Annotated in this window: 105 protein-coding genes (1 of these 105 running past the window's edge); 59 read left to right on the forward strand and 46 right to left on the reverse strand. The window is 72.0% G+C overall.

Going from position 1 to position 110325, the window contains the following annotated elements:
• Nucleotides 1-281, forward strand: the 3' portion of a protein-coding gene (locus AB0B29_RS31680; RefSeq protein ID WP_362245140.1) for an NCS1 family nucleobase:cation symporter-1. 1240 nt of this gene lie to the left of the window's left edge; the window shows 281 of its 1521 coding nt (coding positions 1241-1521); its start codon lies off the left edge, out of view; its stop codon occupies nt 279-281.
• 25 nt (nt 282-306) lie between these two features.
• Here the strand turns inward: AB0B29_RS31680 and AB0B29_RS31685 are convergent, their stop codons facing one another.
• The 5 genes from AB0B29_RS31685 to AB0B29_RS31705 all read right to left on the reverse strand — a co-directional run bounded on the left by AB0B29_RS31685 (nt 307) and on the right by AB0B29_RS31705 (nt 6916).
• Complete coding sequence (locus AB0B29_RS31685) at nt 307-975, reverse strand: hypothetical protein (protein ID WP_362245143.1); 669 nt, start codon at nt 973-975, stop codon at nt 307-309.
• A gap of 220 nt (nt 976-1195) precedes the next feature.
• The gene (locus AB0B29_RS31690; RefSeq protein WP_362245145.1) at nt 1196-2086 is read right to left on the reverse strand and encodes a LysR family transcriptional regulator; all 891 of its coding nucleotides are present in this window, start codon (nt 2084-2086) and stop codon (nt 1196-1198) included.
• 109 nt (nt 2087-2195) lie between these two features.
• Nucleotides 2196-3935: an FUSC family protein gene (locus AB0B29_RS31695; protein WP_362245147.1), complete on the reverse strand. Its 1740-nt coding sequence runs from the start codon at nt 3933-3935 to the stop codon at nt 2196-2198.
• 87 nt (nt 3936-4022) lie between these two features.
• Entirely contained in the window at nt 4023-5084 is a 1062-nt protein-coding gene (locus AB0B29_RS31700) for an AEC family transporter (protein ID WP_362245149.1), read from the reverse strand.
• A 128-nt stretch (nt 5085-5212) separates the two neighbouring features.
• Nucleotides 5213-6916 carry an NAD-dependent malic enzyme gene (locus tag AB0B29_RS31705; RefSeq protein ID WP_362245151.1) on the reverse strand — a complete coding sequence of 568 codons (1704 nt, stop codon included), beginning with the start codon at nt 6914-6916 and terminating at the stop codon, nt 5213-5215.
• Nucleotides 6917-7176: 260 nt separating this feature from the next.
• Here AB0B29_RS31705 and AB0B29_RS31710 point away from each other — a divergent pair, with 260 nt between their 5' ends.
• From AB0B29_RS31710 to AB0B29_RS31730, 5 genes are all read left to right on the forward strand, one after another.
• Nucleotides 7177-7665 (forward strand): GNAT family N-acetyltransferase, encoded by a 489-nt coding sequence (locus tag AB0B29_RS31710; protein ID WP_362245153.1) that lies wholly within the window; start codon nt 7177-7179, stop codon nt 7663-7665.
• A 68-nt stretch (nt 7666-7733) separates the two neighbouring features.
• Entirely contained in the window at nt 7734-9563 is a 1830-nt protein-coding gene (locus AB0B29_RS31715; RefSeq protein ID WP_362245155.1) for a gamma-glutamyltransferase family protein, read from the forward strand.
• Between the two features lie 241 nt (nt 9564-9804).
• Nucleotides 9805-10650 (forward strand): inositol monophosphatase family protein, encoded by an 846-nt coding sequence (locus AB0B29_RS31720; protein WP_362245157.1) that lies wholly within the window; start codon nt 9805-9807, stop codon nt 10648-10650.
• A gap of 181 nt (nt 10651-10831) precedes the next feature.
• On the forward strand, nt 10832-12241 hold the full coding sequence (locus AB0B29_RS31725; protein ID WP_362245159.1) for a phytoene desaturase family protein: 1410 nt from the start codon (nt 10832-10834) through the stop codon (nt 12239-12241).
• Nucleotides 12238-12747 (forward strand): O-acetyl-ADP-ribose deacetylase, encoded by a 510-nt coding sequence (locus AB0B29_RS31730; protein ID WP_362245161.1) that lies wholly within the window; start codon nt 12238-12240, stop codon nt 12745-12747. Before AB0B29_RS31725 ends, AB0B29_RS31730 begins: the two co-directional genes overlap by 4 nt.
• An 18-nt stretch (nt 12748-12765) precedes the next feature.
• Here the strand turns inward: AB0B29_RS31730 and AB0B29_RS31735 are convergent, their stop codons facing one another.
• The 3 genes from AB0B29_RS31735 to AB0B29_RS31745 all read right to left on the reverse strand — a co-directional run bounded on the left by AB0B29_RS31735 (nt 12766) and on the right by AB0B29_RS31745 (nt 15806).
• On the reverse strand, nt 12766-13599 hold the full coding sequence (locus AB0B29_RS31735) for a class II glutamine amidotransferase (RefSeq protein ID WP_362245163.1): 834 nt from the start codon (nt 13597-13599) through the stop codon (nt 12766-12768).
• A gap of 218 nt (nt 13600-13817) precedes the next feature.
• Nucleotides 13818-15224, reverse strand: a complete 1407-nt coding sequence (locus tag AB0B29_RS31740; RefSeq protein WP_362245165.1) for a DUF2252 domain-containing protein — start codon at nt 15222-15224, stop codon at nt 13818-13820.
• Between the two features lie 3 nt (nt 15225-15227).
• Nucleotides 15228-15806: a potassium channel family protein gene (locus tag AB0B29_RS31745; RefSeq protein ID WP_362245167.1), complete on the reverse strand. Its 579-nt coding sequence runs from the start codon at nt 15804-15806 to the stop codon at nt 15228-15230.
• A gap of 362 nt (nt 15807-16168) precedes the next feature.
• Here AB0B29_RS31745 and AB0B29_RS31750 point away from each other — a divergent pair, with 362 nt between their 5' ends.
• Nucleotides 16169-16585: a DUF7144 family membrane protein gene (locus AB0B29_RS31750; protein ID WP_362245169.1), complete on the forward strand. Its 417-nt coding sequence runs from the start codon at nt 16169-16171 to the stop codon at nt 16583-16585.
• Nucleotides 16586-16597: 12 nt separating this feature from the next.
• Here the strand turns inward: AB0B29_RS31750 and AB0B29_RS31755 are convergent, their stop codons facing one another.
• Nucleotides 16598-18643, reverse strand: a complete 2046-nt coding sequence (locus tag AB0B29_RS31755) for a SpoIIE family protein phosphatase (protein ID WP_362245171.1) — start codon at nt 18641-18643, stop codon at nt 16598-16600.
• Nucleotides 18644-19325: 682 nt separating this feature from the next.
• Between AB0B29_RS31755 and AB0B29_RS31760 the strand changes: the two genes are divergently transcribed.
• Nucleotides 19326-23219, forward strand: coding sequence for a glycoside hydrolase family 2 TIM barrel-domain containing protein (locus AB0B29_RS31760; protein WP_362245173.1), 3894 nt, complete (start codon nt 19326-19328; stop codon nt 23217-23219).
• A gap of 84 nt (nt 23220-23303) precedes the next feature.
• Here AB0B29_RS31760 and AB0B29_RS31765 read toward each other — a convergent pair whose 3' ends face one another.
• Nucleotides 23304-23666, reverse strand: a complete 363-nt coding sequence (locus AB0B29_RS31765; protein WP_053671172.1) for an ArsR/SmtB family transcription factor — start codon at nt 23664-23666, stop codon at nt 23304-23306.
• 142 nt (nt 23667-23808) lie between these two features.
• On the opposite strand from AB0B29_RS31765, the gene AB0B29_RS31770 reads away from it, so the two are divergent.
• Both AB0B29_RS31770 and AB0B29_RS31775 read left to right on the forward strand, forming a co-directional pair.
• On the forward strand, nt 23809-25278 hold the full coding sequence (locus AB0B29_RS31770) for an AlkA N-terminal domain-containing protein (RefSeq protein ID WP_362245331.1): 1470 nt from the start codon (nt 23809-23811) through the stop codon (nt 25276-25278).
• Nucleotides 25279-25287: 9 nt separating this feature from the next.
• On the forward strand, nt 25288-25770 hold the full coding sequence (locus AB0B29_RS31775; protein WP_362245175.1) for a methylated-DNA--[protein]-cysteine S-methyltransferase: 483 nt from the start codon (nt 25288-25290) through the stop codon (nt 25768-25770).
• 13 nt (nt 25771-25783) lie between these two features.
• Here the strand turns inward: AB0B29_RS31775 and AB0B29_RS31780 are convergent, their stop codons facing one another.
• The 4 genes from AB0B29_RS31780 to AB0B29_RS31795 form a co-directional block, all read right to left on the reverse strand.
• Nucleotides 25784-26515, reverse strand: a complete 732-nt coding sequence (locus AB0B29_RS31780) for an SIR2 family NAD-dependent protein deacylase (RefSeq protein WP_362245177.1) — start codon at nt 26513-26515, stop codon at nt 25784-25786.
• Between the two features lie 81 nt (nt 26516-26596).
• Nucleotides 26597-27091 carry an NUDIX hydrolase gene (locus tag AB0B29_RS31785; protein WP_362245179.1) on the reverse strand — a complete coding sequence of 165 codons (495 nt, stop codon included), beginning with the start codon at nt 27089-27091 and terminating at the stop codon, nt 26597-26599.
• Nucleotides 27092-27119: 28 nt separating this feature from the next.
• Entirely contained in the window at nt 27120-27575 is a 456-nt protein-coding gene (locus AB0B29_RS31790; protein ID WP_362245181.1) for a hypothetical protein, read from the reverse strand.
• Between the two features lie 292 nt (nt 27576-27867).
• On the reverse strand, nt 27868-28941 hold the full coding sequence (locus tag AB0B29_RS31795; RefSeq protein WP_362245183.1) for an ADP-ribosylglycohydrolase family protein: 1074 nt from the start codon (nt 28939-28941) through the stop codon (nt 27868-27870).
• A gap of 284 nt (nt 28942-29225) precedes the next feature.
• On the opposite strand from AB0B29_RS31795, the gene AB0B29_RS31800 reads away from it, so the two are divergent.
• A complete protein-coding gene (locus tag AB0B29_RS31800) occupies nt 29226-30344 on the forward strand; it encodes a glycerate kinase (protein ID WP_362245333.1) in 1119 nt (372 codons plus the stop codon).
• A 159-nt stretch (nt 30345-30503) separates the two neighbouring features.
• Here AB0B29_RS31800 and pssA read toward each other — a convergent pair whose 3' ends face one another.
• The 9 genes from pssA to AB0B29_RS31845 form a co-directional block, all read right to left on the reverse strand.
• Nucleotides 30504-31286 (reverse strand): CDP-diacylglycerol--serine O-phosphatidyltransferase, encoded by a 783-nt coding sequence (pssA, locus tag AB0B29_RS31805; protein ID WP_362245335.1) that lies wholly within the window; start codon nt 31284-31286, stop codon nt 30504-30506.
• 58 nt (nt 31287-31344) lie between these two features.
• Nucleotides 31345-32001, reverse strand: a complete 657-nt coding sequence (locus tag AB0B29_RS31810; protein WP_053671161.1) for a phosphatidylserine decarboxylase — start codon at nt 31999-32001, stop codon at nt 31345-31347.
• 170 nt (nt 32002-32171) lie between these two features.
• Nucleotides 32172-33377: an acyl-CoA dehydrogenase family protein gene (locus tag AB0B29_RS31815; RefSeq protein WP_362245185.1), complete on the reverse strand. Its 1206-nt coding sequence runs from the start codon at nt 33375-33377 to the stop codon at nt 32172-32174.
• A 2-nt stretch (nt 33378-33379) separates the two neighbouring features.
• On the reverse strand, nt 33380-33892 hold the full coding sequence (locus AB0B29_RS31820; RefSeq protein ID WP_031107606.1) for a MaoC family dehydratase: 513 nt from the start codon (nt 33890-33892) through the stop codon (nt 33380-33382).
• A gap of 4 nt (nt 33893-33896) precedes the next feature.
• Entirely contained in the window at nt 33897-34871 is a 975-nt protein-coding gene (locus AB0B29_RS31825) for an HpcH/HpaI aldolase/citrate lyase family protein (protein WP_344465932.1), read from the reverse strand.
• Entirely contained in the window at nt 34868-36916 is a 2049-nt protein-coding gene (locus AB0B29_RS31830; protein WP_362245187.1) for a protein meaA, read from the reverse strand. The genes AB0B29_RS31825 and AB0B29_RS31830 overlap by 4 nt, the downstream gene beginning before the upstream one ends.
• A gap of 17 nt (nt 36917-36933) precedes the next feature.
• Entirely contained in the window at nt 36934-38277 is a 1344-nt protein-coding gene (gene ccrA / locus AB0B29_RS31835; RefSeq protein ID WP_362245189.1) for a crotonyl-CoA carboxylase/reductase, read from the reverse strand.
• A 383-nt stretch (nt 38278-38660) separates the two neighbouring features.
• Nucleotides 38661-39470, reverse strand: coding sequence for a TetR family transcriptional regulator (locus AB0B29_RS31840; RefSeq protein ID WP_344465926.1), 810 nt, complete (start codon nt 39468-39470; stop codon nt 38661-38663).
• A 160-nt stretch (nt 39471-39630) separates the two neighbouring features.
• A complete protein-coding gene (locus AB0B29_RS31845) occupies nt 39631-41436 on the reverse strand; it encodes a 3-hydroxyacyl-CoA dehydrogenase family protein (RefSeq protein ID WP_362245191.1) in 1806 nt (601 codons plus the stop codon).
• A gap of 393 nt (nt 41437-41829) precedes the next feature.
• Between AB0B29_RS31845 and AB0B29_RS31850 the strand changes: the two genes are divergently transcribed.
• Complete coding sequence (locus tag AB0B29_RS31850) at nt 41830-42405, forward strand: adenylosuccinate lyase (RefSeq protein WP_362245193.1); 576 nt, start codon at nt 41830-41832, stop codon at nt 42403-42405.
• 2 nt (nt 42406-42407) lie between these two features.
• On the opposite strand, the gene AB0B29_RS31855 is transcribed toward AB0B29_RS31850, so the two are convergent.
• From AB0B29_RS31855 to AB0B29_RS31865, 3 genes are all read right to left on the reverse strand, one after another.
• Nucleotides 42408-42932: a GNAT family N-acetyltransferase gene (locus AB0B29_RS31855; RefSeq protein ID WP_362245195.1), complete on the reverse strand. Its 525-nt coding sequence runs from the start codon at nt 42930-42932 to the stop codon at nt 42408-42410.
• 207 nt (nt 42933-43139) lie between these two features.
• On the reverse strand, nt 43140-44729 hold the full coding sequence (locus AB0B29_RS31860) for an alpha/beta hydrolase (RefSeq protein ID WP_362245197.1): 1590 nt from the start codon (nt 44727-44729) through the stop codon (nt 43140-43142).
• A gap of 150 nt (nt 44730-44879) precedes the next feature.
• Nucleotides 44880-45917, reverse strand: coding sequence for an Rv2578c family radical SAM protein (locus AB0B29_RS31865; RefSeq protein WP_362245199.1), 1038 nt, complete (start codon nt 45915-45917; stop codon nt 44880-44882).
• Nucleotides 45918-46088: 171 nt separating this feature from the next.
• On the opposite strand from AB0B29_RS31865, the gene AB0B29_RS31870 reads away from it, so the two are divergent.
• From AB0B29_RS31870 to AB0B29_RS31915, 10 genes are all read left to right on the forward strand, one after another.
• Complete coding sequence (locus tag AB0B29_RS31870) at nt 46089-46532, forward strand: SRPBCC family protein (protein WP_030843880.1); 444 nt, start codon at nt 46089-46091, stop codon at nt 46530-46532.
• 191 nt (nt 46533-46723) lie between these two features.
• On the forward strand, nt 46724-49114 hold the full coding sequence (locus AB0B29_RS31875; protein ID WP_362245201.1) for an MFS transporter: 2391 nt from the start codon (nt 46724-46726) through the stop codon (nt 49112-49114).
• A gap of 165 nt (nt 49115-49279) precedes the next feature.
• Nucleotides 49280-51703, forward strand: a complete 2424-nt coding sequence (locus AB0B29_RS31880) for an ATP-binding SpoIIE family protein phosphatase (RefSeq protein ID WP_362245203.1) — start codon at nt 49280-49282, stop codon at nt 51701-51703.
• Nucleotides 51704-51826: 123 nt separating this feature from the next.
• Nucleotides 51827-52552, forward strand: a complete 726-nt coding sequence (locus tag AB0B29_RS31885) for a class I SAM-dependent methyltransferase (protein WP_362245205.1) — start codon at nt 51827-51829, stop codon at nt 52550-52552.
• A 205-nt stretch (nt 52553-52757) separates the two neighbouring features.
• A complete protein-coding gene (locus AB0B29_RS31890) occupies nt 52758-53849 on the forward strand; it encodes an SGNH/GDSL hydrolase family protein (RefSeq protein WP_362245207.1) in 1092 nt (363 codons plus the stop codon).
• A gap of 74 nt (nt 53850-53923) precedes the next feature.
• Entirely contained in the window at nt 53924-54757 is an 834-nt protein-coding gene (locus AB0B29_RS31895) for a M55 family metallopeptidase (protein ID WP_362245209.1), read from the forward strand.
• A complete protein-coding gene (locus AB0B29_RS31900) occupies nt 54750-56063 on the forward strand; it encodes a M20/M25/M40 family metallo-hydrolase (RefSeq protein WP_362245211.1) in 1314 nt (437 codons plus the stop codon). Before AB0B29_RS31895 ends, AB0B29_RS31900 begins: the two co-directional genes overlap by 8 nt.
• Before the next feature lie 4 nt (nt 56064-56067).
• Nucleotides 56068-58032, forward strand: coding sequence for a S9 family peptidase (locus tag AB0B29_RS31905; RefSeq protein WP_362245213.1), 1965 nt, complete (start codon nt 56068-56070; stop codon nt 58030-58032).
• Complete coding sequence (locus AB0B29_RS31910; RefSeq protein WP_362245215.1) at nt 58029-58961, forward strand: S66 peptidase family protein; 933 nt, start codon at nt 58029-58031, stop codon at nt 58959-58961. Before AB0B29_RS31905 ends, AB0B29_RS31910 begins: the two co-directional genes overlap by 4 nt.
• Nucleotides 58962-59091: 130 nt before the next feature.
• Entirely contained in the window at nt 59092-60870 is a 1779-nt protein-coding gene (locus AB0B29_RS31915; protein WP_362245217.1) for a CocE/NonD family hydrolase, read from the forward strand.
• A gap of 32 nt (nt 60871-60902) precedes the next feature.
• Here the strand turns inward: AB0B29_RS31915 and AB0B29_RS31920 are convergent, their stop codons facing one another.
• Genes AB0B29_RS31920 through AB0B29_RS31930 form a run of 3 tightly spaced genes read right to left on the reverse strand, consistent with a single transcriptional unit; the run spans nt 60903 to nt 62952 of the window.
• The gene (locus AB0B29_RS31920) at nt 60903-61808 is read right to left on the reverse strand and encodes an NmrA family NAD(P)-binding protein (protein ID WP_362245219.1); all 906 of its coding nucleotides are present in this window, start codon (nt 61806-61808) and stop codon (nt 60903-60905) included.
• Complete coding sequence (locus AB0B29_RS31925; protein WP_362245221.1) at nt 61801-62118, reverse strand: hypothetical protein; 318 nt, start codon at nt 62116-62118, stop codon at nt 61801-61803. The genes AB0B29_RS31920 and AB0B29_RS31925 overlap by 8 nt, the downstream gene beginning before the upstream one ends.
• 36 nt (nt 62119-62154) lie before the next feature.
• The gene (locus AB0B29_RS31930; RefSeq protein ID WP_362245223.1) at nt 62155-62952 is read right to left on the reverse strand and encodes an SDR family NAD(P)-dependent oxidoreductase; all 798 of its coding nucleotides are present in this window, start codon (nt 62950-62952) and stop codon (nt 62155-62157) included.
• A 73-nt stretch (nt 62953-63025) separates the two neighbouring features.
• Between AB0B29_RS31930 and AB0B29_RS31935 the strand changes: the two genes are divergently transcribed.
• Complete coding sequence (locus tag AB0B29_RS31935; RefSeq protein ID WP_362245224.1) at nt 63026-63616, forward strand: TetR/AcrR family transcriptional regulator; 591 nt, start codon at nt 63026-63028, stop codon at nt 63614-63616.
• A gap of 178 nt (nt 63617-63794) precedes the next feature.
• Entirely contained in the window at nt 63795-64355 is a 561-nt protein-coding gene (locus AB0B29_RS31940) for a GNAT family N-acetyltransferase (protein WP_362245226.1), read from the forward strand.
• A gap of 37 nt (nt 64356-64392) precedes the next feature.
• On the opposite strand, the gene AB0B29_RS31945 is transcribed toward AB0B29_RS31940, so the two are convergent.
• On the reverse strand, nt 64393-64743 hold the full coding sequence (locus AB0B29_RS31945; RefSeq protein ID WP_362245228.1) for a VOC family protein: 351 nt from the start codon (nt 64741-64743) through the stop codon (nt 64393-64395).
• A 48-nt stretch (nt 64744-64791) separates the two neighbouring features.
• Between AB0B29_RS31945 and AB0B29_RS31950 the strand changes: the two genes are divergently transcribed.
• The 4 genes from AB0B29_RS31950 to yddG all read left to right on the forward strand — a co-directional run bounded on the left by AB0B29_RS31950 (nt 64792) and on the right by yddG (nt 68178).
• Nucleotides 64792-65265: a phage holin family protein gene (locus AB0B29_RS31950; RefSeq protein WP_362245230.1), complete on the forward strand. Its 474-nt coding sequence runs from the start codon at nt 64792-64794 to the stop codon at nt 65263-65265.
• A gap of 6 nt (nt 65266-65271) precedes the next feature.
• A complete protein-coding gene (locus tag AB0B29_RS31955; protein WP_362245232.1) occupies nt 65272-66303 on the forward strand; it encodes an SDR family oxidoreductase in 1032 nt (343 codons plus the stop codon).
• A 194-nt stretch (nt 66304-66497) separates the two neighbouring features.
• Nucleotides 66498-66821, forward strand: coding sequence for a WhiB family transcriptional regulator (locus AB0B29_RS31960; protein ID WP_362245234.1), 324 nt, complete (start codon nt 66498-66500; stop codon nt 66819-66821).
• A 412-nt stretch (nt 66822-67233) separates the two neighbouring features.
• Entirely contained in the window at nt 67234-68178 is a 945-nt protein-coding gene (gene yddG, locus AB0B29_RS31965) for an aromatic amino acid exporter YddG (RefSeq protein ID WP_362245236.1), read from the forward strand.
• 28 nt (nt 68179-68206) lie between these two features.
• Here yddG and AB0B29_RS31970 read toward each other — a convergent pair whose 3' ends face one another.
• Entirely contained in the window at nt 68207-70012 is a 1806-nt protein-coding gene (locus tag AB0B29_RS31970; protein ID WP_362245238.1) for a B12-binding domain-containing radical SAM protein, read from the reverse strand.
• 623 nt (nt 70013-70635) lie between these two features.
• Between AB0B29_RS31970 and AB0B29_RS31975 the strand changes: the two genes are divergently transcribed.
• The gene (locus AB0B29_RS31975) at nt 70636-70971 is read left to right on the forward strand and encodes a hypothetical protein (protein WP_362245240.1); all 336 of its coding nucleotides are present in this window, start codon (nt 70636-70638) and stop codon (nt 70969-70971) included.
• A gap of 52 nt (nt 70972-71023) precedes the next feature.
• Here AB0B29_RS31975 and AB0B29_RS31980 read toward each other — a convergent pair whose 3' ends face one another.
• Nucleotides 71024-71986, reverse strand: coding sequence for a TIGR03557 family F420-dependent LLM class oxidoreductase (locus AB0B29_RS31980; protein ID WP_362245242.1), 963 nt, complete (start codon nt 71984-71986; stop codon nt 71024-71026).
• A 172-nt stretch (nt 71987-72158) separates the two neighbouring features.
• Here AB0B29_RS31980 and AB0B29_RS31985 point away from each other — a divergent pair, with 172 nt between their 5' ends.
• From AB0B29_RS31985 to AB0B29_RS32045, 13 genes are all read left to right on the forward strand, one after another.
• The gene (locus AB0B29_RS31985) at nt 72159-74000 is read left to right on the forward strand and encodes an FAD-dependent oxidoreductase (protein ID WP_362245243.1); all 1842 of its coding nucleotides are present in this window, start codon (nt 72159-72161) and stop codon (nt 73998-74000) included.
• Nucleotides 73997-75844 carry a transketolase gene (locus AB0B29_RS31990; RefSeq protein ID WP_362245245.1) on the forward strand — a complete coding sequence of 616 codons (1848 nt, stop codon included), beginning with the start codon at nt 73997-73999 and terminating at the stop codon, nt 75842-75844. Before AB0B29_RS31985 ends, AB0B29_RS31990 begins: the two co-directional genes overlap by 4 nt.
• Complete coding sequence (gene ligD / locus AB0B29_RS31995) at nt 75841-76770, forward strand: non-homologous end-joining DNA ligase (protein WP_362245247.1); 930 nt, start codon at nt 75841-75843, stop codon at nt 76768-76770. Before AB0B29_RS31990 ends, ligD begins: the two co-directional genes overlap by 4 nt.
• Before the next feature lie 92 nt (nt 76771-76862).
• A complete protein-coding gene (locus AB0B29_RS32000; protein WP_362245337.1) occupies nt 76863-77234 on the forward strand; it encodes a gas vesicle protein in 372 nt (123 codons plus the stop codon).
• A 46-nt stretch (nt 77235-77280) separates the two neighbouring features.
• Nucleotides 77281-77715, forward strand: a complete 435-nt coding sequence (locus AB0B29_RS32005; protein WP_362245249.1) for a gas vesicle structural protein GvpA — start codon at nt 77281-77283, stop codon at nt 77713-77715.
• Nucleotides 77712-78485: a GvpL/GvpF family gas vesicle protein gene (locus AB0B29_RS32010; protein WP_362245251.1), complete on the forward strand. Its 774-nt coding sequence runs from the start codon at nt 77712-77714 to the stop codon at nt 78483-78485. Before AB0B29_RS32005 ends, AB0B29_RS32010 begins: the two co-directional genes overlap by 4 nt.
• A 4-nt stretch (nt 78486-78489) precedes the next feature.
• Nucleotides 78490-78753: a gas vesicle protein GvpG gene (locus AB0B29_RS32015; protein ID WP_362245253.1), complete on the forward strand. Its 264-nt coding sequence runs from the start codon at nt 78490-78492 to the stop codon at nt 78751-78753.
• Nucleotides 78750-79493 (forward strand): DNA primase, encoded by a 744-nt coding sequence (locus AB0B29_RS32020; RefSeq protein WP_362245255.1) that lies wholly within the window; start codon nt 78750-78752, stop codon nt 79491-79493. Before AB0B29_RS32015 ends, AB0B29_RS32020 begins: the two co-directional genes overlap by 4 nt.
• Nucleotides 79490-80614 (forward strand): SRPBCC family protein, encoded by a 1125-nt coding sequence (locus AB0B29_RS32025; protein WP_362245257.1) that lies wholly within the window; start codon nt 79490-79492, stop codon nt 80612-80614. The genes AB0B29_RS32020 and AB0B29_RS32025 overlap by 4 nt, the downstream gene beginning before the upstream one ends.
• Nucleotides 80611-80949 (forward strand): gas vesicle protein, encoded by a 339-nt coding sequence (locus AB0B29_RS32030; RefSeq protein ID WP_104780937.1) that lies wholly within the window; start codon nt 80611-80613, stop codon nt 80947-80949. Before AB0B29_RS32025 ends, AB0B29_RS32030 begins: the two co-directional genes overlap by 4 nt.
• A complete protein-coding gene (locus AB0B29_RS32035; RefSeq protein ID WP_362245259.1) occupies nt 80946-81701 on the forward strand; it encodes a GvpL/GvpF family gas vesicle protein in 756 nt (251 codons plus the stop codon). Before AB0B29_RS32030 ends, AB0B29_RS32035 begins: the two co-directional genes overlap by 4 nt.
• Before the next feature lie 16 nt (nt 81702-81717).
• A complete protein-coding gene (locus AB0B29_RS32040; protein ID WP_003994122.1) occupies nt 81718-81906 on the forward strand; it encodes a gas vesicle protein in 189 nt (62 codons plus the stop codon).
• A gap of 35 nt (nt 81907-81941) precedes the next feature.
• The gene (locus AB0B29_RS32045) at nt 81942-82205 is read left to right on the forward strand and encodes a gas vesicle protein K (RefSeq protein ID WP_362245339.1); all 264 of its coding nucleotides are present in this window, start codon (nt 81942-81944) and stop codon (nt 82203-82205) included.
• Nucleotides 82206-82262: 57 nt separating this feature from the next.
• On the opposite strand, the gene AB0B29_RS32050 is transcribed toward AB0B29_RS32045, so the two are convergent.
• Together AB0B29_RS32050 and AB0B29_RS32055 are read right to left on the reverse strand one after the other, a co-directional pair.
• On the reverse strand, nt 82263-82433 hold the full coding sequence (locus tag AB0B29_RS32050; RefSeq protein ID WP_062930120.1) for a hypothetical protein: 171 nt from the start codon (nt 82431-82433) through the stop codon (nt 82263-82265).
• Between the two features lie 42 nt (nt 82434-82475).
• A complete protein-coding gene (locus AB0B29_RS32055) occupies nt 82476-83297 on the reverse strand; it encodes a class I SAM-dependent methyltransferase (RefSeq protein WP_362245261.1) in 822 nt (273 codons plus the stop codon).
• A 182-nt stretch (nt 83298-83479) separates the two neighbouring features.
• On the opposite strand from AB0B29_RS32055, the gene AB0B29_RS32060 reads away from it, so the two are divergent.
• Together AB0B29_RS32060 and AB0B29_RS32065 are read left to right on the forward strand one after the other, a co-directional pair.
• Nucleotides 83480-84022, forward strand: a complete 543-nt coding sequence (locus AB0B29_RS32060) for an MOSC domain-containing protein (protein WP_362245263.1) — start codon at nt 83480-83482, stop codon at nt 84020-84022.
• Between the two features lie 131 nt (nt 84023-84153).
• The gene (locus tag AB0B29_RS32065; RefSeq protein ID WP_362245265.1) at nt 84154-85773 is read left to right on the forward strand and encodes an ATP-binding cassette domain-containing protein; all 1620 of its coding nucleotides are present in this window, start codon (nt 84154-84156) and stop codon (nt 85771-85773) included.
• A gap of 143 nt (nt 85774-85916) precedes the next feature.
• Here the strand turns inward: AB0B29_RS32065 and AB0B29_RS32070 are convergent, their stop codons facing one another.
• The gene (locus AB0B29_RS32070; RefSeq protein ID WP_362245267.1) at nt 85917-87017 is read right to left on the reverse strand and encodes a baeRF2 domain-containing protein; all 1101 of its coding nucleotides are present in this window, start codon (nt 87015-87017) and stop codon (nt 85917-85919) included.
• A gap of 94 nt (nt 87018-87111) precedes the next feature.
• Between AB0B29_RS32070 and AB0B29_RS32075 the strand changes: the two genes are divergently transcribed.
• Nucleotides 87112-87369 carry a DUF6158 family protein gene (locus tag AB0B29_RS32075; protein ID WP_362245269.1) on the forward strand — a complete coding sequence of 86 codons (258 nt, stop codon included), beginning with the start codon at nt 87112-87114 and terminating at the stop codon, nt 87367-87369.
• Between the two features lie 116 nt (nt 87370-87485).
• On the opposite strand, the gene AB0B29_RS32080 is transcribed toward AB0B29_RS32075, so the two are convergent.
• From AB0B29_RS32080 to AB0B29_RS32090, 3 genes are all read right to left on the reverse strand, one after another.
• A complete protein-coding gene (locus AB0B29_RS32080; RefSeq protein ID WP_362245271.1) occupies nt 87486-88028 on the reverse strand; it encodes a type 1 glutamine amidotransferase domain-containing protein in 543 nt (180 codons plus the stop codon).
• 165 nt (nt 88029-88193) lie between these two features.
• Nucleotides 88194-88625: a CBS domain-containing protein gene (locus AB0B29_RS32085; protein ID WP_362245273.1), complete on the reverse strand. Its 432-nt coding sequence runs from the start codon at nt 88623-88625 to the stop codon at nt 88194-88196.
• A gap of 72 nt (nt 88626-88697) precedes the next feature.
• Nucleotides 88698-89099 carry a DUF2795 domain-containing protein gene (locus tag AB0B29_RS32090; protein WP_362245275.1) on the reverse strand — a complete coding sequence of 134 codons (402 nt, stop codon included), beginning with the start codon at nt 89097-89099 and terminating at the stop codon, nt 88698-88700.
• A 158-nt stretch (nt 89100-89257) separates the two neighbouring features.
• Here AB0B29_RS32090 and AB0B29_RS32095 point away from each other — a divergent pair, with 158 nt between their 5' ends.
• From AB0B29_RS32095 to AB0B29_RS32115, 5 genes are all read left to right on the forward strand, one after another.
• Entirely contained in the window at nt 89258-89443 is a 186-nt protein-coding gene (locus AB0B29_RS32095) for a hypothetical protein (protein WP_362245277.1), read from the forward strand.
• A 343-nt stretch (nt 89444-89786) separates the two neighbouring features.
• Complete coding sequence (locus AB0B29_RS32100; protein WP_362245279.1) at nt 89787-90596, forward strand: RNA polymerase sigma factor SigF; 810 nt, start codon at nt 89787-89789, stop codon at nt 90594-90596.
• Nucleotides 90597-90792: 196 nt separating this feature from the next.
• Nucleotides 90793-91680 carry a hypothetical protein gene (locus AB0B29_RS32105; RefSeq protein ID WP_362245281.1) on the forward strand — a complete coding sequence of 296 codons (888 nt, stop codon included), beginning with the start codon at nt 90793-90795 and terminating at the stop codon, nt 91678-91680.
• Nucleotides 91681-91912: 232 nt separating this feature from the next.
• Nucleotides 91913-93160, forward strand: coding sequence for an aminotransferase class I/II-fold pyridoxal phosphate-dependent enzyme (locus AB0B29_RS32110; protein WP_362245283.1), 1248 nt, complete (start codon nt 91913-91915; stop codon nt 93158-93160).
• Nucleotides 93157-94209: an MBL fold metallo-hydrolase gene (locus AB0B29_RS32115; protein ID WP_362245285.1), complete on the forward strand. Its 1053-nt coding sequence runs from the start codon at nt 93157-93159 to the stop codon at nt 94207-94209. The genes AB0B29_RS32110 and AB0B29_RS32115 overlap by 4 nt, the downstream gene beginning before the upstream one ends.
• A gap of 78 nt (nt 94210-94287) precedes the next feature.
• Here the strand turns inward: AB0B29_RS32115 and AB0B29_RS32120 are convergent, their stop codons facing one another.
• Both AB0B29_RS32120 and AB0B29_RS32125 read right to left on the reverse strand, forming a co-directional pair.
• Entirely contained in the window at nt 94288-94902 is a 615-nt protein-coding gene (locus AB0B29_RS32120; RefSeq protein WP_362245341.1) for a DedA family protein, read from the reverse strand.
• Between the two features lie 29 nt (nt 94903-94931).
• Nucleotides 94932-95705 (reverse strand): MBL fold metallo-hydrolase, encoded by a 774-nt coding sequence (locus AB0B29_RS32125; RefSeq protein ID WP_362245287.1) that lies wholly within the window; start codon nt 95703-95705, stop codon nt 94932-94934.
• An 83-nt stretch (nt 95706-95788) separates the two neighbouring features.
• Between AB0B29_RS32125 and AB0B29_RS32130 the strand changes: the two genes are divergently transcribed.
• The 5 genes from AB0B29_RS32130 (at nt 95789) to dnaK (ending at nt 101758) form a co-directional block, all read left to right on the forward strand.
• Entirely contained in the window at nt 95789-96190 is a 402-nt protein-coding gene (locus AB0B29_RS32130) for a hypothetical protein (RefSeq protein WP_362245289.1), read from the forward strand.
• Between the two features lie 113 nt (nt 96191-96303).
• A complete protein-coding gene (locus tag AB0B29_RS32135; protein WP_362245291.1) occupies nt 96304-98379 on the forward strand; it encodes a phage holin family protein in 2076 nt (691 codons plus the stop codon).
• 138 nt (nt 98380-98517) lie between these two features.
• Nucleotides 98518-98946, forward strand: a complete 429-nt coding sequence (locus tag AB0B29_RS32140) for an OsmC family peroxiredoxin (protein ID WP_053673829.1) — start codon at nt 98518-98520, stop codon at nt 98944-98946.
• Nucleotides 98947-99069: 123 nt separating this feature from the next.
• Nucleotides 99070-99810, forward strand: coding sequence for a glycerophosphodiester phosphodiesterase family protein (locus tag AB0B29_RS32145; RefSeq protein WP_362245293.1), 741 nt, complete (start codon nt 99070-99072; stop codon nt 99808-99810).
• A gap of 67 nt (nt 99811-99877) precedes the next feature.
• Nucleotides 99878-101758: a molecular chaperone DnaK gene (dnaK, locus tag AB0B29_RS32150; RefSeq protein ID WP_362245295.1), complete on the forward strand. Its 1881-nt coding sequence runs from the start codon at nt 99878-99880 to the stop codon at nt 101756-101758.
• Between the two features lie 102 nt (nt 101759-101860).
• Here the strand turns inward: dnaK and AB0B29_RS32155 are convergent, their stop codons facing one another.
• Entirely contained in the window at nt 101861-102706 is an 846-nt protein-coding gene (locus AB0B29_RS32155) for an NAD(P)H-binding protein (protein WP_362245297.1), read from the reverse strand.
• A gap of 103 nt (nt 102707-102809) precedes the next feature.
• Here AB0B29_RS32155 and AB0B29_RS32160 point away from each other — a divergent pair, with 103 nt between their 5' ends.
• Nucleotides 102810-103196: a winged helix-turn-helix transcriptional regulator gene (locus AB0B29_RS32160; protein WP_362245299.1), complete on the forward strand. Its 387-nt coding sequence runs from the start codon at nt 102810-102812 to the stop codon at nt 103194-103196.
• Here the strand turns inward: AB0B29_RS32160 and AB0B29_RS32165 are convergent.
• Both AB0B29_RS32165 and AB0B29_RS32170 read right to left on the reverse strand, forming a co-directional pair.
• On the reverse strand, nt 103193-103660 hold the full coding sequence (locus AB0B29_RS32165; RefSeq protein WP_362245301.1) for a nitrate reductase molybdenum cofactor assembly chaperone: 468 nt from the start codon (nt 103658-103660) through the stop codon (nt 103193-103195). The two genes, AB0B29_RS32160 and AB0B29_RS32165, sit on opposite strands and share 4 nt — an antisense overlap.
• Before the next feature lie 131 nt (nt 103661-103791).
• The gene (locus AB0B29_RS32170; protein ID WP_362245303.1) at nt 103792-104655 is read right to left on the reverse strand and encodes a helix-turn-helix domain-containing protein; all 864 of its coding nucleotides are present in this window, start codon (nt 104653-104655) and stop codon (nt 103792-103794) included.
• Nucleotides 104656-104897: 242 nt separating this feature from the next.
• Here AB0B29_RS32170 and AB0B29_RS32175 point away from each other — a divergent pair, with 242 nt between their 5' ends.
• Nucleotides 104898-105323 (forward strand): hypothetical protein, encoded by a 426-nt coding sequence (locus tag AB0B29_RS32175; protein ID WP_362245305.1) that lies wholly within the window; start codon nt 104898-104900, stop codon nt 105321-105323.
• Here the strand turns inward: AB0B29_RS32175 and AB0B29_RS32180 are convergent.
• A complete protein-coding gene (locus tag AB0B29_RS32180; protein ID WP_362245307.1) occupies nt 105305-106111 on the reverse strand; it encodes a helix-turn-helix domain-containing protein in 807 nt (268 codons plus the stop codon). The genes AB0B29_RS32175 and AB0B29_RS32180 overlap by 19 nt on opposite strands.
• A 127-nt stretch (nt 106112-106238) precedes the next feature.
• Here AB0B29_RS32180 and AB0B29_RS32185 point away from each other — a divergent pair, with 127 nt between their 5' ends.
• The gene (locus AB0B29_RS32185; RefSeq protein ID WP_362245309.1) at nt 106239-106544 is read left to right on the forward strand and encodes a 4a-hydroxytetrahydrobiopterin dehydratase; all 306 of its coding nucleotides are present in this window, start codon (nt 106239-106241) and stop codon (nt 106542-106544) included.
• A gap of 4 nt (nt 106545-106548) precedes the next feature.
• The gene (locus AB0B29_RS32190; RefSeq protein ID WP_362245311.1) at nt 106549-107292 is read left to right on the forward strand and encodes a class I SAM-dependent methyltransferase; all 744 of its coding nucleotides are present in this window, start codon (nt 106549-106551) and stop codon (nt 107290-107292) included.
• Between the two features lie 112 nt (nt 107293-107404).
• On the opposite strand, the gene AB0B29_RS32195 is transcribed toward AB0B29_RS32190, so the two are convergent.
• Both AB0B29_RS32195 and AB0B29_RS32200 read right to left on the reverse strand, forming a co-directional pair.
• Entirely contained in the window at nt 107405-109885 is a 2481-nt protein-coding gene (locus tag AB0B29_RS32195) for a cellulose binding domain-containing protein (protein ID WP_362245313.1), read from the reverse strand.
• A gap of 240 nt (nt 109886-110125) precedes the next feature.
• Nucleotides 110126-110325 (reverse strand): glycoside hydrolase family 48 protein (locus AB0B29_RS32200; protein ID WP_362245315.1); only part of this gene is annotated, 200 nt, incomplete at its 5' end.

Below are 110325 nucleotides of genomic sequence, written 5' to 3' on the forward strand. Positions count from 1 at the left end.
CCGACTACTGGATCCTGCGCCGCTCCCGGCTCGACCTCGCCGACCTGTACCGGCCCGGCGGCCGCTACTGGTACGAGGGCGGCTGGAACTGGCGGGCCGTCGTCGCCTTCGTGGCCGGCGGTGTCCTCGCCGTGGGCGGCGCGAGCTTCAAGCCGCTGATCGACGGCCGTCCCGTCCCGGCGCTGGCCGGTCTGGCCGACTACGGCTGGGCCGTGGGGCTGGGCACCTCGATGATTCTGTACCTGGCGCTGATGGCCACCCGGGGACGCCGCACCGACTGAGGAAGACCGGCGCGCTGGAGAGTGCTCAGTCCTTGTCGCTCTCCAGCGCGGCCACCGCTTCCTTCGCGGCCTTGATGGCGCCCTTGTTGATGGTGTCCGTGCTGGGCGCCTTCTTCGACTCGAAGTCACTGCCGTTGTAGGTGATCGTCACCAGCGCGTTGGAGGCGCGGGCGAACACCACGCCCTCGCGGGTCTCCTGCTTGTCCTCGGTGGTGAGGTTCACGACGGAGTACGCGCTGTCGCCCAGACCGGGCACCGCCCCGCCGCCGCTCTGCTTCCCGGTGTGCGCCTCGTACGACTTCTGCGCGGCCTCGTCCGACTCCATGACCTCGTAGGACACGTCGAGCCAGCGGTAGTCGTAGCCCTTGAGCGCGTTCCAGGAGCAGGTGCGGCGCAGCTTCGAGTCCGTGGACGGAATCTCCTTGCCGGCCGTCTTGGCGCCCGGTACCAGCGCCTCGAGGGTCTTCTTGGCGACGCTCTCGCACGGGGCGGGCGAGGCCGAGTACGTCTTCGGCACCGTCGACGTCGACGGGGCGGACTCCGAGCGGGTCTCGGTCTTCTCTTCGGCCGGCTTGTGCTCGGCGGCCTGCGGCGCGGCGAGCGGACCGGACGACAGCGCCCAGCCCACCGCGGCGAGCACCACCACCGGGGACAGGCGGGCGGTCAGGGCCAGGGGCAGAGGTAGGGAACGCACGGCGCCCTTCAGGTGGGGACGGACGGTGCGGAACGGGTCCGCACGGCGGACGGGACGACAGTGTCACATGCGTCCCTGTGCTGCGGAAGTGCCGCCTCCCCGACATGGTCCCCGGAACACCGTGCGTGTCGGCGCCGTCGCGCTGCGCCCGGCCCGACCTGCCCGCGTCGCCCGGGACAAGGCCGGACATGCCCCAACTTCCCGCGACAGGAAGGGACATTCACTCCTCGGTCGACGCCTGCAGCGCGTGGTCGAGGAAGCGCCGGGTGATCGGCGGCACGGCGCGCGAGCTCAGCCAGGCGATGCCGATGTCCCGGGCACCCCGTACGTCGGTGATCTCCAGGTAGCGGATCGGGGACTCGGGGGCCGCCGTGACGTCCGGCGACGACGGGATCAGGGACACCCCGAGACCGGCGGCGACCAGACCGCGCAGGGTCTCCACCTCCTCTCCCTCGAAGGCGATGAGCGGTGTGAAGCCGGCCTCGCGGCACAGCCCCGCGGTGATGTCACGCAGCCCGTATCCCTGCTTGAGCAGGATGAACCGCTCCTCGGCCACCTCGGCCAGGCGGATCCGGCGGCGCTTGGCCAGCCGGTGCCGGGACGGGACGGCCAGCCGCAGCGGCTCCACCAGCAGGCGCCGCCACGTGATGAGGGGGTGGCCGGGGTCGCTGCTGGTGATGACCAGATCCGCGGTCGTGTCCAGGAGGTGCCGGGTCAGGCCCATCTCGCCGTCCTGGTGCAGTTCGAACTGCGCCTGCGGGAAGGTCCGCCGGAAGTCGGTGACGAGCCGGGGGACCAGCCAGGTGCCCAGGGTGTGCAGGAAGGCGAGCGACACCACGCCCGAGTCGGGGTGGACCATCTCGGCCACGGCTCGCCGGCCCCGGTCGTAGTTGTCGAGCACCCCGTCGACGTACTCCTTGAACACCCGGCCCGCCGGGGTGAGGCGCAGCACGCGCCCGACGCGCTGGAGGAGCTCCGCGCCGACCTCGTCCTCCAGCCGGGCCAGGGCCCGGGACAGGGCGGGCTGGGTGATGCCGGCGTCCGTCGCGGCATCGGTCACCGTCGTCCCCTCCGCGACGGACTGGAACGAACGCAGCACCTGGAGATCCATGGTGCCATTCTTCCCCGTCATGGGTCGCGGATGACCCAGGCGACGACAGCATGGACAGCCCCGGAGCGGGCGAGAGGGGACGGCGACCACGAGCCGATGCCCGAGTTCGTTACCGGACCGGCCTCGCCGTACCCGCGACCACGCCTGCCGTCACCTCGTCACAGAGCTGTTCGGCCGCTGTGATCGCGCTCTCCCAGTCGGGCAGCGGCCGCCCGCGGCGGGCTGGTTCGCGCCGGGCGTGGGCGACCGTGCGGCGCGCCTCGGCCAGTTGGTGGTACGCGGTACGGCGCAGCGACTGCCGCTGGACCGGGCCCGCTTCCGCCGCGGCGTCGCGGTAGCGCCGTGCGGCGGCGACGGCGGCCTCGGTCTGTGCCTCGGCGCGGTGGGCGGCGGAGTCCGGCCACACCGCGAAGTGCGCGACGAGTACCAGCGCGGACGCCAGCGCCGTGTCCACCACCCGCGTGCCGTACAAAGGACGGTGGTCGCCCAACAGGTCGAGCAGCACGAACACGACGGCGGTCAGACCCAGTGTGGCGAGCGCGTAGTGGTGCCGCACGCCGATGGCCATGAGCGCGCCGAACACCGCCACGACGCCCACCACGGCGTAGGTGCCGGTGGCCGCCGCGGACACCGCCCCGATGGCGGCCACCCCGACGATCGTGCCGACGCACCGGTGCACTGCCCGTGGGAACAGCGGCCCGAAGTCGGGCTTGTAGACGAAGGCGACCGTCATGGGCAGCCAGTAACCGCGAGGGCGGTGCAGCACCTCCGCCAGCACATGGGCGGCGAGCACGCACCCGGCCAGCAGCAGGGCGTACCGCACGCGCGCCGCCCGTCCGGGTCCGTCGTGCGCCGGCAGACGCAACTCCAGGTCCGCCCCGTCCGGTTCACCGTCCACGGCGGTGACCAGGTCGGCCAGGGCGCGGCTGCCCGGCGAGCCGGTCACCGGTGCGGGCGTCGCCGCACGCTCCTCCGGGGCCGAGAGGCGGCCCGGCAGCAGACGTCCGGCCAGGTGCCGCGGTACACCGGTCAGGGCGGGCGGCAGCGCACGGCCCTCCCACACCACCGCCGTCACGGCCTCGCCCAGCCGCACGGCGTAGTGGAACGCCCGGACCAGGTCACCGGCTTCGTCCCGCCGGCGCGGCCCACGCGGGGAGAGGTGGGGGGCCATCACCTGGTGGGCGTGGTTCAGGGCCAGCGTCATCCGCAGGCGTGCCTCCTCGGCGGCGTCGGTGCCCGCCGCGGCCAGGGCCTCGCCCGCGCTCCGGTACACGGCCAGCACGGCGGCCCGTTCGACGTGGTGCCGGCGCCACAGCCACGGCGCCGCGGACAGCACCAGGACGAGGGCGACACCGGCGAGCAGCGCCAGCGGCGGCTGCCACCACGGTCCCGGCACCGGGATGCCACTGCCGATCGTGACGCCGAGCAGCAGGTGCATGCCCGACACGGACGCGATCCGTCCGTGCAGCCCGACACCGCCCGCCACGAGCGCGGCCACCACCAGACACACCGCCACCGCAGCAGGCTCCCCGCTGCGCAGTGCGACCTCACCGGCGAGCAGGCCGAGCGCACTGGACACCCCCGTCCAGCCCAGCCGCCGTACCCGGACCCGGTACGGGTCGGAACCGTCCTGGCTCACCCCCCACAGGGCGCCGATGGCGGCGATCGCCGAGAGCACGACCCACCCGGTGGCGAGCCCGACGAGCAGGGGCAGCGCGAGCGCGACGGCCCCTCGCGCCGCCGCGGCGAACGGCAGGGATCCGGGCAGGCGGCCGAGAACGGAGCGCGGTCCCCACGGCCGCGACGGGCGGCGCGGGTGGCCCGGTCGCGTGTCTGCGGCTGATGTCATGAGGCCGTGTCCTTTCGGGTGGTCGGGCGGAAGACGGGTGCGGAGCGCGCGAGGCGTGGCCCCGGCAGCGCGGCGTCCCGGCCGAGGTCAGCCGACCAGCTCGATGAGCAGGGGCAGGGTGACGAAGGAGAGGAGCAGGCTCAGTACGACGGCGGAGCCGATGGTCCGCACGTCCTCGGCCGAGCCGTGCCGGGCGGCGAACATCAGGGGGACGGGCGAGACGGGGAACGCCAGGATCAGCGCGGCCTGGGCGGCGACCGCCTCGGAGGTCAGGAGCAGCCCCGTCCCGTACACGAGCAGGGGCAGGACGACCACGCTGGTGAGCGAGACCGCCCACACGGCGGGGGACAGCGCGGGCCGGCCGATCCGGGCGACGGAGACGCCGACGTACAGCAGGGCCGTCGCCGAGGCGGCGCCCGCGAGCAGGCTCAGCGCGGAATCGGCGATCTCCGGCACACCGACCCCGGCGACCGACAGCACCAGGCCCAGAAGGGGCCCCCAGCAGAACGGTTCGCGCAGCGCGTGCCCGACGGTGTGCAGCACGGAGGGGCGAGGGCCGGCCGATCCGGCCTCGGCGGGGGCCGGCCCGGCGGCCGCCTCGGGCGCACCCCCGCCGACGGTGGCCAGGACGTGCCGCCGCCGTGCGGGGGCCACCGCCCCGGCGGTGACCGTCCGGCGCTCCGGATGTTCCGGCATGCCGAGGAGGATCAGGACGACCGGGTCGAGAACGACGTTGACGATGATGCCCGCGACGGCGATCGGCACGGCGGCCTCCGCGGTCCCGAACAGGCCCCCCAGGATGGACGTGCCCATGAAGGCGTACTGCGGCTGGACACACGCCAGCGCGAACAGGGCCGCCCGCCGCAGCGGCCGGCGCGCCGCGAGGCGCAGCACGCCCAGCAGGACGGCGTACACGGCGAGAAAGCCGAAGGCCAGCAGGCCCACCAGGGGCAGTTGCTCCACCAGCACGTGCCGTGGCGTCTGCCAGATGCTCAGCAACAGGGCGGCCGGGAGCGCGAGTTGCATGGTCAGCTCGCGCAGTGCCTGGGCGCCGCCCGCGTCGAAGAGGGCCCGGCGGCCGGTGCCGTAACCGACCAGGATGAGGAGGAAGACCGGCACCACGACGGTGAAGATCTCGGCGAAAGACATGACTGCGTCAATCCTTTGAAGCAAGGCGGGGGCGCGACCGTACGGGCCGGTGACGGTATGTCAGAGAGCCGGGAGGAGCCGGTCGGTGCCCCCTTGGGGGTGGGGAGCGATACCCGGGCCAGGGCCCGTCAGACGGCCTCGATCGGCGGGTACACCGGGTGCCACATGGCCGCGCGGACACGCTTCTCGATCGTGTCGTCGGCGCTCTCCCGGGCCACGCCGTCGGCGACGGCCGCGCGTGCCACGGCCACGGCCACCGCCACGGAGGTGTCGCGCAGCCGGTCGATCGGGGGGAGGATCGGCGCGCCCGGTGCCCCGGGGTCGGTCTGGTCCGCGATGGCGCGGGCCGCGGCCACCAGCATGCCGTCGGTGATCCGCTCGGCCCGGGCGACGGCCGTGCCGAGCCCCAGCCCGGGGAAGACCAGCGCGTTGTTGGCCTGCCCGATGTGGTGGGTGACGCCGTCCGTCTCCACCGGTTCGAAGGGACTGCCGGTGGCGATCAGGGCCCGGCCGTCGGTCCAGGCGAGCAGGTCGGCGGGGACGGCCTCGGCCAGCCGGGTGGGGTTGGACAGGGGCAGGATGACAGGACGGTCGGTGTGCGCGGCCATGGCGCGGACGATGTCCTCGGTGAAGGCGCCGCCCTGGCCCGAGGCACCGATCAGGACGCTCGGGCGCACCCGGTCGACGACCTCGGCCAGCGGCACGCCACCGAGGTTCTCGTCGTGCCGCCAGCCGTCGACCTCGGCGCGGCCGCGGGCGAAGGGCATCTGGAAGTCCCGCAGCCCGTGCTGGCCCTCGGTCAGCAGGCCGTGACGGTCCACGGCCCAGATGCGCTCCGCGGCCTCCCGCGGCGTCAGCCCGTCGGCGATCATCGCGTCGCGGAGCTGCTCGGCGATCCCGATGCCGGCGGTTCCGGCACCGAAGAGCACCACCCGGTGGTCGCGCAGGGCGGCACCGCCGGCGCGCACGCCGGAGAGCACGGCGGCCAGATTGACGGCGCCGGTGCCCTGGATGTCGTCGTTGAACGTGAGCGTCTTCTCGCGGTAACGGTCCAGGATCCGGCGGGCGTTGGACGATCCGAAGTCCTCCCAGTGCAGCAGGGCGTCGGGGAACAGCTTCGTGGCCGCGGCGACGTAGGCGTCGATGAACGCGTCGTAGCGGTCCCGGTCCACGCGCGGGTGCCGGTTGCCCAGGTACAGCGGGTCCTCCAGCAGCTCCTGCCGGTCGGTGCCGACGTCCAGCATCACCGCCAGGGTGCGGGCCGGGTCCACGCCGGCGGCGGCCGTGTAGACGGCGAGCTTGCCGACGGCGATGTCGATGCCGCCCACACCCCAGTCACCGATGCCGAGGATCGCCTCGCCGTCCGTCGCCACGATCAGGTCGACGTCGTCGGCGCGCAGTCCGGAGGCGCGCAGGGAGCTCTCGATGGACTCGGGGTCGTCGACCGACAGGTACACACCGCGCGGGCGGCGGTACTCGTAGCTGTAACGCTCGATCGCCGTACCCACGGTCGGGGTGTAGACGATCGGCAGCATCTCGGCGAGATGGTCACCGAGGAGCCGGTGGAAGAGCACCTCGTTGCGGTCGCGCAGCGCCGTCAGATAGACGTTCTTGGCGAGGTCGTCGGGCTGGGACCGGAACTGTGTGTAGGCGCGGGCGGCCTGCTGGTCCTGCGTCAGGACCTGCGGCGGCACCAGACCGGTCAGGCCGAGCTCCTGCCGCTCCTGCCGGGTGAAGGCCGTACCCCGGTTCAGACGCGGGTTGTTCAGGACGGCGTGTCCGCGCGCGCTCGTCCGGATGACACCGTCGACGGTGCTCCTCTCTGTGCCCATGATGACTCCTCAGAATGTCGGTACCGGGGCTCGTTCCCAGACTGTGACCCTGTGTGGCATGCGTCCAATGCCTGGCATGACGGAGATCCATAACCTCACGACATTCGAGCTTTGACCTGCGGTTTCTCGCGGACGAGGGGATCGGCTGGGTCGCCGACTGTGATCCACATCGCCCACGGACGTCCTGACCTCCCACCACGGGATGCGTGAGCAGCCGACCCGTCGCGCGAAGGCGGTCCCGGGTGCGAAATACTCTTGCGATGAGTTCACGCACCTCTCCGGTCAGCCCGCCGATCACGATACGGAGGGCTGTCGCGCGGGATGCCAGACGGCTCACACGGCTGGTGCGTGGCTCAGGCGCATACGAGGGTCGGTACGCAGCCGCAGTCGCGGGCTACCGGGTCGGCCCTGATTACATCGAGGCCCACCGCGTCTTCGCGGCGGTCGGCGCCGACGAGCAGGGAGGCCGGGTCCTCGGGTTCTACTCGCTCGTCCTCGCTCCACCCGAGCTCGACCTGCTGTTCGTCGCCGACGAAGCGCAAGGACGGGGTATCGGGCGGCTGCTCGTCGCGCACATGCAGTCCGAGGCCCGTGCCGCCGGGCTCGACCGTGTCAAGGTCGTGTCGCATCTTCCCGCCGAGGGCTTCTACCACCGCGCAGGTGCAGCGCGGGTAGGGACCGTGCTCGCGAACCCGCCCGCCGTGCCGTGGGACCGCCCCGAATTCGAGTTTCGCGTGTCCTGCGCATGACGCCTCGCGCTCATTCTCCCCGTGGCCCGTTCCGAACCGACCGATACACGTAAGCCTCGAGGTCAGATATGCATGTCACGACCCGCCCCACCCTCCAGGGCACCTTCGGCATGGTGTCCTCCACCCACTGGCTCGCCTCGCAGTCGGCCATGGCCGTCCTGGAGAGCGGCGGCAACGCCTACGACGCGGCCGTGGCGGGCGCGTTCGTGCTGCACGTCGTCGAGCCGCACCTCAACGGCCCGGCCGGCGAGGCGCCGATCCTGCTCGCCCCGGCCGGTGGCGAGGTGCGGGTGCTGTGCGGGCAGGGCGTCGCACCGGCGGGCGCGACCGTCGCGCACTACCAGGGCCTCGGACTGGACCTCGTGCCCGGCACCGGGCCGCTCGCCGCCGCCGTACCGGGCGCGTTCGACGCCTGGATGCTCCTGTTGCGCGACCACGGCACCAAGTCCCTCGAGGACGTCCTGGCGTACGCCATCGGCTACGCCGAGCACGGGCACCCGCCCGTGGAACGGGTCGGCGAGACCGTCGAGACCGTGCGCGAGCAGTTCGAGACGGAGTGGACCTCCTCGGCGGACGTCTACCTCCCCGGCGGCAAAGCGCCGCGCCCCGGTGAGCTCTTCGCCAACCCCACGCTCGCCGCCACCTGGAAGCGCCTGCTCGCCGAGACCGCCGGCGCGGGCGACCGGGAGGCGCGGATCGACGCCGCGCGGCAGGTGTGGCGCACCGGCTTCATCGCCGACGCCCTCGTCCGCCAGGCCGGACGCCCCACGAGGGACACCAGCGGCGAACTCCACACCGGCACTCTCACGGCCACCGACCTCGCCGCCTGGTCCGCGACCTACGAGACACCGGCGACGTACGACTGGAACGGCTGGACCGTGTGCAAGCCGGGCCCCTGGAGCCAGGGCCCGGTCCTCCTCCAGCAACTCGCCCTGCTCCCGCCCGAACTGCCCCCGTACGGTTCGGCCGACTACGTCCATCTCCTCGTGGAGAACTGCAAGCTCGCCATGGCCGACCGCGAGGCCTGGTACGGGGACGCCGCCGACGTACCCCTCGACGACCTGCTGTCCGACGCGTACAACACGCCCCGCCGGGCCCTCGTCGGCGAGCGGGCCGAGAACGACCTGCGGCCCGGCAGCCCCGGCGGACGCACCCCGCGGCTGTGCGCGCACGCACGCGTGGCGGCCGCCGCACAGGAAGGCTTCGACGCCCTGGGCGTCGGCGAACCGACCGTGGCCAAGAGCCCGGCGTCCCCCGTGCCGGGCGAGCCGAAGATCCTCTCCGACGGGACCACCCGCGGCGACACCTGCCATCTCGACGTCGTCGACCGCTGGGGCAACATGGTCTCGGCCACCCCGAGCGGCGGCTGGCTCCAGTCCAACCCCGTCGTACCCGAACTCGGCTTCCCGCTCGGCACCCGGCTCCAGATGACCTGGCTGGAGGAGGGCCTGCCGAACTCCCTCACCCCCGGCCGCCGCCCCCGTACCACCCTGACGCCCTCGATCGCGCTGCGCGACGGCGTGCCCGTGATGGCGTTCGGCACGCCCGGCGGGGACCAGCAGGACCAGTGGCAGCTGCACTTCTTCCTGGCGGTGGCCCTGCGCGGCCCCGTGCGCGGCGGCCCCGACCTCCAGGGCGCGATCGACGCCCCGAACTGGCACAACGACAGCTTCCCCGGCTCCTTCTACCCGCGCGGCATGCGCCCGGGCAGCGTGACCGTGGAGTCCCGCACCGACCCCGCCGTCGTCGAGGAACTGCGCCGCCGCGGCCACGACGTGACCGTGGGCGGCCCCTGGTCGGAAGGCCGGCTGTGCGTGGTCGCGCGGGACCCGGAGACGGGCGTGCTGTCGGCGGCGGCGAACCCGCGCGGGATGCAGGGGTACGCGGTGGGCCGGTGATCCGGCGGAGCCGCGCCCGCAGGTGAGCAGGAACCCGCGGTGGCCGGGGGCGGCGCGGATCCGTCGGCGCCGGACTGCGGCACGCCTCGGCGGCTGCTCGACGTCGTCGGCGGGCCCGGACGCCGTCCGCCGCCGTGCCGCGCTCACCGCCGCGCCCGTGCGACCCCGCTGTTCATCGCGATGCCACCCGGAGTGCACCCGGCGGGCAGGGCCTGTCAGTGGCCCGTGTTGTCATGGAGGGGTGATCGACAGCAACGAAACCATCGAAGAGTTTCTCGCAGAGCACGGCTCCGACGTCGAAGAGGCGATCCGCAAGGCCGCCGCCGCCGAGATCCTGCCGCGCTGGCGCCGGCTCGCCGCGCACGAGGTCGACCAGAAGAGCGGCCCGCACGACCTGGTGACCGACGCCGACCGCAAGGCCGAGCTGTACCTGACCGACGCCCTGGCCCCCCTGCTGCCCGGCTCGGTCGTGGTCGGCGAGGAGGCGGTGCACGCCAACCCCGCGACATACGAGGCGATACGCGACGACGCCCCGGTCTGGATCGTCGACCCGGTCGACGGGACACGCCAGTTCGTGCGCGGCGAGGCCGGGTTCTGCACCCTTGTCGCGCTCGCCCACCGCGGCACCCTGCTCGCGTCCTGGACGTACGCGCCCGCCACGGACCGGCTCGCCTTCGCCCAGCGGGGCAAGGGCGCCCGCCTCGACGGGGAGCCGCTGTCCGCCGGGGTGCCGGAGCCCGGCCGGGACCTGCGCGTGGCCACCTCCCACCCCGACTACACCACGGACGAGCAGAAGGACGCCCTGCTCGGCCTGCGTGCCGACGGAGTGGCGCCGCGCCCCTGCGGCTCCGCCGGACTGGAGTACCTCGCCATCGCCCGCGGCGAGTTGGACGCGGTGGCGTTCTCCTGGGAAGCGGCCTGGGACCACGCGGCCGGTCTGCTCCTGGTCGAGGAGGCGGGTGGCGCTCACCTCACCCTCACGGGCGACCCGTTCCGCATCCAGGGCGGCAACGCCCTGCCCTTCACCGCCGCCCGCGACGCGGCCACGGCCCGCAGGGTGGTGGACCTGCTGTCAGGAGGGGCCTGAGCACGGAGAATCGTTGCGTGTCGCACACAGGTGATTACGCACGGTGCGCGCGCGAGGGTTCGAGTCGCCGTGAAGTGCCCTTCCGCAGCGGAAATCCCCTGCGGCCGGTGACTGTCAGTCTCCGGGCATATCCTGATGCCCAGTGGCCGTCGGCTGACGAAGGGGTCCGAAGGTGCCGTCGATGCTCGATGCCGTCGTAGTGGGTGCGGGGCCGAACGGACTGACCGCGGCCGTGGAGCTGGCCCGCCGCGGTTTCTCCGTCGCCGTCTTCGAGGCCCGGAGCAGCGTGGGCGGCGGGGCCCGCACCGAGGAGCTCACCCTCCCCGGGTTCCGGCACGACCCGTGCTCGGCGGCCCACCCGCTCGCCGTCAACTCCCCGGCGTTCCGCGCCCTGCCGCTCGAGCGGTACGGCCTGGAGTGGCTGCACGCCGAGCTGCCCATGGCGCATCCCTTCCCGGACGGCTCGGCGGCCGTCCTGGCCCGGACCGTCGGCGAGACGGCCGCCTCCTTCGGCCCGCGCGACGCCGGCGCGTACCGCAGGCTCGTCGAGCCCTTCCTGCCCAAGTGGGACACCCTCGCCCGGGACTTCATGTCCCTGCCGCTGACCGCCCTGCCCCGCGACCCGGTGACCCTCGCCCGTTTCGGCCTGGCCGGGCTGCCCCCCTCGACGCTGCTGATGCGCCGCTTCCGCGACGAGCCGGCCAAGGCCCTGTTCTCCGGGCTCGTCGCCCACGTCATGGCACCCCTCGGCGGCTTCGCCACCGGTGCCGTCGGTCTGGTCTTCGCCCTCGCGGCGCACGCCCGCGGCTGGCCCCTCGCCCGTGGGGGCTCCCAGTCCCTCTCCGACGCCCTCGCCGCCTACCTGAAGGACCTCGGCGGCAGCGTCCACACCGACTACGAGGTCAAGCGCCTCGACGACCTGCCGCCGGCCCGGGCGTACGTCTTCGACACCTCACCCACCGCCCTGGCCCGCATCGCGGGGTTCGGCAACCACTACGGCGGATACCGCTACGGACCGGGCGTCTTCAAGATCGACTACGCCCTGGACGGCCCCGTGCCCTGGACCGCGAAGGAGGCCCGCGCCGCCGGCACGGTGCAGGTCGGCGCGAGCAGCGCGGAGATCGGGTCGGCCCTGCGCGCGGCCTCCCGGGAGGGCCGGGCCCCCGACCGGCCGTTCCTGATCACGGTCCAGCCGAGCGTCGTCGACCCCACCCGGGCCCCGGCGGGCAAGCACGTCTTCTGGGCCTACGGTCATGTCCCGCACGGCTGGACCGGCGACCTCACCGACGCCATCGAGCGCCAACTGGAGCGCTTCGCCCCGGGGTTCCGCGACCGCGTCCTGGCCCGTGCCACGGCGGGCCCGCCCGAACTCGCCGCCCGCAACGCCAACTACGTCGGCGGGGACATCGCCTCCGGCGCGGTCTCCGGCCTCCAGCTCCTGCTGCGCCCGAGGCCCACGCTGTTCCCGTACCGCACGCCGCACCCGGCCGTCTTCATCTGCTCGTCGGCGACCCCGCCCGGCCCCGGCGTGCACGGGATGTCGGGGCACAACGCGGCGAAGGCCGTCTGGAAGCGACTGAGGCAGATATGACAGCCATCCGACTGGTCCGGGGCGACATCACCCGTGAGAGCGTCGACGCGATCGTCAACGCGGCCAACTCCTCCCTGCTGGGCGGGGGAGGGGTCGACGGGGCGATCCACCGCCGTGGCGGCCCCGCGATCCTCGAGGACTGCCGCAGGCTCCGCGCCGCGCACCTGGGCAAGGGCCTGCCCACCGGCCAGGCGGTCGCCACCACCGCGGGCGACCTGGACGCCCGCTGGGTCGTCCACACCGTCGGCCCGGTGTTCAGCACGACCGAGGACCGCTCCGGCCTGCTCGCCTCCTGCTACCGCGAGTCGCTCCGCGTCGCCGGTGAACTGGGCGCCCGTACCGTGGCGTTCCCCGCGATCTCCACCGGTGTCTACGGCTGGCCGATGGACGACGGGGCCCGCATCGCCGTCGAGACGGTCCGGGCAGCGGACACCACCGTCGAGGAGGTCAGGTTCGTCCTCTTCGACGAGCGGGCGTACGAGGCGTTCGCCACGCGGCTGCGCTGAGCCGGGCGTCGGCAGGGCTCAGACGGGCTCCGGCTCGAAGTGCTGCAGCAGGTCCCGCCCGGGTTGCACGACACCGTAGGTGCTCTCCGGTACGGCGTTCCACACTCCGGGGAGATCGCCCAGCGGCTCCGACACGACCAGCCGGGTCTCGTCGGAGACATGGTTCAGGAAGCCGAGGTCGGGATGGAGGGCACGCACGTCCTCCACCCGGCTGCTGTAGTACAGCGACCGTGACTTTCCCGCGCTGGAGTAGCGGAAGAACCACACCCGCTCGCCGTCGGTCACCGCGACCGTCATCTGCAGCGGCTGCGGCACCCCGTGCTCGCGGCCCAGCCGCTCGATCAGTCCCGTCATCCGGGCCACCGCGCCCGGCGGGTCGCCGTCCAGCCCCAGGGTGAGCGCCACGTGGAACATCACCTCGGAGTCCGTCGTGCCCTCCATCGAGGCGAACAGCCCCGGGTCCACCGCCATCGTGAGGTCCCGGCGCATCTCGCGGAACCCGTCGATGGCCCCGTTGTGCATCCACATCCACCGCCCGTGGCGGAACGGATGGCAGTTCGTCTGCTGCACGGCCGATCCGGTGGAGGCGCGCACGTGCGCGAAGAACAGCGGCGAGCGGACGTGGTCGGCGATCTCCCGCAGGTTGCGGTTGCTCCAGGCCGGGCCGGTGTCGCGGATGACGGCGGGGGTGCGCAGGTGCCACGCGTACCAACCGACGCCGAAGCCGTCGCCGTTGGTGGTCTCGACCCCCATCCGTGCGTGCAGGCTCTGGTCGATCAGCGAGTGCTGCGGACGGTAGAGGACGTCGTCGAGCAGCACGGGGGTGCCCGAGTAGGCGAGCCAGCGGCACATGGCCGTACCCCTGTTCCGAGCGCCCGGGCCGGACCCGGACGGCTCCGTAGGTGGTGTCCGTGGACCTCAGGGAACCGCGGGTGGCGCCGGGGCGCATCGCCCGCGGCGGGTGAGAGCGCGACGCCCCACCGGGGTCGGGAGCAGGACGCGCCCCGGTCCGCTCGGGACCTGGCGGCAGCCGGTCGTCGCTCGGCTCGGGACCTGGCGGCAGCCGCTCGTCACTCGGCCGCCGCGTGCACACGTCCCGAGCGGACCGCCGCGCGCAGCGCCGCGAAGTCCCGCTCGTTCTGGTCGGCGTACGCCTGGGCGAACACCGTGAGGGCGCGGTCGAAGCGGTCGCCGCCGCCCAGGTAGGCCGCGATGGCGACGGGGTCGCCGGAGCGGGCGTGGGCCCGTGCGAGGCTCGCTCCGCACAGCCGCCCGAACAGCCGCAGCAGGTCGGGGTCCATGGTCTCCGGCTGGGCGATGCCCTTCCAGTCCCGCAGTTGCCGCACGTAGAAGTCCCGCTCCTGCCCGTCGAGGCCCACCGCGTGCGTCCAGCCCAGCAGGATGTCGCTGGTCGTCTGGATCAGCCGCTGTCCCGCCACCACACGGCGGCCCTGGTTGTCGTAGCGGTCGCCGCCGCTGTGCGCCGCGAGCACCGACTCCTGCGCCTCCTTGGCCTGGAGCAGCAGGGGATCGTCGTCGTCGCGGCCGAGCAGCAGCACGATCCAGCAGCGGGTGCCGACACTGCCGACCCCGACGACCTTGCGGGCGATGTCCACCAGGCGGTACCTGCGCAGCAGATGCCGGCGCTCGGACGACAGGCTGCGGGCGTACCCCTCCAGGACGGCGCGCAGATCCGCTTCCCGTCCGTGCTCCGAGTCACTCACCAGATCCCGCAGCGGGGTGATCAGCGGCGGGTCAGGAGTGATCCGCCGCCCCTCGGCCGTGTCCCGGGTGAGCTTGGCGTAGGCCTGCATATGGGTGCGGGTCCGGGCACTCGCCGTGGCCTTCGCGGTGCGGCGCCGTGCCTCCTTGGACATCGACGCGGCCATCAGCTCCCGCATGTGGTCGGCGTCGTCCTGGGCGTACCAGATGTCCAGGTTCCGCATCCCGGCGAAGTCCCGCATCCGCCGCCGGTAGGCCCGGACACAGGTCTCGATCGCACTGTTCTGCTCAGCGGTCCTGAAGCCGTTGGCGCGGCCCGCGATGGCGAAGCTCGCCGCGAGCCGTTTGACGTCCCATTCGAACGGCCCGCCCAGCGTCTCGTCGAAGTCGTTGATGTCGAAGACCAGGTGGCGCTCCGGTGAGGCCAGCAGCCGGAAGTTCAGCAGGTGGGCGTCCCCGCACAGCTGCACCCGCAACCCGGTGTCCGTGGTGGCACCCAGGTCCGCCGCCATGACGGCCGCCGCGCCGCGGTAGAAGCGGAACGGGGACTCCAGCATGCGGGCGTAGCGCAGCGGCACCAACTCCGTCACCCGGGTGGCCGACTGGCGCTCCAGAACGTCGACCGGGTCGAACCGGTCCGGCCCCGCCTCGAACGCGGCGTGTGCCGAGCGCGGCACCCGCCGCCGCGCCTCCCGGCCGGCGGCCGCCCGCTCGGCCGGTGACATGAAGGCTGTGAAGGGGCTGGGTACGGCCATGGTTCAGTCCTTCCGCCGCGCGGGGAAGTCGTCCGAGGGCTCCCGGCCCTGCCGGCGCAGTCCCGCCTCGACGGCGCCGGCGAGGATCCGTGCCGCCACGCCCACCAGCATCAGGCCACCCGCCATCTGAATCATCGTCAGCACCCGCCCGGTCTGCGAGCGGGCCGTGATGTCGCCGTATCCGACGGTGGTGAACGTCGTGAGCGTGAAGTACAGGGAGTCGGTCTTGGTCAGCGGCTCGCTGAACGAGCCGGGGGTGGTGTGCTCCAGCAGGAAGTAGGCGCCCGCGAAGAGCAGCAGGAAGAGCGCCAGCGTGGTGGCCAGGGTTTCGACGGCCTTGAGCCGGGGGTGGGGCGAGGTCACGATGGCCCGCACCTGCCACCAGAACACCACGACCACCAGCAGCAGACCGCACGCCAGCATCACCGAATCGCCGGTCGTGCCGCGTCCGTCCAGGGGCAGCACGTAGTAGACGGTGACGAGCCCGGCCGCGACGAGGGCGGCCCGTACGAGGGCCGAGACCGCGGCACGCCGTCGCTGTCCCGGGCGTCGCCGGTGCGGCTGCTGCGCTGGATCGTCCATCGCGCGTCTCTCGGTCGCGGTCCTGCCTCCGGCACCGGGGCGCCCCAGAAGGCCTGTCCCACCACCTCAGCGCCCCGCCGCCGCACACGGATCACCCGTCACGGGTGAGGCAGCCCGGCTCGCGCCCCGGGCAGGCTGAGGTCGACGGGGGCCACTGCCGGGCGGGCGACCGGGACGGAGGACGCAAGGAGCGTTTCTCGGGGCGGCGAGGACCGGCTCAGCCGGGGCCCACGAGCCACCCGGGTCGACCGAGAACCGCGGAACCGGTGCGTGGCGGCCTCGCCCACACGGGCGCCCCGGACCCCGGCCCCTCCCACCTCCGGGCGCTGACCGCGCCGGACCCAGCAGAATCGAGGAGCAGGATGACCGCCACACACCCTACGCACGGGCGCTCGACGGCGAAGCGCGGCTGGGCCACCGGCATGACCGCCTTCGCGGCGATCATGCTCATGCTCGCCGGGATCCTGGCCGTCATGCGCGGCATCTCGGCCATCGCCGAAGACGAGGTCTTCGTCTCGACCCGCAACTACATCTTCCAGTTCGATCTCACCGGCTGGGGCTGGACCCACCTCGCCCTGGGTGTGGTCGCCGTGCTGGTCAGCATGGGGCTGTTCCAGGGGGCGGGGTGGGCGCGCGTCGTCGGCGTTGGCATCGCGAGCCTCGTCATCATCGCCAACTTCCTCTCCCTGCCGGCCTACCCGGTCTGGTCCGTGATCATGATCGCGATGTCGGGGTTCGTCATCTGGGCCCTGTGCACGCCACGCAGGGGTGACGCCTGAGCCCGGCAAGGCTCAGGCCCTGACGCGGACCAGCAGCAGGGCCACGTCGTCGTCCGGCTCCGGACTCAGCGCGCTGAGCAGACTGTCGCTCGCGCGCTGAAGGCTGGGCCCCGCGTGCTGGAGCAGCCGGGTCAGGGTGCCGAGGCCGGTGTCGATGGGCTCCCCGCGGTTCTCGACCAGGCCGTCCGTGTACAGGGCGAGCAGGGAGCCCGGGGCGAGCTCCACCTCCACGGTGCCGAACGCCACGCCGCCGACCCCGAGCGGGACACCGCCCGGCACGTCGACGAGCCGCGCATCGCCGTCCGCCCCGGCGAGCACCGGCGGCAGATGCCCGGCGCTGGACAGCTCGCAGGTGCCGCGCCGCAGGTCGCACACCGCGTACACGCACGTCGCGATCGCGTCGCCGAGCGAGCCCGCGATGTCGTCGAGGTGCCGCAGCAGCTCGGCGGGCGGCAGGTCCAGCCGGGCCAGCGCCCGCGTCGCCGTGCTCAGCTGCCCCATGATCGCCGCGGCCTGGACGCCCTTGCCCATGACGTCCCCGACGACCAGCCCGGTGCGTCCGGGACCCAGCGGGAGCACGTCGTACCAGTCGCCGCCGACCTCGCTGAGGGCCGGGCGGTAGCGGGCGGCGATGTCCAGCCCTTCCCGCTCCGCGGGCGTGCTCGGGAGCAGACTGCGCTGCAGGGTCAGGGCGGTGCCGCGCTCGCGGCCGTAGAGGCGGGCGTTGTCGATGCAGATCGCTGCGCGCGCGGCGAGTTCCGAGGCGAGCACCCGGTCCTGGTCGTCGAAGGGGCGCTCGTTGACCGTGCGGTACAGCGAGAGCGTCCCGAGCACCTTGCCCCGCGCCACCAGCGGCAGCGCCAGGTAGGAGTGGGCACCGGCCTCGTGCAGGGCCTGCGCGGCGCGTGCGTCCCGGGCGAGACGCCGCAGCATCTTGCCGTCCACGTGCTCGACCAGGACCGGGCGGGCGCTGCGGACGCACTGCGTGATGACCCGCGACGAGCCGTACGTGGCGAGCTCGCCCACCGGGTCGGCGGCGTGGATGGCGTCGGTGGGGTAACCGGCCGCGACGGCCAGCGCGCGGAACTCGGCCGGGGAGCCGCCCGACACGGGCGCGATGGTGCCCCTGGAGACGACCGACTCCAGGACGTCCACGGCGGCCAGGTCCGCCAGATGCGGCACGACCACGTCGGCCAGTTCCCGGGCGGTCTGCCGGAGGTCCAGGGTGGTGCCGATCTTCATCCCCGCGTCGGCGATCACCGACAGGTGCTGGCGCGCCTGTGCGACCTCGGCCGCGGCCTGCTGGCGCTCGGTGACGTCCAGCACCGCCATCGCGAGCCCGAGGACCCGGCCGTCGGTGTCCTCGATGCGGTGGTACGACTCCGAATACGCGCGCTCCTGCGCGGACGCCGCCGTACGCCCGACGGTCTGCTGGTCCAACAGCGGTCTGCCGGTTTCCAGGACGTGCCGCATCCGGGCCTCGATGGTCGCCACGTCGAGGTCCGGCAGCACGTCCCCGACCCGGCGCCCCAGCACGGCCTCCTCCGGGACGCCGTTGATCCGCTCCAGCGCGGGGTTGACGCCGACCCAGCGCAGGTCGTTGTCGAAGACGGCGATGCCGAGCGGGGTCTGGTTGACGAGGCTGTGGGACAGGGCGAGGTCGCGCTCCACCTTGCGCACGGTCGTCGCATCGGTGGCGAGCCCGAGCAGGTGGGGCTGCCCCTCGGGGTCGAGGAGGCGCATCGTACGGAACTCCACGGCCCGTTCCGTGCCGTCGCGGTGCCGCAGCGGGAACACCCCGGCCCACCGCGCCCCCGTGCTGACCTGCGCGAACAGTTCCCTGCCCCGGGGGCGGTTCTCGGGGGAGACCAGAAGGGTGTCGGCCCGCTGCCGCAGGGCCTCCTCCGCGGTCCAGCCGAGCAGCTGCTCGATCTCGGGGCTCCACAGCGCGATGTGCCCGCCCGCGTCGAGAACCACGGCCGCGACCTTGAGCAGATCCAGCAGCCCGCCTGGCGCGGCCGTGACCGCGTCGCGGTCCGAGGTCGCGTAGCCGTTCATGCGGGCCGCTCCCTCCGGCGCGGCAAAGGTACCGCCATGATCTGTTGTGCGGGCTGTCCGATGAGGTCACATTACGGTCGCAGGAGCGGCACTGTCGCGCCGAAAGGCAAAAAAGCGCGGGTCGGCGCCCGCGGTGGAGGGAGCGGCATCGTGGAGGACGGGCCGCTGCGGGAGAGCCTGCTCACGGGGTCGGGACGGTGCGCTGGGACCGGCGGGGCGACCCCGGCTCAGAGCCGGTCGTGCCGCTGCACGGTGCTGCACCGACGCGATCCAGCCGCTCTGCCCCTCGATCGACCTGCCCGTCACGGTGTGCTGGGGCACCGAGGACACCTGGATCCCCTTCACCAAGGGCCCGGGCTCGCGGCCCTCGTCCCGGGTGCGCGGCTGGTACCCCTCCCCGACGCCGGACATCGCGTCCCGCTGGACACGCCCGCGCGGCTGACGAGCGACCTCATCGCCTTCCCCACGGCCTGAACCATCAGGACCGCACAAAGTCCGACGCGGTCATTGCTTCGAATGTGTGCGAGTCCTAGGGTGTGCCTGCTCAGCAGTTGCTCCGTCACCGTCAGTTGACCGTCGAATCAACAGAAACACCCACCACGGGTGCGCAGTTGAGGATCGCATCTGACGTGCCCTCAGTCCGTGCAGCACCGCACCTGTCGAACCGAGGAAGGCCACGTTCATGCCGCACCCCCCGCATCCGTCCCCCGCCGACCGGCCCGTCGTCAGCCGCCGTCGTCTGCTGGAGGGAGGAGCCGCCGTGCTCGGCGCGCTCGCCCTCTCGGCGTCGCCCACCCTCTCGCACGCGGCCGGCCGGCGCCCGTCGGCGGACGGCGCTCCGGAGTGGAACGACGGCCTGAGCGTGTACCGGTTGGGCACCGAGCCACCGCACACCACCCTCATGCCCTACGCGGACCTCGGACAGGCCCTGAAGGGCGACCGCGAGCGCTCGCCGTACCGGCTGAGCCTCGACGGCACCTGGAAGTTCGCCTACGCGGACCGTCCCGACGACCGTGACCCGGACTTCTACGGCACCGACGTCGACGACTCCGGCTGGGACACCATCCCCGTGCCCTCGGCCTGGCAGCTGCACGGCTACGACTTCCCGATCTACGTCAACATCACCTACCCCTGGTGGGGCCCCAACGGCCGCGGCGAGAACGCCCAGCCGCCCGCCGCACCGACCCGCTACAACCCCGTCGGCCAGTACCGCCGCACGTTCACCGTGCCCCGCAACTGGTCGGGCCGGCGCACCTTCCTGCACTTCGAGGGCGTCAAGTCCGCCCACTACGTGTGGATCAACGGCAAGCTGGCGGGCTACCACGAGGACTCCTACACCTCCGCCGAGTACGACATCACCCCCCACCTCAAGCCGGGCACCAACCAGATCGCCGTCGAGGTGTACCGCTACTCCGACGCGGAGTGGCTGGAGGACCAGGACATGATCCGGCTGAGCGGCATCTTCCGCTCGGTCCACCTGTTCTCCACGCCCGCCGTGCACGTGCGCGACTTCCGCCTGGACACCCCGCTGGGCGACGACTACACCTCCGCCGAGCTCAAGGTCACCGCACAGGTCCGCGACTACGGCGGCGGGGGCGCGGGCCGCTACACCGTCGAGACCCAGCTCTACGACGCGCGCGGCCACGCCGTGTGGTCCCGTCCCCTGAACCGGGCCGTCGACGTCCCCGACGGCGAGGAGGCCACCGCCGAGGCGTCCAGGGCCGTCCCCTCACCCAAGCTGTGGTCGGCCGAGCACCCGAACCTCTACACCGCCGTGCTCCGCCTGCGCGACCCCGCCGGCAAGGTGGTCGAGACCCTCTCGCACCGGGTCGGCTTCCGCGAGTTCGCGCTGAAGGACGGCCTGATGCGCATCAACGGCAAGCCGGTCTCCCTCCGCGGTACCAACCGGCACGAGATGCACCCCGTCACCGGCTCGGCGCTCACCCGGGCGCAGATGGTCGAGGACATCGGGATCATCAAGCGCCTCAACATCAACAGCGTCCGCACCTCGCACTACCCCAACAACCCCCTGTGGCTGGAACTCGCCGACGAGTACGGGCTCTACCTCGTCGACGAGACCAACCTGGAGACCCACGGCATCCGTGACAAGTTCCCCGGCAGCGGACACCCGGAGTGGACCGAGGCGTGTGTGGTCCGCGCCCAGAACATGGTCCACCGCGACAAGAACCACGCCTCGGTGGTCATCTGGTCCCTCGGCAACGAGGCCGGCGGCGGCACGACCTTCAACGCCATGCACGACTGGATCCGCTCCTACGACTCCACCCGCGTCATCCAGTACGAGGGCGACGACCGTCCGGGCATCAGCGACATCCGCTCCGAGATGTACGACAGTCCGCAGCGGGTCGAGCAGCGCGCCAAGGACACGAGCGACACCCGGCCCTACGTGATGATCGAGTACTCCCACGCGATGGGGAACTCCAGCGGCAACTTCAAGAAGTACTGGGACATCGTCCGCCGCTACGACGTCCTCCAGGGCGGCTGGATCTGGGACTTCGTCGACCAGGCCCTGCGCTGGCCCACCCCGACGCGCAAGCTGCTGACCGAGTCCGGCCCGGGCGCGCTGCGCGGCGAGGTCATGGCACCCGCGGGTACCTTCGACCGCGCCAAGGGCGTTTCGGGCGGCACCGTCTTCCCCCGCGACTCCCGCCTCGACCTCACCGGCTCCCTGACCCTGGAGGCCTGGGTCACCCCGGACGTCACCGGCGGCCACCAGCCCATCGTCGCCAAGGGCGACACCCAGTACGCCCTCAAGCAGACCGACAAGAACCTGGAGTTCTTCATCCACGGCGGCGGCCAGTGGGTCACCGCGAGCTGGGCGCTGCCCGAGGGCTGGACCGGCGAGGAGCACCACATCGCCGGCGTCTTCGACGCGGACTCGGGCACGCTCACCCTGTACGTAGACGGGCAGGTGCGCGGCACCAGGACCACCACCCGCCGCCCCGCCGACAACACCGCCCCTCTCTCGCTCGCCACCGACGTCGACAACCCGACCCGGGAGTTCAGCGGCACCGTCCGCCGGGCCCGTGTGTACGGCCGCGCCCTGAGCGCCGCGGAGCTGGCCTCGGACACGCGGGGGCCCGACGACGAGGGCGTGCGCTTCTGGTTCGACGCCGCCACCGCCGGGTTCACCGAGAAGCGCCCGCGCGACAGGACGTTCTACGCCTACGGCGGCGACTGGGGCGACAACCCCAACGACGGTGCCTTCGCCGGCGACGGCATCGTCCTGCCCGACCGCACCCTCACCGGCAAGTCCGCAGAGGTCAAGCAGATCTACCAGGCCGTCAACGCCACGCCGTCCCCGGGCGGTCCCGGTGCCGTCACGCTCACCAACGAGTACCTGTTCACCAACCTCCGCGAGTTCGACGGACGTTGGTCCCTGGTCGCCGACGGCGAGGTCGTCCAGCGTGGCCGGCTGACCCGCGACCAGCTCGACGTGGCGCCGCTGAGCACCAAGGACATCAAGGTCCCGGTGCGGATCCCGGCCAGGCCCGAGCCCGGCACCGAGTACTTCCTCCAGCTCTCCTTCACCACGAGGGAGGCCACCCCGTGGGCGAAGGCCGGCTTCGAGGTGGCCAAGCAGCAGCTCGCCCTCGACACGGACAGCCCGGCGGTGAAGCCCGCCCCGCTGCGGAGCGTGCCCGCCCTGAGCCACACCGACGGGGACAAGACCGTCACCGTCAAGGGCAAGGGCTTCGCCGTCACCCTCGACAAGACCACCGGCACCATCACCTCCTACGAGGCCGGCGGCACCCGGCTCCTCACCTCCGGACCCGTCCCGAACTTCTGGCGGGCCCCCACCGACAACGACCGCGGCAACGGCCAGCACACCCGCAACCAGACCTGGCGCGACCCCGGAGCGAAGCGGAAGGTGTCCGACGTACGCGTCCGGCCCCTGGCCGACCGGGCCGTCGAGGTCACCGTCACCGGCACGCTGCCCACCAGCACGGAGTCCACGTACAGCACGACCTACACGGTCTTCGGCAACGGCGAGATCAAGGTCGACAACACCCTGCACCCGGGCGCGGCCGGCCTGCCGTACATCCCGGAGGTCGGCACCCTGCTGTTCCTGCCGCGGAGCCTGGACCGGCTGCACTACTACGGCCGGGGCCCCGAGGAGAACATGTGGGACCGCCACGACGCCACCGACGTGGGCCTGTACTCCTCCACCGTCTCCGGGCAGTGGACCCCCTACCTGCGCCCCCAGGAGAACGGCAACAAGACCGACGTCCGCTGGGCCGCGCTGACCGACGGCCGGGGACGCGGGCTGCTCGTGAGCGGTGAGCCGCTGGTGGAGGTCAACGCCTCCCACTTCACCCCCGAGGACCTGTCGGTCGGGGCCCGCCACGACTACCAGCTCACGCCCCGGGACGCGGTGGTCCTGCGGGTCAACCACCGCCAGATGGGCGTGGGCGGCGACGACAGCTGGGGCGCGCACACGCACGCCGAGTTCAAGCTGTTCGCCGACCGCGACTACGCGTACACCTACCGGCTGCGTCCGCTGACGCGGGTGAGCGAGGCGATGGAGGCCTCGCGACGGCCGACCGCCACCGACTGATGCCCCCCGGCAGGCGACGTCCGCCCTACGGGGCGACGTCGCCTGCCGCGGTAACGGAACCGACGGTGGAACAGTGGCGCATGCTCAGTCGGCGGCGTCGCTGATGCCGAGCCGCAGATGCTCCACGTGGTACACGGCCTGGTCGAGCAGCTCGGCGACATGGTGGTCGTGCAGCGCGTAGACCACCGAACGGCCCTGCCGCTCGCCCACGACCAGGCCCAGGTTGCGCAGCAGCCGCAGCTGGTGGGAGCAGGCCGACTGCTCCATGCCCACCTCGGCGGCCAACTCCGTGGCCGGCAACGGCCCTTCGCGCAGCCGCGCGAGGATGAGCAGCCGGGAGGGCGTGGACAGGGCCTGGAGCGTGGTGGCGACCTTCGCGACGTTGTCCGCGTCCAGGCGTACCCGCTCGGCGGCGTCCTGCGCGGGAGTGACGGCTCCATGACCCATGCCGTCATCGTACCGGCCCCGCACGAACACATGAATGAATCTTCATCTGACGCCGTCCGGAGGGCGGCCCCCGCACCTCGATGTCGGATTCTCGCCAGCCCAGCGCCGCCCGGTGCCGGATGCTGGAGGCATGCAGATGGGGATGCACACCGACACCGAGCGCTGCGTGCGCGCCGTCCGGTCCAAGGACGCGCGGTTCGACGGCTGGTTCTTCACGGCCGTCCTGACCACCGGCATCTACTGCCGTCCGAGCTGCCCAGTGGTGCCGCCCAAGCCGGAGAACATGGTCTTCCACCCCAGTGCGGCGGCCTGTCAGCAGGCCGGGTTCCGGGCCTGCAAGCGCTGCCGGCCCGACACCAGCCCCGGCTCCCCGGAGTGGAACCAGCGCGCCGACCTCGTCGCTCGCGCCATGCGGCTGATCGCCGACGGGGTCGTGGACCGCGAGGGCGTGCCGGGCCTCGCCGGCCGCCTCGGCTACAGCACACGGCAGGTCGAACGCCAGCTCCTCGCCGAGCTGGGCGCGGGCCCCCTCGCGCTCGCCCGCGCCCAGCGCGCCCAGACGGCCCGGCTGCTCATCGAGACGACGGCACTGCCCATGGCGCAGATCGCCTTCGCCGCCGGCTTCGCCTCGATCCGCACCTTCAACGACACCGTCCGCGAGGTCTTCGCCCTGCCCCCGAGCGAGCTGCGCGCCCGCGCTCCCAGACGGCAGGGCGCGAGCACCCCCGGCGCCCTGTCCCTGCGGCTGCCGTTCCGCGCCCCGCTCAACCCCGACAACCTCTTCGGCCACCTCGCCGCGACGGCCGTACCCGGCGTGGAGGAGTGGCGCGACGGCTCCTACCGCCGCACCCTCCGCCTCCCGTACGGCCACGGCATCGTGGCCCTCACCTCCAACCCGGACCACATCGCCTGCCGCCTCACCCTCAGCGACCTGCGCGATCTGACCGTCGCCATCAGCCGCTGCCGCCGCCTGCTCGACCTGGACGCCGACCCCGTCGCGATCGACGACCAGCTCCGCACCGACCCCGACCTCGCGCCCCTGGTCGACAAGGCGCCCGGGCGGCGGGTGCCGCGCACGGTCGACGAGGCCGAGTTCGCCGTACGGGCCGTGCTCGGCCAGCAGGTGTCCACCGCCGCCGCCCGCACCCACGCGGCCCGCCTGGTCACCGCGCACGGCGAACCGGTCGAGGACCCCGAGGGCGGACTCACCCACCTCTTCCCGGCCCCAGAGGCCCTCGCGGCGCTCGACCCCGAGACGCTGGCGATGCCGCGCACCCGCCGCACGACCTTCACCACTTTGGTCGGCCGGCTCGCCGACGGCGACGTCCACCTGGGCGTCGAGAGCGACTGGCCGCGCACCCGTGCCGAGCTCCTCGCCCTGCCCGGCTTCGGCCCCTGGACGGTGGACGTCATCGCCATGCGCGCCCTCGGCGACCCCGACGCCTTCCTCCCCACCGACCTCGGCATCCGGCGCGCGGCCCGGGAACTCGGCCTGCCCTCCACCCCGGCCGCCCTCACCGCCCGCTCGGCGGCCTGGCGCCCCTGGCGGGCCTACGCGGTCCAGTACCTCTGGGCGACCGACAGCCACCCGATCAACTTCCTTCCGGTATAGGGACGTTCGATGAAGCAGCACACCGTGACCGACAGCCCGTACGGCCCCCTCACCCTCGTCGCCGACGACGGTGTCCTGTGCGGCCTGTACATGACCGACCAGCGCCACCGCCCGGCGGAGGACACCTTCGGCACCCGCGACGACACCCTCTTCGCGGAGGTGGAGGAGCAACTGAAGGCCTACTTCGCGGGCGACCTCGCGGAGTTCACCGTCCCCCTGCGCCTGAACGGCACCCCGTTCCAGCGCGCCGTCTGGGAGGAACTGCGCCGCATCCCCTACGGCGAGACCCGCACCTACGGCCGGCTCGCCGACACCCTCGGCACCCCCGCGGCCTCCCGCGCGGTCGGCCTCGCCAACGGCCGCAACCCCATCGGCATCATCGTCCCCTGCCACCGCGTCATCGGCGCGAACGGCGGCCTGACGGGGTACGGCGGCGGCCTGGAGCGCAAGCAACGCCTGCTGGACTTCGAACGCGGGGCGGCGCTGTTCTAGCGGGGTCCCGAAGCTAGGAGGTGTCCCCGAGGCGACGCAGCAGCTCCGGCAGTGCCGTGCCGATGGGATCGCGGATGATCTCGTCGGCGCGGTCGTCGTACGGGGTCGGTTCGGCGTTGACGACGATCAGGCGGGCGCCGTGGTCGGCGGCGACACCGGCGAGACCGGCCGCGGGCTGCACCTGAAGGCTCGAACCGACGGCGATGAACACCTGACAGGCCTTGCTGACGGCGGCCGCCTCGCCGAGGACGACGGGGTCGAGCCGCTCACCGAACATCACCGTCGCCGGCTTCAGGATCCCACCGCACTCCCGGCAGGGCGGATCGTCCTCACCGGCGTCCACCCGGGCGAGCGCGTCCGTCATCGGGCCGCGCGCGTGGCAGCCGGTGCAGACGACACTGCGGGCCGACCCGTGCAGTTCCAGGACCTTGCGGTCGGGCATCCCGGCGAGCTGGTGCAGCCCGTCCACGTTCTGCGTGATCACCCGCACCGGCACCCCGGACCGCTCCAGCTCCGCCACCGCCCGGTGCGCGGCGTTGGGCTCGGCCCGCAGCGCCCCGGTCTCGCGCCGCATGAGCCAGGACCGGCGGCGGATCTCGGCGTCACCCATGTAGTACGCGTACGTGACGAGCTTCTCGGCCTCGGGGTCCCGCCGCCACAGCCCGTTCGGCCCGCGGTAGTCCGGGATGCCCGAATCGGTGCTGATGCCGGCACCGGTGAGCAGGGCGACAAGGGGCTTGGCCATGTCGCCGAGGGTAGGCCGGTGCGCCTGGCGGCGGCGAACGGATTTCGGACGGGACGGCCGAGGGGCGAACGGCCGGCTACGTCAGGACACCCGCCTGCCGTTCTCGAGCTCCGCCGTCCCCGAGCCCTCCGCGAGGACGTCGAGGGCGGCCAGGACGCGGCCGCTGTGGGCGCCTGACAGGTACTCGGTCAGCTCCTCGCGCGCCACCAGCCGCCAGGACAGCAGCTCCTCCTCCTGGAGGCGGATCGCCTTGAACTCGTCCGCCCCCAGCACCCCACCGTCGTACAGGTAGGCCACCACCGGCGGACGGCCCGTGCCCTGCACCCAGTCCACCGTCAGCAGCCGGCCGGGCTCACGGTCGAGGCCGATCTCCTCGGCCGTCTCGCGCCGGGCGCCCTGCCGCGGGGTCTCGCCGTCGTCGGACTCGACGGTGCCGCCGGGCAGCGCCCAGCCCTCCCGGTAGTTGGGCTCGACGAGCAGCACCCGGCCCTGGTCGTCCCGGAACAGCACGGCGGCGCCGGCCAGGACGCGGGGCAGGGACGCGATGTAGGCGGCGTAGTCAGGAGAGGTGGTCATCGGTGCAGGGTAACCACCGGGCGCCGGCTCAGCCGCAGGGGAAGACGTAGTCGGACTTGTAGTTGACGGAGAGGCTGCTGGAGGAAGTGCCCATCTTGGCGGTCACCGGGGCGCAGGCGAAGCTGGAGACGTACACCGGGCCGGCGTACTCGCTGAAGTTGCCCGAGTCCTTGTCGCAGGAGGTGCCGCCGACCTTGCAGACCTGCACGAGCATGTACCGGGACTGGCCGACGTTGTTGTCGAGGATGACGCAGCCCTTGCCGCCGTTCTCGTAGGCGAAGAGGGTGGCCAGACGGGCGCTGGGGTCGGTGCCGAGGGGCAGCGGGATCGCCTTGCGCAGGGTGTAACCGGTGCCGCACACGTTGGCAGCCGCGGCGGCGGGCGCGGGCTGCTCGGCGGCGACGGCCGGCGGGGCGGTGAGGACGGCGGCGGTCAGAACGGACACGGAGGCGGCGGCGCGGACAGCGGTTCTGAAACGAGACATGACAATCAGATGCTTTCTGTCAGGCGCGAGGGCGCGAGGGCGCGAGCACGCGGGCCGAGTGACTGGAAACGATCGGGAGATCCGATGGCTAGATCACTTTACGATCGGGTTTGATCGATATTGGCGGCTCTCGGTCGAGTGGCCGGAATCAGCGGATGGAAGCGATGCCAAACGGAGGTCCCGCTTGAGCTCCGCGGCAGTGGCCGATACTGAGCGGTCACCGGGCGCGGGCCTCCAAGCGGAACACCGGGCCGACCGTCGCACGCGCCCGGGATTGGCCGGTTCGATACGGTCAGGCCTCCCGTTCCGCCAGCCGCAGCGTCCGCTCGGCCAGCTCGCTGATCCGTACCCCGTCGAAGCCGAACACCGCGCTGCGGACCGTGTCCTCCAAAGGCGCCTTCCACTGGTCCGGGATGGCCGCGACCCCGCCGAACACACCGGCCACCGAACCGGCGGTCGCGCCGTTGGAGTCGGTGTCCAGTCCGCCGCGGACCGTGAGCGTGATGGTCCGGGTGAAGTCACCGTCGCCGTAGAGCAGACCGGCGGTGAGGACGGCCGCGTTCGGCACGGAGTGGATCCAGCCCATCCCGGCGGTCTCCTCGGCCAGCGTGGTGAGCGTGTCCTCCCAGGACATCCGGGTGTCGTGCAGAGCGACCACCCGGCGTACCGCGCGGGCGAGCCGGCTGCTCGCCGGGATCACGGCCAGGGCCTCGTCGACGGCGTGCCGCACGGTGGGTGCCGTGAACGCCGCCGCGATCAGTGCCGCCGCCCACATCGCACCGTAGACCCCGTTGCCGGTGTGCGACAGCACCGCGTCCCGCCGGGCGAGCAGAGCGGCGCGGCGCGGGACGCCTGGGCAGGTCCAGCCGAAGACGTCGGCCCGGATGAGAGCGCCGATCCACTCCTGGTACGGGTTGTCGTACGTCGCCGTCAGCGGCGGCTTCAGCCCGCCGGCGAGATTGCGGTACGCGGCCCGCTCGGCGGTGAACGTCTGCAGGTACGGCAGCCGCAGCAGCCACAGGTCGCCGACCTGCTCGGTGGTGAAGCCGAAGCCGTGGGTCTCCAGCAGGTCGAGGCCGAGGATCGCGTAGTCGACGTCGTCGTCACGGCAGCTGCCGTGGATACGGCCGCGGACGCAGCTGCGCCACTCGGGGCGCAGCGCGAAGCCGTCGTGCTCGCTGATCGGCTCGGGCAGGTAGTCGGTGAGCGGCAGGGCCGAGGCCTGTCTGAGGTAGCGATCGATGCGGTCGCGGGTCCACACCTCGCCCTGTTCGACCGGCTTGCCGAGCATGTTTCCCGCGATGCGGCCGGTCCAGCCGCCGAGGATGCGGTTGCCGAGGTCTGTGTCGGAGCGTGCGGGGGTCATGGTGGAGGTCTACCCGTTTCGGGAGTGGGGGCTGCGGTGCGTTCGGGGCCGCGGCTTCGCCGTGGCCGGCCGCGCCCGCGCGGCGGCAGCCGCCTGTCGGATGCAGTCCCGCGCCCCTGGGGTGAGGGCCCCCTGGTCCATGGGATGGGCACGGGCTGACGGCGGACCGCTCCTCCGGTTAAGGTCACAGCGGCGCGACTGGCCCTGACGTGCGTGAGGGCCCGGAAGCAAGGGGAGTGCAAGTGGCGGACGCTGCAGTGAGCGGCACCCGGAAGGCCCAGCGGGTGCTCGTCGCCGCGGACAAGTTCAAGGGGTCGCTGACGGCCGTGCAGGTCGCCGAGCGGGTGACGGCCGGGTTGCGGCACGTCCTGCCGGACCTCGAGGTCGAGGCGCTGCCCGTGGCGGACGGCGGCGACGGGACCGTGGCCGCGGCCGTCGCGGCCGGGTTCGAACGCCGGGAGGTACGGGTCGCCGGCCCCCTCGGCGACGAGGTGACCGCGGCGTTCGCGCTGCGTGAGGGCACCGCGGTCGTGGAGATGGCCGAGGCGAGCGGGCTGCAGCGGCTGCCCGCCGGGGTCTTCGCCCCGCTCACGGCGTCCACGTACGGCTCCGGCGAGCTGCTGCGGGCCGCGCTGGACGCGGGTGCCCGCACGATCGTCTTCGGGGTCGGCGGCAGCGCCACCACCGACGGCGGCGCCGGGATGCTGTCGGCGCTGGGCGCCCGGTTCCTGGACGCCGACGGGGAGCCGGTGCCCCCGGGCGGCGGCGGACTCGCCCGGCTGGCCACCGCCGACCTGTCCGGGCTCGACCCGCGCCTCGCCGGGATCGAGCTGGTCCTCGCGAGCGACGTCGACAACCCGCTGACCGGCCCGAAGGGAGCCCCCGCGGTCTACGGCCCGCAGAAGGGCGCCTCGCCCGACGACGTGGAGGCGCTGGACCAAGCCCTCGCGCACTTCGCCGAGGTGCTCCAGGGCCCGGCCGGTGCGAAGGCCGCCCAGTGCGCGGCATCGCCGGGTGCGGGCGCGGCGGGCGGCATCGGCTACGGCGCCCTGCTGCTGGGCGCCCGGTTCCGGCCCGGCATCGAGGTCATGCTCGACGTCCTGGGCTTCGCCCCCGCTCTGGAGCGCGCCGACCTGGTCATCACCGGTGAGGGCTCCCTCGACGAGCAGACCCTGCACGGCAAGGCCCCGGCGGGCGTGGCCGCCGCGGCCCGGGCCGCGGACAAGGACGTCGTGGCGGTGTGCGGCCGCCTGGCCCTGCCGCCCCAGACCCTGGGCCGCGCAGGTTTCCGCCGGGCCTACCCCCTGACGGACGCGGAACCGGACGTCGCGAAATGCATCGCCGAGGCGGGCCCGATCCTGGAGCGGGTCGCGGAGCGGATCGCGCGGGACTTCCTGACCTGAACCGTCAGGGCAGGGGCTCAGCACACCGTTCGACGTCCCGGAAGTGGCTGCCGGAGCTCTGCCCCTCCGCCTTGCCTCCTTGGACCACTGCAACGAGAAACGGGTGTGGCCCGGGCCGTGAAGGCCCGGGCCACACCCGTCAGTGGTGCGGGGACGAGATCAGGGCAGCTGTGCCGCCCGCGCCTCGCGGCGGTTGTCCCGGAAGTTGTTCACCCGCCGAGCCGTCGCGAACAGCGGGATCACCGCCCCCATGACCAGCTGGAGCGCGCAGCCCGTCTGGAGCAGCAGCTGACCGCCAGGTGCGTCGAAGGCCCAGGCGGCCATCATGCCCATGCCCAGCACGATCCACGACAGCATCGCCACGGCGAGCCGGCCCCGCGGCTTCGGGTACTCCACGCGGCTCACCATCAGCCACGCCGTCCCCAGGATCGCCAGCAGGGTCGCCACGAAGGGCAGCTCCAGCAACACGATCGACACCACGGTCAGCGCGCCGAACGGTGACGGCATGCCCTGGAAGGTGCCGTCCTTGACCGTGACGCACGAGAACCGGGCGAGCCGTAGCACCACCGCCAGCAGCACCACGATCGCCCCGACCGCCGCGACCCGCTGGTACGCGCCCTCCGCCACCATGCCGTAGACGAGGACGAAGTACGCCGGCGCCAGGCCGAAGCTGATCAGGTCGGACAGGTTGTCCAGCTCGGCGCCCATGGGGGAGGAGCGCAGCTTGCGCGCCACCAGGCCGTCGAACAGGTCGAAGACCGCCGCGCACAGCATCAGGATGACCGCCGTGGCCGCGCTGTTGCGCGCCATGCCGGACTCCTGGCTGCCCATGAGGTCCGGGATCAGGATGCCGGTGGTGGTGAAGTACACCGCCATGAAGCCGCACGTGGCGTTGCCGAGCGTCAGGGTGTCCGCTATCGACAGGCGAAGAGAGAGGGGCATCTCCTCTTCCTCGTCGACCCCGTCGGACTCCGGGACCCAGCCGGCCTTGGTGTCAGGATCAATCACGGTCAATGCGAGTCACCCCCGCCACCGTCTTCTGGCCGACCTCGACCGCGACCTCCACACCCTCGGGCAGGTAGAGGTCGACCCGCGAGCCGAAGCGGATCAGGCCGATCCGCTCGCCCTGCTCGACCTTCGTGCCCTCGGGCAGGTACGGGACGATGCGACGGGCGACCGCGCCGGCGATCTGGATCATCTCGATGTCGCCGAGCTCGGTGTCGAAGTGCCAGACGACACGCTCGTTGTTCTCGCTCTCCTTGTTGAAGGCGGGAACGAAGCCACCGGGGATGTGCTCGACCGACGTCACCGTGCCGGCCAGCGGCGCGCGGTTGACGTGGACGTTGAGCGGGCTCATGAAGATCGCGACGCGGGTGCGGCCGTCCTTCCACGGCATGATGCTCTGCACCACACCGTCGGCGGGCGAGATGACCCGGCCCTGGGTGATCTCGCGCTCGGGGTCGCGGAAGAACCACAGCATCCCCGCCGCGAGCGCGGTGGCGGGAACGGCGACGGCCTTGGCGGCGCCGGAGCGCCGGGCCCGCGCCAGGCTGAGGGCTGCGGTGGCGACGGTCGGAAGGAGCCACGGCGATGCTCCGCGCGCGAGGCGTACGCCGGCCCGGCTGTCGCGAGGTGCAGAGGTTTGGCTGTGGGGCATGGATGACCTTCGTAGCGGATGATGCCGCACACTGACGGGGGACGGCGGCTTTCCGGCGATCGTAGCGGCTCGGGGCCGTAACTGGGTAAGCCAGGCAGCCGAGTCGGCGGCAGAAGAGTGCTGACGGGGTGTGATCTTCTTCTCCAAGAAAACACCCCGTATCCGGACATCTAGCCCTGGAACCGATACTCTTCGAGCAACCGCCTGCCGATGATCATTTTCTGGATCTCGGCGGTACCTTCACCGATGAGCAGCATCGGAGCCTCGCGGTAGAGGCGCTCGATCTCGTACTCCTTGGAGAAGCCGTAGCCGCCGTGGATCCGGAAGGCGTCTTCGACGACCTCCTTGCAGTACTCGGAGGCGAGGTACTTCGCCATCCCGGCCTCGAGGTCGTTTCGCTCCCCGGAGTCCTTTTTGCGTGCTGCGTTCACCATCATCGCATGGGCGGCCTCGACCTTGGTAGCCATCTCGGCCAGCTTGAACTGGATCGCCTGGTGCTGGGCGATCGGCTTGCCGAAGGTGTGGCGCTGCTGCGCGTACTGGACGCCCAGTTCGAACGCACGCTGAGCGACGCCGCAGCCACGCGCAGCCACGTTCACGCGGCCGACCTCGACACCGTCCATCATCTGGTAGAAACCACGGCCGGTGACCCCTCCGAGCACACGATCCGCAGGAATGCGCAGGCCATCCATGATGAGTTCGGTGGTGTCGACCCCCTTGTAACCCATCTTGTCGATCTTGCCGGGGATCGTGAGGCCGGGGCGCACCTCGCCGAAGCCGGGCTCCTTCTCGACCAGGAAGGTCGTCATCGACTTGTGGGGCGCGGTGCCCTCGGCGTGACCTTCGTCACTTCTGACCAGAACGGCCACCAGGGACGACGTTCCGCCGTTCGTCAGCCACATCTTCTGGCCGTTGAGGACGTACTCCTCGCCGTCCTTCACCGCCTTCGACGTGATCGCCGACACGTCCGAGCCGAGGCCCGGCTCCGACATCGAGAAGGCGCCCCGGATGTCGCCGGCCGCCATCCTCGGCAGGAAGTGGTCCTTCTGCTCCTGCGTGCCGTGCTGCTTGAGCATGTACGCCACGATGAAGTGGGTGTTGATGATGCCGGACACCGACATCCACCCGCGGGCGATCTCCTCGACGCAGAGGGCGTAGGTGAGCAGCGACTCGCCCAGACCCCCGTACTCCTCGGGGATCATCAGGCCGAACAGGCCCAACTCCTTGAGGCCGTCGACGATCTGCTGCGGGTACTCGTCGCGGTGCTCCAGCTCCGTGGCGACCGGGATGATCTCCTTGTCCACGAAGTCCCGGACGGTGGACAGGATCTCCTGCTGGACGTCCGTCAGACCGGCGGTCTGGGCGAGTCGCGCCATGGCTACTTCTCCTGCTCCCTGAGCTCGGGGCGGCCGGGCTGCTCGCCGCCGCGCTCCTTGATGTACGTCTCGGTCGGCACCATCACCTTGCGGCGGAACACGCAGACCAGCGTGCCGTCCTGCTTGTAGCCCTTGGTCTCGACGTGGACGATGCCGCGGTCGTTCTTCGACTTCGACGGCCACTTGTCGAGCACGGTCGTCTGGCCGTAGATCGTGTCGCCGTGGAAGGTCGGCGCCACGTGCTTGAGCGACTCGATCTCCAGGTTGGCGATGGCCTTGCCGGAGATGTCCGGTACGGACATGCCGAGCAGCAGCGAGTAGACGTAGTTCCCGACGACGACGTTCTTGCCGAAGTCCGTCGTCTTCTCCGCATAGTTCGTGTCCATGTGGAGCGGGTGGTGGTTCATGGTGAGGAGACAGAACAGGTGGTCGTCGTACTCCGTGACCGTCTTTCCCGGCCAGTGCTTGTACGTCGCCCCGACCTCGAACTCCTCGTAGGTGCGCCCGAACTGCATCGCGTCAGCCCTCCGGAATCTCGAACTTGCTGGTGCGCTGCATGCCGGCGGCGCGGCCCTTGCCGGAGATGACCAGGGCCATCTTGCGGCTGGCCTCGTCGATCATCTCGTCGCCGAGCATCGCCGAGCCCTTCTTGCCGCCCGCCTCGGACGTGTAGTAGTCGTACGCGTCCAGGATCAGCTCGGCGTGGTCGTAGTCCTCCTGCGACGGCGAGAAGATCTCGTTGGACGCCTCGACCTGGCCCGGGTGCAGCACCCACTTGCCGTCGAAGCCGAGCGCGGCGGCGCGCTGGGCGACCTCGCGGTAGCCGTCGATGTTGCGGATCTGCAGGTAGGGGCCGTCGATCGCCTGGAGGTTGTTGGCGCGGGCGGCCATCAGGATCTTCATCAGGATGTAGTGGTAGGCGTCCGCCGGGTAGCCGGGCGGCTGCTCGCCCACGACCAGCGACTTCATGTTGATCGACGCCATGAAGTCGGCCGGGCCGAAGATGATCGTCTCGACGCGCTGGGACGCCGTCGCGATCTCGTTGACGTTGTTCAGGCCCTGCGCGTTCTCGATCTGCGCCTCGATGCCGATCTTGCCGACCTCGAAGCCCATGGTCTTCTCGATCTGCGTCAGCAGCAGGTCCAGCGCGACGATCTGCTGGGCCGTCTGCACCTTCGGCAGCATGATGCAGTCGAGGTTCTGGCCGGCGCCCTCGACGACCGTGACGACGTCGCGGTACGTCCACTCGGTCGTCCAGTCGTTGACGCGCACGACCCTCGTCTTGCCCGTCCAGTCGCCCTCGTTGAGGAACTTGACGATGGTGTGCCGCGCCTCGGGCTTGGCGAGCGGCGCGCACGCGTCCTCCAGGTCGAGGAAGACCTGGTCCGCGGGGAGGCCCTGGGCCTTCTCCAGGAAGCGCGGGTTCGAGCCCGGTACCGCCAGGCAGGAACGCCGGGGGCGAAGGCGGTTGACCTGCGGAGCAGGGCTGGTCATGCGGGGACCTCCAGGGGGTCGAGCTTGTTCGCTTTCCGGATCTCGTCGACGATGCAGCCGATGATTCCGGTGATGTCGAAGTCCTTCGGGGTGAAGACCGCGGCCACTCCGGCTTCCCTGAGCTGCTCGGCGTCACCATTCGGGATGATGCCACCGGCGATCACGGGTATATCTGTGGCACCGGCCACACGCAGCCGTTCGAGGACGTCCGGCACCAGCTGGGCGTGCGAGCCGGACAGGATGGACAGGCCCACCGCGTGCACGTCCTCGGCGAGGGCCGCGTCCACGATCTGCTCCGGCGTCAGCCGGATGCCCTGGTAGACCACCTCGAAGCCGGCGTCGCGCGCGCGCACGGCGATCTGCTCGGCGCCGTTGGAGTGACCGTCCAGGCCCGGCTTGCCCACCAGGAAGCGCAGCTTGCCCACGCCCAGGTCCTTGGCCGTCAGGTCCACCTTGCGGCGGACCAGGTCCAGCGCGCTGCCCTCCTCGACGGGCACGGCCACCGGAGCCGAGGAGACGCCCGTGGGCGCCCGGAACTCGCCGAACACCTCGCGCAGCGCCCCGGCCCACTCGCCGGTCGTCGCGCCGGCGCGGGCGCACTCCAGGGTGGCCTCCATGAGGTTCTCGTCGCCGCGCGCGGCCTCCTTCAGCCGCTCCAGCGCCTTGCACGGCCGTGGGTGGTTGAAGGGCGGCTGGTAGCGGCTGTCGCGCCACTGCTCCAGCCCGGCGATGACCCGGGCCTCGACCGCCGGGTCCACCGTCTGGATCGCGGTGTCCAGGTCGGCGGTCAGCGGGTTCGGCTCGGTGCCCTCGAAGGCGTTGACACCGATGATCTTCTCCTGGCCGGACTCGATCCGGCCCCGGCGCTCGGCGTGCGAGGCGACCAGCTGTGCCTTGAGGTAGCCGGACTCGACGGCCGCCATCGCGCCGCCCATCTCCTGGATGCGGTCGATCTCGGCGAACGCGTCCTCGACGAGCTGCTCCACCTTCGCCTCGATCACCTTCGAACCCTCGAAGATGTCCTCGTACTCCAGCAGATCGCTCTCGTACGCCAGCACCTGCTGGATGCGCAGCGACCACTGCTGGTCCCAGGGGCGGGGCAGGCCCAGCGCCTCGTTCCACGCGGGCAGCTGCACGGCGCGGGCGCGGGCGTCCTTGGAGAGGGTGACGGCCAGCATCTCCAGCACGATCCGCTGGACGTTGTTCTCCGGCTGCGCCTCCGTCAGGCCCAGGGAGTTGACCTGGACGCCGTAGCGGAAGCGGCGCTGCTTGGCGTCCTCGATGCCGTAGCGCTCACGGGTGATGCGGTCCCAGATGCGGCCGAACGCCCGCATCTTGCACATCTCCTCGATGAAGCGGACACCCGCGTTCACGAAGAACGAGATGCGTGCGACGACATCGCCCATGCGCTCCTGCGGCACCTGGCCGGAGTCGCGCACGGCGTCGAGGACGGCGATCGCGGTGGACATCGCGTACGCGATCTCCTGGACCGGCGTGGCGCCCGCCTCCTGCAGGTGGTAGCTGCAGATGTTGATCGGGTTCCACTTCGGGATGTGGGAGACCGTGTACGCGATCATGTCCGTCGTCAGGCGCAGGCTCGGGCCCGGCGGGAAGACGTGCGTCCCGCGGGACAGGTACTCCTTGACGATGTCGTTCTGGGTCGTGCCCTGGAGCTTGGTGATGTCCGCGCCCTGCTCCTCGGCGACGACCTGGTAGAGCGCCAGCAGCCACATGGCGGTGGCGTTGATCGTCATCGAGGTGTTCATCTGCTCCAGGGGGATGTCCTGGAACAGCCGGCGCATGTCACCGACGTGCGCGATCGGCACGCCGACCCGGCCGACCTCGCCGCGGGCGAGGATGTGGTCGGAGTCGTAGCCGGTCTGCGTCGGCAGGTCGAACGCCACCGACAGACCCGTCTGGCCCTTGGCGAGGTTGCGCCGGTACAGCTCGTTGGACGCCTCGGCCGTGGAGTGACCGGCGTACGTGCGCATGAGCCACGGTCGGTCCTTCTCCCGCCTGACCGCGGCGGGCTGACGCTCAGTCATCTGTGCCCCCGTATGTCTCAGATGTTGCGGAAGCGGTTGATGGCGTCGATGTGCTGCGCGCGCTTCTCCTGGTCGCGCACGCCCAGGCCCTCCTCGGGGGACATGCACAGCACGCCGACCTTGCCCTGGTGCAGGTTGCGGTGCACGTCGTAGGCGGCCTGGCCGGTGTCCTCGAGGGAGTACACCTTCGACAGGGTGGGGTGGATCTTGCCCTTCGCGATGAGCCGGTTGGCCTCCCAGGCCTCGCGGTAGTTGGCGAAGTGCGAGCCGATGATCCGCTTCAGGGACATCCACAGGTAGCGGTTGTCGTACTCGTGCATGTAGCCCGAGGTGGAGGCGCAGGTGGTGATGGTGCCGCCCTTGCGCGTGACGAACACCGAGGCGCCGAAGGTCTCACGGCCGGGGTGCTCGAAGACGATGTCGATGTCCTCGCCGCCGGTGAGCTCGCGGATGCGCTTGCCGAAGCGCTTCCACTCCTTGGGGTCCTGGGTGTTCTCGTCCTTCCAGAACTTGTAGCCCTCGGCGTTGCGGTCGATGATCGCCTCGGCGCCCATCGAGCGGCAGATGTCCGCCTTCTGGTCGCTGGAGACGACACAGATCGGGTTGGCGCCGCCGGCCAGCGCGAACTGGGTGGCGTAGGAGCCGAGTCCGCCGCTCGCGCCCCAGATCAGGACGTTGTCGCCCTGCTTCATGCCGGCGCCGTTGCGGGAGACCAGCTGCCGGTAGGCGGTGGAGTTGACCAGACCGGGGGCGGCGGCCTCCTCCCACGACAGGTGGTCGGGCTTGGGCATCAGCTGGTTGGACTTGACCAGCGCGATCTCGGCGAGGCCGCCGAAGTTCGTCTCGAAGCCCCAGATGCGCTGCTCGGGGTCGAGCATCGTGTCGTTGTGGCCGTCGCTGGACTCCAGCTCGACGGACAGGCAGTGCGCGACGACCTCGTCACCGGGGCGCCAGGCGTTGACACCCGGGCCGGTGCGCAGGACGACGCCCGCGAGGTCGGAGCCGATGATGTGGTACGGCAGGTCATGGCGCTTGGCCAGCTCGTTGGTGCGGCCGTAGCGCTCCAGGAAGCCGAAGGTGGACAGCGGCTCGAAGATCGAGGTCCACACCGAGTTGTAGTTGACCGACGAGGCCATGACGGCCACCAGGGCCTCGCCCGGGCCGAGCTCGGGCAGCGGCACCTCGTCCAGGTGGATCGACTTGCGGGGGTCCTTGTCGCGGGTCTCGAGGCCCGCGAACATCTCCGTCTCGTCCTTGTGCACGGTGATCGCGCGGTACGACTCGGGGAGCGGGAGGGCGGCGAAGTCCTCCGACGTGGAGTCGGGCGACTGGATCGCGGCCAGGATGTCCTTAACGGTCACGGTGTTGCCTCCGGCGGTGAGCGCCCTGAGGGAGGGGCGCCGATGGGTTCGTCGGTGCTGCTGAGGGTTGAGGGTGTGCCGTCGGTTCGGCGGTGGTGCTGTTCGGCAGCGCATGGTGGCGCGGGAGGTTGCCTGTGACGCAGGCGTCCGGGCGTGCAGGCGGGTTCGGCCTGCCGGGACGTCGTCCGGACTCCTTCAACGTATGACACCGCGTGTCACCCCGCAAGGCACTGAGTGCCAGAACTTGGCCTCAGATGAAATCTTTACGTAACAAATGAGCGATGATCGATCGAACGGGCTCTTCAAGGGCCTGCAAAACGGCCCCTGACATGCCAAAACGGCCACCCCGAGGGGTGGCCGTCATCACACGGGTGAAGGGGCTCTCAGCGCTCCTTGAGCGCCTGCTCGATGGTCCGCATGACCTCGTCGAGCGGTGCGTCGGTGCGGGCGACGGTCACCAGTACCTCGCCCTGCGCCGAGGCGGTCGCCACGGCCGGCTGCGGTTCCGTGGAGCGCCCCGCCCCGATGCCGGTGCCGAACGTCTTGCGCACGATCGCGAAGGCGTGGTCCAGCTGTGCCTCCACGTCGCCCTGGCCGCCCGCCCGCAGCCAGCGCCGCAGCACGTGGTTGTGGGCCGTGACGACCGCGGACGCGGCGACCTCGGCCAGCAGCGGGTCGTCGTTGGCGTCGTCGGCGTGCGCCCGCTCGTCGAAGTGGCCGAGGAGGTAGCGGGTGAAGAGACGCTCGTAGCGGGCCACCGACGCGATCTCCGCCTCGCGCAGGGTGGGCACCTCGCGCGTCAGCTTGTAGCGGGCGACCGAGATCTCCGGCCGGGCCGCGTACATCCGCATGACCTCCTTGATGCCCCGGCACACCGTGTCGAGCGGATGCTCGTGCGCGGGCGCGGCGTTGAGCACCGCCTCGGCCCGGATCAGGGTGTCGTCGTGGTCGGGGAAGATCGCCTCTTCCTTGGAGCGGAAGTGGCGGAAGAAGGTGCGGCGGGCGACCCCGGCCTGGGCCGCGATCTCGTCGACGGTGGTCGCCTCGTACCCCTTGGTCGCGAACAGCTCCATCGCGGCGGCCGCCAGTTCCCTGCGCATCTTGAGCCGCTGGGCGGCGGCGCGGGAGCCGGCGGCGCTTTCCGGCGCGTCGGCAGTGGCGGGTGTACGTGAGGACCTGGCGGGCTGGGACATGCCCTGAACGTACTGCATGTGCGCAGCTCGCCGCGCATGGCCCGGTTCTTCCCCGGGGCCCGGGGGCGGGTCAGGGGCGGGCGGGCCGGCCGGGTGGAACCGGTCCGGGCCGAGCAGGCCGCCCCACTCCGCGCCGGACCGGAACCAGTCGCCTGGACGCTCAGCGCTTGGCATATTCGCGGAAGCCGCGGCCGGTCTTGCGGCCGAGGCAGCCCGCGGCCACCAGGTGCTCCAGCAGCGGCGCCGGAGCGAGCCCCGGGTCGCGGAACTCGCGGTGCAGGACCTTCTCGATGGCCAGCGAGACGTCAAGACCGACGACGTCCAGCAGCTCGAAGGGGCCCATCGGGTAACCGCCGCCCAGCTTCATCGCCGCGTCGATGTCGTCGAGCGACGCGTAGTGCTCCTCGACCATCTTGATCGCGTTGTTCAGGTACGGGAACAGCAGCGCATTCACGATGAAGCCGGCCCGGTCACCGCAGTCGACGGGGTGCTTCCTGATCCGGCCGCAGACCTCGCGGACCGTGGCGTGCACGTCGTCGGCGGTCAGCACCGTGCGGACGACCTCGACCAGCTTCATGGCCGGCGCCGGGTTGAAGAAGTGCATGCCGATCACGTCCTGCGGGCGCGAGGTGGCCCGGGCGCAGGCGACGACCGGCAGCGACGAGGTCGTGGTGGCCAGGATCGCGCCCGGCTTGCAGACCTTGTCCAGTGTCGCGAACAGCTGCCGCTTGACCTCCAGGTCCTCGGCGACCGCCTCCACCGCCAGGTCGACGCCCGCGAAGTCCTCGTAGCTGCCCGAGGCCGTGATGCGGTCCAGGGTCTCGGTGGCCGCCTCGGCGGTCATCCGGCCCTTGTCGACCGAGCGGGACAGGGACTTGCCGATCCGGGCCTTCGCGGTCTGCGCCTTCTCCGCACTGCGGGCGGCGATGACCACCTCGTACCCGGCCTTGGCGAAGACCTCGGCGATACCGGAGGCCATGGTGCCCGAGCCCGCGACACCGACGGAACGGATCTCCCGGCCGGGAGCCAGGTCACCGCCCTCCAGCGGGGTCAGCGCGTCGCGCACGACGACCGCGCTGCCCGGCGCCTCGTACGTGTAGAACCCGCGCCCCGCCTTGCGGCCGGTCAGCCCCGCCTCGCTCAGTTGCTTGAGGATCGGGGCCGGGGCGTGCAGCCGGTCCCGGGAGGCGGAGTACATGGCCTCCAGGACCGTGCGCGCGGTGTCGACGCCGATCAGGTCGAGCAGCGCCAGCGGGCCCATCGGCAGCCCGCAGCCCAGCCGCATCGCGGCGTCGATGTCCTCGCGGGAGGCGTACTTCGCCTCGTACATCGCGGCGGCCTGGTTGAGGTAGCCGAACAGCAGGCCGTCCGCGACGAAACCGGGGCGGTCGCCGACCGCGACGGGTTCCTTGCCCAGGTCGAGCGCGAGGTCGGTGACCGCCGTGACGGCAGCCGGAGCGGTCAGCACCGAGGAGACGACCTCGACCAGCTTCATGGCCGGCGCGGGGTTGAAGAAGTGCAGGCCCAGCACCCGCTCGGGGCGGGAGGAGTCGGCGGCCAGCCGCGTCACGGACAGGGCGTTGGTGCCGGTCGCAAGGATCGTCTCGGGACGCACGATCCCGTCCAGCTCCCGGAAGATCTGGTGCTTGATCTCGTACGACTCCGGGGCCACCTCGATGACCAGGTCGGCGTCGGCGGCGGTGCGCAGGTCACCGGAGGTGCTGACCCGGCCGAGGATCTCGGCGCGCTCCTGCTCGGTCAGCCGGCCGCGCTCGACGCCGCGGGCGGTGGAGGCCTCCAGGGCGGCGACGCACTTCGCAGCCTGGGACTCGCTGACGTCGATGCCGACGACCGTGCGGCCGGCCTTGGCGAGGACCTCGGCGATGCCGGTGCCCATCGTGCCGAGGCCGACGACGGCGACGGTCTGCAGCGTGGACTGGGACGGGTCGGAAAGGGGAGAGGCCATCGCGGGACTCCAGGATGAGGGTGACGACGGGAAACGCGCCCCGGGTGCGCCCAAGGGGCCGGCAGGAGCCGAACCACGGACGCACCGGGTGCGTGGATGAGTGCGGGTGCTGGCCGGGCTGCGAAGCGCACACGCCCGGTGCCGCCTCCACGGGCGTGCACACGCCCGGGATGAACGGTGATTCCGACCGGCCCTGTCCCGGGGCCGAGCCGTACTGCGGTACCTGAGGCACCGAACCGACTGCTCCCGCGACAGCCGCGTCACCAGACCGCCGCGAGGAATGCGAGTGGGTAACTCGCTCGTCTGAGCTTAACCGGCGGGTAACGAGCGCGCCAGCCCCCCGTCTTTGTGATGTGCGTCCCGCCCGGCCCGCGACGCCCTAACCTCTGATGCATGGACGAAGAGTTGCGATCACTCACGGAGCGCTTACGGCAGGAGTCGGGGGCGTCGCCCGCGTTCGAGCGGCTCGTGGCGACCGACGACCTCGACGCCCTGGCCGCGATGCTGACCGAGCCCGGGCAGCACCTGTGGGCGAGGGAGCTGGCGGCGTTCCGGCTCGGGCTCGCGCGGGACCGGCGGGCCTTCGAGGCCCTGGTCCTGTTGCTCAACCACCGTGACCCCCCGCGCTGCGCCTCCGCCGCCCACGCCCTCGCCCGGCTCGGCGACCCGCGCACCGCCCGCGCGGCCGCGGCCCTCGCCACCAACGAACTGCGCGTCGCCTACGCCCTGCACCCGGTACGGCTCCTGGTCGAGCTGCGCGCCCCCGAGGCGGTGCCCGCGCTGATCACCACCCTCCGGCGCAGGCTGCGCCCGCACGACCCGTACCGCCGCGTGGCCCTCGCCTGTGTGGACGGGCTCGGGGTGCTGGGTGACGTCCGGGCGGGGCCGGTGCTGAACGAGGCCCTCGCACATCCTGCGCTGGCCGAGGCGGCGGTACGGGCGCTGGGGCGGATCCCGAAGCAGAGGTGACGTCAGCGGTCCAGAGGCCTGGCGTACCGCACTTCGGGAACCGCGACCCCGTCCACCTCGAAGGGCTCCTCGGCACCGTCCGCGCTGAGGCCCGCCCGCTCGTAGAACCGGCGGGCCCGGTCGTTCCCCTTGAGCACCCACAGCAGCAGACGGCCGTGGCCCGCGGCGGAGCAACGCGCGACGCACTCCCCGAGCAGCGCCCGCCCGACGCCCCGCCCCACCTGATCCGGGTGGACGTAGAGCGCGTACAACTCGGCATCCTCGGTGAGGACTTCGCCCTCCCGGTACGGCCCGTGGCAGGCCCAGCCGACGAGCTCGCCGCCGGTGCCCTCGGCGACCAGGTTCACCACGCTGCCGTCACTGCGCGAGAGGTGCGTGCGACGGCGCTCGGCGTCCGCCTCGACGCTGAGCCCGTCCAGGTACGACTGCGGGATCAGGCCCCGGTAGGCGCCGCGCCAGCCGCCGACCCGGATCTCCGCGACGCGGTCGCAGTCGGCGAGCGTCATCTCACGTATCCGCAGGCTCATGACGCGACCGGGGCCGGGAGGCGGTACCGGGCGGCTGGGGCCACGCGGTCCGTGGCGGGGATTCTCGTCAGCTCACTCACGCGGCCATGGTGGACCATGGCACAGACGACGACCGCCCCCGACGGTTCGTCAGCGGCTCAGCGGCTCAGCGGCTCAGCGGCTCTGCGGCTCTGCGGCTCTGCGGCTCTCGGCTCAGCGGGCGGCGGTTCAGCCGCGGGAGCCGAGCAGGGCGTGCAGCACCGAGCCGTTCGAGGACGCCGACGCCGCCTTGTCCGACGCCGTCGCGGGGGGCTTCGGTTCGGGCAGTGCGTCGCACGCCGCGTCCGCCTCGCCGAAGCCGCGTGGCACCGTGCCGTCGGTCAGGTAGGCCGCCAGGTGTTTGTCCAGGCAGGCGTTGCCGCTCAGTGTGATGCCGTGGTTGCCGCCGCCCTGCTCGACCACCAGGCTGGAACCGGCCAGCAGACGGTGCATGGTGACACCGCCCTCGTACGGAGTGGCCGCGTCGGCGGTGGCCTGGAACAGCAGCACCGGTGGCAGCTTGCCGTTCGCCACGTTCACCGCGCGCAGCGACTCCGTCGGCCAGAACGCGCACGGCGCGTTGTACCAGGCGTTGTTCCAGGTCATGAACGGCGCCTTCTCGTACGCCGCCCAGTTGTCCTTGCGCCACTGGTGCCAGTCGCGCGGCCAGAAGGCGTCCCGGCACTGCACCGCCGTGTAGATGCTGTAGCTGTTGTCGTCCGCGGCGTCCATCGCGCCGAAGTCCGTGTACGCCGCGACCAGCGGTTCGGGGTTCTTGCGGTTCACGTACGCCGCGAACGCCTCCGCCAGAGGTGGCCAGTACCCGTTGTAGTAGGCCCCCGGGAGGTAGGTGTCCTCGAGCTCCGCCGCGCCCACCCGGCCGCCCGCGGGCTTCTTGGCCAGAGCCGCCCGCATGGCGTACCAGGTGGCTTCGACCCTCTCCGGGTCGGTGCCGAGCCGGTACCGCGCGTCGTGCCTGGCGACCCAGGCGAGGAAGGCGCGGTGACGGTCGTTGAAGGCGTGGTCCTGGTTGAGGTTGGCGGTGTACCACACGTCGGTGGGGTCGACGACCGAGTCCAGGACCAGGCGCCGGACCCGCTGCGGGTACAGGCCGGCGTAGACCGCGCCCAGGTAGGTGCCGTACGAGTAGCCGAAGTAGTTGATCTTCTTCGCGCCCAGGGCCTGCCGGATCGCCTCGATGTCGTGTGCGGCGCTGATCGTGTCGATGTACGGCAACAGGTGCCCGTACTTCCCGGTACAGGCGGCCGCGAAGGATTTGGCGCGGGCGAGGTTGGCCCGCTCGGCCTCCGGCGTGCTCGGAACCGAGTCCGGACGCACCGGGCCGAAGTAGCCGGGCTCGCAGTCCAGTGCCGGTCTGCTGGCCCCCACTCCGCGTGGGTCGAAGCCGATGACGTCGTACTGGGCCGCGACCTCCTCGGGCAGCGAGTCCGCGACGAAACCGGCGAGGGCGAGGCCGTCGCCGCCGGGGCCGCCCGGGTTGACCAGCAGCGGGCCCTGGAACGTCTTCGCGGTGTGCGGGACGCGGGACAGCGCGAGGGTGACCTGCCGGCCGTCCGGGTGCGCGTGGTCGAGCGGCACCTTGAGGGACGCGCACTGGAGCGACGGATAGTCGGTGGTGCCGCACTTCCTCCAGCCGGGCTTCGCCAGGCGAAAGGTACCTGTGGAGTGCGGTGCGTCCGCCTCGGCGGGCACGGCCGTGAGGCTCCCGGCCAGCGCGACGGCGACGGCGCCGCACAGCACGGCTGCGCGTGTTCTCATGGAGGCCTTCCAGGACGGAGGGGCGTCGGACCGCGGGGCTCACGGTCCTCGCCGATTCGTCCCGGCACGGGGCGCTGAAAGAACGTGTTCCGTCGAGACCCCACCCGATTGGGTCGCGGGATGCGCTCGAACGCTCCTACCCCAACCCTCCTAGAGGAGCGACAGTTGGGTCGGCTCGGACGAAGGGGGCTCGGCCGGTTCGGGCGGCCGGATCCGCCGTGGTGTGTCCGCGCGCGTGGGACCGATGCCGTACTCCTCGGCCAGTTCGTGCACCTGCCGGGTGATCCGCCGCTGGTACCACTTCGGGGCGTAGGAGCCCTCCGCGTACATCCGCTCGTAACGGGCCACCAGGTGCGGGTGGTGTTGCCCCAGCCAGGCCATGAACCACTCGCGGGCGCCGGGCCGCAGGTGGAGCACCAGCGGCGTCACGGACGTGGCACCGCAGGCCGCGATCGCCCGTACCGTGGCACGCAGTTGGGCGGGGCTGTCGCTGAGGAACGGGATCACCGGCGCCATCAGCACTCCGCAGCCGATGCCGTGGTCGCCGAAGGTGCGCACGACCTCCAGGCGCCGCTCGGGTGCCGGCGTGCCCGGTTCGACGGTCCGCCAGAGCTCCTCGTCGGTGAAGCCGACCGAGACGGAGATGCCGACGTCGGTCACCTGTGCCGCCTGTTTGATCAACTCCAGGTCGCGCAGGACGAGCGTGCCCTTGGTCAGGATCGAGAAGGGGTTCGCGTGGTCGCGCAGGGCCGAGATGATGCCCGGCATCAGGCGGTAGCGGCCCTCGGCGCGCTGGTAGCAGTCGACGTTGGTGCCCATGGCGATGTGCTCGCCCTGCCAGCGGCGCGAACCGAGCTGCCGGCGCAGCAGCTCCGGCGCGTTGGTCTTGACCACGATCTGGCTGTCGAAGCCGAGGCCCGTGTCGAGGTCCAGATAACTGTGCGTCTTGCGCGCGAAGCAGTAGACGCACGCGTGTGAGCAGCCGCGATAGGGATTGACCGTCCACTGGAACGACATCCGCGAGACCGCCGGCACCCGGTTGATGATCGAGCGGGCCCGGATCTCGTGGAAGGTGATCCCGCGGAACTCCGGGGTGTCGAAGGTACGCGTGACCACCGCGTCCGCGCCGAACAGCGCGGCGTCGGCCCGGCTGTGTTCGGAGTCCACGGTGAGGTTCTCCCAGCGCATGACGCCTCCTCGGTAGCACTGACCACAGAATAGAACACATGTTCCCTTGATCGTGCGAGGGTGTTTTCCGAAACCGATCGACCGGGTTGCGCCACCCCGATTTGGGGCGCCGGGTGGCGGGGTGGTTGGCTTTGCCCCGACCCCCGAGCAACCAGGTCCTGGAGGAAAGCGATGGCGCAGGTCGAGGCCACAACGGAGCGGATCGTCGCGGCGGACGCGGAGACGGTGTTCGACGCCCTCGCCGACTACAGCGGCACCCGCGCGAAGCTGCTGCCCGAGCAGTTCAGCGAGTACGAGGTGCGGGAGGGCGGCGACGGCGAGGGCACCCTCGTCCACTGGAAACTCCAGGCCACCAGCAAGCGCGTGCGCGACTGCCTCCTGGAGGTGAGTGAGCCCACCGACGGCGAGCTGGTCGAGAAGGACCGCAACTCCTCCATGGTCACCACCTGGCGGGTCACTCCGGCCGGAGAGGGCAAGTCCCGGGTCGTCGTGACCACCACCTGGACCGGCGCCGGCGGCATCGGCGGCTTCTTCGAGAAGACCTTCGCCCCCAAGGGCCTCGGCCGGATCTACGACGCGATGCTCACCAAGCTCGCCGCCGAGGTCGAGAAGTAGCCCTCTCGAGCAGCGGATGTCCGAGGGCTGTTGCCGGTGCCACTCGCCCGGCTCCCTGCCCGGCGCGCGGCCCCCTCACCGGTTCGGGTGATCTCCGTGCGGCCCGCTCCTGTGCCGTAACTCGTCGCGCTTGCTCGTAGTTGTCGCTTTTACGCGGGAATTGTGCGGCAGCGCGACGAGGGGAGCGGTGAGTGGGCGGGATCACTCTGGCGCAGGACGAACCGGCGGTGGCGCCTCCCGTCACCCCCGTGCCGCCGCCGGATCAGGACAGCGGACCCAGCCCCCGCCGGGTGCGGCTCGTCTTCTTCGCCCTGATGCTGGCCCTGCTCCTGGCCGCCCTGGAGCAGATGATCGTCGCCACGGCGCTCCCGAAGATCGTCGGTGAGCTGCACGGCCTGGACCGGATGTCCTGGGCGATCACCGCCTACCTGCTCACCGCCACCGTCGGCCTGCCGGTCTACGGCAAGCTCGGTGATCTCCTCGGCCGCAAGGGCGTCTTCCAGTTCGCGATCGTCGTCTTCGTCATCGGCTCCGCGCTCGCGGGCCGGGCGCAGACCATGGACCAGCTCATCGTCTACCGCGCCCTGCAGGGCGTCGGCGCGGGCGGCCTCATGATCGGCGTCCAGGCGATCATCGCGGACATCGTGCCGCCCCGGCGGCGGGGCCGCTACATGGGCCTGATCGGCGCCGCCTTCGGCCTCGCCTCCGTGGCCGGACCGCTGCTCGGCGGCTACTTCACGGACCACCTCTCCTGGCGCTGGTGCTTCTACGTCAACGTCCCCTTCGGGCTGGTCACGCTGGCCGTCGTCGCCCTCACGCTGAAGCTCCCGAAGCCGGCCGCGCGGGCCCGTCTCGACGTCCTCGGCGCGCTGTTCCTGACGGCCGCCTCCACCTGCCTGGTCCTGCTGACCAGTTGGGGCGGCACCGAGTACGCCTGGGACTCCCGCATGATCCTCGGGCTCGCGGCCGGGGCGACGGCGGCCACCGTCCTCTTCCTGGTCACCGAGCGCTTCGCCGTCGAACCCCTCATCCCGCTGCGGCTGTTCAGGGACTCCGTCTTCAACGTCACCGGCCTGGTGGGTCTGGTGATCGGGGTGGGCCTGTTCGGGGCGGCCGGCTACCTGCCGACGTACCTGCAAATGGTCGACGGGGCCTCCGCGACCGCATCGGGCCTGCTCATGCTGCCGATGATGGCCGGCATCGTCGGCGCCTCGCTCGTCGTCGGCCAGCTGATCAGCCACACCGGCCGCTACAAGGCCTACCCGATCCTCGGCAGTGCCCTCTCCGCCGTCGGGATGTGGCTGCTGTCGCGGCTGGAGGTCGGCACGCCCCGGCTGCACTACAGCGTCTGGATGGCCGTCCTCGGCACCGGGATCGGCATGGTCATGCCGGTGCTGATCCTCGCCGTGCAGAACTCCGTGCGCCCGGCCGACCTCGGCACCGCCACCAGCGCCAACAACTACTTCCGGCAGATCGGCGGCAGCGTCGGAGCCGCCGTCTTCGGCACCCTCTTCACCGACCGGCTCGCCGACGCCCTCGCCGGGCGTCTCCCCGGGCGCGCGGGCACCGCCCTCCCGGACCCCGCATCCCTCACCCCGCAGCTCGTGCACGCACTGCCCCCGGCCCTGCGCGACGACTACATCCGGGCGTACGCCGACGCCATGCCGCGGATCTTCCTCTACCTGGTGCCGGTGCTCGTCCTCGGACTGGTCATCGCCCTCTTCCTCAAGGAGAAACCCCTGGTGTCCCACAACGCCTCCGTCACCGACCCGGGCACGGCGCCGGGGAACGCCCCCGTCCCGCAGGCCCGCGCCGCGTACGGCGCCGGTGTGCCCGTGTGCGGCTCGGTGCAGCATCACGACGGGACCGTCGTACCCCGCGCGGCGCTCACGCTCATCGACGTCACCGGGCAGCAGACCGGGCGCGGGGCGAGCGGCGAGGACGGGCGCTACGCGCTGGCCACCCCGGGACCGGGCTCGTACGTGCTGATCGCCGCCGCCGGCGGCCACCAGCCGCAGGCGGTCACCGTGACCGTCGGCGAGCGTCCCGTCGAGCTCGACATCGTCCTCGGCGGCGCCGGGAACCTGATCGGCACCGTGGTCACCGCCGACGGCACGCCCGTACGGGACGCCACCGTCACCCTCACCAACGTGCACGGCGAGGTCGTCGCCACCACCCGCAGCGGCCGGGAGGGCGGCTACGTCATCACCGAGCTCGTCGCCGGCGAGTACACCCTCGCCGCATCCGCGCCCGCCTTCCGCCCGGCAGCGCTCCCCGTCACCGTCCAGGCCGCCCGCGAGACCCGCCGGGACATCGAACTGGCCGGCGGCGCCGTGCTGCGCGGCACCGTCCGGGCGGGCGGGGGCCGGCCCGTGGAGGACGCGCGTGTGACGCTGCTCGACGTGGCGGGCAACGTCGTCGACACCCTCACCACCGGCGCCGACGGCACGTTCCGCTTCGTCGACCTGTCCTCCGGCGAGTACACGGTCATCGCGGCCGGCTACCCGCCCGTCGCCACCGTGCTCCAGGTCGCCGGAGGAGGCCGCAGCGAGCGGGACCTCCAGCTGAGCCACGAGGACTGAGCGAGCACCGGCCGGGGGGCGAACGGCACCGGCGCGCGGGGTCGTACGCCGGTGCGAGTCCCGCGCGGGGCAATTCCCGCATTGCCTCACATGGCCGGCGGCGGTCGCCGTACGGTGGTGACGCCGGCACAGATCTTGCGTCCGTGGGGAGAGAGGGCCTGGGCCATGGACCGTGGCATCGACAGGGCTGAGCAGGGCGCGGGAACGGAACCCGCCGAACCCGGCCGTGTCCCCCTGGCCGTCGTCGTGGTCGACCGTGACGGCCTCGTCTCCCACTGGAGCCGCGGTGCACGTCGTTTGTTCGGCGTCCCCAAGGAGGAGGCGATCGGACGCACCGCCCTCGACCTGCTCCCCGTCTCCGGCGCCCTGCCCGAGGAACAGGGCCCCACCGGGGCCGGGGCCGCCGAGGACGACCCCGGCCCCGGGCTCGAATCCTCCCTCGACGGCGGGCTCTCCTACCCGGCGGCGGGCCGTGCCCGGCTCACCGCGTCCGGGGACGGCCGGGTCGACGTCCTGTGGTGGGCCTACCCGCTGGTGGGACCCGGGCCCGAGCGGCTGCTCGTGGTGGCCGCCGGGACGGAGGGGCTGGGGGCGGGCGACGGGGCGTGCGAGCGGATCGCGCCCGGCTTCGCGCTGCACACCGACTTCCCCGGGGCGGAGGAACTCGCCCGCCGGCTCCCCGAGATCCTGCCCAGCATGAGCGTCGGCGAGAGCACCCGGATCGTCGCGCAGGTCCTCGAACTCGGTTACCCGATCCTGGAGTTCAGCCGGAACGACCGGGTGCCCGTCACCCCCGACTGGGGCGTGGCCCGGCGCGCCGAGCGCAGGGCGCGCCGGGAACGGGCCGCGCGGGCGCTCGCCGCCGGCGAACCCGTACCGGAGGAGCTGCGGGCCGAGGGCGAGGACCTCGAGTACGCCGCCGTCCGTGAGCGCCTGGAGTTCCTCAACGAGGTCAGCGGACGCATCGGCACCTCCCTCGACCTGTCCCGCACGATCGTCGAGGTCAGCCGGGCCGTGGTGCCCCGCTTCACCGACGTCGCCGGTACGTATCTGCGTGAACAGGTCGTCGCCGGCGAGGGGTTCGAGGACGGGGTGCCCGACACGACCACGATGTGGCACCGGGTCGCCCTGGAGCACACCGACGAACCGGGCCGCTGGGACGACGTCGTCCCCGTCGGCGAGGCCATGCCGTTCCCGGCGCACACGCCGTTCTTCCAGTGCATGACCAGCGGTCAACCCGTGCTCGTGCCGCGCATCAGCGAGCAGATGGGACACGCCATCGCCGCGCAGTTCGACAAGCGCGACATCCGGCCCCTCATCACCGGCCGCTCGATGCTGGTCGTGCCCCTCAAGGCGCGCAACGTCGTGCTCGGCTTCATGATCCTGCTGCGGCACCCCGAGCGGCCCGTCTTCAACGACATGGACCGGGTCACCGGAGCCGAACTCGCCGCCCGGGCGGGCCTCGTGCTCGACAACGCGCGCATGTACACCTTCCAGGAGAACGTCGCCGAGACGCTCCAGGACAGCATGCTCCCGCACATCCCGTCCCGCATGGCCGGCTGCGACATCGCCACCCGCTACCTGCCGGGCACGCTGCTCGGGCGGATCGGCGGCGACTGGTTCGACGCGGTCAAACTGCACGGCGGACGCACGGCGTTCGTCGTCGGCGACGTCATGGGCCACGGTCTGAACTCCGCCGCGATGATGGGCCAGTTGCGGACGGCCGTGCAGACCATGGCCGGGCTCGACCTGCCGCCCGCACAGCTGCTGCGCAATCTCGACGACCTCGCCCAGCGCCTCGGCGACAGCTACCTGGCGACCTGCCTGTACGCCGTCTACGACCCCATCGCGGGCGAACTCCACCTCGCCAACGCCGGGCACATCCCGCCCGTCCTGGTCCGGGCCGCCGACGGCCGCAGCGAACTGCTGGATCTGCCCACGGGCGCGCCCATCGGCGTCGGGGGCGTGCCCTTCCAGGCCGTACGTGTGCGCGTCGAGCCCGGCGACCGGCTGGTGATGTGCACCGACGGACTGGTCGAGGTGCGCGGCGAGGACATCGGGGTGGGCCTCGCGACGCTCTGCGAGTCGGCAGCCCACCCGGCCGCGTCCATGGACGACGCCTGCGACACCATCATCCGGGCGCTCAACACACGGGGCGGCCGCAAGGACGACGTCGCCCTGCTGATGGCCCGCCTGGGCGGCATCGAGCCGGACGACGTGGCCGAATGGCGGCTCGTCCTCGATCCGGCGGAGGTGGGCCGGGCCCGCGCGGCGGTGCGCGAGCAACTGCACGACTGGGGCCTGGCGAAGCTCGCCGCACCGGCCGAGCTGATGGCCGGCGAACTCGTGACCAACGCCGTACGGCACTCCCACGCCCGCCCCGTCGCACTGCGGCTGGTCCGCGGCGACACTCTGCTGTGCGAGGTGGACGACGACGACCACGAGTTGCCGACGCTGCTGCACGCGGGCCCGCTCGACGAGGCAGGACGTGGTCTGCGCGTCGTCAGCACGCTGTCCCGCGCGTGGGGGTCCAGCCGGACCAAGGCCGGCAAGACCGTCTGGTTCGAGCTGACGCTGCCACGTCGCTGACGCGTCACCGGCCGAAGGCGAAGTGTCGCAGCGCGTCGGTGTTCTTGTGGCCGGGGCCAGGGCGCGGTACACCGGTCTCGCCCGTCGCTCGGCGGGATCCGTTCGCACCCCCGGGAGTGGGACATGAGCGTGACGCGCAGGTACCGGGAAGCCTGGGAGGGGTTCTGGCGGGAGGCGTCCGCCGAACCCGGGGCGGTGTTCTGGGACGCGGAACCGGTGCTGACCGTGGGCCCGCACCTCGCCCTGTTCGAACCGTACCTGGCCGATCCCGGGCTGCCGCTGGTGGATCTCGGCTGTGGCAACGGCACGCAGACCCGCTACCTCGCCGACCGTTTCCCGCACGTCCTGGGCGTCGACCTGTCCGCCGCGGCCCTCGACCACGCCCGGCGGGCCGACCCGGCGGGGCAGGCGGCCTACCGGCAGCTGGATGCCGCCGCGAAGGAGGAGACGCAGGCGCTGCACGCGGAGCTCGGCGACACCAACGTCTATCTGCGGGGCGTCCTGCACCAGTGCGAGCCCGAGGACCGGCAGTCCCTGGTCGACGGGATCGCCACGCTGGTCGGCGACCGCGGCCGTGCCTGTCTGGTGGAGCTCTCGGGCGCCGCCAAGCCCGTCCTGGCGGGCCTGGCGGGCGGCCCCGAGGGACCGCCGCCCAAGCTGGCGCCCGTGTTCCGGCACGGCATCGCGCCCGGAGAGGTGTCGGACGAGGCCGTTCCCGAGTATCTGCGCTCAGCCGGTCTGACCGTGCTGGCCAGTGGCCGACTGCCGTTGACGACCACGGAGTACCGCCCCGACGGCACGCGCATCGAGCTGCCGTCCACCTGGCTGGTGGCTGGGCGTACGGCGTGAGACGGGCGTACGGCTCAAAGCGGGCGTATGGAGTGAGACGGGCGTACGGCTCAAGGCGGGCGTACGGCCCGGGCGGGCGGTCGGGAGAGCCGGGCGTGGCGATGCGGTCTGGTGGGATACGGATTTGTCGGTGTACGGTCACTCTGCGGTCGCTCTGCCCCGGTCCGTGCCCCCTGCCTCGCCCCCACGGAGGACAGCCATGCCCATGCCCTGGTTACGGATGCTTGCCGCGTCGGCGGTGTCGGCGGTGCTGATCGGCGCGAGCCCCGTCACGACCGTCGCCGCACCGGACCATCGCGGAGTGGGCGACAGTGTGCACACCGCCGGACGCGTCAAAGCCGCCGGCGACGTGCTCCAGTACAGCTGGCCCGGTGTCTACTTCGAGGGCCGTTTCCGGGGTACCGGCGTGGGCGTCGTGCTCGACGACGCGGCCGCCGACTACGACGTCCAGGTCGACGGAGCCACCGTCGCGACCCTCGTCACGCCGGGGAGGACCACCCACTGGGTCAGGGGCCTGCGCGACGGCGCCCACATCGTCCGGCTCGTCAAGCGCAACGACACCCCGTGGAGCACCAGCTCCTTCGGCGGCTTCGTCGCCGCACCCGGCGGTGCCGTCCTGGCCCGGCCGGCCGCGCGCAGCCGCCAGATCGAGTTCATCGGCGACTCCCTCACCGTCGGCTACGGCAACCTCTCCACCTCCCGCGACTGCGACGGCGAGCAGCTCAAGCGCACCACCGACACGGACGTCAGCTACGGCGCGCTCACCGCCCGGGGACTGGGCGCCGACTACCAGGTCAACGCCTACTCGGGCCAGGGCATGGTGCGCAACTACAACGGAGGCTCGCCGGAGGTGAACTACCGCACCTTCTACGACCGCGCCCTGCTGAACGTGCCGGGCGACGTCTGGCAGAACCCGGGCACCTGGCGGCCGCAGCTCGTGGTGGTCCACCTGGGCACGAACGACTTCTCGACCCCTCTCAACCCGGGCGAGCCCTGGACCGACGCGAGCCTCGCCGCCGCCTACCGCAGCGCCTACAGCGGCTTCCTCGCCAAGCTGCGGCAGCGCTACGGGGCCGCCACCACCATCCTGGCCGTGGGCACGGGTCCCTTCGCCGGCCATGTCGAACACGTCGTGCGGGAACGCAACGGCGCGGGTGACCCCCGAGTCCGCTTCTGGTCCCTGGACACCACCGGCCTGGACTACGGAGGCTGCCACTGGCACTACTCGGCCCGCGACCACCGCCTCCTGGCCGGCCGCCTCACCGCGCTCCTCGCCGACCTGCCGATCCGTTGGTGACCACCTCGTAGCCGGTTGCGCCCGCAGCGCGTAACGTGACGAACCATGAACATCTCCGCCCCGGACGGCTCGTCATGAGGATCCTCATCAGCGCCGACATGGAGGGCGCCACCGGCGTCACCTGGCCCGACGACGTGATGCCGGGTGCCTCCCAGTGGGAGCGGTGCCGTTCCCTGTTCACCTCCGACGTCAACGCCGCCGTCCTGGGATTCCACGACGGCGGCGCCGACGAGGTGATCATCAACGAGGCGCACTCCACCATGCGCAATCTGCTGCTGGAGCAGCTCGACGACCGCGCCCGGATGCTCACGGGCCGGCACAAGGCGCTGTCCATGGTGGAGGGAGTGCAGCACGGCGACATCGACGGCGTCGCGTTCGTCGGCTACCACGCCGGCGCCGGCATGGAGGGCGTCCTCGCGCACACCTACCTCGCCAACTCCATCACGGGCGTGTGGCTGAACGACGTACGGGCCAGCGAAGGCCTCCTCAACGCCCATGTCGTCGCCGAGTACGGGGTGCCGGTCGTGCTGGTCACCGGGGACGACATCGCCTGCGAGGACGCGCTCGGGTACGCGCCCGAGGCGCTGAAGGTCGCGGTCAAGGACCATGTGTCGCGCTACGCGGCGGTGTGCCGCACACCCGCCCGCACCGCGGCCGACATCCGGGCGGCGGCCAAGGAGGCGGCCGCACTGGCGGTGCGTCACGAACCCGTGCGGGGCGGCCCGTTCACCGTGGCCGTGGAGTTCGACGCGGAGCACCTGGCGATGGCCGCCACCGTCGTCCCGGGGGTGGACCGGATCGCGGAGCGCAAGGTGGCCTACACGAGCGGGACCATGTACGAGGGCATCCGCGCCTTCAAGGCGGTCACCACGATCGTCTCGGCCGCGGTGGAGGAGCAGTATGGCTGAGCAGGTGGACGGGACCGCGCTGGAGGAGGTCGTGACGTTCACGTCCGACCTCATCCGGATCGACACCACCAACCGGGGCGGCGGCGACTGCCGGGAGCGGCCCGCCGCCGAGTACGCCGCCGCTCGGCTCGCCGACGCCGGCATCGAGCCCACGCTGCTGGAGCGCACCCCGGGGCGGACCAACGTCGTCGCCCGCATCGAGGGCACCGACCCCTCGGCCGGTGCCCTGCTGCTCCACGGTCATCTGGACGTCGTGCCCGCGGCGGCCGCCGACTGGAGCGTGCACCCCTTCTCCGGCGAGATCCGCGACGGTGTCGTCTGGGGGCGTGGCGCCGTCGACATGAAGAACATGGACGCGATGATCCTGGCCGTCGTGCGCGGCTGGGCACGCCAGGGTTTCCGGCCCCGCCGGGACGTCGTCATCGCCTTCACCGCCGACGAGGAGGCCAGCGCCGAGGACGGCTCCGGATTCCTCGCCGACGAGCACCCCACGCTGTTCGAGGGGTGCACCGAGGGCATCAGCGAGTCGGGCGCCTTCACCTTCCACGACGGCGACGGACGGCAGATCTACCCGATCGCGGCCGGGGAACGCGGCACGGCCTGGCTGAAGCTCACCGCCCGCGGACGCGCCGGGCACGGCTCCAAGGTCAACCGGGACAACGCCGTGACCCGCCTCGCGGGCGCGATCGCCCGGATCGGCGCGCACGAGTGGCCGCTGCGGCTGACCCCGACCGTCCGCGCCGCCCTCACCGAACTGGCCGCGCTCTACGGCATCGCAAGCGACCTCACCGACGTGGACGCGCTGCTGGAGAAGCTCGGCCCGGCCGCGAGGCTCGTCGAGCCGACCCTGCGCAACAGCACCAACCCGACCATGCTCGACGCCGGTTACAAGATCAACGTCATTCCCGGCGAGGCGGTGGCCCACGTGGACGGCCGGTACATGCCCGGCGGCGAGGAGGAGTTCCGCACCACCCTCGACCGGCTCACCGGGCCGGACGTGGACTGGGAGTTCCACCACCGCGAGGTCGCCCTGGAATCGCCCGTGGACTCGGCGACCTTCGCGGGCATGCGGGCCGCCATCGAGGAGTTCGCCCCCGAGGGGCATGTCGTGCCGTTCTGCATGTCCGGCGGCACCGACGCCAAGCAGTTCTCCCGCCTGGGGATCACCGGCTACGGCTTCACCCCGCTGAAGCTGCCGGACGGCTACGACTACGCGGCCATGTTCCACGGGGTCGACGAGCGGGTACCGGTCGAGGCGCTGCACTTCGGAGTCCGTGTACTCGACCGGTTCCTGCGGACGGCCTAGGAGAGTGGGGGAGACGGTGCGGACGCTGGCCTACGGAGCGTGGCCCTCGCCCATCGACGCGGCCCTGACCGCCGCACACGACGGGCACCCGGAGCACGTGGGCTTCGTCGGCGACGAGGTGTGGTGGACCGAGCCGCGCCCCGCCGAGGGCGGCCGGCGCACCCTGGTGCGACGGCACGCCGACGGCCGCGAGGAGTCGCTGCTGCCCGCGCCGTGGAACGTGCGCAGCCGGGTCATCGAGTACGGCGGTCACCCATGGGCCGCGCTCGACCGTGACACCGGACCGTTGGTGGTGTTCGTGAACTTCGCCGACCAGCGCCTGTACCGCTGCGAGCCGGGCGGTGAGCCCCGTCCGCTCACCCCGCTGTCCCCCGTGGGCGGGGGACTGCGCTGGGCCGAGCCGCTGCCGCTGCCCGAACGGGGTGAGGTGTGGTGCGTGCTGGAGGAGTTCACCGGCGGCGGCCCCACCGATGTGCGCCGCGTCCTGGCCGCCGTGCCCCTGGACGGATCCGCCGCCGAGGACCGCGGCGCGGTACGCGAACTCACCGACGGCCGGCACCGGTTCCTGACCGGGCCGAAGCTCTCGCCCGGCGGCCACCGGGCCGCCTGGCTCGCCTGGGACCATCCGCGCATGCCGTGGGACGGCACCGAACTGCTCCTCGCCGACGTCACCCCCGAGGGCACCCTGAGCGGCGCCCGGACCGTGGCCGGCGGCCCCGGCGAGTCGATCGCCCAGGCCGACTGGACCCACGACGGACGCCTGCTGCACGCGAGCGACCGCACCGGCTGGTGGAACCTCTACCTCGACGGGCGGCCGCTGTGTCCGCGCGAGGAGGAGTTCGGCGGCGCGCTGTGGAAGCTGGGTTCGAGATGGTTCACGCCGCTGGCCGGCGGTCTGATCGCCGTCGTGCACGGCCGGGGCGCCACCGCCCTCGGCGTACTGGACCCTGAGACCGGCGAGGTCGTCGACGCGGCCGGGCCCTGGACCGAGTTCGCCCCCACCCTCGCCGCCCACGGCGAACGGGTCGTCGCCGTCGGGGCCAGCCCGCGCAGCGCCTACGAGGTCGTCGAGCTGGACGCCCGCACCGGCCGGGCCCGCGTCGTCGGCGCCGAGCACGACGACGCCGTCGACCCCGCCTACTACCCCGAACCGCAGATCCGCACCTTCACCGGCCCGGACGGGCGTGACATCCACGCGCACATCTACCCGCCGCACCACCCCGGCTGCGTCGCGCCCGGCGACGAACTGCCGCCCTACGTCGTCTGGGCGCACGGCGGGCCCACCAGCCGGGCCCCGCTCGTGCTCGACCTGGAGATCGCCTACTTCACCTCGCGCGGCATCGGCGTCGCCGAAGTGAACTACGGCGGCTCCACCGGGTACGGCCGTCCCTACCGCGAGCGGCTGCGCGAGCAGTGGGGGGTGGTGGATGTCGAGGACTGCGCCGCCGTCGCCCTGGCCCTCGCCGACGAGGGGACCGCCGACCGCGGCCGGCTCGCCGTCCGGGGCGGCAGCGCGGGCGGCTGGACCGCCGCCGCCTCGCTCACCACCACCGACGTCTACGCCTGCGGCACCATCAAGTACCCGATCCTGGACCTGACCGGCTGGGGCACGGGCGAGACCCACGACTTCGAGTCACGGTACCTGGAAGGCCTCATCGGGCCGCTCGCCGACGTGCCCGCCCGGTACGCGGAGCGCTCGCCCGCAACCCGGGCCGACCGTCTCACCGTGCCGTTCCTGCTGCTCCAGGGCCTGGACGACGTGATCTGCCCGCCCGTCCAGTGCGAGCGGTTCCTGGCCCGGCTGGCGGGCCGGAGGGTGCCGCACGCCTATCTCACCTTCGCGGGGGAGGGGCACGGCTTCCGCAGGGCGGAGACCATGGTGCGCGCCCTGGAGGCCGAACTCTCCCTCTACGCCCAGGTGTTCCGCCTGGACCCGCCCGGTGTTCCGACCCTGGAGCTCGCCGAGTGAACCCGCTGGTACGACCGCCGCGGCTCACCCCCGGCGCCCGCGTCGCCGTCGTCGCACCGAGCGGGCCCGTGCCCGAGGAGCGGCTCCAGGCCGGGCTCGACATCCTGCGCAGCTGGGACCTCGACCCCGTGGTGGCACCCCATGTGCTCGCCCGGCACGACGAGTTGGGCTACCTGGCCGGCCCGGACGAGCGGCGCGCCGCCGACCTCCAGGGCGCCTGGTGCGACCCGTCCGTGGCGGCCGTGCTGTGCGCCCGCGGCGGATACGGGGCACAGCGCACGGTCGACCTGCTCGACTGGGAGGCGATGCGGGCGGCGGGCCCGAAGGTGTTCGCCGGATTCAGCGACATCACGGTCCTGCACCAGGCGTTCGCCACACGTCTGGGCCTGGTCACCCTGTACGGGCCGGCGGCCGCCGGAGTCGACTTCCTCAAGAACGCCCGGGCCCAGGACCATCTGCGGGCCACCCTTTTCGAGCCGGAGTCCGTCACGACCCTCACGGCCGTCCCCCCGGGCGGCGCCGCACTGATACCGGGCCGCGCCAGGGGCATCACGCTCGGGGGCTGTCTCAGCCTGCTCGCGAGCGACCTCGGCACCCCGCACGCCCACCCCGGGGCGCGAGGCGGGCTGCTGCTGATGGAGGACGTCGGTGAGAGCCCGTACCGCCTGGACCGCTACCTGACGCAACTGCTGCGCACCGGCTGGCTGCACGGGGTCGCCGGCATCGTCCTCGGCTCCTGGGCGGGCTGCGGACCCTACGGGGAACTGCGCGCGGTCCTCGCCGACCGGCTGGGCGGTCTGGGTGTCCCGGTCGTGGAGGAGTTCGGGTTCGGGCATGGCGTGGGGGCGCTGACCATGCCCCTCGGGGTGAGGGCCGAACTGGACGCCGGGTCGGGCACGTTGACACTGGAGGAACCAGCCCTCAGCTGACGGCTCCTCACCTGAAGGCCCGTCAAGAACCCTCGTTTCGGTGATTGACGGCATCTGACACGTGTCACACGATGACAATCGGCCGGTACCTACTGGTCGGTATCCGGGTTGCCCTCACGTGGAGGTCCGAGTGTCCCGACGCCTGCCCAGAACCCGCGCACCCCTCGCTCTCGCTCTGGGCGCCGCCCTGGCCGTGCCCCTCGCCCTCACCCCGCCGGCGACCGCCGCCGACGCCTACACCGTCACGCCGCTGAAGTTCACGGTGCGGGCGGGCGGCCGTGCCTGCACGGTCGACGCCGACCTGTACCGTCCCGCGGGCGTGGACCGCGACCACCCGGCGCCCGCCGTGCTCGGCACGAACGGCTTCGGCGGCAGCAAGACGGACGGCTCGACGGACACCATCGGCAAGGCCTTCGCCCAGCGCGGCTACGTCTCGCTCGTCTACTCCGGACTCGGATTCGGCCGCAGCGGGTGCCTCATCTCCCTCGACGACCCGGACATCGACGGGGCCGCCGCCTCGCGGCTGGTCGACTTCCTCGGCGGCACCCGCGCGGCCGACGGCGGCACCACCGCCGACTTCGTCACCCGCGACGCCCCCGGCGACCCGCGCGTCGGCATGATCGGCGGCTCCTACGGCGGCGCCGTCCAGCTCGCGACCGCCGCCGTCGACCACCGCCTCGACGCCCTCGTGCCGATGATCACCTGGAACGACCTGGCCTACGCGCTCGCCCCCAACAACGCCGTCGGCCGCGGGGACGTCCCCGGGGCCTTCAAATGGCAGTGGACGAACGGCTTCTACCTCATCGGCGAGGGCCAGCCGCTGCTCCAGCCCGCTCTCGACCCCTCCCGCATCAACTCCCTGGCCTGCCTGCACTTCGTCACGGAGGCCTGCCGCACCGTCCACACCCTCAACTCCGGGAGCTACCCGGCCGACCGCACCGCCGAGCTGCTCGCCTACGCGCGCCGCGTCTCCCCGGTGTCCTACCTGGACCGCGTCGACACGCCGACCCTGCTGGTCCAGGGGCAGGCCGACACCCTGTTCAACCTCAACGAGGCGACGGCGACGTACCGGACCCTGAAGGCCCGGGGCACACCGGTCAAGATGATCTGGCAGTCCTGGGGCCACAGCGCCGGGATCACCGGCCCGGCCTCCGGAGAACTCGACCTGACCAAGGGCAACCTGGAGACCAGCTACGTCGGCCGGCGCGTCCTCGCCTGGTTCGACCGGCACCTGCGGGGGCGGCCCCACGTCGACACCGGACCGGCGTTCGCCTACCACCGCGACTGGGTCACCGACCCGGACCGCACCTACGCCACCGCCGAGCACCTCCCGCCCCTCAGCCGCACGCTGTACCTCTCCGGCGACGGCAAGCTCGTCGAGGACCGCCGCAAGGTGGCCCGCGGCAGCCGCGGCTACACCAACCGGCTGATCCCCACGAGCCATTCGGAGAGCTCGCTCGCCGGGCTCATCGGGCTGCCGGACCCACCGCCGAGCGACACCGAAGGCACCTACCTCGACTGGACGAGCGCGCCGCTGAAACGCCCCCTCGACGTCGTCGGCGCCCCCCGGGCCACGCTCAAGGTCGTCTCCCCGAAGGCCGAGCGCACACAGAACAGCTCCGACGCGGCCGACAAGCTCGTGCTGTTCGCCAAGCTCTACGACGTCGCCCCCGACGGCACCCGCACCCTGGTGCGCCGCCTGGTCGCACCGGTACGCGTCCCGGACGTCACCCGGAGCTTCACCGTCACCCTGCCCGGCATCGTGCACCGGTACGACCGAGGGCACCGGCTGCGGTTCGTGATCGCCGCGAGCGACGACGCGTACTTCGGCAACCGTGGCGTCAAGCCGGTGACCGTGGTCAGCACTGAGGATGAATTGCATGCGCTGCACCTTCCGACCGTCGACTGATGCGGTGATGCGCGCCGGTCAGTGGCCTGGTGTCAGCCGAGGTAGAAGTCCCTGCGGACGGCGACGAACTCCTCGACGGTCAGGGGGCGCCTCCCGGTGATGCGCTCGACGTCGAGGGTCGCCCTGTCGTAGCGGTTGGCGCGGTGCAGCTGCGCCATGGTCGCGATGTGCTGCTCGGTGTGCCGCGGCAGGCCCGCGTTCGCGAGTACCTCGGTGCGCCACCATTGCAGGGGGACGTCCAGGTAGGTCACCGTGCGGCCGAGCGCCTTGGAGAACGCCTGGGCCACGTCGGTCATGTCGAGCGTGAGCGGTCCGGTCAGCTCGTACACCTTCCCGGCGTGCTCCCCGGGATCGTGCAGGATGGCCGCGACCACCCGGGCGACGTCGTCGGCAGCGACTGGCGAGGTGCGTCCGGTCCCGAACGGGAGCGCCAGCGTGCCGTTCTCGCGGATCGACCGCGCCGCGAGGGCGGTGAACAAGGGATTGTCGAGGAACGTCGTCGGGCGCACGTGCACCACGGGAAGGCCCGACCAGTCCAGCACCTGCTCCGCCAGCCAGTGCAGCCGCTGCTGGTGGGATTCCGCCGTGCTGGTGGCGGTCATCTGCGACACCGTCATCTGTGACATGTCCACCAGCAGGTCGAGTTCGCCGTGCGCCTTCGCGACCGTGGCCATGACGGTCGCCGCCAGCAGGTGGTCCGGGGACACACTGAGACCGAAGTACGTCCGGCGGACGCCGTCGAGCGCGGCCGCCACCGTTTCGGGCCGGGTCAGGTCCCCGGTGACGACCTCGGCGCCCCATGCCCGCACCTCGGCCGCGCGGGCGTCCTCGCGGCGGACCAGGACGCGGACCGGCACGTCCTGCGCGCGCAGCCGCTCGGTGACGAGGCGGCCCACGCCGCCTGCGCCGGTGACGAGAACGAGGTCGTGATCAGCCATCGGTGGCTTCCTTCCGGAGGTGTTCGCCTCGGCCAGGCCCTGGCCGCTGCACGGGGGTGGTGCGTTCTGTGAAGGCGTCGATCTCGGATTCGTGCACCAGGGCGTCATCGGGGGCGATGCAGGTCTGCCCGCCGCTCAGGAGCTTGCCGGCCCGCCGGGCGATCAGCGCCGCCTTGAACCAGGTCGGATCGCTGCGCCGCGCCGTCAGGGACGGCGCTCTGTCGCGGAGGCAGGCGGCGCGCTCAGCTCGGAGGAGGTGATGGAAGCGCTCCGCGTCGGTGGGCTGTCCGGTGTCGTCTGTGCTGGTCATGATGATGTTTCTTGACTGTTGACGCGGCGACGGGAGCTACGGGCGCCGGCGGCGGGCCATCCAGCCCATGAGCCGGACCATCGAGCGGCGCGACAGGAGCTTGCCGATGAGGGCGAGCGACCGGCCGTTGGTGATCACCGACGGGGGCGCGGATCGGCGGTCGAGCGTGTCGAGGGCGATCTTCACGACCTGCTCGGGGGTGGCCCGCTTCGTGCCGTAGTCGGCGGACTGGCTGCCGGCGACGTCGTAGAACTCGGTCCGGGTGGCGCCGGGGCACACGGCCAGGACGCGCAGGCCGGTGCCGCGGGTCTCCTCCCACAGCGATTCGGTGAAGCTGAGGACGAATGCCTTGGTGGCGCCGTAGACGCTCAGGTACGGAGTCGGCTGGAAGCCCAGCAGGCTCGCCACGTTGATCAGGACGCCCGTGTCGGCGGAGGTCAGCGGGTCGATGTAGGCGCGGCTGAGGTCGACCAGCGCGCTGACGTTCAGCGCGATCATGCTTTGCAGGCGGTCGGGATCCTCGTCGGTGAACGCGTCGTGGCTGCCGAAGCCGGCGTTGTTGACCAGGCCGGTGGCGTAGATGCCGCGGGACTCGAGTTCGGCGCGCAGCGTGCGGCCGGCGTCGGGCAGGCCGAGGTCGCGGGCGATGGTGGTCACCGTGACGCCGTGGGCGCGGATGAGGTCGGCGGCCAGGCTCTCCAGCCGGTCCGCCCGTCGGGCCACCAGCACGAGGTTCGCGCCGCGGCGGGCCAACTGGCGGGCGAATTCGGCGCCGAGGCCGGAGCTTGCGCCGGTGACGATGACGGTCTGGCGGGGGTAGTCGATTTCGCTCATGGAATTCACTCTAGGCACGGTTTTGCACTGAGTGCAAGTACCTGCATCGCGTGATGCGACGTACCATCGGTGCATGGCCCAGAAACCGACACCACTTCGGGAACAGACCCGCTCCGTGGTCCGATCACTGCTGGCCCGGACCGCTATCGAGCTGTTCGCCGCCAAGGGTTACGACAACACGACCCTCGACGAGGTCGCCGCCGCCGCGGGCGTCTCCCGGCGCACCCTGTTCAACTACTTCCGCGCCAAAGAAGACCTCGCGCTCAGCGGCTTGGACGAACAGGGCGAACTGATCGCCGCGCGGCTCGCCGAGCGCCCGGCCGACGAGGATGCCTGGACGGCGCTGCGTGCGGCGTTCCAGGTGCTCGAGGAGATCGACATGAGCGCCGAAGGGCGCCTGGAGTTCATCACGCTGCTGTTCGGCAACGATTCCCTGCGCGCCGGACATGCCGAGAAGCAAGCCCGCTGGCAAGACCTGTTCGCACCGCTGATCGAGCCGCGACTGCCCGACTCCGACCGCCGCACCCTGCAAGCCCGCGCGATCGCAGCCGCAGCGATCATCTGCCTGCAGTCAGCCAACGAGGAATGGGTACGCCTGGGCGGACAGGCCGACATGTTCGACCTCTACGACACCGCCGTACAGGCCATCCGCCGCCCCACCTGAAACCGGTACGCCCGATCGTGAAACTGCCACCGCACCAGGGAGGGGAACAGCGCAGGTCCGCATACCAGGCCGGCTCGCCGCCGGTTGGGCCGCGCGACACCGGAGTGCTGCGGCTGCCGTCACCGGCCCCTGACGCCCCCGACTGGGGAGGCACAGGCAGCGCGGGTACTGTGGCGGGGTGCCGCACCACGCATCCCGCCACCTCGCCGAAGGCCCCCGGGTGGGCATACGCCCCTTCACCTACGAGGACGGCGCCGAGTTCACCGCCCGCGCCCGGGAGAGCAAGGAGCTGCACCACCCGTGGCTCTTCCCGCCCACCACGGCACAGGCGTACACCGCCTACGCGGGCCGGCTGATCGAGGACCCGTCCAAGGCCGGCTTCCTGGTCTGCGAGAAGACCGACGGGGCCATCGGCGGCTTCATCAACATCAACAACATCGTCGAGGGCGGCTTCCAGTCCGGGGCGCTCGGCTACGGCGTCTTCGCGCACGCCGCCGGGCAGGGGCTGATGCGCGAAGGGCTGGACCTCGTCGTGAGGCACGCGTTCGGCCCGATGCGGCTGCACCGGCTGGAGATCAACGTCCAGCCGGGCAACGCCGCGTCGATCGCCCTGGCCCGTGGCTGCGGGTTCCGTCTGGAGGGCTTCTCACCGAAGATGCTCTTCGTCGACGGGGCCTGGCGCGACCACGAACGCTGGGCGATCACCACCGAGATGATCACCGGCCCGAGGCGGCACTGAGGCACCCGCGGCGCTCAAGGCGGCGCCGGCCAGGCTCCTACACCGCGTGACGGTCCACGTACTCGTAGATCGACCCGTCGGGATGCAGGGCGATCAGGTTGCGGCCCGCCGGTGAGGCGATCGGGCCCGCGACGATGTGAGCGCCCAGTTCGGTCAGCACCTTGTGGGTCTCGTCCACGTCCGTCACGGCGATCGTCGCGGCGACCTTGCGCAGCACCTCCAGCTCGGCCGGGGGGCCGCTCATCAGCAGGAAGCAGCCGATCGCCGCCACCTGGACACCTCCCCGCTCGAAGCGCTGGGCTCCGCCGCCCGCCAGTCGCTCGTAGAAGGGGATAGCGGTCTCGAGGTCGTCGACGCAGACGCGCAGTGTGGCACCCAGAATCTCCATACGGCTGAGCCTAGTTACGCGCGGGGGGCCGAGGGTACCCGGGCGGGCATGAAGCCGTTGGATCACCTGGAGCATCTGGACAAGCACCTCGTCGACGAGCTGGCACAGGTGGCGCGCGAGACGGTACGGGAGGAGCTGCGCGAGCAGACGCGCAAGCAGCGTCGCAAGGCCGCCCTGTACGCAGCGTCCGGCGCGCTCGCCCTGTACGGGGGCGCGGCCCTCGCGCTCGCCGTGGGGCTGGCCCTCGCCCTCGGACTGCCCGACTGGGCCGCCGCGCTGATCACCGCCGTGATCCTGGGCGCCCTCGCGTACCTGCTGCGGGGCATGGCCCGGCCGTCCCGACCGGGCGCGGGACACGCGGCCGGGGCGGCGCCGGGCGGGGACCGTGCACGCCGGACCGGGGCGGTCGGCGGCATGCCGTATCCGCCGGTGCCGCCGGCCCCGCCCGGTGGGACGGCCGCCCCGGGCCCCGTGCCCCCGCGGCCGGCGGGCGACCCGGACGTACCCCACCGCGGGGTGTGATGCCGGATGCGCACACCGGGAACATCGCACCGGCGCGGCCGTGTGGTGGTCGTGACGGGAGCCAGCGGCGGTGTCGGCCGGGCCACGGTCCGCGCCTTCGCCGACCGCGGCGACAGGGTCGCCCTGCTCGCCCGCGGACGTGAGGGACTCGCCGCCGCGGCGGACGAGGTGGAACGCGCGGGAGGCGAGGCGCTCGTCGTTCCCGTGGACGTCTCCGACGCCAAGGCCGTCGACGACGCCGCCCAGCAGGTCGTCGACGCCTACGGCCACATCGACGTCTGGGTCAACAACGCCTTCACCGGGGTGTTCGCACCCTTCACCGAGGTCGGCCCGGACGAGTTCCGGCGGGTGACCGAAGTGACCTACCTGGGCTACGTGTTCGGCACCCGGGCCGCACTGCGCCACATGCTGCCGCGGGACCGCGGCACGATCGTGCAGGTCGGCTCCGCACTCGCCTACCGGGGCATCCCGCTGCAGTCGGCGTACTGCGGGGCCAAGCACGCGATCCAGGGGTTCAACGAGTCGCTGCGCTGCGAGCTGCTGCACGCACGCAGCGGGGTGCGGACCACGATGGTGCAGCTGCCGGGTCTCAACACCCCGCAGTTCGACTGGGTGCTGAACCGGATGCCCGGGCGGGCCCGGCCGGTCGCGCCCGTGTACCAGCCGGAGGTGGCGGCACGGGCCATCGTGCACGCGTCGTCGCACGCGCGGCGCCGGGAGTACTGGGTGGGCGGCTCCACCGCCGCCACGCTCCTCGCCAACGCGGTGGTCCCAGGGCTGCTCGACCGCTACCTGGCCCGCACCAACGTCGACGCGCAGCAGGAGGACGGCCCGCCCGAGGGGCCCGCGAACCTGTGGTCCCCGGCGGACGGACCGCACGGGCGGGACTTCGGCGCCCACGGGCGCTTCGACGAAGAGTCCACGGACGACAGCCCGCAGCAGTGGCTGTCGCGGAACCGGGGCTGGATGGGCGCGGCCCTCACCACGGCGGCCGCCGCCCTGACCGTACGCAAGCTGGCCGACCGGGTTCGGCGCTAGCCCTGACGGCGCCTTCAGGCGGCCTTGCGTCCGGTGGGGAGGGCTCAGGAACCCTTGCGTGAAAAAAACGGGAACCGCGGCGTTCCGGAGAAGGACACCGTCCCTTTAGCATGCTTTTGCGACCTCTGCCGGGCCTGCGGCAGCGTCATGCCGCAGCCACCTGCCGGCTCCGCCGGCACATGCGGAGGTGCACCATGCCCGACGACCGCGAGATCCGTCACCGTACCGTCGGCGCCGAGATCGCCGAGAGTCTGGCCACCGCTCGCGGATGGCTACGGGATGCCGCCTGCCTGGGCGAGGATCCGGAGCTCTTCTTCCCGCTGGTGGAGCGGGAGACCGATGTCCAGGTCGCCCGGGCCCGCGCGGTGTGCCGTCGGTGCCGTGTCCTGCTCGCCTGCCGGTCCTGGGCCATCGAGCAGGGTGAGGACGCCGGTATCTGGGGCGCGACCACGGCACGGCAGCGTCGCGCCATCAGCCGCGAGAAGCCCGGCGGCATCGGCAGACGATCGGCGTCGTGAACCGATTCCGCGCGTGACGTCGTGACGTAAGGCGACGGATCGGTCACCGGCGTGGCAAGCGGCGCGGTGGCCGCGACGGACAGCCCGTCGGGCACGGTGGCATCCGTACGGCCGTTTTTCGGACGGGCGCCTGAGCACCGCCGACGCCAGGACGGAACACGCGGCAGCCGACCGGGCCGCCGAACAGGCCCGCCGACAACCCTGAGCGGCCGGCACACGGCGGACGGGCCGCCCGCCCGCATCCGTCGACAGGGAGGGCCCCGTCGGCCGGGCGTCGTCCCCACTCCTCCACATCGGCTCCGGTCCGCCCGCTGACCGGAAAGCGCGGGTCCACGTGGTGCGCCTCCTTACGATGCCCTGTGTGGTGAGGGGCTGACGGACCGTCATGCGCCGGCGGTGGGCTGGAGGACATGTGGACGCTCAAGACGCGCGAGCGGGGACCGCGGCGTCGGAGAGGACGCACCACGCCCCGTCGAACCCGGCGCACCGGCTCAGGGCCACCGCGATCGGTGCCGGGGCCGTACTGCTGTGGGCGTCGCTGGCCTTGTTCACCACGCTCACCGGTCGGATTCCGCCGTTCCAGCTCACCGCGATGGCGTTCGCGGTGGGCGGCGTCCTCGGACTGCCCCGGGCGCTGCGCGGCGGCGGGGAACTCGTCCGCGCCGCGCCCCGTGGAGCCTGGGCGCTCGGCGTCGGCGGCCTGTTCGGCTACCACTTCTTCTACTTCGTGGCCCTGCGCAACGCCCCCGCGGTCGACGCCGGGCTCATCGCCTATCTGTGGCCGCTGCTGATCGTCGTGTTCTCCGCCCTGCTGCCGGGCGAGCGGCTGCGCTGGTGGCACGCGGCGGGCGCGGTGCTCGGGCTCGGCGGCACCTTCCTGCTGGTCACGGGTGGTCAGGGCGTCCAGTTCCGTGGGGAGTACCTGGCCGGGTACGCGGCAGCCGCCGTCTGCGCGGTGGTGTGGTCGGCGTACTCGGTGGCCAACCGGCGGTATCCGAAGGTCCCGACGGACATGGTGGCGTTCTTCTGCCTGGCCACGGCGGTGCTCGCGGCCGTCTGCCATCTGCTGTTCGAGGACACGGTCCGCCCCGGCGGCGGGCAGTGGCTCGCGGTGCTCGCGCTGGGCCTCGGGCCGGTGGGCGGCGCGTTCTACATCTGGGACCACGGCACCAAGCACGGCGACATCCGGCTCCTGGGCACCCTGTCGTACTTCGCCCCGCTGCTGTCCACCGCCCTGCTGATCGCGACGGGACGGGCCGACGCGAGCTGGCCCGTCGCCGCCGCCTGCGTGCTGATCACCGGTGGTGCCATGCTCGCCTCGGCGGACGCACTGCGTGCGGCGCGCCGCCGGGGCTGAGCCCGGTCGCGACCGCATCGCGAAGTCGTCAGGCGTCCACGGGCCAGGTCCCTCGGCGGACCATTTCGGTCACCTTGTCGGCACCGTTGGCGCGCACCAGCAACTCCAGTCGCATGCGTTCGATGTCCTCCGCGCTCCACTTCTCCGTCGCCATGGTCGCCTTCTCGTGCGACCATCCGTTGTCGTAGTGCCGTACGACGTAGTCCTTCTGGAAGTCCCACATCTTGGTGCCCGGCAGCGGGGTGACGATGAACGGGTTGGCGTACGCCATCCCGTGGCCCATGAGCGTGACCGCGTAGTCGATGGTCTTCTCGATCTGTTCCAGCGACTCGACGTACGGTTCGGCCCCGGGCCGCTCGGGCGGGTTGACGAAGCCGAGCATGAATCCGCCGGTGACCTGGATGCCGTACTCGGTGAACATCTCCACGATCTCGCCGGTGGCCTTCTGGAAGGCGTTGAGACGGGGCTTGCCGGACTGCTCGAGGCTGTCCTCGTTGGCGCTCTCCACGGCGAGGTAAACGCTGTAGCAGCCGCCTTCGGCCATCGCCCTGATGAGGTCGCGGCAGGTCAGTCCGGAACGCATCGCGGAGAGGATGTTGCGGAAGTTGGGGTTGCGCCGCTCGGCATCGGCCATGCCGTCCGCGAACCTCTCGCCCAGGTGCAGCAGGACGAGGTTGAACAGGCTCAGGCCGCCCTCCTCGACCCACGGCAGGCCGTGCTTGCGCAGCAGTTCGAAGACGCGCATCGCATACAGCGGGTCGTGCAGGAGATGGTCGTCCTCGATGAGCACCTCGGTCACACCCTGCTTGGTGATCTCGGCGAGGTGCAGGTCGAACCAGTCGACGCCGAGCGCCCGCCAAGGGCCGTTCACCATCGGGATGTAGCAGAAGTCGCACCCCACGTTGCAGCCGATGGTGGAGAAGATCTGAGCCCAGGAACCGTGCTCGCGCACCCGCTTGCCCGACGAGTGGTACGCCTGCTCGTACTGGCGCATGTCGAGCATCCCGAAGTCGGGCAGTGGCATCATGCCGAGGCGCTGGTCAAGCCCTTGCCGCTTCGGCAGGATGCGCATGTACGGCGACTTGGCGGTGGTCCGTACCACGGCGAGATCGGCCCGCCGGTAGGCGACGCCGGGCACGGTGTCGATGTCGCCGCCCTCCTCGGTCAGGGCCTGCAGCAAGGTGGTGAAGGTCTGGTCGGCCTCGTTGATGACGATGTGGTCGAACGGGGAGTCCGGTACGGCGTACTGCCAGTCCCCGCTGGGATGGGCGCCGCCCGTGACCGTCACGATCGCCGGGTCGATGTCCTTGACCAGGTCGGCCAGGGCGCGTGCGTTGCCCCACTGGACCGTGTAGATGCACTGGACGCCTACGACGTCCGGCTCGAACTCCTCGATGATCGTGCGCAGTTGTGAGTCGTCGAGGCCGTAGCGGACCAGGCTGCTGCCGGCGCCGAGGTCGACGAGCCGGCGTTCCTGCTCCCACCCGGCGAAGGGCGAGTCGACGATGCGGACGTCGAAGCCGGCGAGGCGGGCGTTGGCCGCTATGCGCAGAAGCCCGATCGGGGTGCCGGCCCGCTTCATGACCTCGAAGGTGTCGAGCCCGAGTGCCCGGAAGCTGCTGCGGTCGGGGGAGGGCTCCACGACCCGCGTGTACGAGGGCACGACGAGCAGAACACGGGGCGCCTCACCGCGGGCGCGCCGCCGGGCGCCGGAGATCGAGGTGCGCAGGGAGGGCTTGCCCAGATGCCGCAGGGGCGGGCGCTGCGGGGCGCTGGAGAACTTGACGACCGGATTCTCGACCACCACGGGTAAGTGCGGTACGGCATGAGTCACGAGCACTCCTTCTGACCGGTTGACCAATGGACCGATACGAACGGGAGTTCGCTCGTCATCGTGGCGTGCCTCACACTGTCGTGAGCGGCATTCCCTCAGAAATGGCGTGAAGCGGATCCTCGGGTCGAACGAGGTGTCCTGCCGGCGGGTATCCACGGCGGCTGCATGCGGTCACCGATTCGCAACAGACGGCGCCGAGCCCCATGCAATCAGGCAACAGTGGCTGAATATGGTCTCTCAAGCGGACGCAGCTACGCGGTAACCGCTGCCACCACAACGGGGGACACATCGTGATGATCACACGTCGCTACAGACCGATCGCGGCCCGGACGCTCACCCTGGGCGCCTGCCTGGCTGGGCTCGTGGCGCTCACCGGCTGCTCCCCGGACCACCGAAGCCCGGGCGGCACGGCAGCGCCGGCCGTCACTTCCTCGCCGGTCAAGGGCGAGCAGGGCACCGACGCAAGCGCGTCCCACCAGGCGCCGCCCGCCCACACGGTCTCGCCTTCGGCAGGGAGCACGGTGTCCCCAGCCCCGGTACCAGCAGGGACACCCGCTGCGTCGGCCTCCGGCTCGACTGCATCCGCGGGCGCCGGTGGCGGGGACGACGGCTGCGATCACAAGATGCCGATCTCGCCGGACGAGATCGCCGTGTACCGCTACACACCCGAGGGCGGGTCCCTGAGTCTGATCTTCCGACACGGCAACTGGGGCTGCGGCAGCCCGGATTCCGACGGAGCACCGTTCGAGACGGTCGGCAAGGAGACCTACCTGCCCATGGACCAGGCCGCGTACGTCACGGTCACCGACCCCGTCGTGGCGAGCACCGAGAACCAGCCCATCGGCGTGCAGGAGTTTCTCGACTGGCTGGAAGCGCACCCCGACAGCGGCCTGGTCTTCCGCTACCACCTGGGCGCGGACGGAGCCATCGACCGTCTCGAGCAGGTCTTCACCCCCTGAGCGGCCCGGTACAGGGTCCTCCCCGGAATCCCGGGGCCTGTGAGGGCCTGGGTCAGAGGGCCTGCTGGAGCTGCGGCAGCACCTTCGTGCGGTAGAAGTCGAAGAAGCCGCGCAGATCCGGGCCGATCTGGTTGACGTAGACCCGGTCGAAGCCCGCGTCGGCGAACTGCTTCAGCTCCGCCACGTGCTCGTCCACGTCGTCACCGCACACCCGGTTCGCCCGCACCATGTCCTCGGTGACCAGCTGCTGCGCCTGCTCGAAGTGCTTGGGGGAGGGCAGCACCTGGCCCAGTTCGCCCGGCAGCTGCTCGTTCGCCCAGAGCCGGTGGACGGTCCGGACGGCCTCCTCCTTGTCCGTGCCGTAGCAGACCTTGGTGCCGCCGCTGACGAGTTTTCCGCCGCCTCCGCCCTTGCGGTACTGCTCCACCATCGCCTCGTCCGGCATGACGGAGATGTAGCCGTCGCCCACGCGGGAGGCGAGCTGGGTCGCGGCGGGCCCAAAACCAGAGATGTCGATCGGGATGGGCTCGTCGGGGACGGTGTACAGGCGGGCGTTCTCGACCGTGTAGTGCGGCCCGTGGTGGTTGACCTCCTCGCCGCTGAACAGCCGGCGCATCACCTGGATGGCCTCCTCCAGCATGTCCAGCCGGACGTGCGCCGGGGGCCAGTGGTCGCCCAGGATGTGCTCGTTGAGCGCCTCACCGGAGCCGACGCCGAGCCGGAAGCGGTTGTTCGTCATCACCGCGCTGGTCGCCGCGGCGTGCGCCACCACCGCCGGGTGCATGCGCACGGTCGGGCAGGTCACCGCCGTCTCGATCGGCAGGGACACCGCCTCGGACAGCGCGCCGATCACCGACCACACGAACGGGCTCTGGCCCTGCTCGTCGTTCCAGGGGTGGTAGTGGTCGGAGATCCACAGCGCCTGGAAGCCGGCCTGCTCGGCCATCCGCGCCTGCTCGACCAGCTCGGCGGGTCCGTACTGTTCGCAGGAGAGGAAGTATCCGTACTCGGGCATGGGGGAGTGCCTCCGCGACGTCGGCGGTCCGTATCCCGCACCGGGTACCCGGGCCGGGGGCCGGAAACCGGCGGCGTGCGGGTGAGCGGGCTCCTCGCCGACGTTTGGGTGCCCCGGCCAGGGGGACGCGGAAGGCTCCCGAGCTACGCGACAGCGCCGGAGGCGAGCGACCGTGAGTCGACCCCGCATCCTGATCGTCGGTGCCGGCTTCGCCGGGTACCGCACGGCCCGCACCCTGTCCCGGCTGACCCGGGGCCGGGCCCACATCACCCTGCTCAACCCGACCGACTACTTCCTGTACCTGCCCCTGCTGCCCCAGGTCGCCGCCGGTGTCCTGGAGCCCCGCCGGGTCACGGTCTCCTTGTCGGACTCGCTGCCGGAGGTCCGGCTGGTGCTGGGCGAGGCCGACCGGATCGACCTCGACGACCGCACCCTGCACTACACCGGCCCCGAGGGCGAGGGCGGCACCCTCGCCTACGACCGGCTGGTGCTCGCCGCGGGCAGTGTCAACAAGCTGCTGCCCATTCCCGGTGTCGCCGAGTACGCGCACGGTTTCCGCGGGCTGCCTGAGGCGCTGTACCTGCGCGATCACGTGACCCGGCAGGTGGAGCTCGCGGCCTCCTCCGACGACCCGGCCACGTGCGCCGCGCGGTGCACCTTCGTGGTGGTCGGCGCCGGGTACACGGGCACCGAGGTCGCCGCGCACGGGCAGATGTACACCGACGCACAGGTGCGCAGGCATCCGCTGCGGCAGGGCATGCGGCCGCGCTGGATGCTGCTGGACGTGGCGCCGAGGGTGCTGCCCGAGATGGACGAGAAGCTGTCCGCGACCGCCGACCGGGTGCTGCGGCAGCGGGGCGTGGACGTGCGGATGGGGACCTCCGTGAAGGAGGCCACGCACGACGGGGTCCTGCTGACCGACGGCGAGTTCGTCGAGACGCGGACGCTGGTGTGGTGCGTGGGCGTACGTCCCGACCCGCTGGTCGAGTCCCTCGGGCTGCCCATGGAGAAGGGGCGGCTGCTCGTCGACCCGCACCTGCGGGTGCCCGGGCGGCCGGAGCTCTTCGCGTGCGGTGACGTGGCCGCGGTACCCGATCTGGAGAACCCGGGGAGCTACACGCCGATGACCGCGCAGCACGCCTGGCGGCACGGCAGGATCGCGGCGGAGAACGTCGCCGCCTCGCTCGGCCTCGGCGGTGCGCGCAGGCCCTACCGCCATCGTGACCTGGGTTTCGTCGTCGACCTGGGCGGGGCGAAGGCCGCCGCCAATCCGCTCGGCGTGGCCCTGTCCGGCGTACCGGCGGGCGCGGTGACACGGGGCTACCATCTCGCCGCGATGCCCGGCAACCGCGTGCGGGTCGCGGCCGACTGGCTGCTGGACGCCGTACTGCCGCGCCAGGCCGTGCAGTTGGGGCTCGTACGGTCCTGGTCGGTGCCGCTGGACACCTCGTCGCCCGAGGTGGCCCGCGTGCCGGGCGGGCCCGGGGGGCGGCAGGAGGCGAGCGCCCGGTCCGGGCCGGGGGCGGCGCTCGCGGCCGACACGGACGACGGGGGCGCCGACGCCCGACCGGGCCGGTACCGGCCCCCCGATGAGCCCGCGAAGGGGCAGCCCGGATCCGGGCCGACGCAGGTACGGCCCGGATCCGCGGCCGCGCAGCCGCGGTCCGAGCCAGAGACGGCGAAGGGCCGCCCGGCCGCGGACGGCCCCCGCTCCGGGCACGCGCGGCCGCTCACAGAGCCCGAGACGGCGAAGGGCCGCCCGGCCGTGGAAGCCGCACGGGCCGCCGACGAGCCCGCCAAGAAACAGCCGGGTGGGGAGCCGGCCCGGAATCAGCCGGGTGGCGAACCCGCCAGGAATCAGCCGGGTGGCGAGCCGGCGAAGAACCAGCCCGGCGGTGAGCCCGCCACGAACCAGCCCGGCCCCGGGCAGCCGCCACCCCACCCCGCCCCCGGCCCCGTCAAGCGAACCGACGTCCCGGACGACCCGGACGACTCCACGAAAGGAGACTCATGAACACCGGTGAACTCACCGACCTCGGACAGCAGCTGCGGGTGGACAGTGTCCGCGCCGCCGCCGCGGCGGGCTCCGGGCACCCCACGTCCTCGATGTCCGCGGCCGACCTGATGGCCGTCCTGCTCGCGAACCACCTCCGCTACGACTTCGACCGCCCCGCCCACCCCGGCAACGACCGCTTCGTCCTCTCCAAGGGCCACGCCTCCCCGTTGCTGTACTCCGCGTACAAGGCGGCCGGCGCCATCGACGACGAGGAGCTGCTCACCTTCCGCAAGCTGGGCAGCCGCCTCGAAGGGCACCCCACCCCGCAGCGCCTGCCGTGGGTCGAGACGGCCACCGGCTCGCTCGGGCAGGGCCTGCCCGTGGGGGTCGGCATCGCGCTGGCCGGCAAGCGGCTCGACCGCACCGGCTACCGCACCTGGGTGCTGTGCGGTGACAGCGAACTGGCCGAGGGTTCCGTGTGGGAGGCCGCCGAGCACGCCGGGTACGAGCACCTGGACAACCTGACCGTGATCGTCGACGTCAACCGGCTCGGCCAGCGCGGCCCCACCCGGCACGGCCACGACCTGGACGCCTACGCCCGGCGTTTCCAGGCCTTCGACTGGCACACCATCGAGGTGGACGGCCACGACGTGGACGCCGTCGACCGGGCGTACGCCGAGGCCGCCTCCACCAAGGGCCAGCCCACCGCCATCCTCGCCCGCACCCTCAAGGGCAAGGGCGTCGAGGGCGTCCAGGACCGCGAGGGCCTGCACGGCAAGCCGCTGCCGGAGGCCGAGGAGGCGATCACCGAACTCGGCGGCCCGCGCGACATCCGCGTCCGGGTGCAGGAGCCGGCCGAAGCCCGCATGCTGCACTCCGTCCACACCGGGAACTTCGAACTCCCGAGGTGGGACAAGGGCGAGGAGGTCGCCACCCGCAACGCCTTCGGCGAGGCGCTCGCCGCCCTCGGCACCGGCCGCGGCGACATCGTGGCCCTGGACGGCGAGGTCGGTGACTCCACCCGCGCCGAGTTCTTCGCCAAGGAGCACCCCGACCGCTACTTCGAGTGCTACATCGCCGAGCAGCAGCTGGTGGCCTCGGCGGTCGGGCTCGCGTCCCGCGGCTGGGTGCCGTACGCCGCCACCTTCGCGGCCTTCCTCACCCGCGCGTACGACTTCATCAGGATGGCGTCCGTCAGCGGCTCCGGCATCAACCTCGTCGGCTCGCACGCGGGCGTCGCCATCGGCGAGGACGGCCCCAGCCAGATGGGCCTGGAGGACCTGGCGATGATGCGGGCGGTGCACGGCTCGACCGTGCTGTACCCGTGCGACGCCAACCAGACCGCACGGCTCGTCGGCGCGATGGCCGGCCTGGAGGGCGTCCGCTACCTGCGCACCTCGCGCGGCGAGAGCCCGGTGATCTACGCCCCCGACGAGGAGTTCCCGGTCGGCGGCAGCAAGGTGCTGCGCTCCTCCGGCCAGGACCGGCTGACCCTCGTCGCGGCGGGCGTCACCGTGCACGAGGCACTGGCCGCCGCCGAGGCCCTGGAACAGGAGGGCATCGCGGTGCGGGTGATCGACCTGTACTCCGTGAAGCCCGTCGACCGGGCCACCCTGCGCCGGGCCGCCGAGGAGACCGGCTGCCTGGTGACCGTGGAGGACCACCACCCCGAGGGCGGCCTCGGGGACGCGGTCCTGGACGCCTTCACCGACGGACGCCCCGTACCGCGCCTGGTGCGGCTCGGTGTACGGAGCACGCCCGGTTCGGCGTCCCCGGAGGAGCAGCTGCGCGCCTCGGGCATCGACGCGGACTCCATCGCCGCGGCCGGACGGCTGCTGGTGGAGGAGGCGGTCGTGCGGTGAGCGGGGGCGACGGCACGCGCAGGGTGCGGGCGGGCCGCCGCACGGTGGAGGTGCACCGGCCGGACAAGGTGCTCTTCCCGGGCGGCGGCGACGCCAAGGAGTACACCAAGGGCGATCTGGTGGACTACTACCGGGCCGTCGCGCCCTTCATGCTGCCGCACCTGCGCGGCCGTCCGCTGATGCTGGAGAGGCACCCGGACGGCATCGACGGCCCGACGTTCATGCAGAAGAACACCCCGAAGCACTACCCGGAGTGGATCCCCCGCGTCGAGGTGGCCAAGGAGGGCGGCACCGTCCGCCACACCGTCTGCGACGACACGGCCACCCTCGTCCACCTGGCCGACCAGGCGAGCATCACCCTGCACCGCTGGCTGTCCCGCGCCGACACGATCGACCACCCCGACCGGCTGGTCTTCGACCTCGACCCGGCGGGGGACGACTTCGAGGCCGTACGTGCGGCCGCCCGGCTCCTGGGGGAGCTGCTGGACGAGCTGGAACTGCCCTCGGCGCTGATGACCACCGGTTCGCGCGGGCTGCACGTCATCGTGCCACTGAACGGTCGGCACGACTTCGACGAGGTGCGCGCCTTCGCCCGGGACGTCGCCGGCACCCTCGCCGACGCGCACCCCGACCGGCTCACCACCGCAGCCCGCAAGAAGGAGCGCGGCGAGCGGCTCTACCTCGACATCCAGCGCAACGCCTACGCCCAGACCGCCGTCGCGCCCTACACGGTCCGGCCCCGCCCGGGTGCGCCGGTGGCCACCCCCATCACCTGGGCCCAGCTGGACGACCCCGAGCTGCACGCCCGCCGCTGGACCGTCGCCGACGCCGTCGAGCAGGCCCGCACGAACCCCTGGTCAGGCCTGCTGAGCCGCGGCCGGGCGCTGGGACCTGCACGGCGGCGGCTGAACGTCCTGCGCGGTTGAGACTCCCCGGCGATCTCCCGGTGGGTGTCAGATGCATGCGCCTGTAGAGGTTTGGCGAACACGCTTGCGGCCACACGGAGGGGGAGGTGGCCATGTCGAACACAAAAAACACGCAAGAGTCACAGAGTTCACAGAAGTCTCAGGATTCACGGAATTCGGACACGACGAGCGACAACCAGAAGGCCGGCAGCCGGCCGAAGCCCATGGAGGTGCTGCGCCAGGCGCGCGGCCAGCTCGCGGAGCTCACCGGCATGGAAGCCGAGTCCGTGTCGTCCTTCGAGCAGACGGAGGACGGCTGGGCGCTGGAGGTCGAGGTCCTCGAACTCGAGCGCGTACCCGACACGATGAGCCTGATGGCGAGCTACCAGGTGGAGCTCGACGCAGAGGGGCAGCTCACGGGGTACCGGCGCGTCCGTCGCTACGAACGCGGCCGGTCCGACGCGCGCAGGCCCGGCGGCCGCTAGGCCGCCCGGCAGAACCCGCACCCACACACGAGGAGGAACATCCGGCATGAGTGTCGTACCGGCACAGCAGTCCGGCGGCGGAGGCGGCAGCAGCGGTCTCTACGACGTGCTCGAACTCGTTCTGGACAGGGGGCTCGTGATCGACGCGTTCGTCCGAGTGTCCCTGGTCGGCATCGAGATCCTCAAGATCGACGTACGCGTCGTCGTCGCCAGCGTCGACACCTACCTGCGCTTCGCCGAGGCGTGCAACCGGCTCGACCTGGAGGCCGGGCCGCGCAAGGACCCGGGCCTGCCCGACCTGGTCGGGGAGATGACCGAGTCCGGCGCCCGCGGCAAGTCCAAGGGGGCGCTGTCCGGCGCCGCAGAGACGATATCCGACGCCTTCAAGCAGGGGCGTGACGAAGGCTCCGAACGTCAGGGCGAGTCCCGTCCGCGCGCCCGCAAGAGCACGTCGTCCCGCCGTAAGGAGGAGCAGGAGTGAGCACTTACGTCTACGGCATCGCGGCGAGTTCGCACCCGTCCCTGCCCGAGGGCATGGGAGGCGTGGGCGACCCGCCCCGCGAGGTGCGCATCCTGCGGGAGGGCGACCTGGCGGCCGTCGTCAGTGAGGCGCCCGAGGGGCTGCGGCCCAAGCGCAAGGACCTGCTCGCCCACCAGAACGTGCTCAGCGAGGCCGGCGCGGCCGGCTGCGTGCTGCCCATGCGCTTCGGAAGCGTCGCCCCGGACGACAACTCCATCACGGCGGTGCTCGCCGAGCGTGCCGAGCACTACAAGGAGCGGCTGCAGGCCCTGGACAACCGGGTCGAGTACAACGTCAAGGCCAATCACGTCGAAGAGGCCGTCCTGCACCAGGTGATGGCCGAGAGTCCCGACATCCGCGGGCTCGCGGAGGCCAACCGGCAGGCGGGCGGCGGCAGTTACGACGACAAGATCCGGCTCGGCGAGCTGGTCGCGGCCGCGGTCAAGGCCAAGGAGGCCGACGACGGCGCCGCGGTGCAGCGGGCCCTGGAGCCGGCCGCGGACGACGTGAGCACGGGCCCCGAGTCGACCGGGTGGCTGGCCAACGTGTCGTTCCTGGTGGACCGGGAGTCGGCCGATTCCTTCCTGGCCGCGGTCGAGCAGCTCCGCAAGGACATGCCGCACCTGGAGGTGCGGGTCAACGGACCGCTGCCGCCGTACAGCTTCGTCGAGCCCGGCCCCGCCGAGCCCGCGGGCACCGCGGTGAGTGGCACGGACGCCGGAGTGGGGTGACGACGTGGGCCTGATCTCGGAGGTGCTGCTGCTGCCGCTCGCACCGGCACGAGGCAGCGCCTGGGCCATCAAGCAGGTGCTCCAGGAGGCGGAGCGGATCTACTACGACCCCGCCACGGTACGGGCCGAACTGGGCCGGCTGGAGGAGCAGCTGGAGGCCGGGGAGATCACGGAAGAGGAGTTCGACCGCATCGAGGACGAACTCCTCGACCGGCTGGAGATCGCTTCGCGCAGGAGCGCGGGAACAGGCAACGGGACGACACAATGAACCGAACGGGACTGGGTCTCGCCATAGGGGCCGGATACCTCCTGGGGCGGACCAAGAAGCTGAAGATGGCGATGGCCGTCGGTGGCTTGGTCGCCGGGAAGAAGCTGAATCTGAGCCCGCGCATGGTCGCGGATCTGCTCCAGCAGCAGCTGCGGAACAATCCGCAGTTCAAGGAGATCGGCGACCAGCTGCGAGAGGATCTGCGCGGCGTCGGCAAGGCCGCCTCCGGTGCCATGGTCGAGCGGCAGATCGACGCCCTCGCCGACCGGCTGCACGGCCGGACCGCCCAGGTGCGCGACCAGCTGACGGGCGTGGTGCCCGGCCAGGACGACGAGGCCGAGGACGCCGAGTACGAGGACGAGGAGCCCGAGGAGGACGAGGAGCCCGAGGGCTCCGAAACCGACGAGGAACAGGACGAGGAACAGGACGAGGAACAGGAAGAGGACGAGGAACAGGAAGAGGACGAGGAACAGGAAGAGGACGAGGAAGGGGAGCCCGAAGCGAAGAAGGCTCCCGCCAAGAAGGCGCCGGCCAAGAAGGCGGCGAAGAAGGCCCCCGCCAAGAAGGCCCCCGCCAAGAAGGCCCCCGCCAAGAAGGCCCCCGCCAAGAAGGCCCCCGCGAAGAAGGCCGCCGCGAAGAAGGCGCCCGCGAAGAAGACCACGGCCGCCAAGAAGGCGACCTCCGGGAACCGGGGCGGCAGCGCCCGGTCCCGTATGCCGAAGGGAGGCGGTGAGGGATGAGCGACACACTCGGCTCGGCGAAGTCCGCCGCCAACGGAGCTTCGAAGAACCCACTCACCGACCTGGCCCACAGCGAGGCCGCTGACCGGCTCAAGGCCGAGTTGCAGGAGTACCTCGCTGCCCAGGCCACCCGCATGCTGACCGGTGTCGGCCGCAAGCTCGGCGAGACCACCGGCAAGCTGAACGACATCGCCGAGGGCAACAGCCCCGGCTTCGCCAAACTCGCCCTCGAAGGCGGTCGTAAGATCGCCGAGGGCAAGGGGCCGCTGCGCTCCGCACTCGAGACGGGCGGCTCGCACCTCAAGGACAAGGTCACGAGCGCCGTCAAGGGCCTGGGCGGCGGCGGCAAGGGCAAGGGCAAGGGCCGTTCCGGCAACAAGCCCACCGTCATCATCGAGCACATCGACGTCGGCGTGCCGTTGCGCACCGCGTACGACCAGTGGACCCAGTACCAGGACTTCAGCACTTTCGCGAAGGGCGTCAAGTCCGCCAGCAAGGCCGACGACACCACCTCCGACTGGCAGGCGAAGATCTGGTGGTCCAACCGCAGCTGGAAGGCGACGACGACCGAGCAGGTCCCCGACGACCGCATCGCATGGACGTCCGAGGGAGCCAAGGGCACCACGAAGGGCGTCGTCTCCTTCCACCGGCTCACCGACAACCTCACCCGTGTCCTGCTCGTCATCGAGTACTACCCCTCCGGCTTCTTCGAGAAGACCGGCAACATCTGGCGCGCCCAGGGTCGCCGGGCCCGGCTCGACCTCAAGAACTTCGTCCGCTTCATCACGATCAAGGGCGAGGCGGAGGACGGCTGGCGCGGTGAGATCCGCGACGGCGAGGTCGTCCGCAGCCACGAGGACGCGCTCGCCGAGGAGGAGTCCGAGGAGGGCTCCGAGGAGGAGAGCCCCGAGGGTGAGGACGCCGAGGCCGAGTACGACGAGGAGGAGCCGGAAGAGGAGGGCGAGGAAGAGCCCGAAGGCGAGTACGAGGACGACTCCGAGGCCGAGTACGACGAGGAGGGCGAGGAGGAGCCCGAGGGCGAGGAGGAGCCCGAAGGGGAGTACGAGGACGACGAGTACGAGGACGAGGACGAGGAAGTCGAGGCGGGGAGCCGGCGATGACGACGCCCAGCAGGATGCCCGAGCCCTACGGTCAGGGAAGCAGTGCCAACCTCGCCGACATCCTCGAACGGGTGCTGGACAAGGGCATCGTCATTGCGGGCGACATCCGGATCAATCTGCTCGACATCGAACTCCTCACCATCAAACTGCGGTTGATCGTCGCCTCGGTCGACAAGGCGAAGGAGATGGGCATCGACTGGTGGGAGACCGACCCGGCCCTGAGCTCACGGGCCCGGCGTGACGAACTGGCCCGTGAGAATGCCGAGTTGCGCGAGAGGCTGGCCCGGCTGGAGGAACTGGAGCCCGGCCGCGCGGAGAAGAAGGAGGCACCGTGACCGGACTGCGGTACGTCTACGCCGTCTGCCGCCCCTTCGGCACCCCCCTCCAGGCCCAGCTGACCGGGGTCGCGGGTGATCCACCCAGAGCACTGACCCACCACGGCCTGGTGGCCGTGGTGAGCCACGTGCCGGAGCGGGACTTCGCCGAGGAGCCGCTCCGGCGCCATCTGGAGGACCTGGACTGGCTCACCGAGACGGCCCGCGCCCACCAGGGCGTCATCGACGCGCTCACCACCGTCACCACCCCGCTGCCGCTGCGTCTGGGCACCGTCTTCCACGACGACAGCGGCGTGCGGACGATGATGGAGGCCCGCGAGGAGGACTTCCGGCGCACCCTGGACCGGCTGGAAGGCCGGGTCGAGTGGGGCGTCAAGGTCTATGCGGAGTCCGAACCGCAGGAGAGCGCCCCGCCTCCGCAGAAGGCGGCGTCGGGCCGTGACTACCTGCGGCAGCGCCGTATGCAGACCAGGTCCCACGAGGAGATGTGGCAGAAAGCCGAGGTTTTCTCGACCCGGCTGCACGAGGAGCTCTCCGCATTCGCGGAGGATTCCCGGATGCATCCCCCGCAGAACCCCGCGCTCTCCAAGGCGACCGGGCGGAACGTACTGAACGCTGCCTATCTCGTTCCGCGTGCCCATTCCGAGGAATTCGTGGAACTGGTGGACCGCACGAAGGGGGAGGTGCCCGGAATGCGTATCGAACTCACCGGCCCCTGGGCTGCTTATTCGTTCGCCGGGGAGGCCACATGAACGACCGGGAGAATCCGTGACCGTAGTGGAACGCCGGGAGGTCGCCCTCGTCGACCTGCTCGACCGGCTGCTCGCCGGCGGCGTGGTGATCACGGGGGACATCACGCTGCGCATTGCCGACGTCGATCTCGTACGTATCGACCTCAACGCGCTCATCAGCTCGGTGAACGCCCAGGTTCCGTCACCGTTCGAGGAGTTGTTGTGACCGCCCCGGAAAATCCCCGGCCGCGCTCCAAGCACATGGATCTGGAGCCCGACACGGTCGAGCGCGACCTGGTCAAACTCGTGCTGACGGTGGTGGAGCTGCTGCGCCAGCTCATGGAGCGCCAGGCGCTGCGGCGGTTCGACGTGGGAGACCTGAGCGAAGATCAGGAGGAGCGGATCGGGCTCACGCTCATGCTGCTCGACGAGCGCATGACGGAACTGCGCGAGCGCTACGGACTGCGGCCCGAGGACCTCAACTTGGACCTCGGGCCGCTCGGACCGCTGCTTCCGCGGGAGTGACTCCCGCTCGCCCCTCTTCCCGGCCCCTGACCCAGGGCCGGGAAGAGGGGTGATCATTCACCACCTGTACCAACGGCCCCTGCCGCCGGCTGCGGACGTGCCGCGGACGAAGAATCCCAACAGCCACACGACGAGAACCGCGAGTGCGATCCACCAGAGAATCTTTACTGCAAATCCGGCACCGAACAGAACCAAAGCCAGAAGCAGCACCAGCAGGATGGGAACCATAATGAGAACCTCCTGCTTTGAGGGTGTCCCCTAAACGGTGTTTCAGGCTCCCTTCCGGCAGAGAATTTCTCCGTGCAGCACGCTGAACCAGCCGTCCTCCCGCGTGCCCCACTCCCGCCAGGCCGCGGCCACCGCGTGCAGTTCCCCGTCGTCGGCGTGCCCGCCCAGCCGGGCCCGGTCCGCGTACGCCGACGCCAGTGTGCGGTCCGCCCAGAGCCCGCTCCACCAGGCCCGCTCCTCGGGTGTGGCGAACGTCCAGGTGCCGGAGGTCGCCGTGAGGTCCGTGAAGCCGGCCTGCTGCGCCCAGGCCTTCAGCCGGCGTCCGGCGTCCGGCTCGCCGCCGTTGGCCCGGGCGACCCGGCGGTAGAGGTCCAGCCAGGCGTCGAGCCCCTCGGACGCCGGGTACCAGGCCATGGCCGCGTAGTCGGCGTCCCGCACGGCGACGAACCCGCCGGGTCTGACGACCCGCTTCATCTCGCGCAGTGCCCGCACCGGATCGCCCACGTGCTGGAGCACCTGGTGGGCGTGAACCACGCAGAACGTGTCGTCCGGGTAGTGCAGTGCGTGTACGTCCGCGACCGCGAAGTCGATGTTGGCCAGTCCTCGCCCGGCCGCCGTGGCGCGTGCCCGGTCCAGGATCTCCGGGACCCGGTCGACGCCGGTGACCCACCCGTCGGGCACGAGTTCCGCCAGGTCGGCGGTGATCGTGCCCGGCCCGCAGCCGATGTCCAGGATCTTCATGTGGGGCCTGAGCGAGGGCACCAGATAGGCGGCCGAGTTGGCGGCGGTCCGCCAGGTGTGCGAGCGCAGTACGGATTCGTGGTGCCCGTGGGTGTAGACGGCGGTGTCCCGGGGTTCCGGCATGGCGGATCCCACCCCTTCCGGTCGGGTCGGCAGGAGATCACCGTACGCGGAACAGCCGCATGGTGAGACGCGTATCCCATTATGTGGACCGTTTGCGTATCGGACCGAGAGGCTGGACACACCGGTGTCCACGGGGCAGGCTCGGGGTTGATCACCATCGGCGACACAGGGGGAACCGAGAGATGAACGCGCACGTCACGGCCGTCAGCAGCAACGGGGAGTACTCCTTCACCAAGCCGAACCGGGAGAGCATCACGCTGCTCACGGGGCTCGGGGTGGAGGGGGACGTCCACGCCGGCGTGACGGTCAAGCACCGCTCACGCGTCGCACAGGACCCCACCCAGCCGAACCTGCGGCAGGTCCACCTCATGCACGAGGAGCTCTTCGCCGAGGTCGGCGAGGACGGCTTCGAGGCCGCGCCCGGCGAGCTCGGCGAGAACATCACCACCCGGGGCATCGACCTGCTCGGGCTGCCGACCGGCACCCTGCTGCGCATCGGCGACGGTGCGGTTCTCGAGGTCACCGGGCTGCGCAACCCCTGCCTGCAGATCGATCATTTCCAGGACGGGCTGCTCAAGCAGGTCGTCGGACGCGACGAGGCGGGGAACATCGTGCGCAAGGCCGGGATCATGAGTGTGGTGCGGGAAGGGGGCGTGGTGCGCCCCGGCGACCCGGTCGAGGTGGAGCTCCCGAGCGAGCCGCACCGGCCGCTGGAACGGGTCTGACCGGCACCCCGCCGCCGAAATCGTCTGCCCCGAGACCGCGGCCCGTACGGTGTCCCGTTTGCCTTCGAGGCCCCCGGCCCGTACCGAAACCCGTTTGCCCCCGAGGCCCCGGCCCGCACAGAATCGCGCCCATGGGACACCTCGAAGCCGCGCACCTGGAGTACTACCTGCCCGACGGAAGGGCGCTGCTGGGTGATGTCTCGTTCCGGGTGGGGGAGGGGGCCGTCGTGGCTCTCGTCGGGCCCAACGGCGCCGGGAAGACCACCCTGCTCCGGATGCTCGCCGGTGAGCTCAAGCCGCACGGCGGCTCCGTGGTCGTCGGCGGCGGACTCGGGGTCATGCGGCAGTTCGTGGGATCCGTACGCGACGAGACGACCGTGCGGGACCTGCTCGTGTCCGTCGCGACGCCCCGCATCCGTGAGGCCGCGCAGGCCGTCGACAAGGCCGAGCACGCCATCATGACCGTCGACGACGAGGCCGCCCAGCTGGCGTACGCGCAGGCCCTCGCCGACTGGGCCGAGGCCCGCGGCTACGAGGCCGAGACGCTGTGGGACATGTGCACCACGGCCGCGCTCGGGGTGCCCTACGACAAGGCGCAGTTCCGGGAGGTCCGCACCCTCTCCGGCGGCGAGCAGAAGCGGCTCGTCCTGGAGGCGCTGCTGCGCGGAACGGACGAGGTGCTGCTCCTCGACGAGCCCGACAACTACCTCGACGTCCCCGGCAAGCGGTGGCTGGAGGAGCGGCTGAAGGAGACCCGCAAGACGGTCCTGTTCGTCTCCCACGACCGCGAACTCCTCGCCCGGGCCGCCGAGAAGATCATCTCCCTGGAGCCCGGCCCCGCCGGTGCCGACGCCTGGGTGCACGGCGGCGGTTTCGCCACCTTCCACGAGGCCCGGCGCGAGCGCTTCGCCCGCTTCGAGGAGCTGCGCAGGCGCTGGGACGAGAAACACGCACAGCTGAAGAAGCTCGTGCTGACCCTGCGTCAGGCCGCCGCCGTCAGCCATGAGATGGCCTCCCGCTACGCGGCCGCGCAGACCCGGCTGCGCAAGTTCGAGGAGGCCGGCCCGCCGCCGGAGCCGCCGCGTGAGCAGGACATCACGATGCGCATCAAGGGCGGCCGTACCGGCGTACGGGCGGTCACCTGCGCAAACCTGGAGCTCACGGGACTGATGAAGCCCTTCGACCTGGAGGTCTTCTACGGCGAACGCGTCGCCGTCCTCGGCTCCAACGGCTCCGGCAAGTCCCACTTCCTGCGCCTGCTCGCCGGCGACGACGTGGCACACACGGGCGACTGGAAGCTGGGCGCGCGGGTCGTGCCCGGCCACTTCGCGCAGACGCACGCACACCCGGAGCTGGAGGGCCGCACGCTCCTCGACATCCTGTGGAAGGACCACGCACAGGATCGCGGCGCCGCGTCCTCGCGGCTCCGCCGCTACGAACTCACCCAGCAGGCGGAGCAGACGTTCGAGCGTCTCTCCGGCGGCCAGCAGGCCCGCTTCCAGATCCTGCTGCTGGAGCTCCAGGGCGTGACAGCGCTGCTGCTGGACGAGCCGACCGACAACCTGGACCTGGAGTCCGCCGAGGCGCTCCAGGAGGGCCTTGAGACCTTCGACGGCACGGTCCTCGCCGTCACCCACGACCGCTGGTTCGCCCGCTCCTTCGACCGCTTCCTGGTCTTCGGCAGCGACGGCCGGGTCCGGGAGACCCCGGACCCGGTCTGGGACGAACGCCGCGTGGAACGGGCCCGCTAGGGCCGCGCCCCGGGGGCACGGCCCTCAGGGGCGCGGGTCTGTAGCGATCATGCGGCTCCGCCTCGTGGGCGCGCCCAGCCACCGCGTGCCCGCAGGCGCGATGCGTGAGGCACTCCCACGGTGGCCGGGCGCGGCAGCCCCGCTCACTTCCAGCGCAGCAGCGCTCCGAGGCCCCCCACGGGAACCTCCCGCTCGGAGACCGACAGCGCGGGCGCGTCCGTGGCCACCGCGGAACGGATCAGCGCGTCGTCGGCCCGGGCCGGCCACGAGTGCTGCTCGCCCAGGATCTTCAGGTCCGTGCGGCGCACCGCGAGCTGGTCGGGGTCCTCACCGATCCACACCTCGCGGTGCGCGTCCGGCCCGTCCACCCTGACCAGCAGCTCGTCGATGCGGTGCTCCCGTGCCGCCTCGACGAGCGCAGGCACGCCTTCGGCCGCTCCGGCCCGGCCCTCGTCGTCCGGGGCGCGGGCGGCGCGGAAGCGTTCCAGTTCCGCCTCGGCCTGCCGCCCCACGTGCTCGGCCCGGGCCCGCTCCACGTCCTCGTCGAGCAGCCGGCTGCCCGTGCCGTGCGGAGCCTCCACCACCAGGTCGTGCAGCCGCTTGGGCAGCCGCTCGTGCACGGACCGCCGCTCCCGGTCGTCACCGACGAGGATCAGCAGGTCGGCCTTGGTCTCCTCCTGGCACACCGCGAGCGCGTCGGCGATCTCCGCGGCGTTGTGCTCCCAGGTGTTCTCCACCCGCAGCTGGAAATGCCGCTCGGACCAGTCCGCGGAGGCCGTGCGGTGCACCGGCCACTTTCGCCCGGTGACGCTCCCGGCGTCCTCCCGGCCCAGCGCGTTGCGCAGCTCGAAGTCCGCGCCCTTGCGGTCGACGTACGCCACCACGCACACCGGGTCCTCCCCGGCCAGCTCCAGCAGCGGTGCGACCCGCGGCAGCGGCGCCCATTCGGCCCAGTCACCGCCCTGCGGGGGACGGACCAGCGGTGGGTCGAGAACGACCTCGCCGGCGCGAGCGAAGAGGGCCCGGCCGTGTGGCTCCGAGGAATGCTTCAGATCCTCGATCGCGCTGCGCACGGCCTGGCACGTCGCCTCGTCCGCTCCCTGTTCGGCCAGCTGCCCGGCCATCGCCTGGGCGGTCAGCTCCCGCTCGTGGGGAGTGCCCTCCGTGTGCCGTGAGGTGTCGACGTACACGGAGGCCCAAGGCCCGGGCTGTTCGTACAGTGGGTGCAGAAAGGCGAGATCCATGGTTCCTCCCGGATGCCGCTCGGGGGTAGTGCTCAGTTGCTCCCGGGGCGGGTACCCGGACCGCAGAGACGAACACGACGAGCGGGGCGACACGATGACCGGAGTGGACCCTGACCGGCTGGACGACCAGCAGCTCATGAAAGAGCTGGAGAACATTCACCGAACGCGCCACGACACACTCCTCTACGGCTCGAACGACGCGCTGCGCGCCCACAACGAACGCATGGCGCAGCTGGAGGGCGAGTACCTGCGCCGCAACCCGCGCCGCCCGGTGGCCGCCGGCCGCACGCGCGAAGGGGCCCGGGAGCGGGGGAGCGGGGAGTCGACGACTCCCACGACCCCCGGCACCTGAGCCCCTCGCATGCGCCACGGGCGTGCCCACCGGCCGGCCGGGTCCTGCTGAGCCACGCGGGCGAACTCCGCGCAACACCCGCACGGTTCGAAGGACCCGGGCGGCGGGAGACGCCGTCAGGCGGCCTCCTGCGCGAAGACGTCGAGGAAGGTCTCGCAGAACGCCTTCAGATCGTCCGGCTTACGGCTGGTGACCAGCTTGTTCGACCCGTGGTCACAGACCTGCACCTGCTGGTCGACCCAGGTGCCGCCCGCGTTGCGGATGTCCGTCTGCAGGCTCGGCCAGGAGGTGAGCTTCCGGCCGCGTACGACGTCCGCCTCGACCAGCGTCCACGGTGCGTGGCAGATCGCCGCCACGGGGCGTCCGTGCTCGAAGAAGTCCCTGACGAACGCGACGGCCTTGTCGTCCATCCGGAGGAAGTCCGGGTTGGCGACACCGCCCGGCAGCACGAGACCTCCGAACGAGTCGGGTGCGGTGTCGCCCACGACCTCGTCCACAGGGAACGTGTCCGCCTTGTCGAGGTGGTTGAAGGCCTGGATCTCACCCTGCTGTGTCGACACCAGCACGGGCTCGTGACCGGCGTCCTTCGCGGCCTGCCACGGATCGGTCAGTTCGACCTGCTCGACGCCCTCGGGCGCGACCAGAAACGCGATACGCATGATCTCAACGTCCTTTCCCGGAGCGGACGGCGCTCCTGCGCGCCGCGTCGCTCCCCGCCTGGTTCTCGTGCTTCAGGTGGTTGTCGTGATTGCTTGTCGTGGTTGCGCGTGGTTGTCGTTCTTCGTGTCAGACGGTGGCGCCGATCCGCTCGGCCCGATCCGGGCTCACGCTTCGCCCCCGGCGTCCGGGACGGCCCGGCTGATGTCGGCCAGTGCCGACGCCGGGTCCTCGGCCTCGGCCACGTCGCCGAGGCTCACGATCCCGACCGGCAGTCCGTTCTCCACCACCGGCAGCCGGCGCACCGCGTGCTCGCGCATCAGCTCCACCGCGGTCGTCACCCGGTCCTCCGGCGCCACCGTCACCGGATTCCCGGTGCACACGGTCCGCACGCTGACCGTCATCGGGTCGGCGCCGTCCGCGACGGCCCGTACGGTGATGTCACGGTCGGTGAGCACGCCGATCACATCCTGCCCCTCGGCCACCACCACGTCGCCGATGTTCTGCGTCCGCATCAGCTGCGCCGCCTCGACGAGCGAGGCGTCCGGGCGCACGGCGACCACACCCGCCGTCATCACGTCCTTCACGTACTCGGCCATCACTCGGGCCTCCCCTCCGTTTCCAAACCGGTGGGGGCACCGCGGCAGGCCGCGGTGCCCCCGGCGCGGTCCCTACGCGTACTCCTCCGGACCGGTCTCACGGGCCCGGACGAGAGCCTGGGCCAGCTCCTGGACATTGCCGTAGCGCTCCTGGCGCGGCAGCCCCTCCAGGGCCTCGACGAGGACGTCGGGCGCCTGGTGGCCGCGCAGCTCGCGGGCCAGCTCCCGCGGACTCGCGGGGAACGCCCTGCGACCCAGCAGCCGGGCCAGTTCCAGTCGCACCGACTCCAGTGACGTCGGCGCACGCCCCGGCGTCACCGGCCCGTGGGCGACCTCGGGGTCGTCCTCGGCGGCCGGCTCCGGGTCGTGCCACTCCTCACTGCGCGTGGGGTGCCCGGACCTGAGCAGACCCTGCAGTTCGTGTTTCATCTCGTCGTCCCGGTGGACGCTCAGCCGGTCGCTGCCTCGCTGCATGTCTCCCTCCAGACGTTCGGGGGCCCGCACCGCGTACCCGAACACCGGAGGGCGACACCGGTTCCGTCAGTCCGATCGCCGTTGTCCGCACTGGTTTGCGCCGTGCCCTGCGGGAGACCCGGACCATCCCCCCACACCGCCCTGGGGAAGGACACGTCATGGCGTTGCTCGCTGTGCTCATCCCGCTGCTCATGCTCGCAGTGGTGCTGGTGCTGGGCCGTTACGAGGAGCTGCTGCTGCCGCAGGACGACGCCGACCGGCGTGAACCGGCCGCCGTTTCGTCCACCCCAGCGGTGGTCACTTCCTCTCCGGCCCCGGCAGGAACTCCCGCACCTTCGCCCTGAAGCACCGTCGAGGCTCGATCAAGACCAGCCTCACCCTCGAGCCCGACCCGGCGGGTAAGTCGCCGGTCCTCCCGTGTGGCCCGGCGCAGACCGAACGAGCCGGTGACGTGCGGCAGTTGTCGCTCAGGACGTCGTGGAGGTGCTCTCCGCCCCGCGCGCCTCCCGGGATACCCGCCCGGGTTTGCGGGTGGGGGCCGGGGGCAGGCGCTCATGAGTGCTTCGGACAGGAGGCACGCCCGTGGGAGCGGCGTCGCGCGCCGCCACCGAGGCCCTGTCCCACAGCGGATGCGCTTCCACGGTGACCGTCCGGCCCATTGCATCATCAAGGGAATTGCGACGCATCATGCCGACCCGAATCCGCGCGCAGAAGCACCCCCACGACGACGCCCCCGACACCGCCGGGGCCTTCCGCAGGCTCACCTCGATGCCCGCCGGCCCAGAGCGCGACGCCCTCCGCGACGAGATCGTGGAGGCCTGGCTGCCGATGGCCGACCGCCTCGCCGGACGCTTCCGCAGCCGCGGCGAGAGCCTCGAGGATCTGCGCCAGGTCGCGGCCCTCGGCCTGGTCAAGGCCGTCGACCGGTACGACCCCGAGCGCGGCCACGCGTTCGAGAGCTACGCCGTTCCGACCATCACCGGAGAGATCAAGCGGCACTTCCGGGACCACATGTGGACCCTGCACGTGCCCCGCCGCGTCCAGGAGCTGCGCAACCGGGTGCGGGTCGCCGGTCAGGACCTGTCCCAGAGCACCTCCGGCCGGCAGCCCACCGTGGCCGAGCTCGCCGCACACGCCGACATGAGCGAGGAGGACGTCCGGGCCGGCCTCGAGGCGCTGGAGAGCTTCACGGCGCTGTCCCTGGACGCGGAGCTGACCGGCAGCGAGGACGGGTACTCCCTGAGTGACGCGCTGGGCTCCACCGACCCCGCCCTGGACACGGTCGTCGACCGCGAGTCCGTGAAGACCGGGCTGGCCGCCCTGCCCGAGCGGGAGCGGGCGATTCTCTACATGCGGTTCTTCGGTGACATGACGCAGAGCCGGATCGCCGAGGAACTGGGGATCTCGCAGATGCACGTGTCCCGGCTGATCAGCCGGTGCTGCGGGCGGGTGCGGGAGCAGGTCATGCGGGATGTCCCCCAGCGCCGCAGCGGGTGACGGCCTCGTGCGGGCCCGTGGCGGCTTGTCGCGCCCACACGGCGGAGCCGCACATCGATGACAGCCGCGGGCCCCTGGGGCGCTCGATTCACTCGGTTGAGTGGCACTGTCCCGCCAATGGGGCCGCGCCGCGCGCGACGCCATGGTGGCCCGGCTGTCATGGCAGAGGGGTATCACCACCGAAGGAGTCCCCTCGATGCGCCGCAGCCTGTTCGCCCTGTCCGTTTCCGTCCTGGCCGGCTCGGCCCTGGTGGGCTTCGCGCCGCCCGAATCCTCCGAACCGGCCGCCGAGGTCAGCCCCGCCACCGTCCGGCCGGGAGGCACGCTCACCGTCTCCGTCAGCTGCGACCCGACCGACGGGCCGCCGCCCGACAGCATCGACGCCACCTCGCAGGCCTTCGACGAGGGCACGGTGCCGCTGCGACTGGTCACCGGCAACGACGACGAGGTGTCCGGCCCGGCCTACCGCGGCACGGCCCTGATCTCCCCGGCGAGTTCCGAGGATGACGCGGACGTCGAGGCGGAGAACTTCGAGGGTGGCCCGGACGCCGAGGCGGAGGACCCGGCGTGGAGCGAGGCGGAGGGGGAGGACCCCGCAACGACGGACGCGGAGGGGGAGAACCCGAAGTGGAGCGAGGCGGAGGCGGATGACCCCGCAACGACGGACGCGGAGGGGGAGAACCCGGCAAGGACCGACGTGGAGGGGGAGGACTCGGCGTGGAGCGACGCCGAGGGGGAGGACTCGGCGTGGACCGTCGACGGCACCTGCCCGGCCGCCCCCGGCGGCGAGGGCACACCGTGGAGCGCGACGTTCACCGTGACCGACGGCTCCGCACCCCACAAACCGTCGCACCGGCCCGGGCGCCCGCCCACCCGCGAACCCTGCCCCCCGCCCCCGCCCCACGGCGAACCGCAGCCCATCGAGTGCGGGTCGGCGGCCCTCCAGCGGGGGGTACGGGCCGGTGACGGCGGCGCCTTCACCGACTCCGTGCCGGCCCTGGTGGCGGGCGGAGTCCTGATCGCGGGCGCGTTCGGTGCCGCCGTGCACCGGCTGCGCAACCGGGAGAGCGACCCCTACCGCTGACCTGCCGGGGGCCCGGCCCACCGCCCCGAACGGCAACGGCTTCCCCGGCCGGGCCCGCTCATGCTGTGACGATCACGACCCGCCCTTCAGCCCATGGGGTGGCGGCATCCGGGGTACTCGGTGGCCGAGGAACCGGCCGCGCCGTACGGGCACGGGGCAGCGGACGGCACACGCATCGAGGGCGGCGCGGCACGACACGGCGGCATCGGGCACTGGCACTGCGGAGGTACGGATGCGGCGGACGGCCCCCGAAGGTCACGGCCCCGTCCGGTTCGGGCCCCCGCTCCCCGAGGATGAGCTGCCGGTCCTGCCGGAGCTGTCCGGGGTGCTCGCCGCCGCGGCGTCCCGGGGCGGCCACGAGCCGGTCGGTGGCGGCGAGGCCCTGCGCGAGGCCGCCTGCGGCTACTGGGACCGGCGCGGACTGCGCTGCGAACCCGACCGGGTGGCGTCCGCCCCCGGAGCGCCCGCCCTGCTGCTCGCACTGACCGCCGCCCTCGGCGGCGACGTCCTCGTGCCGAGACCCTGCGCCGCCTGGTGGGCGCCGTACGCACGTCTGCTGGGGCGCCCCGCGTTCCACGTGCCGACCCCGCCGGAGAGCGGCGGCGTACCCGACCCGTACGCCCTGCTGGAGACCGTGCGCCGGGTCCGCGCCGAGGGCGGCGACCCGCGGCTGCTCGTGCTGTCCGTCGCCGACGACCCCACCGCGACCGTCGCCCCTCCGGAACTGCTCCACGAGACCGTCGAGGCCGCCCAGGGGGAGGGTCTGCACCTCGTCAGCGACGAGACCTGGCGCGACACCCTGCACGACCCGCGCGAGACGGTGCTGCTCAGTCCGGCCGAGATGGTGCCCGACCGGGTCACCGTCGTCACCGACCTGGCCGGGGCCCTGCTCCCGGCCGGCTGGCCCGCCGCCGTGGCCCGTTTCCCGGCCGGGGAGGACGGGGCCGGTCTCCACGCGCGCGTCCTCGACGTCCTCACCGCCCTCGACGCCCGCGTCGCCGCACCCGTCGCCGCGGCGGCCGGATACGCCCTCGGGGAGCCGGAAGCGGTCACCGCGCGCGTGGCGGCCGCCGTGCGCCTGCACGCGCTCCTGGCCGCCGCGGCGCACACCGCCGTCGTCGCCGCAGGCGCTCTCGCGCGGCCCCCGCGCTCGGGCCGCCACCTGTACGTGGACCTGGCCCCCCTGAGCCCCGCGCTGACCGCGCACGGCATCGGCGACGCACAGGAGTTGGAGGACTTCCTCACCGCGCGCCTCGGCATGCCCGCACCGGGCGGGCACCGCTTCGGCGACGACCTCGAAGCCCCGCGCGTGCGGCTTTCCACCGGCGCACTGGTGGCCGGTTCCGACGTGGAACGCGCGGAATGCCTCACCTCACCCACACCGTTGGAACTGCCGCACGTGCACCACGCGCTGATCCACCTGAAATCGGTCTTCGGCGATCTCCGCGACGACGCCGAGCGATGGGAGCCCCCTCGATGACGCAGCAGTTCGAGTCGACCACCAGCGCGACCCCCCGGGCAGCCGATGAGCCCGTCCTCCCGTCGCCCCTGGCACCCCCGTACCCGCCCCTGGCCGAACCCCGGCCCCTGGCCGAGCGGCGGGTGTGGCCGCGCACCTTCCACGACCGACTCACCGCGCCGCTCCCGGGGTTGAAGGCCATGGCCCGCTTCGCCCGCGAGGGCGCGGTGAGACCCGGCCCGCAGGGCCTGGCCGACATCCCCCGGCTGCCCTACGCCCCGGCCCCGCTGCCCCGCGTCGACGCCCGCACCGTCGCCGTCACCTGGGCGGGCCACGCCAGTTGGGTGCTGCGCATCGGCGGACTGACGGTCCTCACCGACCCGGTGTGGTCCCGCCGCATCCTCGGCACCCCCGCCCGCGTCACCCCCGTCGGTGTCCCCTGGGAGGACCTGCCGCGCGTCGACGCCGTCGTCATCAGCCACAACCACTACGACCACCTCGACGCCCCGACCCTGCGCCGTCTGCCGCGCGACACCCCGGTGTTCGTCCCGGCCGGGCTCGCCCGCTGGTTCCACCGCCGCCGCTTCACGCGCGTGACGGAGCTCGACTGGTGGGAGGCGGCCGAACTGGACGGCGTCCGCTTCGACTTCGTCCCTTCCCACCACTGGTCCAAGCGCAGCCTCACCGACACCTGCCACAGCCTGTGGGGCGGCTGGGTCCTCACCGACCGAGACGGGCAACGCGTCTACTTCGCGGGCGACACGGGCTACGGCCACTGGTTCTCCCGCATCGGCCGCCGCTACCCCGGCATCGACCTGGCCCTGCTGCCCATCGGCGCCTACGACCCTCGCTGGTGGCTCCGTGACGTGCACTGCGACCCGGAGGAAGCGGTCCGCGCGGCCCAGGACCTGGGCGCGGCCAGGATGGCCCCCATGCACTGGGCCACGTTCGTCCTGTCGGCCGAGCCGGTCATGGAACCCCTCACCCGCGTACGCGCGGCCTGGGAAAAGGCGGGCCTGCCCCGGGAAAACCTGTGGGACATGCCGGTCGGCGCGTCAAGGGTGCTGTAAGTAGCAAAGGGGCGCGGGGAACTGCGCGAAAAGGCACGACGCACCCGCGCCCCGAAAGCAACCACAACCCCCACGGCGCTACCGCACCCGCCGCACCACACTCGGCACCGCGCTGATCAGCAACGTCAGCCCGATCGCCGCCACCACACCCTCCCACGGCTCATCGAACAACGCCCCGCCGAGGATCCCGATCACCTGATACGTCACGGCCCATGCCAGGCAGGCCGGAAAGTTCCCCCGGGCGAACCTCCGCATGGGCCACTCCGCCAGCAGACACGCCAGCATCACCGGGATCCGCCCGGCCGGCACCAGCCGGGACAACACCAGCACGGCCACCCCGTGCGCGGCGAGCTTCTCCTGTGCCTGCTCCAGCCGGTCCTCCGGCGCACGCGACCGGATCGCCTTCAGCCACCGCGACCCGTTCTTCGACTTCAGCCCGCGCCGCCCCAGCCAGTACAGCGCCGCATCACCGAGGAACGCCGCCACCGACGCCGTCACGAACACCAGCGCCAGCGAGAACGGCGCCGTCCGGTGCATGGCGACCACCGCGGCCGAACTCACCAGCGCACCCGTGGGAATCACCGGCACCAGCGCCCCGGCCAGCACCAGCAGGAAGAGCGTCGGATAGCCGATCGCCTGCTGCGTGGACGCCGGGACCACGGACGCCGGTGTGACGGCCGATGCCGCGAGCAGGGGCGCGAGCGCCGTGGGAGCGGAATACGTCACCGCGCGGCCTCCAGGCGCACGCTCTCCCCGTGCCCGAGCCGGTGCACCGAGACCGCGGGCGCGTGCCGGGCCGCCAGCCGGACGAACTCGTCGCCCGGCGCGTGGAACTCGTGGGGGCGCACGGCGTCCATGCCGATCGGCCAGTACGTGCCGTAGTGCACCGGTACCGCACTGCGCGGCGCCAGCCGGGCCAGCGCCTGCGCCGCCCGGCCCGCGTCCAGGTGCCCCTCGCCCAGGTACGGCCCCCAGCCGCCCACCGGCAGCAGCGCCACCTCGACCGGCCCGACCTCGTCGGCCATGTCGTCGAACAGCCCGGTGTCCCCCGCGAAGTACGTCCGGGCCTCGCCGGATATGACGTAGCCGAGCGCGGGGGAGCGGTGCGGCCCGAACGGCAGCCGCCGCCCGTCGTGCCGCGCGGGCACGGCCCGTACGACGATGTCGCCGACCGGCGTCTCGTCGCCGGGCGCCACCTCGCTCACGCGCAGGTGCGTGAGCCGGCGCAGTCCCGGCACCGCCCGGCGCGCGCCCCGGGGCACGAGCAGGCGCGTGCCCTCGGCGAGCCGCATCAGCGACGGCACGTGCAGGTGGTCGGCGTGCAGATGCGACACCAGCGCCACGTCCGCGTGGAGGGCGCCCGGGGGCGGCAGGGCTCCGCGACGGCGGCGCAGGTGTGCGAGCCGGCGTGCGAACAGGGGGTCCGTGAGCACGCGCACGTTCGAATCCTCGACGGTGCAAGTGGCGTGACCCCACCAGGTGATCTCCACCGGCACTTCTTTGCCTCCTTCGCGCGACTCCCCGAAGCCTACGTGCAGGAGTAGGGTCGGCGGCGAAACCGGAGGTGAGGGGGGACGCCATGGTGCCGGTGCGGGTCACGGCGATCGCGAGTCTGACGCCGCTGGAGGAGCTGGACGACGATCCGTTCCTCGTCGACTCCCGCAGTCAGCACGCGATGTGCGCCCGCTGGGCCGCCGAGCGGGGTTACGTGGTCAGCCGGGAGTTACTGGTCCGGGGGCTGCGGTCCGACCACGGCGCCCTGTGGGACGGCGTCCGGCCCGGCCTCGACCTGTTCGTCGCGCCCAGCCGGCGGGTCCTGGAGAGCGCGCTCGCCTCCGTCGAGGAGTTCACCGCCGAATGCGCCCGGCGCGGTGTACGGGTGGAGACGGTGGGGCATGCGGAGCCTGCGTACGACGCGGCGATGAAGGCGTGCGTACACCGGCGGCTGTCGATGCCGACGGCCGGCTACGACGGACGCTGACGCCGTCCCCTCACCGGTGTGCGACCTGGGGACGAAACCGCCCGGGCGGGCGTTGAGACACTGTGGGGGAGGGCTCGCCGCGACTGCGGGCCAGGGACGTGAGGTGGCTGGGCGTGCGGGGCGTGCGGTGGCGGCGGGTCGCCAGTCAGGTGGGGCGGAGTGTCGCCGTGTGGGCGGTCTGCACCGTCACCATGCTCGTGCTCGCCGGGATCCTCCCGGACTTCCGGCTCCGCTCGGAGAACGGCGACAGTGCGACGGACATAGCCGTCACGGCGGCCTTCGGGGCGGGCGCCTTCGGTCTGCTGTCGGCCCTGGTGTGGCCCCTGCTCGTGCGGCTGCTTCTGCTCGTACCGGCGCTGGTGCTCGGACTCCTGGTGTTCTTCCTCAACGGCGCCCTGCTGCTGCTCGCCCTGCACCTCAACCCCGCCGAGCGCGGCGCGGCCGCGCCGGAGACCGCCGTCGTGGTCGCCGCCGTGATGTCCGCCGTGGCGTCCGCGACCGGCGCCGCCCTGGCCGTGCGGGACGACGATGCCTACCGCCGCAGGCTGTACCGCCTTTCCGACCGTCGCCGCCGGTCGGGGCCGCCCTCACCGGCCGGACCCGGCACGGTCTTCGTGCAGCTCGACGGCGTCGGCCACGACACCCTGCTCGACGCGGTCGGCAAGGGCCTGATGCCCACCGTCGCCCGCTGGCTCGACATCGGCGACGGCGGCCGCCCCACCCACCGGCTCACCCCCTGGCGAACCGACTGGTCCAGCCAGACCGGCGCCAGCCAGCTCGGCATCCTGCACGGCAGCAACCACGACGTCCCCGCCTTCCGCTGGTACGAGAAGGACACCCGCGAGGTGGTCGTCTGCAACCGCCCGACCAGCGCCGCCGAACTCCAGCGCCGTGCCGTCGAGCACGCGGGGCACGGCGGGCTGCTCACCGTCGACGGCGCCAGCCGCGGCAACCTGTTCAGCGGCGGCGCGGAGCAACAGGCCCTCGTGCTGTCCATCGCGGCCCGCCGCCGCAGCCGGGAGAACCGTTCCCGCGCGGGCTACTTCGCCTACTTCTGCGACCCTGCCAACGCCGTGCGCACCGCGCTCTCCTTCATCGCCGAGGTGGGGCGCGAGATCGGCCAGTCCACCCGGGCGAGCCTGCGGGGGCAGCGCCCGCGCGTCTCCCGCGGCGGTCTGTACCCCCTGGTGCGGGCCTTCGCGACGGTCGTCGAACGGGACGTCGTCGTCGCCGCCGTGACGGGCGACATGCTCGTCGGCCGCACGGCCGTCTTCGCCGACCTGGTGGCCTACGACGAGGTCGCCCACCACTCCGGCCCGGCGAGCCGCGACGCGCAGAAGGTCCTCGAACGCCTCGACCGCTCGCTCGCCCTGATCGAGAACGTCGCCGAGCACGCGCCGCGCCCGTACCGGATCGTCGTGCTGTCCGACCACGGCCAGAGCCCCGGCGAGACCTTCCGCTCCCGCTACGGCCTCACCCTCGGCGACCTGGTGCGGGCCGGCTGCGGCATGCCCGTACCGCGCAAGGCCGAGCGCACTCGCAGCGGCGCGGAGGCCCGCGCCGCCGTGCGCGCCGCGCTGCGCTTCCCCGTGGCGGAGACCGGTGAACAGCACCGCCCCGCGCGCGACTCCGAGCCGGTCGTGCTGGCCTCCGGCAACCTCGGCCTGGTCTCCTTCCCGGACGTCCCGCACCGGATGAGCAAGGAGGAGATCGACGCCCGCCACCCCGCGCTGCTGCCGACCCTCGCCAACCACCCCGGCATCGGCTTCCTGCTGGTCCGCAGCGAGGAGCACGGCGGTGTCGTCCTCGGTGCGTACGGTGCCGAGATCCCGCTGGCCGACCTCGACGACAACCCCGGCCCGCTCGCCCCCTTCGGTCCGGGCGCGGCCGACGCGATACGCCGTACGCACTCCTTCCCGCACACCGCCGACATCATGGTCAACTCCTTCCACGACCCGGCCGACGGCGAAGTCCTCGCCTTCGAGGAGCAGATCGGCTCCCACGGCGGCCTCGGCGGCGCCCAGGGCAAACCCTTCCTGCTGTCTCCGCTCGGCGTCTCCGCACCGGTCGGCGAGGACGAGGAACTCGTCGGCGCCGAGCACGTGCACCGGGTACTGCGGCGCTGGCTGCGCGAGGCGAACGGACCTCAGGTGCCGCTGGCGGCCACCGAGGAGGAGCAGGCCGCCTGACAGGGCCGCCGTACCCGGCGCACGCACACCACCAGAGGGCAGGTCCCCCGCGTGAGTTGGGCAGTAGTGTGATCGGATGGGGGACACGGGGCCCGGTGACGGGCCCGCACGCGAGTCCGCACGCGAAAGGAAGAACTCGTGGCTACCACGCGCTCTGCACACACCGTCTGGGAAGGCAACCTGCTCGAGGGCAGCGGTGTCGTCACCTTCGACTCCTCCGGTGCCATCGGCGAGCAGCCGGTCACGTGGGCCTCGCGCGCCCAGGAGGCGAACGGCAAGACCAGCCCCGAGGAGCTGATCGCGGCCGCCCACTCCAGCTGCTTCTCCATGGCCTTCTCCAACATCCTCAACAAGGCCGGGACGCCGCCCACCAAGCTCATCACCTCGGCCGACGTCTCCTTCCAGCCCGGTGAGGGCATCACCGGCATCCACCTCACCGTCGAGGGCACCGTCCCCGGCATCGACGAGGCGGCCTTCCAGGCCGCCGCCGACGAGGCCAAGACCGGCTGCCCGGTCAGCCAGGCCCTCAAGGCGACGCCCATCACGCTGACCGCCAAGCTCGCCTGACCCGCTGTATCCCCGTCGCGCGGGCCCGCCCACGGGGGCGGGCCCGCGCGACCTCGGTTCACCGCCCCCGGCCGGGGTAGGAACCGGACGCCTCGAACGCCGCCCCTCCGGGAACCGACGACCATGACGCCCCACCCCGCCGTCTCCGCGCACCGCGGCGGCTCCGAGCGAGCCGGCCCCGCCACCTGGGAGGCGTACGAGGACGCGATCACGTCCGGAGCGGAGTACGTCGAGTTCGACATCCGCCGCACCCGGGACGGAGTCCTCGTCGTCCACCACGACCCCCGGGTCGGTCCCGCCGGGCCGCCGCTGTCCGCGCTCACGCACGCCGAGCTGTGCGAGCGGGCCGGATACGCCGTGCCCGTGGTGGACGAGGTCATGGCGCTGATCGCCGGGAGACTCGTGGCCCACCTCGACCTCAAGGAGGTCGGTTACGAGCGCGAGGTGATCGACCGGGCGGTCGCCCTGCTCGGCACGGACGGACTCGTCGTGACCACGCTGGAGGACCGTTCCGTCGCCGCCGTCACCCGGGGCTTCCCCGGCGTGCGCACCGCCCTGTCCCTGGGACGGGACCGCCGGGAACTGGCCCTGTCCCGGCTGCCCGGGACCCGGCTGAGCGAGCTGTTCCCGGCCCGCCGCATCCGGGCCTGCGGGGCGCACGGCGTCGCCGTGCACCAGCGGCTGGCCAGGACCAACGTGCTGCGCCAGGCGACCCGGCACGGTCTGTTCACCATGGTCTGGACCGTCAACGACGACACGCTGATGCGGGCCTTCCTCGCTCACCCGCGCGTCGACGTGCTCGTCACCGACCGGCCCCGGCGGGCCGTCGCGCTGCGCGGCCCGATCACCCCCTCGCGGCATTGACAACAGCGCACTCAAGTTTTGTGCTGGAGTGTGTGGAGAGTCGTCGCCCTGGCGGAAGGGGACAGCGATGGGACGAGCGGTCGGAGTCGACCTCGGAACCACGAACTCGGTGGTCGCCGTGCTGGAAGGCGGCGAGTCCACCGTCATCGCCAACGCGGAGGGGGCCCGGACCACACCCTCGGTCGTGGCGTTCGCCAAGAACGGCGAGGTGCTGGTCGGAGAGGTGGCCAAACGGCAGGCCGTGACGAACGTGGAGCGCACCGCCCGCTCGGTGAAGCGGTACATGGGCGACGCGCACTGGCGTTTCCCGGGCGAGGGCGATGTGGACGGCACCCGCTACCGGGCCCAGGAACTGTCCGCGCGAGTGCTGCAGAAGCTCAAGCGGGACGCCGAGTCCTATCTCGGCGAGGACGTCACCGACGCCGTGATCACCGTCCCCGCCTACTTCGACGACACCCAGCGACAGGCCACCAAGGAGGCCGGTGAGATCGCGGGCCTGAAGGTGCTGCGCATCATCAACGAGCCGACGGCCGCTGCCCTCGCCTACGGCCTGGACAAGGAGAACGACCAGACGGTCCTCGTCTTCGACCTCGGCGGGGGCACCTTCGACGTGTCGCTGCTGGAGATGGGCGAGGGCGTCATCGAGGTGAAGGCCACCAACGGCGACACGCACCTCGGCGGCGACGACTGGGACCAGCGGATCGTCGAGTACCTGATCAAGCGGTTCAAGGGTCAGACCGGCGTCGACCTCGCGGGCGACAAGATGGCGGTGCAGAGGCTGCGCGAGGGCGCCGAGCGGGCCAAGATCGAGCTGTCCAGCTCGACCGAGACGACGATCAACCTGCCCTACATCACCGCCTCCGCCGAGGGGCCCCTGCATCTCGACGAGAAGCTCACCCGGGCCCAGTTCCAGGAGCTCACCGCCGATCTGCTCGACCGCTGCAAGGCGCCGTTCCACCAGGCGGTCGAGGACGCCGGCGTGAAGCTCTCGGCGATCGACCACGTGATCCTCGTCGGCGGCTCGACCCGGATGCCCGCGGTGACCGACCTGGTCAAGGAACTGACCGGAAAGGACCCGCACAAGGGCGTCAACCCCGACGAGGTCGTGGCCGTGGGGGCGGCGCTCCAGGCGGGCGTCATCCGCGGCGACGTGAAGGACGTGCTGCTGCTCGACGTCACCCCGCTGTCCCTGGGCATCGAGACCAAGGGCGGCATCATGACGAAGCTCATCGAGCGCAACACGACCATCCCGACCCGGCGTTCGGAGATCTTCACGACGGCGGCCGACAACCAGCCCTCGGTCGGCATCCAGGTCTACCAGGGCGAGCGCGAGATCGCGGCGTACAACAAGAAGCTCGGCGTCTTCGACCTGACCGGTCTGCCGCCTGCCCCCCGTGGAGTGCCGCAGATCGAGGTGGCGTTCGACATCGACGCCAACGGCATCATGCACGTCTCGGCCAAGGACATGGCCACCGGCCGCGAACAGAAGATGACCGTCACCGGCGGCTCGGCCCTGCCCAAGGACGACATCGACCGCATGATGCGCGAGGCCGAGCAGTACGCCGAGGAGGACCGGGAGCGCCGCGAGGCCGCCGAGACCCGCAACCAGGCCGAACAACTCGTCTACCAGACCGAGAACTTCCTCCGCGAGAACGGCGACCGGATCCCGGCCGACACGAAGTCCGAGGTCGAGTCGGCCGTCGCCGAGGTGAAGGAGCGCCTGGAACAGCAGGCGGACACCGCCGCCCTGCGCGCCGCCGTCGAGAAACTCGCCTCCGTCAGCCAGAAGATGGGCCAGGCGATGTACGCCCAGGCCCAGCAGACACCCACCGAGGAACCTTCCGGCACACCGCGCGACGAGGAGGGCGTGGTCGACGCGGAGATCGTGGACGAGGACAGAGACCAAGCCGCCGGGCGGGACGAGAAGCGCGGCCCCGGCCGGGGCTGAGCCCTTGGAGGGCCTGTCGTTCACATCGTGCCGGCGTCGCGGGGCGTGGCTCGGCTGACAGGCGCAGTCCCTCTCTCAGCCGACCTGATCCGAACGACAGGCCTAGCGGAACGCGGCGATGTGGCGGTGGGCCCAGTCGGTGAAGGTGCGGGGCGCGCGGCCGAGGATCCGCTCGATGTCGGGGCTGATGCGCCGCTCGGCGGGAGTGGGCTCACCCAGGATGGCCAGCGTCGTCTCCGCCACGGGTCCGGGCATGAACCGCAGCAGCTGCGCTCGGGCCTCGTCCCGGGTCTGCTCGGCGAAGCGGACCGGTTCGCCGAGTGCCTCAGCCAGTGCCCCGGCGCGCTGCCGTGGCGTGGTCAGGGCGGGCCCGGTCAGCTCGTAGACCTGTCCGCAGTGCCCGTCCTCCCGCAGCGTCGCCGCGGCGACCTCGGCGATGTCGTCCGGGTCGACGGTGGGCAGCCCGACGTCGCCGAACGGTGCGGCGACGGTACGCAGGGCGCGGACGGACTCGGCCCAGGCGTACGCGTTGGAGTCGAAACCGCCGGGTCGCAGGATCACCCACTCCAGGCCCGACCGCCGCACGGCGTCCTCGATGGCCCGTGCGACGCCCCCGTGGAAGGCCGACTCCGGCCGGGTCGTGACTCCCTGGGAGGAGAGCAGCACGACCCGCCGGACCCCGCCGTCCCGGGCCGCGTCAAGGATCTGCCCGGGGTCCAGCAGATGGGCGTCGGCCCCGCCGTTCTGCAGGAACAGCGCCTCGGCGCCGTCCAGCACGGGGCGGAGGCTGCCGGCGTCGGTCAGGTCCGCCGGGCGGGCCCGGACCCCGTCCGGCAGATCCGCGTCCGAGACCCCTCGCGAGGTCGCCGTCACCTTCTCCCCGGCCCCGGCCAGGGCCTGTACGAGCGGTCGGCCGACGTTCCCGGTCGCACCGGTCACCACGATCATGAGCAACTCCCTTGCTTCGCGGCCTTGTTGCCGATGTCGTGGACGCTAACACCGTCGGTATAGTAGGTACCTAGAGGAAAGTGACTATCCCAAAGGAGTGCGCATGGGTGTGGAGACGACCCGGGCGGCGTCCGCCGCCACCGTCCCGGAACTCGCCTGCCCGATCAGCGCGGTCGTGGACATCGTGTTCAGCCGGTGGACCACGCCGATCCTGTGGACGCTCCACACCCACGGCCGGCAGCGCTTCGTCGAGCTGGAACGACGCATCGGCACCATCACGCCGAAGGTGCTGACCCAGCGCCTCAGGCAGCTGGAGCGCGACGGCCTGGTCGTGCGCACCTACCACCCGGAGGTCCCACCGCGGGTCGAATACGAGATCAGCGAGCTCGGCCGCAGTCTCGCCCCGCTCTTCGCCCACCTCGCCGACTGGTCGGCCGCTCACCTGGACGAGGTCGAACAGTCCCGCCACGCCTACGACAGTGCGAGCTAGCGTCCCGTGGCGACCGGCGGCAGCGTCGCGCACACCGCGTCCAGGACCGCCGCGTAGGGCGTGCCGAAGTCGGTGAGCTTCGACCGGAGCTGAGCAAGGCCGTCCCGGTGCTCCGCCAGCAGCCCGGCGCTGCCGGTGCGGGACGCGAACTCCAGGACCGCCGGCAGGAAGTCCGGCGGCTCCTCGCCGGTGGTCTCCAGGCCGTGCGCGCGGTAGAGCTCCTCCGACGGTGTCGGGGCGGCCTCGCGCCAGACGCTCAGATACAGGCTGCGGTCCCGCGCGGCCTCGAAGACCTCGACGTAGTGGGCGGCCAGTTCCATCGGCGGGGTGAGCGCCGCGTGGTCGGCGAACTCCCGCAGCTGCGGGGCGGCTTCGCGCAACAGCGGCAGCCGGGAGCGGAAGTCGTCGTCGGGGTACATCAGGCACAGCGCGGCGGCCTGGTACAGCACCTCGAATCCGGGCATCGGACCTCCTCGCGGGCGCTAGCCTGCCCGCCCGTCACCCCGACGCTAGGGGCGGGCCGGGAACCGCACCCGCCGACAGCGCCCGTACGGGTCAGAACCTGTCCCATGACGTCGGGCGGGCGGCGAACCGCTCAGTAGCGCTCGCGGTACTCCCGCAGCAGTTCCTCCGTACGCTGTGCGGAGCCCGCCCGGGCCGTCATGTGGTCCAGCACCTCCAGATGCGCGGAGACCTCCTTGCGGGAGTCCAGGTACAGCGCGCCGGTCAGGTACTCGGTGAAGACCATGTCGGGCAGCTCGGGCTCGGCGAAGCGGAACAGCGAGAACGGCGCGTACGTGCCCGGGTGGGGGCCGTCCGCGAACTCGGCGATCTGCAGAGTGACCCGGTCGCGCCCGGCGTACTCCAGCAGCTTGTCCAGCTGCTCGCGCATCACCCGGCCGTCCGCGCTCACCGGGCGGCGCAGCACCGTCTCGTCCATGATGACCCACAGGTGCGGCGGGTTCGGGCGCTCCAGGAGCCGCTGCCGCTCCATGCGCAGCGACACATGCCGGTCCACGGCGTCCGGCCCGGCGTTGGCGATGGTGCCGGTCTGCAGCACGGCCCGCGCGTACCCCTCGGTCTGCAGCAGCCCCGGCACGAAGTGCGGCTCGTACGACCGGATGATCCGGGCCGCGCCCTCCAGGCTCACGTACAGGCTGAACCACTCGGGCAGCACGTCGTGGAACCGCTGCCACCAGCCCGGCCGGTTCGCCTCCTCCGCGAGGTCGACGAAGGCGGCGATCTCGTCCCCGGCCGCCCCGTACGCCGTCAGCAGGATCTGCACGTAGGGGATCTTCAGCGCGACGTCGGCGGTCTCCATCCGCCGGACCGTCGCCGGGGCCACCCGCAGCACCTTCGCGGCCTCGTCACGACTGAGGCCCGCGGCCTCACGCAGCTCCTGCAACCGCTTGCCCAGGACCACCTGGCCCACGGTGGGTGCGGCCCGCCGTTCACTCACGCCACGCCTCCCCAACGCGCCCAAGCCTGCGATCAGTCTGTCACGGTCGGTCGTCGCCACGACAGAGCCGGGAGCGAGAAGATCGCCGGAAGCGGAGGGGGAGCGGCGCGGGTATGACCCCGCGGGTAATCGACCGTGCGCCACCCGGAGGGGATCGTGAACGTACCGGTTCCCGGGCCGGCGCACTCCGCCCCGGGAACCGGCCCAGCCGCGCACCACGACCCGACGGAGGGTGATTCCCCATGTCCGCGATCCAGCTCGCCGCACTCGCCCGGACCTCCGAGCCGCAGTCGATGCTGCGCCGCTTCCTGGCCCTGGACGCCGCCGTGACCGGCGCGAACGCGCTCGCCTACCTCACGTTGTCCGGCCCGCTCGGAAGGTTCCTCGGGGCCGACGCCACGCTGCTCCTCGGCGTGGGTGCGTTTCTCGCCGTCTACGCGGGGGGCGTGGGCCTGCTGTCCGCGCGCCGGCAGCCGTCGGAGCTCGGCGTGCGGGCCGTCGTCGAGGCCAACCTCACCTGGGCGGCGGTGAGCCTCGCGGCCCTGGCCCTGTGGCTCACGCCGAGCACGCCGGGCGCCGTGTGGACGGTGCTCCAGGCCCTGGTCGTGGCCGGATTCGCCGTCCTCCAGCACATGTCCCTGAAGGTACGTCAGGACACGAGCTCCTGAAGGTACTTGACCGTCGCCGGGTCGGCCGGGAGCAGCGTCTCGATGGCCAGCTCGGCGACCGTCACGTCCATCGGCGTGTTGAACGTGGAGATCGAGGAGATGAACGACAGCGTCCGCCCCTCGTGCTCGAGCCGCAGCGGCAACGCGAAGTACGGAACCGGCTCCGACGGCTCGTCCACCGGATCCGCCTCGGGCACCGGATACGCAGCCACCTCCTCGTACAGCGCCCGCAGCGGCTCCGAGCGGTGCAGCGCGATCTGCCGCTCCATCTGCTCCAGCAGATGCCCCCGCCAGGCGCGCAGATTGCGGATGCGGGGCGCGAGACCTCGCGGGTGCAGGGCCAGCCGCATCGCGTTCAGCGGTGGTTCGAGCAGCGACTCGCAGACACCGTCGACCAGCGTCATGACCCCCCGGTTGGCGGCCACCACGTTGTACAGCGCGTCCACGACCAGGGCCGGATACGGCTCGTAGCCGCTGATCAGCCGCTCGATGCCCTCCCGCAGCGCGCCCAGCGCCGGGTCGTCCAGCGGCGTCTCCGGGTAGCGGGGGGCGTAACCGGCCGCCAGCAGCAGCGCGTTGCGCTCGCGCACGGGCACGTCGAGATGCTCGGCCAGCCGCAGCACCATCTCCTCGCTGGGCCGGGAACGGCCGGTCTCGACGAAGCTGATGTGCCGGGCCGAGGAGTCCGCGCGCAGGGCCAGCTCCAGCTGGCTGACCCGCCGCTGCTCCCGCCAGGCCCGCAGCAGCGGACCCACGCCCTGCTCGGCGGTGGACGGGTGAGTGGTCATGCCGGGACCGTAGTCGAGAACCGGCCGCACGGGACAGACGCACCCGTGTGACCAGGGCCCCGGCCGCCCCTGTGTGGCAGGCTGAGAGGACACCGAGGACACCGCAGTCCGGGAAGGAGCGCAGCCCATGCCCGTCGAACCGCTGTCGCAGAAAGAGGTCGAGGACCGCTTGGCCGAGCTGCCGGGATGGTCGCTCGACAGGGACCGCCTCGTGCGCTCCTACCGGCTCGGCTCGCACTTCGCGGCGACGGCGATGGTCGTGCACATCGCCCAGGTCCAGGAGGAACTGAACCACCACTCCGACCTCACGCTCGGCTACAACACCGTCTTCCTGGCCGTCCACACGCACAGCGCGGGCGGCGCCGTCACCGAGAAGGACTTCGAGCTCGCCCGCAGGGTGGAGGACCTGGCGCCCGGGCACGGGGCACACTGACCGGGTGCTCGACTACGACAAGGAAGCGGAGCGCTACGACGCCTCGCGCGGCGGCGAGCCCCGGGCGGCCGCCGCCGCCCGGGCCGTGCTGAGCCTCGTACCGCCGGACACGCGCAGTCTGCTCGACGTCGCCTGCGGGACCGGCATCGTGACCCGCCGGATCGCCGCCGCCCGCGACCGCATGCGGGTGACCGGCGTCGACCTCGCCGCCGCGATGACCCGGCAGGCCTCCACCCGGCTCCCCGGTGCCGTCGCACGCGCCGACAGCCGCCGACTGCCCTTCCGGGACGAGCAGTTCGACGCCGTGTGCAGCGTGTGGCTGCTGCATCTGGCCGCCGGGCCCGCCGAGCTGCGGACCATGGTCGGCGAGTGCGCCCGGGTGCTGCGGCCCGGCGGGACCTACGTCACGACGGTCGACAAGGCCGCCTCCCACAACGTCGGCAGTGACATCGATGTCGTCCTGTCCTCCCGGCCCCCCAGCCCGGTCCGGGACGCGGCGGCGGACGTCGAGTCCGCGGCCGCCGCCCACGGCCTGCTGCCGGCCGGGCAGGCCCGCTTCACCGGTCACGGCCTGGGCCGAAGCCCCCGTCGCACCATCGCCGACCTGCACCGGGGCTGGTTCGTCACCCTGCCGCCGGGCCACCCGCTCGCCGACGGCTTCGCCACCCGGCTCGCGCGGCTGCCCGACCAGGACCGGCCGCGCCCCGACCCGGTGTTCGGCCTGAGGTCGTTCCGCAAGACCGGGTGAACCAGGCGGCAGGCCCTGAGGTGCCCCGCGACGCCGGCGTGTGGACGCCGCGGCCGGGGAGCCGGCGGAGAGGGCACGCACCGTGTCCGGCACACGCCCTCGAGTCGAACGGTCAGGCGACCGTGCAGCTCTGCCGGCCCAGAGTGAAGGCGGTCGGCTTCGTGTTCGTGTCCGACCGTTGCGCCGTGAAGCCGAAGCTCACCGACGACCCCGCCGCCACGTTCGCGTTCCAGCCGACGTTCTTCGCCGTCACCGCAGCACCCGATTGTGCCGTCTCGGCGTTCCACGCCTGGGTCAGCTTCTGGCCGTCGGCGAAGGTCCAGCCGAGCGACCAGCCGTTCCAGGCGCTCGTACCGGTGTTGGTGAGCTGGACGTCCGCCTGGAAGCCCCCCGACCACTGGCTCGTGACCGTGTACGTCACCTTGCAGGCACCGGTCGGTGTGGGGTCGGGACCGGGCCCCGGATCCGTGGGGCCGCCGCCGGAGCTGTCGCCGTAGAGGACGCCCCGGCCGTTCGTCGAGACGTAGACGCGGCCGTACACCCGTGGGTCGCCGGTGATCGCCGCACCCGTCCAGCCCCACTGGTGCGCGTCGTCGTTGATGCGGGTCCAGCTCGCGCCCTTGTCCGTGGAGCGGAAGATGCCGCGTATGCCGCCGATCTTCGCGCTGGTGTAGAGGGTCTGGTAGGAGGCGCCGGGGGCGGCCTTGCCGAAGCCGATGGTGTCGGCCTGCTCGACGTTGGTGAGCTTGGTGAAGCTCGCCCCGCCGTCCGTGGAGTGCCACAGCCCGTACGTGCCGTCTGCCGCGCCGCCCGCCAGCCACACGTCGCCCTTCCCACCCGGCAGTGCCTTGAACCGGACGCTGTCACCGCTCGGCAGCCCCGTGGCAGGTGACGCCTTGAAGGTCGCTCCGCCGTCGGCCGCCGACGCGACCGTGCCGCCGCCGCTCACGCCCGAAGGGTCGGTGCCCGCGAACCAGTTGGCGCCGTTGTCCGTCGAGAACGCGATGTGCGGCCCGGAGTCCAGGTTGCCCGTCCGCACCACCGTGTTCGGGTCCGACTCGGCGAAGTCCAGGCTCGTGGTCGTCGTGAAGTTCGGCTGGGTGAACATCATCGACGGCACCTTCGTCAGGTCCGTGTGCCGGAAGCCGCCGATGTCACCGAGCGCGCTCAGCAGCGGGGCGCCGGACGGGGGAGAGACGAGGTCGTTGACCGATGTCTCCTCCAGCCCCTGCACCATCGGTCTGATGGCGAACGTGCTTCCGCTGTCCCACTTCGTGAGGTTCTCGGTGCCGTAGACCGTCGCACCCGTCCCGTACATCATCCGGTCGGAGTCGAACGGGTCGATCTCCAGCGCCTCCGTCATCCAGCCCAGCTTCGGCGTCTGCTCGGGCGGTTGCGGGTTCGCGCCCCAGGTCAGCCACGGCGAGGACGAGACGTCCATCGTGTAGCGGTTCGCACGGTTCGGGTACGACGTGTAGTCCCACGCCCTGGTCCAGGTCGCGCCGCTGTCCCTGGACCGGAAGATCTGCGTGTCCGGCCACCAGGCGCTGTACGCGGTCGCCATGACCGTGCCCGGCTGCTGCCGGTCCACGGTCAGCCCGCTGAAGCCGTAGGAGGTGTCCGCCTCCGCCACCGGGCTGATGTCCGTCCAGGTCGACGTGCCCGTCGCGTACCGCCACAGCCGGCCCTTGCCGCCGTCGTACGGGCCGCCCTTGTCGCTGTAGGCGAGATAGAGGTAGCCGTTCTTCGCGTCCAGGACGCCCTTGTGGGCGAGGTGACCGGTGGGCTGCCCGGCCAGCCGCTGCCAGGTGGCGCCCGCGTCCGTCGACCGGTACACCGCGTTGTCCTTGTCGGCGACCCCGACGTAGATCGTCTTCGTGGCGCTCCCGGCGGTGCCGGTGGACTCGTCGAAGGTGACCCAGACGATGCCCTGGTTGTCGGAGGCGTAGCCGGTCGTGTCGCTCGGGTCCTGGGCGTAGTTGCCGACGTTCGGGAAGTTCGCGACCTGTGACCAGGTGACGCCGGAGTCCGTCGACCGCCACAGCCCCTTGCCGCTGGGCGCGCCCAGATACAGCACGCTGTTGCGGTTCGGGTCGATCGACAGCCGCTCGCCCATGCCCCGCCCCGGCATATTGCCGCCCAGCTTGAACGGCAGGTCCGCCTTCCGCCAGCTCGCGCCCCGGTCGGAAGAGCGCATCACCGCGCCGTTCTTCGGGTCCCAGCCGTTCGTGTACGTCCCGACCGCCGCGTACACCCGATTCGGGTCGACGGAGTCGGTCGCGATGCTGACGACGCCCGTGTGCCCCCAGTCGTCCCACCCGACCGAGTCCAGCAGCGGCGTCCAGGTCTTGGAGGACTGCTGCCAGCGGTACGCCCCGCCGATGTCCGTGCGGGCGTAGACGAGGTTCTTCTCCGAGCGGTTGAAGACGATGCCGGGGACAAAACCGCCCCCGTCGATCCGGGCGTTCTTCCAGGTGTACGTGTCCGCGGCGAGCTTCGTCGCCGGGGGATCGGCGGCCAGGGCGGTGGGGGCGCCCGACAGCAGCCCGGCCGCCAGCGCCAGCACGGCCGTGAGGATACGGGTTCTTCGCACGGCGGGGTTCCTTCCATGAGGGAGAACGTGCGAGGGCCGGGCGGCTCCGGTGTGGGTGGAGCCGCCCGGCCGTGGTGACCCCGCGTCAGGTGCAGGGCCTCTCATACGCAGAGCTTCGGACGCACCCGCTTTTGGGGGCGCGGGGCTGCATCCATGTGCGGCACCGCCGCGTGGGCGCGACCAGCCACAACGGACCCGCAGCCGAAGTACCCGCCCCACCCGCGGAGCGCCCGGCGGGGGCTATTCGAGAAGTTCCGCGTACGAGCCCATGGCCAGGGCGATGTCTGCCTGGGCCCAGAACCGGTGGTAGGTGAAGGACGGCACCGCACCGCCCGCGAGATATGTCTCGATCTTCGACCAGGCGGGGTCGTCCTCGTAGAAGGAGCGGATGGAGTCGAATGTCGAGGACGAGTTGATCGCGTCGCCGTTCGGCATGGTGC

Origin of the sequence: Streptomyces tibetensis (assembly GCF_040647715.1) — a bacterium.
GTDB lineage: Bacteria > Actinomycetota > Actinomycetes > Streptomycetales > Streptomycetaceae > Streptomyces > Streptomyces tibetensis_A.

Bases quoted from the DNA above. Each gene is read 5' to 3' on its own strand.
- AB0B29_RS31690 (WP_362245145.1), bottom strand. From the start codon at position 2,086: ATGGATCTCCAGGTGCTGCGTTCGTTCCAGTCCGTCGCGGAGGGGACG.
- AB0B29_RS31695 (WP_362245147.1), bottom strand. From the start codon at position 3,935: ATGACATCAGCCGCAGACACGCGACCGGGCCACCCGCGCCGCCCGTCG.
- AB0B29_RS31700 (WP_362245149.1), bottom strand. From the start codon at position 5,084: ATGTCTTTCGCCGAGATCTTCACCGTCGTGGTGCCGGTCTTCCTCCTC.
- AB0B29_RS31705 (WP_362245151.1), bottom strand. From the start codon at position 6,916: ATGGGCACAGAGAGGAGCACCGTCGACGGTGTCATCCGGACGAGCGCG.
- AB0B29_RS31710 (WP_362245153.1), top strand. From the start codon at position 7,177: ATGAGTTCACGCACCTCTCCGGTCAGCCCGCCGATCACGATACGGAGG.
- AB0B29_RS31715 (WP_362245155.1), top strand. From the start codon at position 7,734: ATGCATGTCACGACCCGCCCCACCCTCCAGGGCACCTTCGGCATGGTG.
- AB0B29_RS31725 (WP_362245159.1), top strand. From the start codon at position 10,832: ATGCTCGATGCCGTCGTAGTGGGTGCGGGGCCGAACGGACTGACCGCG.
- AB0B29_RS31730 (WP_362245161.1), top strand. From the start codon at position 12,238: ATGACAGCCATCCGACTGGTCCGGGGCGACATCACCCGTGAGAGCGTC.
- AB0B29_RS31735 (WP_362245163.1), bottom strand. From the start codon at position 13,599: ATGTGCCGCTGGCTCGCCTACTCGGGCACCCCCGTGCTGCTCGACGAC.
- AB0B29_RS31740 (WP_362245165.1), bottom strand. From the start codon at position 15,224: ATGGCCGTACCCAGCCCCTTCACAGCCTTCATGTCACCGGCCGAGCGG.
- AB0B29_RS31745 (WP_362245167.1), bottom strand. From the start codon at position 15,806: ATGGACGATCCAGCGCAGCAGCCGCACCGGCGACGCCCGGGACAGCGA.
- AB0B29_RS31750 (WP_362245169.1), top strand. From the start codon at position 16,169: ATGACCGCCACACACCCTACGCACGGGCGCTCGACGGCGAAGCGCGGC.
- AB0B29_RS31755 (WP_362245171.1), bottom strand. From the start codon at position 18,643: ATGAACGGCTACGCGACCTCGGACCGCGACGCGGTCACGGCCGCGCCA.
- AB0B29_RS31760 (WP_362245173.1), top strand. From the start codon at position 19,326: ATGCCGCACCCCCCGCATCCGTCCCCCGCCGACCGGCCCGTCGTCAGC.
- AB0B29_RS31765 (WP_053671172.1), bottom strand. From the start codon at position 23,666: ATGGGTCATGGAGCCGTCACTCCCGCGCAGGACGCCGCCGAGCGGGTA.
- AB0B29_RS31770 (WP_362245331.1), top strand. From the start codon at position 23,809: ATGCACACCGACACCGAGCGCTGCGTGCGCGCCGTCCGGTCCAAGGAC.
- AB0B29_RS31775 (WP_362245175.1), top strand. From the start codon at position 25,288: ATGAAGCAGCACACCGTGACCGACAGCCCGTACGGCCCCCTCACCCTC.
- AB0B29_RS31780 (WP_362245177.1), bottom strand. From the start codon at position 26,515: ATGGCCAAGCCCCTTGTCGCCCTGCTCACCGGTGCCGGCATCAGCACC.
- AB0B29_RS31785 (WP_362245179.1), bottom strand. From the start codon at position 27,091: ATGACCACCTCTCCTGACTACGCCGCCTACATCGCGTCCCTGCCCCGC.
- AB0B29_RS31790 (WP_362245181.1), bottom strand. From the start codon at position 27,575: ATGTCTCGTTTCAGAACCGCTGTCCGCGCCGCCGCCTCCGTGTCCGTT.
- AB0B29_RS31795 (WP_362245183.1), bottom strand. From the start codon at position 28,941: ATGACCCCCGCACGCTCCGACACAGACCTCGGCAACCGCATCCTCGGC.
- pssA (WP_362245335.1), bottom strand. From the start codon at position 31,286: ATGCCCCTCTCTCTTCGCCTGTCGATAGCGGACACCCTGACGCTCGGC.
- AB0B29_RS31810 (WP_053671161.1), bottom strand. From the start codon at position 32,001: ATGCCCCACAGCCAAACCTCTGCACCTCGCGACAGCCGGGCCGGCGTA.
- AB0B29_RS31815 (WP_362245185.1), bottom strand. From the start codon at position 33,377: ATGGCGCGACTCGCCCAGACCGCCGGTCTGACGGACGTCCAGCAGGAG.
- AB0B29_RS31820 (WP_031107606.1), bottom strand. From the start codon at position 33,892: ATGCAGTTCGGGCGCACCTACGAGGAGTTCGAGGTCGGGGCGACGTAC.
- AB0B29_RS31825 (WP_344465932.1), bottom strand. From the start codon at position 34,871: ATGACCAGCCCTGCTCCGCAGGTCAACCGCCTTCGCCCCCGGCGTTCC.
- AB0B29_RS31830 (WP_362245187.1), bottom strand. From the start codon at position 36,916: ATGACTGAGCGTCAGCCCGCCGCGGTCAGGCGGGAGAAGGACCGACCG.
- AB0B29_RS31840 (WP_344465926.1), bottom strand. From the start codon at position 39,470: ATGTCCCAGCCCGCCAGGTCCTCACGTACACCCGCCACTGCCGACGCG.
- AB0B29_RS31845 (WP_362245191.1), bottom strand. From the start codon at position 41,436: ATGGCCTCTCCCCTTTCCGACCCGTCCCAGTCCACGCTGCAGACCGTC.
- AB0B29_RS31850 (WP_362245193.1), top strand. From the start codon at position 41,830: ATGGACGAAGAGTTGCGATCACTCACGGAGCGCTTACGGCAGGAGTCG.
- AB0B29_RS31855 (WP_362245195.1), bottom strand. From the start codon at position 42,932: ATGAGCCTGCGGATACGTGAGATGACGCTCGCCGACTGCGACCGCGTC.
- AB0B29_RS31860 (WP_362245197.1), bottom strand. From the start codon at position 44,729: ATGAGAACACGCGCAGCCGTGCTGTGCGGCGCCGTCGCCGTCGCGCTG.
- AB0B29_RS31865 (WP_362245199.1), bottom strand. From the start codon at position 45,917: ATGCGCTGGGAGAACCTCACCGTGGACTCCGAACACAGCCGGGCCGAC.
- AB0B29_RS31870 (WP_030843880.1), top strand. From the start codon at position 46,089: ATGGCGCAGGTCGAGGCCACAACGGAGCGGATCGTCGCGGCGGACGCG.
- AB0B29_RS31880 (WP_362245203.1), top strand. From the start codon at position 49,280: ATGGACCGTGGCATCGACAGGGCTGAGCAGGGCGCGGGAACGGAACCC.
- AB0B29_RS31885 (WP_362245205.1), top strand. From the start codon at position 51,827: ATGAGCGTGACGCGCAGGTACCGGGAAGCCTGGGAGGGGTTCTGGCGG.
- AB0B29_RS31890 (WP_362245207.1), top strand. From the start codon at position 52,758: ATGCCCTGGTTACGGATGCTTGCCGCGTCGGCGGTGTCGGCGGTGCTG.
- AB0B29_RS31895 (WP_362245209.1), top strand. From the start codon at position 53,924: ATGAGGATCCTCATCAGCGCCGACATGGAGGGCGCCACCGGCGTCACC.
- AB0B29_RS31900 (WP_362245211.1), top strand. From the start codon at position 54,750: ATGGCTGAGCAGGTGGACGGGACCGCGCTGGAGGAGGTCGTGACGTTC.
- AB0B29_RS31920 (WP_362245219.1), bottom strand. From the start codon at position 61,808: ATGGCTGATCACGACCTCGTTCTCGTCACCGGCGCAGGCGGCGTGGGC.
- AB0B29_RS31925 (WP_362245221.1), bottom strand. From the start codon at position 62,118: ATGACCAGCACAGACGACACCGGACAGCCCACCGACGCGGAGCGCTTC.
- AB0B29_RS31930 (WP_362245223.1), bottom strand. From the start codon at position 62,952: ATGAGCGAAATCGACTACCCCCGCCAGACCGTCATCGTCACCGGCGCA.
- AB0B29_RS31935 (WP_362245224.1), top strand. From the start codon at position 63,026: ATGGCCCAGAAACCGACACCACTTCGGGAACAGACCCGCTCCGTGGTC.
- AB0B29_RS31945 (WP_362245228.1), bottom strand. From the start codon at position 64,743: ATGGAGATTCTGGGTGCCACACTGCGCGTCTGCGTCGACGACCTCGAG.
- AB0B29_RS31950 (WP_362245230.1), top strand. From the start codon at position 64,792: ATGAAGCCGTTGGATCACCTGGAGCATCTGGACAAGCACCTCGTCGAC.
- AB0B29_RS31955 (WP_362245232.1), top strand. From the start codon at position 65,272: ATGCGCACACCGGGAACATCGCACCGGCGCGGCCGTGTGGTGGTCGTG.
- AB0B29_RS31960 (WP_362245234.1), top strand. From the start codon at position 66,498: ATGCCCGACGACCGCGAGATCCGTCACCGTACCGTCGGCGCCGAGATC.
- AB0B29_RS31975 (WP_362245240.1), top strand. From the start codon at position 70,636: ATGCCGATCTCGCCGGACGAGATCGCCGTGTACCGCTACACACCCGAG.
- AB0B29_RS31980 (WP_362245242.1), bottom strand. From the start codon at position 71,986: ATGCCCGAGTACGGATACTTCCTCTCCTGCGAACAGTACGGACCCGCC.
- AB0B29_RS31990 (WP_362245245.1), top strand. From the start codon at position 73,997: ATGAACACCGGTGAACTCACCGACCTCGGACAGCAGCTGCGGGTGGAC.
- AB0B29_RS32000 (WP_362245337.1), top strand. From the start codon at position 76,863: ATGTCGAACACAAAAAACACGCAAGAGTCACAGAGTTCACAGAAGTCT.
- AB0B29_RS32005 (WP_362245249.1), top strand. From the start codon at position 77,281: ATGAGTGTCGTACCGGCACAGCAGTCCGGCGGCGGAGGCGGCAGCAGC.
- AB0B29_RS32020 (WP_362245255.1), top strand. From the start codon at position 78,750: ATGAACCGAACGGGACTGGGTCTCGCCATAGGGGCCGGATACCTCCTG.
- AB0B29_RS32025 (WP_362245257.1), top strand. From the start codon at position 79,490: ATGAGCGACACACTCGGCTCGGCGAAGTCCGCCGCCAACGGAGCTTCG.
- AB0B29_RS32030 (WP_104780937.1), top strand. From the start codon at position 80,611: ATGACGACGCCCAGCAGGATGCCCGAGCCCTACGGTCAGGGAAGCAGT.
- AB0B29_RS32045 (WP_362245339.1), top strand. From the start codon at position 81,942: ATGGATCTGGAGCCCGACACGGTCGAGCGCGACCTGGTCAAACTCGTG.
- AB0B29_RS32050 (WP_062930120.1), bottom strand. From the start codon at position 82,433: ATGGTTCCCATCCTGCTGGTGCTGCTTCTGGCTTTGGTTCTGTTCGGT.
- AB0B29_RS32055 (WP_362245261.1), bottom strand. From the start codon at position 83,297: ATGCCGGAACCCCGGGACACCGCCGTCTACACCCACGGGCACCACGAA.
- AB0B29_RS32060 (WP_362245263.1), top strand. From the start codon at position 83,480: ATGAACGCGCACGTCACGGCCGTCAGCAGCAACGGGGAGTACTCCTTC.
- AB0B29_RS32065 (WP_362245265.1), top strand. From the start codon at position 84,154: ATGGGACACCTCGAAGCCGCGCACCTGGAGTACTACCTGCCCGACGGA.
- AB0B29_RS32070 (WP_362245267.1), bottom strand. From the start codon at position 87,017: ATGGATCTCGCCTTTCTGCACCCACTGTACGAACAGCCCGGGCCTTGG.
- AB0B29_RS32075 (WP_362245269.1), top strand. From the start codon at position 87,112: ATGACCGGAGTGGACCCTGACCGGCTGGACGACCAGCAGCTCATGAAA.
- AB0B29_RS32080 (WP_362245271.1), bottom strand. From the start codon at position 88,028: ATGCGTATCGCGTTTCTGGTCGCGCCCGAGGGCGTCGAGCAGGTCGAA.
- AB0B29_RS32085 (WP_362245273.1), bottom strand. From the start codon at position 88,625: ATGGCCGAGTACGTGAAGGACGTGATGACGGCGGGTGTGGTCGCCGTG.
- AB0B29_RS32090 (WP_362245275.1), bottom strand. From the start codon at position 89,099: ATGCAGCGAGGCAGCGACCGGCTGAGCGTCCACCGGGACGACGAGATG.
- AB0B29_RS32095 (WP_362245277.1), top strand. From the start codon at position 89,258: ATGGCGTTGCTCGCTGTGCTCATCCCGCTGCTCATGCTCGCAGTGGTG.
- AB0B29_RS32100 (WP_362245279.1), top strand. From the start codon at position 89,787: ATGCCGACCCGAATCCGCGCGCAGAAGCACCCCCACGACGACGCCCCC.
- AB0B29_RS32105 (WP_362245281.1), top strand. From the start codon at position 90,793: ATGCGCCGCAGCCTGTTCGCCCTGTCCGTTTCCGTCCTGGCCGGCTCG.
- AB0B29_RS32110 (WP_362245283.1), top strand. From the start codon at position 91,913: ATGCGGCGGACGGCCCCCGAAGGTCACGGCCCCGTCCGGTTCGGGCCC.
- AB0B29_RS32115 (WP_362245285.1), top strand. From the start codon at position 93,157: ATGACGCAGCAGTTCGAGTCGACCACCAGCGCGACCCCCCGGGCAGCC.
- AB0B29_RS32130 (WP_362245289.1), top strand. From the start codon at position 95,789: ATGGTGCCGGTGCGGGTCACGGCGATCGCGAGTCTGACGCCGCTGGAG.
- AB0B29_RS32145 (WP_362245293.1), top strand. From the start codon at position 99,070: ATGACGCCCCACCCCGCCGTCTCCGCGCACCGCGGCGGCTCCGAGCGA.
- dnaK (WP_362245295.1), top strand. From the start codon at position 99,878: ATGGGACGAGCGGTCGGAGTCGACCTCGGAACCACGAACTCGGTGGTC.
- AB0B29_RS32155 (WP_362245297.1), bottom strand. From the start codon at position 102,706: ATGATCGTGGTGACCGGTGCGACCGGGAACGTCGGCCGACCGCTCGTA.
- AB0B29_RS32160 (WP_362245299.1), top strand. From the start codon at position 102,810: ATGGGTGTGGAGACGACCCGGGCGGCGTCCGCCGCCACCGTCCCGGAA.
- AB0B29_RS32165 (WP_362245301.1), bottom strand. From the start codon at position 103,660: ATGCCCGGATTCGAGGTGCTGTACCAGGCCGCCGCGCTGTGCCTGATG.
- AB0B29_RS32175 (WP_362245305.1), top strand. From the start codon at position 104,898: ATGTCCGCGATCCAGCTCGCCGCACTCGCCCGGACCTCCGAGCCGCAG.
- AB0B29_RS32180 (WP_362245307.1), bottom strand. From the start codon at position 106,111: ATGACCACTCACCCGTCCACCGCCGAGCAGGGCGTGGGTCCGCTGCTG.
- AB0B29_RS32185 (WP_362245309.1), top strand. From the start codon at position 106,239: ATGCCCGTCGAACCGCTGTCGCAGAAAGAGGTCGAGGACCGCTTGGCC.